Origin of the sequence: Fodinicurvata halophila (assembly GCF_042651425.1) — a bacterium.
Classification (GTDB): domain Bacteria; phylum Pseudomonadota; class Alphaproteobacteria; order Kiloniellales; family DSM-21159; genus Fodinicurvata; species Fodinicurvata halophila.
The window spans coordinates 1-114,825 of the sequence record NZ_JBHSCW010000006.1 but is presented as its reverse complement, the minus strand read 5'-3'; the positions used below and the strand labels follow the sequence as shown (position 1 = coordinate 114,825).

96 protein-coding genes, 1 tRNA gene and 5 pseudogenes (1 of these 102 only partly in view) are annotated in these 114,825 nt (G+C 61.8%); 51 read left to right on the top strand and 51 right to left on the bottom strand.

Annotated features, from left to right (window positions below):
- From ACFOW6_RS11575 to ACFOW6_RS11560, 4 genes are all read left to right on the top strand, one after another.
- A protein-coding gene (locus tag ACFOW6_RS11575) for an ABC transporter substrate-binding protein (RefSeq protein WP_382422525.1) crosses the window boundary here: on the top strand, positions 1–820 show its 3' portion. The gene continues 191 nt to the left of window position 1, outside the view; 820 of the gene's 1,011 nt are visible here — the last part of the coding sequence; its start codon lies off the left edge, out of view; its stop codon occupies positions 818–820.
- A gap of 66 nt (positions 821–886) precedes the next feature.
- Positions 887–1,891: an ABC transporter ATP-binding protein gene (locus ACFOW6_RS11570; protein ID WP_382422524.1), complete on the top strand. Its 1,005-nt coding sequence runs from the start codon at positions 887–889 to the stop codon at positions 1,889–1,891.
- 56 nt (positions 1,892–1,947) lie between these two features.
- Positions 1,948–3,615: an ABC transporter permease subunit gene (locus ACFOW6_RS11565; RefSeq protein WP_382422523.1), complete on the top strand. Its 1,668-nt coding sequence runs from the start codon at positions 1,948–1,950 to the stop codon at positions 3,613–3,615.
- 540 nt (positions 3,616–4,155) lie between these two features.
- On the top strand, positions 4,156–5,514 hold the full coding sequence (locus tag ACFOW6_RS11560; RefSeq protein ID WP_382422522.1) for a tyrosine-type recombinase/integrase: 1,359 nt from the start codon (positions 4,156–4,158) through the stop codon (positions 5,512–5,514).
- A 611-nt stretch (positions 5,515–6,125) separates the two neighbouring features.
- Here the strand turns inward: ACFOW6_RS11560 and ACFOW6_RS11555 are convergent.
- The 6 genes from ACFOW6_RS11555 to ACFOW6_RS11530 all read right to left on the bottom strand — a co-directional run bounded on the left by ACFOW6_RS11555 (position 6,126) and on the right by ACFOW6_RS11530 (position 10,722).
- The gene (locus ACFOW6_RS11555; RefSeq protein ID WP_382422521.1) at positions 6,126–6,680 is read right to left on the bottom strand and encodes an alpha/beta fold hydrolase; all 555 of its coding nucleotides are present in this window, start codon (positions 6,678–6,680) and stop codon (positions 6,126–6,128) included.
- A gap of 14 nt (positions 6,681–6,694) precedes the next feature.
- A complete protein-coding gene (locus tag ACFOW6_RS11550; RefSeq protein ID WP_382422520.1) occupies positions 6,695–7,654 on the bottom strand; it encodes a glutathione S-transferase family protein in 960 nt (319 codons plus the stop codon).
- Positions 7,655–7,670: 16 nt separating this feature from the next.
- Positions 7,671–8,534 (bottom strand): VOC family protein, encoded by an 864-nt coding sequence (locus ACFOW6_RS11545; RefSeq protein WP_382422519.1) that lies wholly within the window; start codon positions 8,532–8,534, stop codon positions 7,671–7,673.
- A gap of 58 nt (positions 8,535–8,592) precedes the next feature.
- Positions 8,593–9,036: a DoxX family protein gene (locus tag ACFOW6_RS11540; RefSeq protein WP_382422518.1), complete on the bottom strand. Its 444-nt coding sequence runs from the start codon at positions 9,034–9,036 to the stop codon at positions 8,593–8,595.
- Positions 9,037–9,061: 25 nt separating this feature from the next.
- On the bottom strand, positions 9,062–9,694 hold the full coding sequence (locus tag ACFOW6_RS11535) for an NADPH-dependent F420 reductase (protein ID WP_382422517.1): 633 nt from the start codon (positions 9,692–9,694) through the stop codon (positions 9,062–9,064).
- A 101-nt stretch (positions 9,695–9,795) separates the two neighbouring features.
- Positions 9,796–10,722: a LysR family transcriptional regulator gene (locus tag ACFOW6_RS11530; protein ID WP_382422516.1), complete on the bottom strand. Its 927-nt coding sequence runs from the start codon at positions 10,720–10,722 to the stop codon at positions 9,796–9,798.
- Positions 10,723–11,188: 466 nt separating this feature from the next.
- On the opposite strand from ACFOW6_RS11530, the gene ACFOW6_RS11525 reads away from it, so the two are divergent.
- The 15 genes from ACFOW6_RS11525 (at position 11,189) to ACFOW6_RS11455 (ending at position 25,085) form a co-directional block, all read left to right on the top strand.
- Positions 11,189–11,701, top strand: coding sequence for a hypothetical protein (locus ACFOW6_RS11525; RefSeq protein WP_382422515.1), 513 nt, complete (start codon positions 11,189–11,191; stop codon positions 11,699–11,701).
- Between the two features lie 90 nt (positions 11,702–11,791).
- Complete coding sequence (locus ACFOW6_RS11520; protein WP_382422514.1) at positions 11,792–12,343, top strand: cupredoxin domain-containing protein; 552 nt, start codon at positions 11,792–11,794, stop codon at positions 12,341–12,343.
- Positions 12,344–12,427: 84 nt separating this feature from the next.
- A complete protein-coding gene (locus ACFOW6_RS11515; protein ID WP_382422513.1) occupies positions 12,428–14,167 on the top strand; it encodes a copper resistance system multicopper oxidase in 1,740 nt (579 codons plus the stop codon).
- A 1-nt stretch (position 14,168) separates the two neighbouring features.
- Positions 14,169–14,876 (top strand): copper resistance protein B, encoded by a 708-nt coding sequence (locus ACFOW6_RS11510; RefSeq protein WP_382422512.1) that lies wholly within the window; start codon positions 14,169–14,171, stop codon positions 14,874–14,876.
- A 154-nt stretch (positions 14,877–15,030) separates the two neighbouring features.
- On the top strand, positions 15,031–15,972 hold the full coding sequence (locus ACFOW6_RS11505; protein ID WP_382422511.1) for a cation diffusion facilitator family transporter: 942 nt from the start codon (positions 15,031–15,033) through the stop codon (positions 15,970–15,972).
- Complete coding sequence (locus ACFOW6_RS11500) at positions 15,969–16,883, top strand: DMT family transporter (protein WP_382422510.1); 915 nt, start codon at positions 15,969–15,971, stop codon at positions 16,881–16,883. Before ACFOW6_RS11505 ends, ACFOW6_RS11500 begins: the two co-directional genes overlap by 4 nt.
- 184 nt (positions 16,884–17,067) lie before the next feature.
- Positions 17,068–17,394 carry an SHOCT domain-containing protein gene (locus ACFOW6_RS11495; protein ID WP_382422509.1) on the top strand — a complete coding sequence of 109 codons (327 nt, stop codon included), beginning with the start codon at positions 17,068–17,070 and terminating at the stop codon, positions 17,392–17,394.
- A complete protein-coding gene (locus ACFOW6_RS11490) occupies positions 17,387–17,737 on the top strand; it encodes a hypothetical protein (RefSeq protein ID WP_382422660.1) in 351 nt (116 codons plus the stop codon). Before ACFOW6_RS11495 ends, ACFOW6_RS11490 begins: the two co-directional genes overlap by 8 nt.
- On the top strand, positions 17,734–20,262 hold the full coding sequence (locus tag ACFOW6_RS11485) for a heavy metal translocating P-type ATPase (protein ID WP_382422658.1): 2,529 nt from the start codon (positions 17,734–17,736) through the stop codon (positions 20,260–20,262). Before ACFOW6_RS11490 ends, ACFOW6_RS11485 begins: the two co-directional genes overlap by 4 nt.
- Entirely contained in the window at positions 20,259–20,519 is a 261-nt protein-coding gene (locus ACFOW6_RS11480; RefSeq protein ID WP_382422508.1) for a DUF2933 domain-containing protein, read from the top strand. The genes ACFOW6_RS11485 and ACFOW6_RS11480 overlap by 4 nt, the downstream gene beginning before the upstream one ends.
- A 99-nt stretch (positions 20,520–20,618) precedes the next feature.
- Positions 20,619–21,293 (top strand): hypothetical protein, encoded by a 675-nt coding sequence (locus ACFOW6_RS11475; protein ID WP_382422507.1) that lies wholly within the window; start codon positions 20,619–20,621, stop codon positions 21,291–21,293.
- Positions 21,294–21,341: 48 nt separating this feature from the next.
- The gene (locus ACFOW6_RS11470) at positions 21,342–21,794 is read left to right on the top strand and encodes a hypothetical protein (protein ID WP_382422506.1); all 453 of its coding nucleotides are present in this window, start codon (positions 21,342–21,344) and stop codon (positions 21,792–21,794) included.
- Between the two features lie 222 nt (positions 21,795–22,016).
- Positions 22,017–22,907, top strand: coding sequence for a DMT family transporter (locus ACFOW6_RS11465; protein ID WP_382422505.1), 891 nt, complete (start codon positions 22,017–22,019; stop codon positions 22,905–22,907).
- Between the two features lie 472 nt (positions 22,908–23,379).
- The gene (lgt, locus tag ACFOW6_RS11460; protein WP_382422504.1) at positions 23,380–24,210 is read left to right on the top strand and encodes a prolipoprotein diacylglyceryl transferase; all 831 of its coding nucleotides are present in this window, start codon (positions 23,380–23,382) and stop codon (positions 24,208–24,210) included.
- Positions 24,211–24,809: 599 nt separating this feature from the next.
- Complete coding sequence (locus ACFOW6_RS11455; protein WP_382422657.1) at positions 24,810–25,085, top strand: VOC family protein; 276 nt, start codon at positions 24,810–24,812, stop codon at positions 25,083–25,085.
- A gap of 230 nt (positions 25,086–25,315) precedes the next feature.
- On the opposite strand, the gene ACFOW6_RS11450 is transcribed toward ACFOW6_RS11455, so the two are convergent.
- Complete coding sequence (locus ACFOW6_RS11450; RefSeq protein WP_382422503.1) at positions 25,316–26,056, bottom strand: SDR family oxidoreductase; 741 nt, start codon at positions 26,054–26,056, stop codon at positions 25,316–25,318.
- A 425-nt stretch (positions 26,057–26,481) separates the two neighbouring features.
- Here ACFOW6_RS11450 and ACFOW6_RS11445 point away from each other — a divergent pair, with 425 nt between their 5' ends.
- A complete protein-coding gene (locus ACFOW6_RS11445) occupies positions 26,482–27,375 on the top strand; it encodes a LysR family transcriptional regulator (protein WP_382422502.1) in 894 nt (297 codons plus the stop codon).
- Between the two features lie 86 nt (positions 27,376–27,461).
- On the opposite strand, the gene ACFOW6_RS11440 is transcribed toward ACFOW6_RS11445, so the two are convergent.
- The 7 genes from ACFOW6_RS11440 to ACFOW6_RS11410 all read right to left on the bottom strand — a co-directional run bounded on the left by ACFOW6_RS11440 (position 27,462) and on the right by ACFOW6_RS11410 (position 35,037).
- Complete coding sequence (locus ACFOW6_RS11440) at positions 27,462–28,058, bottom strand: flavodoxin (protein ID WP_382422501.1); 597 nt, start codon at positions 28,056–28,058, stop codon at positions 27,462–27,464.
- 156 nt (positions 28,059–28,214) lie between these two features.
- Positions 28,215–29,345 carry a hypothetical protein gene (locus ACFOW6_RS11435; RefSeq protein WP_382422500.1) on the bottom strand — a complete coding sequence of 377 codons (1,131 nt, stop codon included), beginning with the start codon at positions 29,343–29,345 and terminating at the stop codon, positions 28,215–28,217.
- Positions 29,346–29,369: 24 nt separating this feature from the next.
- Positions 29,370–30,587, bottom strand: coding sequence for a (R)-mandelonitrile lyase (locus ACFOW6_RS11430; protein WP_382422499.1), 1,218 nt, complete (start codon positions 30,585–30,587; stop codon positions 29,370–29,372).
- A 65-nt stretch (positions 30,588–30,652) separates the two neighbouring features.
- Positions 30,653–32,851 (bottom strand): aldehyde oxidoreductase molybdenum-binding subunit PaoC, encoded by a 2,199-nt coding sequence (gene paoC / locus ACFOW6_RS11425; protein WP_382422498.1) that lies wholly within the window; start codon positions 32,849–32,851, stop codon positions 30,653–30,655.
- A 4-nt stretch (positions 32,852–32,855) separates the two neighbouring features.
- Positions 32,856–33,806 (bottom strand): FAD binding domain-containing protein, encoded by a 951-nt coding sequence (locus ACFOW6_RS11420; RefSeq protein ID WP_382422497.1) that lies wholly within the window; start codon positions 33,804–33,806, stop codon positions 32,856–32,858.
- Complete coding sequence (gene paoA / locus ACFOW6_RS11415) at positions 33,803–34,453, bottom strand: aldehyde dehydrogenase iron-sulfur subunit PaoA (RefSeq protein WP_382422496.1); 651 nt, start codon at positions 34,451–34,453, stop codon at positions 33,803–33,805. The genes ACFOW6_RS11420 and paoA overlap by 4 nt, the downstream gene beginning before the upstream one ends.
- Before the next feature lie 392 nt (positions 34,454–34,845).
- Entirely contained in the window at positions 34,846–35,037 is a 192-nt protein-coding gene (locus ACFOW6_RS11410; RefSeq protein WP_382422495.1) for a hypothetical protein, read from the bottom strand.
- Between the two features lie 134 nt (positions 35,038–35,171).
- Between ACFOW6_RS11410 and ACFOW6_RS11405 the strand changes: the two are divergent.
- The 3 genes and pseudogenes from ACFOW6_RS11405 to ACFOW6_RS11395 all read left to right on the top strand — a co-directional run.
- Positions 35,172–36,122 (top strand): annotated as a pseudogene (locus ACFOW6_RS11405) (E2/UBC family protein); the annotation flags it as partial.
- Positions 36,123–36,151: 29 nt separating this feature from the next.
- Positions 36,152–36,850 carry a ThiF family adenylyltransferase gene (locus ACFOW6_RS11400; protein ID WP_382422494.1) on the top strand — a complete coding sequence of 233 codons (699 nt, stop codon included), beginning with the start codon at positions 36,152–36,154 and terminating at the stop codon, positions 36,848–36,850.
- Positions 36,742–37,317: a Mov34/MPN/PAD-1 family protein gene (locus ACFOW6_RS11395; protein ID WP_382422493.1), complete on the top strand. Its 576-nt coding sequence runs from the start codon at positions 36,742–36,744 to the stop codon at positions 37,315–37,317. Before ACFOW6_RS11400 ends, ACFOW6_RS11395 begins: the two co-directional genes overlap by 109 nt.
- Before the next feature lie 65 nt (positions 37,318–37,382).
- On the opposite strand, the pseudogene ACFOW6_RS11390 reads toward ACFOW6_RS11395, so the two are convergent.
- A pseudogene (locus ACFOW6_RS11390) lies at positions 37,383–37,742 on the bottom strand (integrase core domain-containing protein); the annotation flags it as partial.
- 12 nt (positions 37,743–37,754) lie between these two features.
- Positions 37,755–38,021 (bottom strand): annotated as a pseudogene (locus ACFOW6_RS11385) (SOS response-associated peptidase family protein); the annotation flags it as partial.
- Positions 38,022–38,180: 159 nt separating this feature from the next.
- Between ACFOW6_RS11385 and ACFOW6_RS11380 the strand changes: the two are divergent.
- The 4 genes and pseudogenes from ACFOW6_RS11380 (at position 38,181) to ACFOW6_RS18185 (ending at position 43,542) form a co-directional block, all read left to right on the top strand.
- The gene (locus ACFOW6_RS11380; RefSeq protein ID WP_382422492.1) at positions 38,181–38,906 is read left to right on the top strand and encodes an ImuA family protein; all 726 of its coding nucleotides are present in this window, start codon (positions 38,181–38,183) and stop codon (positions 38,904–38,906) included.
- Positions 38,827–40,338 (top strand): Y-family DNA polymerase, encoded by a 1,512-nt coding sequence (locus tag ACFOW6_RS11375; RefSeq protein ID WP_382422491.1) that lies wholly within the window; start codon positions 38,827–38,829, stop codon positions 40,336–40,338. The genes ACFOW6_RS11380 and ACFOW6_RS11375 overlap by 80 nt, the downstream gene beginning before the upstream one ends.
- Positions 40,335–42,974: pseudogene (locus ACFOW6_RS11370) on the top strand (PHP domain-containing protein). Before ACFOW6_RS11375 ends, ACFOW6_RS11370 begins: the two are co-directional and overlap by 4 nt.
- A 55-nt stretch (positions 42,975–43,029) precedes the next feature.
- A complete protein-coding gene (locus ACFOW6_RS18185) occupies positions 43,030–43,542 on the top strand; it encodes an OB-fold nucleic acid binding domain-containing protein (RefSeq protein WP_449267363.1) in 513 nt (170 codons plus the stop codon).
- Between the two features lie 665 nt (positions 43,543–44,207).
- Here ACFOW6_RS18185 and ACFOW6_RS11365 read toward each other — a convergent pair.
- The 4 genes from ACFOW6_RS11365 to ACFOW6_RS11350 all read right to left on the bottom strand — a co-directional run bounded on the left by ACFOW6_RS11365 (position 44,208) and on the right by ACFOW6_RS11350 (position 48,782).
- Entirely contained in the window at positions 44,208–45,299 is a 1,092-nt protein-coding gene (locus tag ACFOW6_RS11365; protein ID WP_382422490.1) for a site-specific integrase, read from the bottom strand.
- Positions 45,296–47,422, bottom strand: coding sequence for a hypothetical protein (locus ACFOW6_RS11360; protein WP_382422489.1), 2,127 nt, complete (start codon positions 47,420–47,422; stop codon positions 45,296–45,298). Before ACFOW6_RS11360 ends, ACFOW6_RS11365 begins: the two co-directional genes overlap by 4 nt.
- A 221-nt stretch (positions 47,423–47,643) precedes the next feature.
- Positions 47,644–47,883, bottom strand: a complete 240-nt coding sequence (locus ACFOW6_RS11355; RefSeq protein ID WP_382422488.1) for a helix-turn-helix domain-containing protein — start codon at positions 47,881–47,883, stop codon at positions 47,644–47,646.
- A 242-nt stretch (positions 47,884–48,125) separates the two neighbouring features.
- Positions 48,126–48,782, bottom strand: a complete 657-nt coding sequence (locus ACFOW6_RS11350) for a hypothetical protein (protein ID WP_382422487.1) — start codon at positions 48,780–48,782, stop codon at positions 48,126–48,128.
- 1,349 nt (positions 48,783–50,131) lie between these two features.
- Between ACFOW6_RS11350 and ACFOW6_RS11345 the strand changes: the two genes are divergently transcribed.
- Positions 50,132–51,823 carry a hypothetical protein gene (locus tag ACFOW6_RS11345; RefSeq protein WP_382422486.1) on the top strand — a complete coding sequence of 564 codons (1,692 nt, stop codon included), beginning with the start codon at positions 50,132–50,134 and terminating at the stop codon, positions 51,821–51,823.
- Positions 51,824–51,921: 98 nt separating this feature from the next.
- Here the strand turns inward: ACFOW6_RS11345 and ACFOW6_RS11340 are convergent.
- Positions 51,922–52,260: pseudogene (locus ACFOW6_RS11340) on the bottom strand (ISL3 family transposase); the annotation flags it as partial.
- A gap of 357 nt (positions 52,261–52,617) precedes the next feature.
- Between ACFOW6_RS11340 and ACFOW6_RS11335 the strand changes: the two are divergent.
- The 3 genes from ACFOW6_RS11335 (at position 52,618) to ACFOW6_RS11325 (ending at position 55,089) form a co-directional block, all read left to right on the top strand.
- The gene (locus ACFOW6_RS11335) at positions 52,618–53,022 is read left to right on the top strand and encodes a helix-turn-helix domain-containing protein (protein ID WP_382422485.1); all 405 of its coding nucleotides are present in this window, start codon (positions 52,618–52,620) and stop codon (positions 53,020–53,022) included.
- A 113-nt stretch (positions 53,023–53,135) separates the two neighbouring features.
- Entirely contained in the window at positions 53,136–54,536 is a 1,401-nt protein-coding gene (locus ACFOW6_RS11330; protein WP_382422484.1) for a hypothetical protein, read from the top strand.
- 328 nt (positions 54,537–54,864) lie between these two features.
- Positions 54,865–55,089, top strand: coding sequence for a hypothetical protein (locus tag ACFOW6_RS11325; RefSeq protein WP_382422483.1), 225 nt, complete (start codon positions 54,865–54,867; stop codon positions 55,087–55,089).
- Between the two features lie 71 nt (positions 55,090–55,160).
- Here ACFOW6_RS11325 and ACFOW6_RS11320 read toward each other — a convergent pair whose 3' ends face one another.
- The 5 genes from ACFOW6_RS11320 to ACFOW6_RS11300 form a co-directional block, all read right to left on the bottom strand.
- A complete protein-coding gene (locus ACFOW6_RS11320) occupies positions 55,161–56,021 on the bottom strand; it encodes an HNH endonuclease (RefSeq protein WP_382422482.1) in 861 nt (286 codons plus the stop codon).
- 4 nt (positions 56,022–56,025) lie between these two features.
- Complete coding sequence (locus ACFOW6_RS11315) at positions 56,026–57,639, bottom strand: AAA family ATPase (RefSeq protein ID WP_382422481.1); 1,614 nt, start codon at positions 57,637–57,639, stop codon at positions 56,026–56,028.
- Position 57,640: 1 nt separating this feature from the next.
- Positions 57,641–60,619, bottom strand: a complete 2,979-nt coding sequence (locus ACFOW6_RS11310; protein WP_382422480.1) for a TrlF family AAA-like ATPase — start codon at positions 60,617–60,619, stop codon at positions 57,641–57,643.
- Between the two features lie 18 nt (positions 60,620–60,637).
- Positions 60,638–61,894, bottom strand: a complete 1,257-nt coding sequence (locus tag ACFOW6_RS11305) for an ATP-binding protein (protein WP_382422479.1) — start codon at positions 61,892–61,894, stop codon at positions 60,638–60,640.
- Between the two features lie 364 nt (positions 61,895–62,258).
- Positions 62,259–62,333: transfer RNA gene (locus tag ACFOW6_RS11300), tRNA-Thr, on the bottom strand.
- Between the two features lie 192 nt (positions 62,334–62,525).
- Here ACFOW6_RS11300 and ACFOW6_RS11295 point away from each other — a divergent pair.
- A complete protein-coding gene (locus ACFOW6_RS11295; RefSeq protein ID WP_382422478.1) occupies positions 62,526–64,127 on the top strand; it encodes a PAS domain-containing sensor histidine kinase in 1,602 nt (533 codons plus the stop codon).
- Between the two features lie 12 nt (positions 64,128–64,139).
- On the opposite strand, the gene ACFOW6_RS11290 is transcribed toward ACFOW6_RS11295, so the two are convergent.
- From ACFOW6_RS11290 to tsaD, 5 genes are all read right to left on the bottom strand, one after another.
- Complete coding sequence (locus tag ACFOW6_RS11290; RefSeq protein WP_382422477.1) at positions 64,140–64,502, bottom strand: Rieske (2Fe-2S) protein; 363 nt, start codon at positions 64,500–64,502, stop codon at positions 64,140–64,142.
- Between the two features lie 12 nt (positions 64,503–64,514).
- Positions 64,515–64,928 (bottom strand): EVE domain-containing protein, encoded by a 414-nt coding sequence (locus ACFOW6_RS11285; RefSeq protein ID WP_382422476.1) that lies wholly within the window; start codon positions 64,926–64,928, stop codon positions 64,515–64,517.
- A gap of 128 nt (positions 64,929–65,056) precedes the next feature.
- Complete coding sequence (locus ACFOW6_RS11280) at positions 65,057–65,341, bottom strand: YciI family protein (protein WP_382422475.1); 285 nt, start codon at positions 65,339–65,341, stop codon at positions 65,057–65,059.
- 87 nt (positions 65,342–65,428) lie between these two features.
- The gene (locus tag ACFOW6_RS11275; RefSeq protein ID WP_382422474.1) at positions 65,429–66,427 is read right to left on the bottom strand and encodes an NAD(P)H-dependent glycerol-3-phosphate dehydrogenase; all 999 of its coding nucleotides are present in this window, start codon (positions 66,425–66,427) and stop codon (positions 65,429–65,431) included.
- A gap of 12 nt (positions 66,428–66,439) precedes the next feature.
- Complete coding sequence (tsaD, locus tag ACFOW6_RS11270) at positions 66,440–67,507, bottom strand: tRNA (adenosine(37)-N6)-threonylcarbamoyltransferase complex transferase subunit TsaD (protein ID WP_382422473.1); 1,068 nt, start codon at positions 67,505–67,507, stop codon at positions 66,440–66,442.
- Positions 67,508–67,723: 216 nt separating this feature from the next.
- On the opposite strand from tsaD, the gene hemC reads away from it, so the two are divergent.
- Genes hemC through ACFOW6_RS11250 form a run of 4 tightly spaced genes read left to right on the top strand, consistent with a single transcriptional unit; the run spans position 67,724 to position 72,296 of the window.
- Positions 67,724–68,665 carry a hydroxymethylbilane synthase gene (hemC, locus tag ACFOW6_RS11265; protein ID WP_382422472.1) on the top strand — a complete coding sequence of 314 codons (942 nt, stop codon included), beginning with the start codon at positions 67,724–67,726 and terminating at the stop codon, positions 68,663–68,665.
- Positions 68,666–69,412 carry a uroporphyrinogen-III synthase gene (locus ACFOW6_RS11260; RefSeq protein ID WP_382422471.1) on the top strand — a complete coding sequence of 249 codons (747 nt, stop codon included), beginning with the start codon at positions 68,666–68,668 and terminating at the stop codon, positions 69,410–69,412.
- The gene (locus ACFOW6_RS11255) at positions 69,409–70,863 is read left to right on the top strand and encodes a COG4223 family protein (protein ID WP_382422470.1); all 1,455 of its coding nucleotides are present in this window, start codon (positions 69,409–69,411) and stop codon (positions 70,861–70,863) included. The genes ACFOW6_RS11260 and ACFOW6_RS11255 overlap by 4 nt, the downstream gene beginning before the upstream one ends.
- Positions 70,863–72,296, top strand: coding sequence for a heme biosynthesis protein HemY (locus tag ACFOW6_RS11250; RefSeq protein WP_382422469.1), 1,434 nt, complete (start codon positions 70,863–70,865; stop codon positions 72,294–72,296). The genes ACFOW6_RS11255 and ACFOW6_RS11250 overlap by 1 nt, the downstream gene beginning before the upstream one ends.
- Here ACFOW6_RS11250 and ptsP read toward each other — a convergent pair.
- The 6 genes from ptsP to ACFOW6_RS11220 form a co-directional block, all read right to left on the bottom strand.
- On the bottom strand, positions 72,284–74,089 hold the full coding sequence (gene ptsP / locus ACFOW6_RS11245) for a phosphoenolpyruvate--protein phosphotransferase (RefSeq protein WP_382422468.1): 1,806 nt from the start codon (positions 74,087–74,089) through the stop codon (positions 72,284–72,286). The genes ACFOW6_RS11250 and ptsP overlap by 13 nt on opposite strands.
- Entirely contained in the window at positions 74,079–74,375 is a 297-nt protein-coding gene (locus ACFOW6_RS11240) for an HPr family phosphocarrier protein (protein ID WP_382422467.1), read from the bottom strand. The genes ptsP and ACFOW6_RS11240 overlap by 11 nt, the downstream gene beginning before the upstream one ends.
- Before the next feature lie 11 nt (positions 74,376–74,386).
- Positions 74,387–74,797 carry a PTS sugar transporter subunit IIA gene (locus tag ACFOW6_RS11235; RefSeq protein ID WP_382422466.1) on the bottom strand — a complete coding sequence of 137 codons (411 nt, stop codon included), beginning with the start codon at positions 74,795–74,797 and terminating at the stop codon, positions 74,387–74,389.
- A gap of 79 nt (positions 74,798–74,876) precedes the next feature.
- Positions 74,877–76,298 carry an RNase adapter RapZ gene (gene rapZ, locus ACFOW6_RS11230; RefSeq protein ID WP_382422465.1) on the bottom strand — a complete coding sequence of 474 codons (1,422 nt, stop codon included), beginning with the start codon at positions 76,296–76,298 and terminating at the stop codon, positions 74,877–74,879.
- Between the two features lie 10 nt (positions 76,299–76,308).
- Positions 76,309–78,135, bottom strand: coding sequence for a stimulus-sensing domain-containing protein (locus ACFOW6_RS11225; RefSeq protein WP_382422464.1), 1,827 nt, complete (start codon positions 78,133–78,135; stop codon positions 76,309–76,311).
- Between the two features lie 48 nt (positions 78,136–78,183).
- Positions 78,184–78,945: a response regulator transcription factor gene (locus ACFOW6_RS11220; RefSeq protein ID WP_382422463.1), complete on the bottom strand. Its 762-nt coding sequence runs from the start codon at positions 78,943–78,945 to the stop codon at positions 78,184–78,186.
- Between the two features lie 226 nt (positions 78,946–79,171).
- On the opposite strand from ACFOW6_RS11220, the gene ACFOW6_RS11215 reads away from it, so the two are divergent.
- The 3 genes from ACFOW6_RS11215 to ACFOW6_RS11205 all read left to right on the top strand — a co-directional run bounded on the left by ACFOW6_RS11215 (position 79,172) and on the right by ACFOW6_RS11205 (position 84,275).
- A complete protein-coding gene (locus ACFOW6_RS11215; RefSeq protein WP_382422462.1) occupies positions 79,172–81,040 on the top strand; it encodes a sensor histidine kinase in 1,869 nt (622 codons plus the stop codon).
- Positions 81,041–81,224: 184 nt separating this feature from the next.
- Positions 81,225–82,835, top strand: a complete 1,611-nt coding sequence (locus ACFOW6_RS11210) for a phosphoenolpyruvate carboxykinase (protein ID WP_382422461.1) — start codon at positions 81,225–81,227, stop codon at positions 82,833–82,835.
- A 174-nt stretch (positions 82,836–83,009) separates the two neighbouring features.
- The gene (locus ACFOW6_RS11205; protein ID WP_382422460.1) at positions 83,010–84,275 is read left to right on the top strand and encodes an alpha-hydroxy acid oxidase; all 1,266 of its coding nucleotides are present in this window, start codon (positions 83,010–83,012) and stop codon (positions 84,273–84,275) included.
- 30 nt (positions 84,276–84,305) lie between these two features.
- Here ACFOW6_RS11205 and ACFOW6_RS11200 read toward each other — a convergent pair whose 3' ends face one another.
- On the bottom strand, positions 84,306–85,163 hold the full coding sequence (locus ACFOW6_RS11200) for a prephenate dehydratase (RefSeq protein WP_382422459.1): 858 nt from the start codon (positions 85,161–85,163) through the stop codon (positions 84,306–84,308).
- Positions 85,160–85,951, bottom strand: a complete 792-nt coding sequence (locus ACFOW6_RS11195) for a 3-deoxy-manno-octulosonate cytidylyltransferase (protein WP_382422458.1) — start codon at positions 85,949–85,951, stop codon at positions 85,160–85,162. The genes ACFOW6_RS11200 and ACFOW6_RS11195 overlap by 4 nt, the downstream gene beginning before the upstream one ends.
- 208 nt (positions 85,952–86,159) lie before the next feature.
- Between ACFOW6_RS11195 and ACFOW6_RS11190 the strand changes: the two genes are divergently transcribed.
- From ACFOW6_RS11190 to ACFOW6_RS11160, 7 genes are all read left to right on the top strand, one after another.
- The gene (locus ACFOW6_RS11190; RefSeq protein ID WP_382422457.1) at positions 86,160–87,347 is read left to right on the top strand and encodes a c-type cytochrome; all 1,188 of its coding nucleotides are present in this window, start codon (positions 86,160–86,162) and stop codon (positions 87,345–87,347) included.
- Positions 87,348–87,352: 5 nt separating this feature from the next.
- On the top strand, positions 87,353–88,168 hold the full coding sequence (gene hisN / locus ACFOW6_RS11185; protein ID WP_382422456.1) for a histidinol-phosphatase: 816 nt from the start codon (positions 87,353–87,355) through the stop codon (positions 88,166–88,168).
- A 128-nt stretch (positions 88,169–88,296) separates the two neighbouring features.
- Entirely contained in the window at positions 88,297–90,189 is a 1,893-nt protein-coding gene (locus ACFOW6_RS11180; RefSeq protein WP_382422455.1) for an extracellular solute-binding protein, read from the top strand.
- 3 nt (positions 90,190–90,192) lie between these two features.
- Complete coding sequence (locus tag ACFOW6_RS11175) at positions 90,193–91,284, top strand: microcin C ABC transporter permease YejB (protein ID WP_382422454.1); 1,092 nt, start codon at positions 90,193–90,195, stop codon at positions 91,282–91,284.
- The gene (locus ACFOW6_RS11170; protein WP_382422453.1) at positions 91,281–92,411 is read left to right on the top strand and encodes an ABC transporter permease; all 1,131 of its coding nucleotides are present in this window, start codon (positions 91,281–91,283) and stop codon (positions 92,409–92,411) included. Before ACFOW6_RS11175 ends, ACFOW6_RS11170 begins: the two co-directional genes overlap by 4 nt.
- Positions 92,411–94,054: an ABC transporter ATP-binding protein gene (locus ACFOW6_RS11165; protein WP_382422452.1), complete on the top strand. Its 1,644-nt coding sequence runs from the start codon at positions 92,411–92,413 to the stop codon at positions 94,052–94,054. Before ACFOW6_RS11170 ends, ACFOW6_RS11165 begins: the two co-directional genes overlap by 1 nt.
- 43 nt (positions 94,055–94,097) lie before the next feature.
- Positions 94,098–95,027: a 2-hydroxyacid dehydrogenase gene (locus tag ACFOW6_RS11160; RefSeq protein ID WP_382422451.1), complete on the top strand. Its 930-nt coding sequence runs from the start codon at positions 94,098–94,100 to the stop codon at positions 95,025–95,027.
- 15 nt (positions 95,028–95,042) lie between these two features.
- Here ACFOW6_RS11160 and ACFOW6_RS11155 read toward each other — a convergent pair whose 3' ends face one another.
- From ACFOW6_RS11155 to ACFOW6_RS11145, 3 genes are all read right to left on the bottom strand, one after another.
- Complete coding sequence (locus ACFOW6_RS11155) at positions 95,043–96,194, bottom strand: pyridoxal phosphate-dependent aminotransferase (RefSeq protein ID WP_382422450.1); 1,152 nt, start codon at positions 96,192–96,194, stop codon at positions 95,043–95,045.
- Between the two features lie 80 nt (positions 96,195–96,274).
- A complete protein-coding gene (locus tag ACFOW6_RS11150) occupies positions 96,275–96,688 on the bottom strand; it encodes an RNA-binding S4 domain-containing protein (protein ID WP_382422449.1) in 414 nt (137 codons plus the stop codon).
- 3 nt (positions 96,689–96,691) lie between these two features.
- The gene (locus tag ACFOW6_RS11145; protein ID WP_382422448.1) at positions 96,692–99,214 is read right to left on the bottom strand and encodes a helicase-related protein; all 2,523 of its coding nucleotides are present in this window, start codon (positions 99,212–99,214) and stop codon (positions 96,692–96,694) included.
- Between the two features lie 281 nt (positions 99,215–99,495).
- Between ACFOW6_RS11145 and htpG the strand changes: the two genes are divergently transcribed.
- Positions 99,496–101,379, top strand: coding sequence for a molecular chaperone HtpG (gene htpG, locus ACFOW6_RS11140; protein WP_382422447.1), 1,884 nt, complete (start codon positions 99,496–99,498; stop codon positions 101,377–101,379).
- Between the two features lie 27 nt (positions 101,380–101,406).
- On the opposite strand, the gene ACFOW6_RS11135 is transcribed toward htpG, so the two are convergent.
- From ACFOW6_RS11135 to ykgO, 6 genes are all read right to left on the bottom strand, one after another.
- The gene (locus ACFOW6_RS11135) at positions 101,407–103,110 is read right to left on the bottom strand and encodes a sensor histidine kinase (RefSeq protein ID WP_382422446.1); all 1,704 of its coding nucleotides are present in this window, start codon (positions 103,108–103,110) and stop codon (positions 101,407–101,409) included.
- A gap of 234 nt (positions 103,111–103,344) precedes the next feature.
- Positions 103,345–105,006, bottom strand: coding sequence for a sensor histidine kinase (locus ACFOW6_RS11130; protein ID WP_382422445.1), 1,662 nt, complete (start codon positions 105,004–105,006; stop codon positions 103,345–103,347).
- Positions 105,007–105,250: 244 nt separating this feature from the next.
- Entirely contained in the window at positions 105,251–106,540 is a 1,290-nt protein-coding gene (gene glcF / locus ACFOW6_RS11125; RefSeq protein ID WP_382422444.1) for a glycolate oxidase subunit GlcF, read from the bottom strand.
- A 4-nt stretch (positions 106,541–106,544) separates the two neighbouring features.
- A complete protein-coding gene (glcE, locus tag ACFOW6_RS11120; protein ID WP_382422443.1) occupies positions 106,545–107,777 on the bottom strand; it encodes a glycolate oxidase subunit GlcE in 1,233 nt (410 codons plus the stop codon).
- Between the two features lie 10 nt (positions 107,778–107,787).
- The gene (locus ACFOW6_RS11115; protein WP_382422442.1) at positions 107,788–109,275 is read right to left on the bottom strand and encodes an FAD-linked oxidase C-terminal domain-containing protein; all 1,488 of its coding nucleotides are present in this window, start codon (positions 109,273–109,275) and stop codon (positions 107,788–107,790) included.
- Between the two features lie 213 nt (positions 109,276–109,488).
- Positions 109,489–109,614 (bottom strand): type B 50S ribosomal protein L36, encoded by a 126-nt coding sequence (gene ykgO / locus ACFOW6_RS11110; protein WP_026988018.1) that lies wholly within the window; start codon positions 109,612–109,614, stop codon positions 109,489–109,491.
- Between the two features lie 281 nt (positions 109,615–109,895).
- Here ykgO and ACFOW6_RS11105 point away from each other — a divergent pair, with 281 nt between their 5' ends.
- From ACFOW6_RS11105 to ychF, 4 genes are all read left to right on the top strand, one after another.
- Positions 109,896–110,837, top strand: coding sequence for a ribose-phosphate pyrophosphokinase (locus ACFOW6_RS11105; protein WP_382422441.1), 942 nt, complete (start codon positions 109,896–109,898; stop codon positions 110,835–110,837).
- A 105-nt stretch (positions 110,838–110,942) separates the two neighbouring features.
- Positions 110,943–111,629 (top strand): 50S ribosomal protein L25/general stress protein Ctc, encoded by a 687-nt coding sequence (locus tag ACFOW6_RS11100; protein WP_382422440.1) that lies wholly within the window; start codon positions 110,943–110,945, stop codon positions 111,627–111,629.
- Between the two features lie 87 nt (positions 111,630–111,716).
- The gene (gene pth / locus ACFOW6_RS11095; RefSeq protein WP_382422439.1) at positions 111,717–112,499 is read left to right on the top strand and encodes an aminoacyl-tRNA hydrolase; all 783 of its coding nucleotides are present in this window, start codon (positions 111,717–111,719) and stop codon (positions 112,497–112,499) included.
- A 3-nt stretch (positions 112,500–112,502) separates the two neighbouring features.
- Positions 112,503–113,600, top strand: a complete 1,098-nt coding sequence (gene ychF, locus ACFOW6_RS11090; RefSeq protein ID WP_382422438.1) for a redox-regulated ATPase YchF — start codon at positions 112,503–112,505, stop codon at positions 113,598–113,600.
- Positions 113,601–113,613: 13 nt separating this feature from the next.
- Here the strand turns inward: ychF and ACFOW6_RS11085 are convergent, their stop codons facing one another.
- From ACFOW6_RS11085 to ACFOW6_RS11075, 3 genes are all read right to left on the bottom strand, one after another.
- Positions 113,614–113,895, bottom strand: a complete 282-nt coding sequence (locus ACFOW6_RS11085) for a hypothetical protein (protein ID WP_382422437.1) — start codon at positions 113,893–113,895, stop codon at positions 113,614–113,616.
- 107 nt (positions 113,896–114,002) lie between these two features.
- Positions 114,003–114,383, bottom strand: a complete 381-nt coding sequence (locus ACFOW6_RS11080; protein WP_382422436.1) for a type II toxin-antitoxin system VapC family toxin — start codon at positions 114,381–114,383, stop codon at positions 114,003–114,005.
- On the bottom strand, positions 114,380–114,658 hold the full coding sequence (locus ACFOW6_RS11075) for a type II toxin-antitoxin system Phd/YefM family antitoxin (protein ID WP_382422435.1): 279 nt from the start codon (positions 114,656–114,658) through the stop codon (positions 114,380–114,382). The genes ACFOW6_RS11080 and ACFOW6_RS11075 overlap by 4 nt, the downstream gene beginning before the upstream one ends.
- Positions 114,659–114,825: the final 167 nt, after the last annotated feature.

The following is a 114,825-nucleotide window of genomic DNA, read 5'->3' as shown; positions in this document are numbered from 1 at the left end:
GGGGGCCCGGCTGATTGCCGAGGCTGACAATCCCCAGGCCGATGTGCTTTGGGGCTTCGCCGTGACGAATATTCTCGACCCACAAATCGGCGACCAGCTGGAACCCTACGAAGCGGCCGGTCTCGATCAACTGGCCGATCAGTACAAGGCCGATGACAATCGCTGGTTCGCGCCGGTCGGCTACATGGGGGCTTTCTGCGTGAACAAGCCCCGCCTCGAGGAAATCGGCGCCGAGATGCCCCGGACATGGACCGACCTGCTGGATCCGACCTTCGAGGGCGAAGTCGTTATGCCGGACCCAGGCTCGTCAGGTACGGGATACCTGATGGTGGCTGCGATCCTGCAGGGGCTAGGTGAAGAAGAGGGCTGGCAGCTGATCGAGGATCTCGATTCAAGCATGGCGCAGTACACGACATCCGGGTCGCGGCCCTGCCGCATGGCCCAGGTCGGAGAGTACACTGTGGGCGCATCCCTTTCCTTCGTGGCCATGCAGGGCATTTCCCAGGGGTATCCGCTGGAAATGGTCATTCCCGAGGATTACGCCGGCTATGAACTCGAGGCCAATGGCCTGATGGCCGGAACGGACAATGCCGAGGACGCCAAGCGCTTCCTGGACTGGACGCTTTCGGACAGTGCAACCTCGACCTATTCCGAGTACAAGGCCGTCGTGACGATTCCGGGGGTCGCTCGCTCGCCGCTGGCGGACGATGCCAACCTGCCCGAAAATCTCGACGACGTGCTGTTCCCGATGGATTTCGCGAAATCCGGCAAGGAGCGCGAGGCAATTATCAACCGGTGGCGTGAAACCGTCGGCAGATAATTCCTGCATGAGATGCCACCCTCCGCGGCCGGGCCGCGGAGGGCTTTCTTCAGGACCCTTTTTCCAATGCACCTTACCATTCAGGACGTCTCGAAATTCTTCGGTGAATTCCAGGCGCTGCACAACGTCAGCCTGGAGGTCGGCAGCAATGAATTCGTCTGTCTTCTGGGCCCCAGCGGCTGTGGCAAGACAACACTGCTGCGTATCATTGCCGGGCTCGAACCTTTCGATTCAGGAACCCTGAGAATGGGGGAGCGGGATTTGCGCGAGATCGACGCCCAGCACAGGGGCTTCGGCATCGTCTTCCAGTCCTATTCCCTTTTTCCGAACATGACCGTGGCCGAGAATATCGGCTATGGGCTGAAGATCCGCAAATGGCCCCGTGACGAGATCGATGCCCAGGTGCGCGAGCTGATGGAACTGGTGCGCTTTCCGGAACTGGCGGCACGCTATCCCCATGAACTGTCAGGCGGCCAGCAGCAACGCGTCGCCATTGCCCGGGCACTGGCCGTCGATCCCGCCCTTCTTTTGCTCGACGAACCGCTTTCCGCGCTTGATGCGCGCGTTCGCGCGGAAATGCGCACTGAAATCCGCGATGTGCAGCGACGGCTCGGCATTCCAACCATAATGGTCACCCATGATCAGGAAGAAGCCCTGACGATGGCAGACAAGATCGTCTGCATGAAGGATGGGCGGATCGAACAGGTGGGCACGCCCCAGGAGCTCTACAGCGCGCCGCAGACACGCTTCGTTGCCGATTTCGTCGGCATCAGCAACCTGTTGGACGAACAGACGGCAGCCCAGCTGTCCCCACACCTGCTGGCGCACAAGCCTGAAGATGCGGAGACGCAGCTCCTGGCCCTGCGCCCGGAACAGATTGGCCTGCGCCCGGAAGGCGATGGCGAGGCCACGGTCGCCCAGATCACCTTTCTGGGCAATATCAGTCGGATCACGGTGGAGTGGCGCGATCAGCACCTGGTTTCCGAGGTCCACTGCGATGGCCGGTTTCAGGCCGGTGATCGCGTGGCCTTCGAGATACAGCCGGATGCGGGAACATGGGTCCGCGCGTGAAATCGATGCAGCCGTCCCGTCAGCCGGCAACACATCGCGCAGGAGGTGCCTCCAACGTGCGCGGCAGCGTGTTTCAGGCTAAGCTGCTTCATGCGGTGTCCTTCATCGTTCCGATGCTGGGACTTGCACTTTTCTTTCTCTACCCGCTGGTCCTGGTGGTCCATCGCAGTTTTGAGCAGGGCGATGGATCGCTGGGGCTCGGTAACTACGCCAGCGTCATCGCCATGTCGCACATACCGGGCGTCGTTGCGAACAGCCTGGTGATGAGTTCGATCACCACCGCTGTCTGTATCCTGCTGGGGTTCGCGATTGCCTATATGCTCCAGCGCACAACGATCATAGGCCAGGCGATCATCACGCTCGCCCTGCTCCTGCCGCTCCTGGCTCCGTCGCTTGTGCAGGCATTGGGCCTGCTGTTCCTGTTCGGGCGCAATGGCCTGGTGAACCAGGCGACAGGCTGGGACATGCAGATATACGGTCTCTGGGGCCTCGTGATCGCGAACAGCATGTATGCCCTGCCCCAGGCCGTGATGATCATCCAGGCGTCACTCAGGCATTCCGATGTCCGCTATTACGATGCCGCCATGGTGATGGGGGCGTCCAATTGGCGCCGGTTTGTCGACATCACGCTGCCGAATGCCAAGTTCGGCCTGCTGAGCGCGGCTTTCGTTGTCTTCACCGTGACGATCACCGACTTCGGCAACGCGGCCGTCATTGGCGGGGATTACCGCGTGCTGGCGACCGAGATCTATTCCCAGGTCGTGGGACAGATGAACTTCAACATGGGTGCGGTGATCGGAATCTTCCTGCTGATCCCGACGGGGGTCGCCTTCTATATCGAGAAGGTGGCCTCGCAGCGCCAATTCGGCGGTGGCTCGGAGAGCGCCATTCCCGTGCGCCGGAACTTCCTGGCAACCCGCGATATCCCGCTGGGATTCGTCAGCCATTTTACCGGCTTCTTCCTGATCGCGGTCGTCGCAACGGTCGTCTATGCCAGCTTCGTCCAACTCTGGCCCTATCGCATGAGTTTCACCCTGGACAATTACAACATCACCACCCAAGGGGGCTACACGCCGCTTTGGACCTCCCTTCTGGTGTCCACGCAAGCGGCCGTGATCGGCGTGGTGCTCCTGTTCGCCCTGGTCCTGGCACAACGCGGCCTGCCGCGCGCGGCGGCCAAGGCTGTCTATCTGCTGGCGATCGTGCCTGTGGGGGTGCCGGGCCTGGTGCTCGGTCTGTCCTATGTACTGTCGTTCAATGTCGGCGGGACGGTCATGGGGGCACTCTATGGCTCGGCACTGCTGATCGCCTTCTGCAATTTCTATCACTACCATTCGCAGGGATTCCTGACGATGGTGGCCGGCATCAGGACCGTGCCCAAATCGCTGGAAGAATCCGTCACCTGCCTGGGCGGCAGTCCCTTTCAGGGATTGCGCGACGCGATCCTGCCGATCATGTTGCCGACACTTGTGGCCGTGTTCTTCTTCCTGTTCATGCGCTCGATGGTAACGCTGTCGGCCGTGATCTTCCTGATCACGCCGTCGCTCAGCGTGGGCGCCGTATCGGTGTTGCGGCTTGACCAGGCGGGCTTCACGACTCAGGCCGCCGCCTTCTCGGTCTGCATCATGCTGTTGGTGCTGTTCGCCATGGCCGCAATGAAACTCACCCTGATCTGGCTTGAAAGCCGCGGGCGCAACACAGTCGCGCGCGCCGATGCGACGTAAGGATGCCATTGCACGGGCAGCTCTTTCCCGGGCAATAAGCTGAACAGTGTCGAGGTGACGCTTGTGAGAGCCCTGCTTTCAGGGGAATGCCGGAACCAGGCAAGTCGCCTTGAACTCCGGTTCAGCAAGCAACAGACCGCAGAGGACTCGGCTGCAATTTCTCCGGCAGCGGGTATGTGGTATCCACGTCCAGCGCCACGAGGCGACTGCGTTTAACTTATTGAAATAAGAAGAGAATGGTGCCGACGGAGTGATTCGAACACTCGACCTACTGATTACGAATCAGTGTACCGCTTATTGCTGTGAGCTACATCTTTAGTGATATTGGTTTATATCAGCGCATATCACATTATAAAAACAAAATAATAACAGTATGTTAGAAGATACTCATGTCAACGCAATACTCTTATTTGTTAATCCCACTTGCTATCAGTTTATATATGAAATGCTTCCAATTTGCTTCCAAACTTTATAATCTGTGGTCTGGACACATTGACGGAGAGCTTAGCGCTTTCCAGTAACTGCAGAAGGCAAGCATATATGGCGAAGCTCACAAAGCGGCTGATTGAGGCCACGTCCCTTGGTGACAAGGACCAGTTCCTCTGGGATGACAACTTACATGGATTTGGTTTGCGGATCGCTCCAAGTGGCCGGCGCTCTTACCTTGTTCAGTACCGTACGCCTGGAGGACGTCAAAGACGGCGTAGCTTTGGGACCTATCCACTTATGACGGTCGAACAGGCTCGAAAGAAAGCCTCTGCGTGGTTAGTTGCAGTTCAAGAAGGTGAAGATCCAGCAGAGAAAAGGGATCAGGAGAGACAGGCGGAAACAGTTTCGGAACTGGCTGCCCGTTACCTTAAGGAACATGCGGCCCTTCATAAGAAACAGCGGAGTGTTGAGGAAGATCGCGCTCTTATCGACAAAAAGATCAAGCCCAAACTAGGTGCGTTGAAAGCCGCGACCGTATCCAGGCAGGATATAAACCGCATCCATCAGTCCATGCATTCGACTCCCTACTACGCCAATCGAACCCTGGCCTGTCTTTCCAAGATGTTCAGCTTCGCTGAGGATGATCTTCGCTCAGTCAAGTCCGACTGGGTTAACCCTTGCAAGGGTATACGGCGTTACTCTGAGGAGCAGAGGGAACGTTACCTTTCTACGCTTGAGCAGGCTGCCTTGGGAGATGCATTGGCCTATGCGGAGATTGAAAGGAAATGCTCCTCCGTGGCAATTGCTGCGGTTCGGCTCTTGGTCTTCACCGGCTGCCGGGCTTCTGAGGTTTTCAGTCTGCAGTGGGAGAACGTGGACTTTGAGCGCCAGGTTCTTCGGTTAAGCGACAGCAAAACCGGAGCGAGGGAGGTCTTTCTTCCTGCACCTGCCCTTGCACTCTTGCGTGACATGCGAGACACAGCAAACGAGACGTATGTCTTGCCATCGCCCAGTGTGCCCGATGCTCCCGTTCAGACGATCAAGAAAAGTTGGCACCATCTGCGAGAAATGGCCACTGTCTGCCTGTGGGCTCAATGTGAGGATCCCAAGGTGTCACGTGTTGTAGCCCGACAATGGGAAGAGCTTGGGTGTTTGCCTTCCTTGGAAGAATGTCGCACTACCCTCGAAAACCAATTGGGCAAGAAGTATCCCTTTCCTCCAGAGATGACAGACGTACGCTTGCATGATTTGCGGCACAGCTTTGCCAGCGTAGCAGCTGGAGCCGGACTCAGTTTGCCAATAATCGGGAAGCTTCTCGGGCATCAGCAAGCCGCGACAACAGCGCGATATGCTCATCTTGCGGCAGATCCAGTTCAGCAGGCAGCGAACCTTATCGGCAACCGGCTGGCCGATGCTATGAGCGCTAATAGCTACGGCACAGAACAAGGAAAGAGTGCGAAGGCCAAATAACTCCATTCATAGGTTTGGAGACATTGCTTTTTCTACATTTAGTAAACGATTGCATCGAATGGTAGGCTAGCGGTCAGCAAGTCGACGGAGGCGGACAGCAATGACAGTGCTATAATATACTGACCTTGCGGTATAATTTTCGGGCGGACGGGGCGGACGGCATATTATTATAGACTCTAGAGAAGAATATTGTGTATGTATATCAATTAGTTGGCGCAAGTAAGGGAGCTTAAGGGCTGACTATTGGTACCGGGGGGTAATTAAATACTAATAGAAACTTCCGTCCGTCCCGTCCGCTTGTAACATTTCGCATTAGGTCAATGGCTTAAGGGAAATCCTTTGCCGTTTGCGGCTGTCCGCCTCATGACCTTTGGTATAATAGTGGGCGCGGTTGAGATTGAACCAGCGACCCCTACGATGTCAACTAGAAGCAGAAAGCCGATTCCTCAGGAGAAACTGAAGCTTAAGCTGCCGCGGGCTTATTACATGGCGGAATCTCACCGCAGAATTCTTACCGCAAACAAAAAGCGCTCAGAATGAGCAAATTCCTGCCTGTTGGTTTGTCTGGTGCCCGTCCCCTATCTCAACGGTTTGGCTGCAAACCTGATTGTTCAGGCGGCTTGAATGGTCAAGCGGATTGCAGCGAGAACTCGGTCATCAATCGCATGGGCCAGCCCGTCGAATAACTGAAACTGGGGGTCTACTCCTGCCGCTCGAAGCCACCCATCGGACGCACGCGCGATCTCTGGTGGCATCACAGGATCGGCCGTGCCGTGCATCAAAGTGATGGGCGGCCATACTGCGCGCGTGGCAACGGGCCCGGCCAGTCGTCCGGATAGGGCGAGGACACCCGCGGCCGGCAGCCCCGCTGCAACCGCATGCAATGCCATTATCGCGCCTTGCGAAAACCCGATCAGCAGGGTCTCACGCGTATCACCGAACCGTTCGATGATCGCGGTGAAGGCTGGCAAGGCCTCCGTGATGCGGGCGGGACGGTTTGCTTCCGTCACACCCTTGACCGAGAACCATTGTCGTCCCGGGCCCATGTCGAAGGCCTCTGGACCGTCCGGAGCATGCATGTCAACTGGGAGGCCTAGTTGGTCGCCCAACGGGCGCATGGAAGCGCCGCTGCCCCCGACGCCATGCAGGAAGATGATGCGCTTCATGCGGCTGCCTGGGGTCATTTCGAGGCTTCCAGAAGGGCTGTCACGTGATCCGGCACGGCAGGCACGATTCCGCTCGGGTTCAGTGCCTTGATTGAATAGTATCCAGCCTTTATGTGGTCGACATCGACGGTCTCCCGGACGCCTGGAAGGCGCAGCACGCGCCCCATGTAGGAGGAGAGACGCGGATAGTCGGCTATGCGCTTGCGACTGGTCTTGAAGAGGCCGTGATAAGCGGTGTCGAAGCGGATGAGGGTCACGAAGAGGCGGATGTCGGATTCGGTGAAACGGTCACCGAACAGAAACTCGCCGGTCAGCCGGTCTTCCAACTGATCGAGCATCGAAAAGACCTCTGCCACCGCTTCGTCATGGGCAGCTTGGGTTGAAGCGAAACCGGCCTTGTAGACGCCGTTGTTCAGCCGCTCATAAACCTCGGAATTAAGCGCGTCGATGTCAGCGCGCAGGTCGGCGGGATAAAGGTCAGGTCGACCCGGCACAAGATCGGCGAAAGCAGTGTTGAACATCCGCACGATGTCGGCGCTTTCGTTGCTGACCATCGTATCGGTCTTCTCGTCCCAGAGCACTGGCACAGTGGCGCGCCCGGTATAATCATCGTCGGCATGGGTGTAGAGCTCGTGCAGATGCTGCGAGCCGTGCAGCGGGTCGTCTTCTGCTCGAGGATAGCCACCGAAGGCCCAACCCTGCTCGTTCAGCACGGGATTGACCACGGTTACGGCGATCAGCTCCTCCAGCCCCTTCAGCTTGCGTGCAATGAGCGTACGCGAGGCCCAGGGGCAGATCAGCGCCACGTAGAGCCGGTAGCGACCTGTTTCGGCCTTGAACCCACCGGTCCCCGTCGGCCCGAGCGACCCGTCCTTCGTGATCCAGTTGCGGAACGAGGAGACCTGCCGCACGAAGCGACCCTGATCGTCCTTGGCTTGCACCGGGTGCCAGTTGGCCACCCATTTTCCGTTCATGAGCATCGTCGTAACCTCAATTCCTAAGCGTGATGGCAGTGCCCCAGGGGTCGTGGAGGGTTGTGGTGCCACTGTCTTTGCTGATTTCGATGCCGGCGCTTTCGGCGCGCGCGGCGATTGTTGCGAGGTCCTCGGCGTCACGGACAATGATCTCGACGGCGTCGAGGCCGCCCATGCCCTTCGGGCGCTTCCCGGCGCGGCGACTGTTCCAGACGTTGCCGGCAAGCTGATGGTGATAGCCGCCGCTGCCGTAGAAGCTGGCCCCCGGGTAGCGCGTGGTAATGTCGAGGCCGAGAACGTCCCGGTAGAAACTGTCGGCTTCAGCCGTGTCGCCAACCTGAAGGTGAACGTGGCCGATCACGCCAGCTTGCGGGAAGCCTGACCATTTCGTCCCATCGGCAGCCCTGAGCAGGGCCTGCGTGTCGAGCGGATCGGTGGGCATCCGGATTTCGCCGGCTGGACCATGCCATTGGGAGACAGGACGATCGACGTAAACCTCGATGCCATTCCCTTCGGGGTCCGCAAGGTAGATCGCCTCGCTCACGATGTGGTCCGACGCCCCTTGGAGCGGCACGCTCGCCGCCACCGCATGCGCCAGCCAGCGGGCCAAGTCGGCGCGCGTCGGCATCAGGAAGGCGGTATGGAAGAGACCCGCCTGCCGTCGGTCGTTCGGAGCCAGTTCCGGGTCCCCGACGAGTTCCAGAAGCGGCGATGTATCGTGGCCGAGCGTGATGCGTCCCGTCGTGGTTTCAAGCTGAGTGAGGCCGAGGACAGACTTGTAGAAAGATGCCACCACATCGAGATCGCGCACCTTGAGCCGAACGGAGCCAATCCGCATCGGCGCGGCACGCATGTCGAAGAATTCGGTCAAGGTCGTCATTGCGGCATTCCTTTGAAGGTTGCGGCCGCGGGACGTTGCCCGCGGCCAGCAGCAGAGGTCAGGCGCGTGCACGCTTCAGGGCGTAGGCGCCATCGCCGAGCAGGGACTGAACAACGAGAGTGATTGCCCAGAAGGCGGGGAATTCCCAGCCGCCGCCTTCGTTCGAGAAGAAGAAGCCGGCTGCGCCGTGCGGAACGTAGATCGATCCAAGCAGGATGGGCACGAGCGCCAGTGACACCCAGCGGCTGTAGACACCGAGGATCAGGGTGATACCACCGAAGAGCTCGGCCGCGATGACAAGATAGGCGAGCGGGCCGGGAAGCCCGAGGCTGGCGAAGTAGCCCGCGGTGCCGGCCGGCGTGAAGACAAAGAGCTTGAGGCCGGCATGTGCGAGGAACAGGATGCCAATCGAGATGCGCAGGATCGTGGCTGCGAGATCGGCGTTGGCCACGCCGGGAAGGAACGACGGGCGGGACGTTTTCTGAGAAGATGAGTAGGTCATTGCGTTGGTCCTTCGATCGGTGGGATCAGGCAGCGCGCTGCCATGTGGGAGCGATGTCGGTGCCGTGGCCGAGGCCGTAGCCGAGCGCGATGTTGAGGCCGCCAACCGGCTCGAGATAGCGAGCGGATGCGAGAGCTCCGGTTTCCAGGGTTTGGAGGCCGGCGCTTTCGGCGAGGGCGACAACCTGGCTGCGAGCCTCGGCATCATCACTCGCCACAAAGACAGTCGCTGGCTGTCCGGCGACCTTGCTGCCGTTCTTCAAGACCGACGCGAAGACGGTGTTGAAAGCCTTGACCACCTTGGCTGCTGGCGCGAGCTTCTGGATTTCCTCGGCAGCGCTGGTCGTGTGGCCGAGGGTCAGGGCCGAAAAATCAGCCGTCATCGGATTGGTGATATCGATAACAACCTTGCCGGCGAGACCGCCTGCGGCCTTGATGACTTCCGCAGCCGCGTCGAAGGGCACCGCCAGTACGACGAACTCGGCAGAGTTCGTAGCGCTGTCGAGGGGGCCACCCTGGATGTTATTGCCCAGTTCGGTCGCGACGGAGCGTGCCTGGGACGGGTCGCGCGAGGCGAGCGTAACGTGATGACCGCCTTTCGCGAAAAGAACGGCAAGGCCACTGGCCATGTTGCCTGTTCCGAGAATGGAAATGTTCATGTTGGTTCTCCTGGTTGTGACGCATTCGCGTCGTCTGCTGGAGAACATGATCTCATTCGCTTCAGATGATAAGCTGGGCGGATGGAAGATGATTGCATCCGTTATGGAAGAAAAGGCTCCCAGTCCTCTTCCCAATGCGGGGTGCCGCGGTAGCGCTCGGCGAGGAAGTCGATGAGCACTCGGACCTTTGCCGCAAGATGCCGGCTGTGGGGATAGAGAGCGTGAACGACGTACGGAGTGGTCTCGAAGCTCTTCAGAATGCGACGGACACGGCCTTCTCGAATTGACGCCCCTGCCACGAAGCTTGGAACGCAGGCGAGGCCCAACCCGGCCTCTGCGGCTCGCAGGCAGGCCTCGGCGTTGGAGTAGCGGATACGGCCGCTTGCTGGCGCCGTCAGCTTGCTTCCAGTGGGAGGACGGAGCGGCCAGCGGCCTGGCTCGCGAAAGTTCGTGTCGATGATGCAGTCGTGCTTTACGAGTTCGTCTGGCGTGCTCGGTTCGCCCATCCGATCGATGTAGGCGCAGGCACCAACCATGACGATTCTCACATCACAAAGCTTCCGCACCACGAGGTTTGAATCTGTGGGCCGCCCAATGCGCACCGCCATGTCGAACCCTTCGTCCACGACGTTTGTGACCCGGTCGGAGAAACTCACATCGAGCTCGATTTCGGGATAGCGGAGCGCGAAATCGTTGAGTGCTGGGGCAAGCTCGAGCACTCCGAAGGAGAGTGGGGCCGTCAGACGAAGCCTGCCTCGCGGCGACTGCGAGGCGTTGCGGACCGACACATCAAGGTGGTCATATTCGTCAAGCAGCGGGCGCAGTCGCTCGAAATAAGCCTTTCCGGCTTCGGTCGGCGATATCGAACGGGTTGTACGATTCAGCAGTCGCACGCCCAGCTCCGATTCGAGTCGCGAAACGAGCTTGGATGCCTGACCTGAACTTGACCCAAGTCGCTCGGCAGCGCCGGTGAAGCTCCCTGCCTCCATCACGGCGACAAACATCCGGTCGCAATCGAGCCGATCCAATTGCATCCCTTTCGGAAGAAATTAGCGTCACGCTGACGCTTTTAACATCTATTCAGGAATAATACATCAAGTGGAACGCTTTGGCTGCTCGTATGATACAGCCTGCAGTAGCCCAAGCGAATCGGGTCCTCGCGACGATCGCACCGTTTCCTGGCAATAGAGCGCCGCGATGTTTACGCTGAACACTTTGGACGTTATGGGATCAGGAGGACACGTCCGTTCACGCCATGGCTCTCCAGCATGGCATGCGCCCGGGCCGCTTCGGCCAGTGGGACTGTCACAAACCGAGGTGTGGTAAGGCTTCCTTCCTGTACCCATTCAGTGAGCGCCACCACGGCGCGTCGAAGGACCGGATCATCGAGATTTTCGGACGAGTATCCCATCAAAATCACAGGCTGGATCAGCTCCCAAAGATCAAGGTGTACGTTGCTTCCGCGTGATACAACACGGCTATCCAAGTTAACCGATGGTCTATTTTGAACCAAATCTACAGGATAATCATCGAAACCTTGTTGGTCGCAACTCAGCTTCTATCACCTATGCGGAATGCATTTCAGCGCTCGACTCAAGCTTGATATTGGTTCTGAAGGATGGTCTAGTGCATCAAATGCTTACGCTGCTATTCCGCTATATATTTATTTTCCTTCTGGTGCTTTCCTTTGGGCTGACAGGCGCTTTTGCGAATGCATTCCCTGAGGCGGATATTGATGTCGTGGCAGGCACGCACGATCATACAGGCACGCATGGTCACGCGAAGACCAGCGAAGTTCCCTCGCATGACCAAGAGGGGCAGAATTTGCATGACGAGGGATATGAAAGTTGCATGACCTTGATCGGGCACTGCATCAGCTTTCAGTTCAATCCTAACAGTGAAGCCTCCCCTCCGGACGCTTATACGACCCTCACCCATAACCCCGGCGATGAAGCTCTTTGGGCCAGTCGGGCGTTGGAGGTGGCTACCCCCCCACCTCGTTCCTGAAACCAGTCATCACGCATACAACTAACCCGGGATGAATATTTTTCTTCAGCCCGAGGTTTTCATGACCTGCTTTCAAGAACGAGGTTGATAATGTTCAAGACAGTCCGCTCCCGGCCTTTCGCCGCTCTATTGCTGTCCGTGACCCTGCTGTCCGGCAATGCCCTGGCTGCTGGTTCTCACAGCGGTGGGCATGACGGCCCGCATGGCAAGCAAGGCGAGGCTTCCGCAGTATCCCGTACGATAGAGGTCGTCATGGGCGACAACTACTTCGAGCCCGAGAGCTTCAGCGTGGAGGCCGGGGAAACGGTTCGCTTCAATGTCCGCAACGAGGGCGAACTCGTCCATGAGTTCAATATCGGAACACCGGACATGCATGCAGACCATCAGGAAGAAATGATGATGATGACGGAACATGGTGTTCTGAAGGTGGACCGACTCGACATGGAAGCCGCCCGGGAAATGCAGGACAGCATGGGGCACGGCATGCACGACGATCCCAATAGTGTTCTGCTTGAGCCGGGAGAGAACGGAGAAGTCGTTTGGACCTTCCCCGAGGATAGAGAAGTCACCCTTGAGTTCGGTTGCAATGTGCCGGGGCACTATGCCTCGGGCATGGTCGGTGAATTTGAACTGACCAACTGAACTGTCCTGAAAGCAGGCTGGGGTGGTCCGTCGAGAGCGCACCCAGCCTGCCTGACTTGTCTATTCGCAAGGGAAAACCTGACGATGGAACGATTCTCCATGCTCCGAGCGAGTCTGCTTGGAAGCGGCCTGGCCATGTTGCTCGCGGGCGGCGCTCTGGCCGAAACATACGACCTGACGGTCGATCCGGTCGATATCGACACCGGTGATTTCACACGCAGCGGTATTGGTTACAACGGGAAGAGCCCGGGACCGATTCTTCGGTTCAAGGAAGGAGAGGAGGTTACGATCAACGTGACGAACAACCTCTCCGAAGAGACTTCAATCCACTGGCATGGTCTGATCCTGCCATCCGATCAGGATGGCGTACCCGGTATCAGCTATGACGGCATCGCTCCCGGAGAAACCTTCACCTATAATTTCCCGATCGTGCAAAGCGGCACCTACTGGTTTCATAGCCACAGCGATTTCCAGGAACCGGATGGAGCCTATGGTGCCATAATCATTGAGCCTGAGAAGCGGGAACCCTTCCGTTATGACAGGGAGTATGTGGTGCAGTTGACGGATACGCATCCGCACCAGGGTTCTCGCATCATGCGCAACCTCAAGATGTCGTCGGACTACTACAACCGGCAACAGCGCACCCTGATGGATTTCCTCTCCGACGCCGGTCAGAAGGGCTTGGGCGAAACCCTTGCCGACCGGCAGGCATGGGGCGACATGCGGATGATGCCCACGGACATCGAGGATGTTCAGGGTTATACACCGCTGATCAATGGCAAGGGACCGGAACAGAACTGGACAGGGCTGTTTGAGCCGGGCGAACGCGTCCGCCTGCGGTTCATAAACTCCTCGGCCATGAGCTATTTTGATGTGCGCATTCCGGGTCTGGAAATGACGGTTGTCCAGGCTGACGGAAACAATGTGCAGCCTGTGACTGTCGACGAGTTTCGTCTGTCAGTCGCTGAGACCTACGATGTGATTGTACAACCCAAGGAGGACGATCCCTATTCGATTCTGGCTGAATCAGTCGGACGTACGGCGATGGCCCGTGGCACCCTGGCACCGCGTGAAGGGATGAAGAACCCTCTTCCGGACCTGCGGGACCCGCCTCTCTTGACCATGGCCGACATGATGATGGATCACGGTGGTCATGTTGACATGATGGAAGGAGAAGGCGAGAGCGATAGTCACGTCATGCCTGATGGCACGGAGATGAAGGGCGATTCCCATGGAGACATGGAGCATGGTTCAGGCGAAGAGACTGAAATGGACCATTCCGCGCATGGAGACAGGCAGGCCGAACAGGAAGATCCCTTCTATGCACCCGGCAGCGGGTTGCTGCCAAGTGCGTACAACGATGGCAAGTTCCTGTCCTACAGTGACCTGAAAGCACAAAAACCGCTCTATGAGAATCGGGAGCCGACGCGGGAGATCGAAATCCGTCTGACAGGCAACATGGAGCGCTATGTCTGGTCGATTGACGGGGTCAAGTACGAAGACGCGGATCCTATACGGCTGCAGTACGGAGAGCGGGTCCGTTTCAAGTTCGTGAATGAAACGATGATGGCCCATCCCATGCACCTGCACGGCATGTGGTCCATTCTGGATACGGACAGCGGCAAATGGGATCCCATCAAGCATGTCGTGAATGTCAATCCAGCGACCACTGTCTACATGGAAACCGAGGTCGATGCGCCGGGTGAATGGGCTTTCCACTGTCACCTGTCTTATCACGCCGAAGCCGGGATGTTCCGCAAGGTCGTGGTAGAAGGCGGCCCGGAAAATCAGATAGGCCGGCTCTCAAGTCAGAGGGGTGGCTGACATGGCGAGACTCAAGCAATTCTTTGGAGCCGTTCTCCTGGCAACCACAATGGGCAGTGTCCCGGCCATGGCCGAGCCCCTGCAATGGGGATTTCAGGGTGAGCAGTTCGAATATCGTTTCGGCAAGAACGAGGATGTCTTCGCTTGGGACTTCGATGCTTTCGCTGGTTCCGACGAGCGCAAGTTCGTCTGGCGCAGCGAAGGCGAGTACGGGCTTGATGAGAAAGCTTTTGAAACCCTGGAAAATCAAGCTCGTTTGCAGGTCCCCATTTCTCCCTTCTTCGATGCTGCTGGTGGTGTTCGGCTGAGCACACCCGAAGGCGGGCCCAATCGGGTCCATGGTGTTCTGGGCGTCAAGGGTTTGACGCGTCAGTGGTTTGAAGTGGATGCCGACCTTTTTCTCTCCGACAAACCTTTTGCACGTTTCGAGGCAGAATATGAGGCATTGATCACGAATCGGATCACCCTGACTCCCAGTATCGAAGTCGATCTGCCCTTTGTGGATGATCGCAGGGCCGGTTTCGGAGCCTGGGGACCGAAAGTCGAAGCGGGGGCCCGCCTGAGCTACGATCTCGTGGACAGAATGGTCTCGCCCTACATCGGGATGCACTACGAGCGGAAATTCGGGGAAACCGGAGACCTTGCCCGAAAGGAAGGTGAAGGACGCGATGCGCTATACTTCGTGGTCGGAACGAAGTTCGTTTTCTGACTGAAGCCGAAAAGCGTTCTTCACCACTTATCCCCCACAGGCCCGGAGAATCCGGGCTTGGGGTATCTGAAGGCAGGTTGGGCGCCCTTGTCGAGCCCCAGATCAAGGGCGCCTGCTTCTCCCAAGGCCTGGAATGCAGCAAAGGAGCTTTGCGATGGCTCAACATCAAGGACACAGCGGGCATGCCGGTCACATGCCCTCGAGCGGGCGCGGAATGGCGATCTCCGCTTGGCTGACGGGTATCTATTTCTTCATCGAGATGGGCATCGGACTCTGGACCGGCTCGATCGCCGTGATCTCCGATGCCTTCCACACCTTCTCGGCGGTGGGCGGCGTGCTGGTGGCGATCCTGGCGGCGCGGCTGGCGCGGCGGCCGGCGGACGAGGACCGCAGTTTCGGCTGGTACCGGGCCGAGATCCTGGGGGCACTGGTCAATGGCGGGTTCCTGCTGGCAATGGCGCTGGTGGTCATCGTCATGGGGGCCATGCGGCTGTCCCAGCCGATCGAGCTGCCGCCCACGCCGATGCTGCTGGCGGCGGCCGGCGGCATCCTGACCGAGGTGATCTCGCTGGCGCTGATCTGGAAGCAGAGTCAGAGCGACCTGAACGTGAAGGGCGCGCTCTGGCACATCATCCAGACCTTCATCGGCAGCCTGCTGATCATCGTGACGGCGCTGGTGATCCACTTCACCGGTTTCCTGCTGATCGACCCGATCCTGGGCATGGCCTTCGGCTTCGTGCTGCTCTGGGCGAGCTGGGGCATTCTGCGGGATTCCGCGCATCTGCTGATGGAGGGCACGCCGGCGGACATAAGCCTGTCGGAGGTCTCGGATGCGCTCGATGCGCTGGACGGGGTGAAGGACGTGCATCACGTGCATGCCTGGGCCCTAACCAGTGGCCGCTATGTCTTCTCCGGCCATTTGCGGGTGGCGGATGGTGTGGACAGCCAGGCAATCCTGAAAGAGGCGCATGGGATGGTGAAGAAACGCTTCGGATTCTTCTTCGTTACCCTGCAGGTGGAAAGCACCTGCCTGGATGAATCGGGCGCCGAGGCAATTGATGTGACGCGGCCCGCACCGCAGGGAAGCCAGGAATGAAGACTCTTCTCCTACTTTTGCTCATCACGCTGTCGGAGGCCACGATTGGTGTCTTCGTGAAGCTTACGGACGGGCTGATCCCGATCCAGACGCTCAATTTCTATGCCCTTGCCTTTGCAGCGGTCTTTCTGATGGCCGTCATGCCCGTGGCGACCGGGCAGGCGCTGCGTTTCCCCTGGGGCAATCTGAAGGACACGATCATTATTGGCATACTGATCGCTGCGCAGATCAGCGTTTTCAACTACGCCATGACGCTGGTTCCCATTGCCAACGCCGTGATCTTCTGGAGCATCGCACCCTTCTTCGTCTTCATCTTTTCCGCACTTTTTCTCGGCGAGAAGGCGCGGAAAAGCTATATCGTGATCTTCGCCATCGCCATGATCGGCATTGTGCTCGCCAAGCCACTGGAAGGTGGTCACATGCTCGGCAATCTCGTGGCGCTTGGAGACGGCGCAATCTACGCCGCAATGGTCACTTACATGCGGTATGAGGGGAAGAGCGAGGCCGGTAACGACATCGCCTGGTCGATGCTGGTTGCGTCCCTGATTCTCATGCCGGCGCTCGTTCTTGTGGGCCCTGGCGCGCTCACGGCGACGATCGCCTATGATGCCTTGGGGATGGAACTGCCGGTGATGCTCTGGGCGGCGGCACTCGGCCTTGTTTCGACCGGTTTCGCCTATTTCGGCATATCCATCGTTCTGAAAACGCTCGATGCCAATGTCTATGCGCTGGTCGACATCATCGTCTCGCCGGTTGTCGCGACGACACTCGGTTTCCTGATCTTCGCCGAGGTGCCGGCGCAGGGGATGATCTATGGCGGCGCGCTCTTGCTCGGGGCCGGCTTCTGGCTCACGCGCGAAATGTCGCGGGGTGTGGAAAAGCGCGCTGTTCATCCGTGCCAGTGTGCCTAGTGGGGATGTGTAAAATGATTACATATCAATGCTCTATGTGGGTCTGCGTTCTGTCTGGCCTGAGGAAGGCCGTGCCGCCGAACGACGCCATGAATCGCTTGACCTTCCAGTCGCTGGAATCCCTACCTTCATCATGTAACGCTGCTCGAACGCCGGGCAGCTTCGCAAAGAAGGACTCAAGACTATGCGCGTGGGCCTCGTGACCTCACTTACTGCTTTTACTTCCACGATCTCCTCTTTCGCGCTGGCTGATACTGGTAGCGGCTATGGCGGTCACATGATGAATGGTGCCTGGCACATGGGCCCAATCATGATGGTTCTTATCCTCGGATTGCTCGTGCTGGCGGTTGTCATGCTCTGGCGGACTTTCGGCATTGGTTCCGGCTCGAGCAAGTCAGGCTCATCTTCCGCGGTGCAGGAAAGACCGGAGGCCATTCTTCGTGAGCGTTTCGCACGTGGTGAAATCGAGGGGGACGAGTTCGAGAGGCGCAAGAGGAACCTGAATGGCTGAGGCACTGGGCGTTCGACAGGAAGGCCTGGCTCTCGGTTCTTTGTATGGAAAAAAGGGCCACTCGAGAAAGAAGCTGAAAGGACCGGAGAGGATGGAGTCCAATAACCCGTTTCGAGGGGAGGAGTTGCAAGGCAAGAATTCCCCGCTGTTTTTGAAACGCCACCAGGTTTCGATATGCCTGTCCGCTGGGCTGGTTGCCACCATAGCTATCTTGTGGCTCATCGGAATTCATCTTTGGACGGTCGTGGCTATCGCCTTGTTCATTGCCTGTCCCCTGGTCGTTGCGTCGGTTCTCTGGATCGAACGGAATCAGAACCAGTCTCAGAAGTCAGGAAGGAAATGATGACTCAGCAACGACCCTCGCAGTCCGTAAACGCGCCGGACATTCGCTCTGCGCGCCTACTCGTCCCCGGCATGGGCAGCGATCACTGCGCGGGACTCGTTTCCAGCTCCCTGAAGCGGCTTCAAGGAGTCACGGATGTGCACACGAACATTGCAAACCATCGTGTCGTTGTCCGCTTCGAGTCTGCTGTACTTGGACCGGAGGACCTGAAGGCAGCGGTGGAGCGAGCCGGCTATGACGTTGACCACGCCGAAACAATGGGGAGTGCGCGTCAAGCCGAGGTCCGCCTGACGGTTCCCGGCATGGGAAGCGACCATTGTGCCGGGCTCATCTCTGATTCAATCCGCAGACTGCCGGGCATTTCCGAGGTAAGCACGAACATTGCTACTCATCGCGTGAGCATTCATTTCGACAGTGAAGCTACGGATGCCGCAGCCATCCAGACTGCTGTCGAGCGTGCCGGGTACGACGTGGCATCAGTAGAAAAGCCGGAGAGCCCTTCCCAAACGTCCGAGCAGGATCTCGAAACACGCTATCTGGCGCAGGCGTGGAAGCGGCTTTGGATCGCCGCTATACCGACAACGCTCATCATGCTGCTGATGATCCCGGAAATGTTCTGGCGTCCTATTCCGGGTTACCTTGCAATCGTTGCGGGTCTCGCCTTCCCAGTGGTCTTTCTCTATGGCGGGTTTGCGACGCACCGCTCGGCCTGGCGTTCGCTTACGAACCGGACAGCCAACATGGACGTGCTGATCTCAATGGGCAGTCTGCCGCCCTACCTGATCGGTCTCGTCGGTTTCGTTTATCCGATGACCTCGTTCATCGAGATGGCCGCGACCATAATGACCTTCCACATGCTGGGCCGTTACCTGGAGACCCGTGCCAAGGGGCGGGCAAGCCAGGCAATCAAGCGGCTCATCACAATGGGTGCGAAAACCGCCTCCGTGCTGCGGGACGGCCAAGAGGTGGAGGTGCCCGTATCGGAACTCCAATTGGGGGATCTGATGGTGGTGCGGCCAGGCGCCAAGATTCCGACGGATGGTGAGATCATTGAAGGAACCAGCCATCTCGACGAGTCCATAGCGACCGGCGAGTCCGTACCGGTCGAGAAGGGACCTGGTGCCACGGTCATCGGGGCGACGATCAACAAGGAAGGTATGTTGAAGGTCCGTGCCACAAAGGTCGGAGCGGATACCTTCCTGTCGCAGGTGATCCGCCTGGTGGAAGAGGCGCAAGGCTCGAAGGTTCCGATCCAGGAGTTTGCGGATCGCCTGACGAATTACTTCGTTCCTGCAGTGATTCTGATCAGCCTGGTCAGTTTCCTGGCATGGCTTCTCATGGGTGAAAGTCTACGTCCAATTCTTACTTGGGGCTCCAGTTTCCTGCCTTGGGTTGACCCAAGCATGACCCCGCTCATTGCGGCCATTCTGGCGGCGGTCGCAGTTCTGGTCATTGCCTGTCCCTGCGCGCTCGGCCTTGCGACCCCAACGGCCATCATGGTGGGCAGTGGCCTGGGGGCGGAACGGGGCGTATTGATCCGCTCCGGTGAAGCGATCCAGACTTTGAAGGATATCAAGGTCATCGTATTGGACAAGACAGGCACGATCACCAGGGGCAAGCCTTCCTTGACCGATGTTGTGACAGGTTCCGGCTTCGATGAGGCAAGAGTTCTTGCAGCCGCGGCAGCCGTGGAAGCCGGCAGTGAGCATCCACTCGGACAGGCGATCGTTACGGGTGCGCGCGAGCGCGGCCTGGATCTGCCTGAGGTTATGAACTTCAAGTCCGTCACGGCGCGGGGTGTCGAGGGCGAGGTTGACGGTGAAATCGTGCGTGTGGGGAGTTGGCGCCTGCTCGAAGAGGCAGGGATTACAATCGACGAGCTTGCCGCGCAGTTGGAGGACCTCGAGACCACAGGTAAAACAGCGATGCTCGTCGCAATTGGAAACAATGCAGCCGGGATTGTCGCTGTTGCCGACACCATCAAGGAAGATTCGAAGGCCGCCATCGCAGCATTGCACGACCTCGGCATACGGGTTGCGATGGTGACCGGCGACAATGAACGCACCGCAAGGCATGTCGCCGACCAGGTCGGAATCGACGAAGTGCAGGCGGGTGTTCTTCCGGAAGGCAAGGTGGCCGCCATTCGCGATCTCCAGTCACGCTACGGAAACTCTGTTGCCATGGTTGGGGATGGCATCAATGACGCACCGGCCCTGAAGCAAGCCAATGTCGGTATTGCCATCGGAGCAGGAGCGGACGTCGCCATCGAAGCGGCAGATGTCACTCTGGTGAAAGGGGAACTCACCAAAGCCGTCGAGGCGATCGCCCTGTCCAAGGCGACATTCCGAAAGATCGTCCAGAATCTGTTCTGGGCATGGTTCTACAATCTTGCGGCCATTCCTATAGCAGCGCTTGGCTTGCTCCATCCGATGATTGGCGTGATTGCGATGACAGTAAGTTCGCTGTCGGTGATAGGAAACTCGCTTCTGCTGAAAGGCGCCCGACTGGAGGTTTCCAAGTCATGAAGCATAACCAGCAGCCGAATGAAGATGAATCGAACGGTGGCACGTCGAGTAAGCGCAGTTTCCTGAATACCCCTGCAGGCTTTGCACTCTGCGTGCTGTTGGCCATTGGCGCAGTGTGGCTCTGGATTGACCATCGTGTGCACATTCTTGCCGCCCTGCCGCTCCTGCTGCCCCTGCTGCTCTGTGTCGGCATGCATTTCTTCATGCATCGCGGACATGGTGGAGACGGGCATGGCGGGGGTGGCCATGACCGATAAGTCCAATCCTGCCTTCAATCTCGAAGCAGGATCCCGCTCTGCAGATCTGCGTAGAAGTGTCACCCCATATCATTCCCTTACAGGCAAAGGAGAGACGCCATGCGTGGGAACAGACTGAATTCATTTATTTTTGCCGGCATTATTCTGGTCGCAAGCTCGACTTTGGCGCTTGCCCAGAGTGAGAACGATGACCAAGAGACACATCATCCCGAGCAAAGCCAGGGGGCCGATCAGCCGCAAGCCGGAGCAGCTGATGACGCACCGTCAACTGAAAGGCCGGGTGGTATGTCCGGCATGATGAACATGATGCCGAACTCGAGGCAGATGCAGCCGCATCAGGACGGCATGGGTCAGATGGGGTCCGGCATGATGGGCCAGATGATGGGGCCCGGTATGATGAATCATGGCATGATGGGTCATATGGGACATGGTGCAATGAGTCAGACACAAATGCCCATGGCTGGAATGATGTGCCCCATGATGAAATCGATGATGGGAGCTGGCGGTCATGGAAAAGGGCACCACAGGATGGGTGGCCCCGACATCCTCTATGGGATTCCGGAGAATGCGCAGAACGAGATGACACCGGACCAGGTGCGTGGGTTCCTTGAGAAACGACTGGCGCATCACGGCAATCCCCGCCTGGAGGTTGGAGACATCGTTGCGGAGGGCGACGCCACGATTACGGCGGAGATCGTCACAGTCGACGGGTCCCTGGTGCAGAAGCTGGCGTTCAATCGCTTTCCGGGCCTGGTTCGACAGATTACCGAATAAGACGGACCTTCCAACCAAAGTGTAGGGTTTGCCGCAGCAGTGGTAACAATGGCCTCGAACCAGATTACTTGGCTCAATGTTTTGCGGCGCTATCTTGTCTTCATGGCGGTGGGCAATCTCATCTGGGAGTTTGCCCACATGCCGTTATACACTCTTTGGATGACAGGTACGCCCCGCGAGATTGTTTTTGCGGCGTTGCATTGCACGGCAGGCGACATCCTGATTGCACTATCGGCGCTGACCGCCTCCCTTCTCCTCTTCGGAACGGAGCAATGGCCCGGACAGGGCTATTGGCGGGTGGCCTTGCCAGCCATAGGGATCGGCCTTGGCTATACTCTCTTCAGTGAGTGGTTGAACATAGAAGTACGGGAAGCCTGGGCATACCGTGAATTGATGCCGGTGGTGCCTGGCCTTGATGCGGGCATAACCCCTATTGCCCAATGGTTGATTCTTCCAAGTTTTGCGTTCTGGGGCGCTATGAAAAAGGGAGAAGCGTCATAGATACTTTGCTTCCAGAGATTTTATCTTTCCTCGATATTTAACACTCTCTTCTGGACATTGAGATTTTTACTATCCAACCACTTAGTTACTGGAATTTCCAGGAATAGAAACTGGCGTCCCACGGAATGATGGTAATTCTACATTTTATGAGCTCAATCCTTTAATTGTGACTGTCCTGAGGCTGAGCATCATGAGGATGAAAGAGATCAAAAAGGCAGTAACATGACTGTTGGTGTAATCTTCCGTCTACTGGCGGTCATGCTGCTTTGGGCTTCCTGTTTCCCTCTTATCACCTTAGGTCTCGATCTAGCGCCTCATCTAGCCTTTGCGGCGATGCGGGCTAGTCTTGCCGGTTTCTGCCTGATTCTTATAGGCCTGCTTTTCCGCCGGCCAATTCCCCGGAGTGGCCGATCCTGGGCGCTGATCACGCTTGTAGGCTTTGGGGCGACAAGTCTGGGCTTCCTTGGCATGTTCCACGCTGCCGAATTCGTTTCACCTGGGCTTGCAACCGTCATTGCCAATGCACAGCCACTTCTTGCCGCGCTTCTCGCGCATGCCGTCTTAAAGGAAAAGCTGACGGCGTTCGGAAAGCTAGGCCTGATAACTGGCTTCGCGGGTATCAGCGCAATAGCGTGGCCGGGTCTCGCCGCCGGCACCGAACCAGACTATGCGCTGGGCATCACTTACATTGTCCTTGCAGCGACCGGCGTTTCGATTGGAAATATCGCCATCAAGCGCCTGACCGGAGAAGCTGACGTCGTGATGGCGATGGGATTCCAGTTACTCATCGGTGCCGTACCTTTGATGTTCCTGTCGATATTCACGGAGGATATTTCCGCTCTGACCTGGTCGGTTGACTTCGTACTCATTCTAGGCGTGCTCGCGGTCTTCGGTTCATCCCTTGCATTCTGGCTATGGTTTACCGCTCTCGAAAATGTTGAGCTCAATCGGGCCAATGCTTTCACATTCCTTGTACCGATTTTTGGATTGGTGATCGGATCGACCCTGTTCGATGAGCAGCTCGTGTGGCCGCAAGCTGTCGGTATTGTATTGGTGCTGGCCGGGATATTTTTTGTACAGCATGGAGTCCGCGGAAAGGTTTCTATCCAATGATAATGGCCTGCGCGATCTTTTATGGCCGCAAGCAGTGCTCTCAACCGGGCATGTTCGTAAGCTGTCGGGCCGCCGCGTGACGCCGCAGTCACGCCCATCGCCCTGCTTGTAACTTGTCCCTCGCTTCGCTCTCGTTCTTGCTCCATTGGCCCCTTATCCCAAGTCCAAGGGCTGGGGTTTCCGACAGCACTGGATCCAGACCTTTGCGTTGGGCTAATGATTCCAATCGCAGGAAGGTCAAGAATGACTTTTAGGCGGGCTCTGCGTTGACGCGTGGCGAATCTTTCATTTGACCTTCCAGTAGCTGGAATCTGTATGATTTCTTATTGGCTTTGCTGTCGGCGTGGTCAAGCAAAACGGTTGGCGCATTCTTTCAACTGATGCTCTGGGATCCCGACAGGTCGAGCGCGCAACGAAGGTTGCCGAGGGGCCGGCGCGGAGCCGTGGAATCGAAGCAGATAGGATCCAGTGAATGCTAGAAGTCTCGTTTCCCAATATCGACCCGATCGCCTTCGAAATCGGACCTTTGGTGATACGCTGGTACGCCTTGGCGTATATTGCCGGGATCCTGCTCGGCTGGCGCTACTGTCTCCATCTCGCCAGACGTGACACCGTCCGTCCAAATGCCCCGGATATCGACGACTTTATGGTTTGGGCGATATTCGGGATTATTCTGGGTGGGCGCGTCGGCTATGTGGTCTTCTACAATGCCGCCTACTATCTGGAGCATCCGCTGGAAGCCATAATGGTTTGGCATGGCGGTATGTCCTTTCACGGCGGTCTTGTCGGCGTGCTCCTTGCTATCGCAGTCTTCTCCTGGCGACGCGGCTTCTCCCCGTTGGCAATGGGCGATCTCGTTGCAGTGGCGGCGCCGATCGGACTCTTCTTCGGACGCCTGGCAAACTTCGTGAACGGTGAGCTTTTCGGCCGTGTGAGCGACGTATCCTGGGCCGTGGTCTTTCCGTATGGTGGCGACCTGCCGAGGCACCCAAGCCAGCTCTACGAGGCCGTCCTGGAAGGCTTGGTGTTGTTCGCCGTGTTGGCGGTTCTGGCCCATCGCCCCAGAATAAGACGCCGAGCCGGGTTCCTCACCGGCTTTTTCCTGGTCGGCTACGGCCTCGCCCGAACGTTCGTCGAGTTCTTCCGTGAACCTGACGTCCAGTTGGGGTTCATCCTCGGCCCGATCACAATGGGCCAGATTCTTTCCGTTCCTATGGTTCTACTAGGACTTTACCTGATGGTACGAACGCGACACTCGGCAAACAAACCGACAATGCAAGCCCATTCGGCTGGCAGAAATTGAATGGAGGGTGGTGAAACGAAGGTATGCTCCGTAGGGAGGCCGTTCGCTGGCTTGGGTTCAATACAACCAGTGCCCAGCGCCTGTAAATAACTTCGCCCCCTAATATTATATGAACGCAGACCGGGTGGAAGGCGAAGCCTTTGCACGACGCGGGCTCTTGTTGGGAATTGGCTGGTGGGATGTACCAGCTGCAGGTGCTCGAAGCTGATCGCTGCACGCTGCTGCCCGAACGGAACCATGTCAAGTAAAGGTGCAAGAAAGGATAAGTGTCAGGAAATAAAATTGAAAATTCCCTTATGCTATCGTATGGTGGAATCTCACTGCAGGAATCTCACCGCAGGTAAGAAGCGTTCGGAATGAGTGAACCCTTACCTTGGGCGTTGGCTTTAACCGATCAGGATTCCGGGCAAGACTTCAACGCGTTAAGAGAGAACTCCAATTACTGGAAAGCAGTGTATGGGAGTAGACCGCCATCGAGGGAGGTTTACATACCCGACTTTGGAGGTTTATCAGCACGAGATGCTGGAGGAAGTTCACCAATCTCAAGGTTCAAGTGTTCTTGATGGTGCGGAGAAATTCTGGTTCGAGGCGGTTGATGCCTGCAGCGAGATAAACCAGTTGTTCGGCAGCATCGTGAAGGTGACGGCCAGTCCGCTGGCCTTGCCAACGGCAGCCATGTCGCCTTTCTCGCCGACACCCGAGAGCAGGTCGACGCCTTCTGGCAAACGGCACTGAAGAACGGGGCCAGCGGCGACGGCGAACCCGGCCCGCGCCCGATCTACGGAGAGCCCTACTACGGCTGCTTCCTGCGCGACCCCAACGGTCACAAGGTCGAGGTCATGGTGTGGGAGGAAGATCCGCAAGACGCAGGCTAGCTGGACAGTCCGAATAGAAAACGTGGTAGGCAACTTTCAGGCCTAGGTCTGAAACTGTTTGGCAGAAACAACTTCCTGCTATGCGGTGATAGCTGGAAGCATCCATGCATGCGAGATTCGCAAGAACTCGAAGGCGGGGTGCCATCGCCGGTGCACCAACCGCCCTCGAGCAGAGTAGAAAGCGGCCCTATCCGAAGCGATTGGTACAAGTCACGATACTCAGAGAACGCTCAAAGCTCCTGACTGGTCGGCCGATAGAGGATCTCGTTAATGTCGACCTCCTCCGGCTGCTGAATCGCGAAAAGGACGCAGCGGGCGAAGCTGTCAGCCGGGATCGCGTGCTCCTTATAGAAGCCATGGATTGCCTCGGAGACCTCCTCGGCCCCAATGGAGCCCGGCAGTTCGGTGTTCACCGCACCGGGCGAGAGGATGGTCGAACGGATGTTGTAGGGCTTCACCTCCTTGCGTAGCCCTTCCGAAATGGCGCGAACCGCATGCTTGGTCGCGCAGTAGACTACGCCGCCGGGATTGACGACGTGTCCGGCAACCGAAGAGACGTTAATGACGTGCCCACTCTTCTGCTCCTTCATATACGGCAGGGCAGCAGCGATGCCATAAAGGACACCCTTGATGTTAACGTCGACCATCTGATTCCACTCGTCGACACGGAGCATTTCAAGCGGTGACAGCGGCATTAGGCCGGCGTTGTTCAGGATCACGTCGATCCGGCCGTGAATGTTCACCGCGTGATCGACCAATGCCTGTACCTGTGCACGATCGGTCACGTCTGTCTTGACCACCGCTTCCTTGTCGAGCCCGATTTCGTCGGCCAGTGCCTGCATACGGTCGAGGCGCCGCGCGCCAAGCACCAGCTTGGCACCCTCCCTGGCAAGATGGCGGGCGGTCTCGGCACCGAATCCGCTACTGGCACCGGTGATCACAACAACCTTGTTCTGAATACCTTCGGTCATGATTTTCCTCTCAATATAGGGGGTTGTCGGTTTGGCAGTCGACTACTGCTGCAGGTGTGCCGGATTGCGCTCGCCCTGTATGTCGATTCGGCAGACGGCCGAGTCGATGTCGGCGAGGTTGTCGGGACTCATGACAGACAGCTTCGATCCGTTGCGTTGCAAGTCCAATTGGTTGCCTCTGTAGTGATGCGGTTGACCCTGTCGCCCCTGCCTAAAGCGAGTGAACTCAACACCATCCTACGCAAGGCGGGGGCAGCTTCTCGACTGGTGTTTCTACACCTCGGGCGCATCGAAGTACGCAAAGTCTATGATGAAACGTTGGTGGTCGTCCGCGTTTTCCATCCGTTGGAGTGTCTCATTTATGAGCAATGGCGTTATCGGATAAGGCCCTATAAACTGCACACGCTTATATTGGAGATTCATGAATGAGGCGGGAAGAATACGGTGATCTGGTGGCCTTTCTAAGTGTGGCGGAGGAACGCAGTTTCACGCGTGCAGCGGTGCGCCTGGGCACGTCTCAGTCCTCGCTCAGCCACACGGTCCGACGTCTCGAAGAGCGGCTGGGTGTACGGCTTCTCACGCGCACCACGCGCAACGTCTCGCCGACCGAAGCCGGCGGACAGCTTGCGGCAACACTTCGCCCCGCCTTTGACGATATCGACACGCGGCTTGACGGTCTGAGAAATCTGCGCGGGACGCCCTCGGGTACGATCCGCCTGACGTCCGGCAAGTATGCTGCCCAGATGATCCTCCTGCCCGTGGTCGAGCGGCTGCTCGGCGAGTATCCGGACCTCAGTATCGAGATCTCGGTCGACCAGCGGCTCGTGGACATTGTCGAGGAACGCTTCGATGCCGGCGTGCGGCTGGGCGAGCAGGTCGAGAAGGACATGATCGCCGTTCGGATCGGCCCCGACATGAGCATGGCCGTCGTCGGGTCACCTGCTTATTTCGATCGTCATCCCGTTCCACAGACTCCATATAACCTGACCGAGCACAACTGCATCAATCTGCGCCTCCCGACCCGTGGAGAGTTCTACCCCTGGGAATTCGAGAGAGACGGCCATCCCCTCAATGTCAGGGTCAACGGCCAGTTCGCCTGCAACGACGTGGACACCCTGGTCGAGGCGGCGCTCGCTGGCGTGGGACTTCTCTGCCTTCCGGATTACCTGCTGACCCAGCTGACCGCCGAGGGGCGGCTCATCCGTGTCCTCGAAGACTGGTGTCCTCCCCTCCCGGGCTTCCATCTCTACTATCCAAGCCGCCGTCAGGCGCCACCCGGCTTCCAGCTTCTGGTCGAAGCGTTGCGCTATCGTGGATAGAAGCCGTCAGACCGCAACTGCGGCGGCTCCGAACTGTGATTGATCTGGCTGGGCAGAAGCCCCCTCGAAAATGGATCAAGCGCCGTTCATAGTTCCGGCTCCACAGCCTGGAGCCAGGCAGTGACGCGATTCAGGGTCTCGCGTTCCTGGTCGGCTTGCAAAACGAAGGGCTCCAAAATCCGGGCACCGGAAGCAAGATCGGCAACTGACCGTGGGGCACTGCCCGTGCCGTAGCCGCCATGGGTGATGAAGGGAACGAGCGTCTTGTCCGACAGATCATGCGTTGTCAGGAACGTTCGAACCGGTGCGGGAAGCGCCATTCCCCAGATCGGAAAGCCGAGGAACACTGTTTGATATCCGGCCACGTCCCCCACACTCTCCGCCAGTGGCGGAGTGGCGGCGGAATCGCGATGCTGTCGCGCACGTTCGACGGTCTCCTCGTAGTCCTCCGGATAGGGTTCGGCGGTGCGGATCTCGAACAGGTCGGCCCGAAACCTCCGCTGGAGCTGGCCCGCGATAACCCGTGTATTACCGCTGCGCGATAGGTAGGCGACCAGCGTGCGACTGTTCCCGCTGGCCTGGGCAAAGACGTTCGAAGGGGCCGAGGCCAGCCCCAGACCGAGCGCCGGCAACAGCAGGGAGTTCAGGATATCCCGTCGGCTCAACCCGGGGGCCTTAGACATTGTATCCTCCAGGCGCGGACACGCAGCTTGTTCCAGCGCCGCGCTTTCGTCCGCCATGCTTTCTGATTTTCAGAGGACTCGCTTGCCGATGCGGGCGGATCTCGGCCCTCGCGCAATTCCCATTAACGGCCATTTGGCCGTTCTGTTCTCTCTCCCTCACTGGCCACGTTCGTCCCCTACCGTCTCGTCGATCCAGTCCATAACCAGATCGGCGATCTGCAGATTGTTCTTGTCCTGCATGATCATGTGCGAGTTGCCGTCGATGCCCTCCTCCGGGGGATACAGCATTTCAGCATTTCCGTTCGCGGCATTGAGGCGCGAGATAAAGCTCTGGCAATTGTCGAAACGCTCTTGCCAGGTGGGCCCGGGAACACCGGTTGGATTGTCGAGGTAATCGCCGAAGACGACGAGCACAGGCACTTCGGCAAGCGCCTCGATCTGAGTGTCCGAATAGCTATCCGACTTGCAGGTCCCCGGTTCGAGCAGAACCGCACCGCGAATTCCCTGGGGATCGGCAAGTGCTGCGTCGAGGGGGAAAGGTCCCGATTGCGAGTGGCTTACAAGGACCGCACCCTCCAGCTGACCAGCGAGGCTGGCCAGGGCGTCCGAAGTCGGATTCGGAGTAGGCGACCATACGTTCAGATCGGGTATACTCTGTCGCGAAAGCTCGTCGACGGCGTCGACGGGAAACTGCGTGTCCGGGTGCGCCTCGCCGGGTTCCGGACCGAAACGGAAATTCGTCCAGGCCCCGAACTGGTCTCCGAGCCGGAAAATCCTGCGCTGTTCGTCCGCTGGCGTGAGGCCCTCATGGACATTGTTGAAGACCGCCTGATTGAAGCCTGAACGCGCGCGTCCCACCTGATCGACGACGTAGACGGGATAGGACTGGCGCACGAAGTATTCGAACCACCCCATCCGGCCATCAGGTGTGGTGTCATAGCTCTTCCCACTCAATGTCGCGCCGTGAACCATCACGACCGGCAGGTTCGCGGCCTTGTCGGGGATCATGTACTCAACATACATCTGGCCGACCGTTATTCTGTCATCGGGCCCGAACGAACCAAGCTCGACGGAGGTCTGATCGACGGTTTTGCCGCCGACAAAGAAACTCCCTCGATCCTTGAGCACCAGCGGTTCTTCAGGTGTTTGCAGGTCATCGAGTCCCTGAGCAGCCACGCGGCTCTCGAACCCGATTGCAGCGGCAAGCATCCCGGCGACGAACAGGGTTGCCCGGCATGTGGGTGAGTTTGATCGAGTATTGATAAACGGCATCATGATGCATCCCATAAAACGTGCTGCAGGAACATTTCTTCAGTCGGAGCACACACGCTCGGTTTCGCTGCTCCGGGCGTAGTCTTCCTCGGAGAGGCGTTCCATCCAGGTGACCGAGGTCCCGTCCAATGCTTCCGAAAGTGCAAGGTGCGACATCGCCTGGGAGGCGGAGGCCCCGTGCCAGTGGCGCGTCTCGGAGGGAATGACCACGATGTCGCCCGGAGCGACTTCTCGCACAGGCTGGTCTTCGACCTGCACCCATCCGCAGCCTTCGGTGATATAGAGCGTCTGGCCAAGCGGGTGCGTGTGCCAAGCAGTGTGAGCGCCAGCCTCGAAGCGTACGACTCCGCCGCCAAGCCGTGCGGGCTCGGGCGTCGAGAAGAGCGGTCCGATCTCGGCTGTTCCGGTGAACTTGTCCGCATCGCCGGTAGAGATCTCGGCCTCATCTCCGCGCACGACGGTCAGGTCGGCAGGGGCATCAGCCGCCTCGCCGTTCTCCGCATGCGCCGCGAAGACGTCCTCGACCACCGAGACCGTCGATACCGCGTTCGGCCAGCCGGCGTAATAGGCGAGATGGTGGATCGCTTCTTCTGCCTCGGCACGCGTAAGACCGTTGTCCATTGCCCGGTCGAGATGGAAGGAGAGCTGCTCCGCCTTTCCGGTCGCCGCGAGCGCGGCAACAGTGACAAGGCTGCGATCGCGCGGACTGAGGGTCGGTCGACGCCAGAGGTCGGCGAACAGAACTTCATCGGTCGCCTCGCCGAGCTGCGGAATCACTGGAGTGATGCTCTCGGCAACGGCACGCTTGCGCGCCTCCTCGGCTTCCGGGTCCAGTTCGAGCGGCGTTCCACCTGCCTCCACCGGCATTTCCACGCCTTGTTCCTCGAAGGTCTCGTGCATTTCATAGACCGCCGAGATCGCATAGGGCCAACCGGCGTAAAACGCAAGATGGGTGGCAATCTCGCCGATCTCGGCAGGGGTCAAGCCGTTCTCGAGCCCAATGCGCGTGTGGCTGTCGACCGGCCCCGTCTGCCCCATGGCAATGAGAGCGGAAAGAACCACGAGGCTGCGGTCGCGGGGCGCGAGCGCCTCACCTGGCCAGACGCGTCCGAAGAGGACCTCGTCGGTGTAGCTGCCCAGGCCCGGGGCCACCTCGTAGACCTCTTCCGGGGCGATACGACCCGAATCGGACTCCTGTGCCTGGACCGGGGCCACGGCCGTACAGGAGACAAGAAGGGAAAGTGCTAGCTTTTTCATGTCGATGACTCCTTCAGTCGTTGTTCTGACCCACGCGTCGCCTCAATCCTGCAGAAGAGCACTGCTCAAACCGCAGGCAGGTCCCGGAGAAGCTTGTCGAGCGTGATCGGATAGTCGCGCACGCGAACGCCAGTCGCGTTGTAGATCGCGTTGGCCACCGCTGCGCTGACTCCACAGATGCCGAGTTCCCCGACACCCTTTGCCTTCAGCGGCGTGGAGTATGGGTCGCCCCCCTCTAGGAAGATGACTTCCTGTTCGGGGATGTCGGCGTGGATCGGCACCTCGTAGCTCGCCAGGTCGTGGTTGACGAAGAATCCGCGGCGCTGGTCGACCTCCATACCTTCCATCAGCGCACCGCCGACACCCATCGTCATCGCTCCGATGACCTGGCTGCGTGCTGTCAGCGGATTGAGAATCCGTCCGGCATCGCACACCGCCAACATCCGGCGCACGCGTATCTCGGCGGTCGCCCGGTGGACGGCAACCTCGGTGAAATGCGCCCCGAAGGTCGAAAGCAGGTACTCCTGGGTCCGGAAGTCGCCGAACTCGATCGAGTCCTCGGCGACAATCTCTTGCCCGTCGGTGAGCCCGGTCAGCGGCGTTTGAGTGCCTCCATGCCGAACCGACCCGTCTGCGAACTCCAGTTCATCGGCGTCCACATCCATTCGCTCGGCAATCTTCTTGCGCAGGGCGACGCACGCGGCATAGACGCCGGCAGTGGAGCTTGCCGCCCCCCACTGGCCACCGGACCCGGAAGAGACGGGCGCACGTGAATCGCCGAGATCTACGTCCACCTGCTCGATCGGCAGGCCCAGCATCTCCGCCGCTGTCTGCGCGATGATGGTGTACGAGCCGGTGCCGATATCGGTCATGTCCGTTTCGACAAGCGCGGATCCATTGGGCCGCAGGCGGACGCGAGCCCCGGAGGCCGCCGCGGGTGCGCCGCGATAAGCCCCGGCAACACCATGACCGATCAGCCATTCGCCGTCCCGCAGGCGACCGGGCTCAGTATTTCGCGAAGACCAATCGAATGCCTCCGCACCCCTGCGCAGGCACTCGACAAAACGACGCTGGGAGAACGGCCGGTCCGGGTTCTCGGGATCGACCTGGGTGTCGTTCACCACTCTGAACTCGACCGGATCCATGTCGAGCTTCTCGGCCATCTCGTCCATGGCGATCTCGAGCGCCATCAGCCCGGCTGTGTCACCCGGCGCGCGCATGGCGTTGCTCTCGGGCAGGTGCATGACCGCTGGCCGGTGGATCATCAGACGGTTCTCTCCGGCGTAGAAATGGCGCGTCGGCCGCGCGCCCTCCTCGCCTTCACCGCCTGGCAGGGTATTGGACGAATTGTCGTGCGAGATCGCGGTGATGCGACCATCCTCGTCCGCGCCAATGCGAATCCGCTGGATCGTCATGCCGCGATGGGTCGTGTTGTTGGCGATCATCGGCCGCGGCAGCGCGACCTTGACCGACCGGCCCGTTCGGCGCGCACCGAGCGCAGCGAGTATCGCATCGGCGCGCAGGAACAGCTTCACCCCGAAGCCACCGCCGATATAGGGCGAATCGAGGCGGAAATTGTCCGGCGGCAAGTCGAAGGTCGTCGACAGTGCCTGCCGGCTCCACTCGATCATCTGGTTCGATGTCCAGAGCGTCAGATTGTCGCCGTTCCACTGCGCAATCGTGGCGTGTGGCTCCATCTGGGCATGGCACTGGGCGGGCGTGGTGTAGGTCTCGTCGAGCTTCACCGGCGCCACGGCGAAGGCGCCCTCGAAGTCGCCCACGCTGGATATGGGCTCGACTGTCTCCTGCACCTGTCGCTCCCGTGCGGCCGCAAGATCGTAAGTGCTGTCGCTGTCCTCCTCGTATTCCACGCGGATAAGGCCAGCGGCTGCGCGGGCCTCCTCGAAACTCTTCGCAACGACCACGGCGATGGCCTGATGGTAGTGCTGGATCTCGCGCCCACCGAACAGGTAGGCGATATTCCACTGGACCTTTGGCAGGCGGTCCATATCGAGTGTCGTCACCACCGCGACGACTCCCGGCGCCGCCTCGGCCTCCTGGGTATCCATCGAGACGACCCGGCCCTTGGCAATAGCCGAGCCCAGCGGATAGCCGATGAGTTGCTTCTCAGCCACCTCGTAGCGTTCGTAGGCATAGGCTGCGGTGCCCGTGGTCTTGAGCGGACCCTCGATACGGGGTGTCGAACGACCGAGCACCGTCATGCGGTCGGCGGGGTTCTTTCCTGCGGGACTGTCGAAGCGCATGGTCTCACTCCTTCGCTTCGGCGAGCATGCCGGCGAGCGTGCGCTCGGCCAGTGTCACCTTGAATGCGTTGTCCTCGGTGGGCGAGGCGCCCTCCAGGAGGCGCGCCATCACCGCGCTGGCGCCGCGGGGGAGCTCGGCATCCGCCGCTTCCCTGCGCCAGGGCTTGTGCGCGACCCCGCCGAGCGCGACGCGCCCGCTGCCGTCGGACTGCAGTACGAGTCCCACGGACACGAGGGCAAAGGCGTAGGAGGCGCGGTCACGAACCTTGTGGTACATCTGCTGGCCACCCACCGATGCCGGAAGCACCACCGATGTGATGAACTCACGGGGTGCAAGCACGGTTTCCACATCCGGCGTGTCACCCGGCGCGGCATAGAAATCCTCGATCGGGATCGAGCGCGTTTCGCCGTCCGGGTCCACCGTCTCAACGACCGCATCGAGCGCCCGCATGGCGACCGCCATGTCACTTGGATGTGTGGCGATGCAGGACTCGCTGCTCCCGATGACCGCAAGTTGCCGGCTGTAGCCCTCGAGCGCTGCACAGCCAGATCCTGGGCTGCGCTTATTGCACGGCATGTTGGTGTCGTAGAAATAGGGACAGCGCGTACGCTGCAGCAGGTTGCCCCCTGTCGTCGCCTTGTTGCGAAGCTGGCCCGAGGCACCGGCGACCAGCGCCCGGCTCAGGAGGCCGTAACCCCTTCGCACGCGCGGATCGGCGGCAAGATCGGTGTTGCGGACCAGCGCACCGATACGAAGCCCGCCCTCCTCGGTTTCCTCGATGCTGTCCAGGCCAAGGCCGTTCACATCGATCAGATGGCTGGGCGTCTCTATCTCGAGCTTCATCAGGTCCAGGAGATTCGTCCCGCCGGCGATGAACTTGGCACCCTCGGCCGAGGCGACGGCCGCGGCTGCCTCCTGCGACGAGCGGACCCGTTCGTAACTAAAGGCTCTCATGCTTGCGTCTCCGCAACGTCCTGGATGGCGGTGAGTATGTTCGCGTAGGCGCCGCAGCGGCAGATATTCCCACTCATGCGCTCACGAATCTCGGCGGACGTGACCTGCATCTCTGCCGTAATGTCCTCGGTCACATGGCTTGGAATGCCGGCACGGATCTCCTCGAGCGTGGCCTTGGCCGAACAAATCTGGCCGGGCGTGCAGTAGCCACATTGGTAGCCGTCATGCTCGATGAAGGCCTCCTGCATCGGATCAAGATCCTCCGGCGTCCCGAGGCCTTCGATCGTGGTGATCTCGTCACCCTCGTGCATGACCGCGAGGGTCAGGCATGAATTGATCCGTCGGCCGTTCACGAGGACAGTGCAGGCGCCGCACTGGCCGTGATCGCAGCCTTTCTTCGTTCCGCCCAGTTCCAGGCTCTCGCGGAGTGCGTCGAGCAGTGTAAGGCGGTTGTCGGCCGTCAGCTCCAGCACCGCACCGTTCACGGTGAATCCAACATGGGTTGCAGAAGATCCTGCGCTGAGGGCCTGGGCAGACGTTTCGGCTTGCGCGAAGGCAAGCTTGGGCACACCGAGCGAGGCTGCCGAGGCTGCCCCAACGATCATCAGGTCGCGTCTGCTAATCTCCCAGTTGCTTGGCTTTGACATTGGCAATCGATCCCTCTCTCCTTGGCGAGTCGGTTATGAATACCGACTTCTGTGATCGCCCGCCCTCGTATGACGGGCGACAGGACATCGCCTTGGCAATGAGGGACTCAGGGTATCGGCGCTGACTTGGCCAGACTAGATCAAGAATCCCGAATGCGCCTATACTCCAGATTCATAAATCAGACCCTCATCGACGGGACCAGATGGCAGTCCGCACCCATCTAAGGATAGACTGAGTCCGGCTGTTGCTTGCGCGATCCCGACAGTCACGAGATCGAGGCCTTGATGCGGGGGAGGCCAGCGAAACGACGCTCTGAACGACCGCAAGGCTCTTCAGGCGCCTTCGCCACGCGGCAGCCCAACTCCGGCCTTTCTCGCGTCACGCGGATCGGCTAGACACTTTCCCTTATGGCACTCCTGCGTTCCTTCGCAGCCAACGAGGCAGCAATGATAGAACCGATACCGAAGAAAGTGCCATGGTTGAAAGCCATCAGGATGCGGTCCGCCAACGCGATCGTAAGCGTCGGCGCAAGGGCGGTGATCACGTTGCCCAGGGTGAAGATGAGGGCGAGGCCGATCAGCATCGTAAGGTTTCGCACCTCAAAACCCCGCTATCCTGCAAATTCGAATACTTGGAGAAGCCCTCAAACCCGAAGATCCCATGGCCGGGGCGCGTTGTTCACGGGGAACGAAGTCTGCCTAAAATAGGAACATCTATTTGATAGGAACTGACAAAAGGTTTCTAAGAAATTACCTGCCAATACGGTGTTTTTGCGCAAAACCTCCTTTGGAGAGGGTAGACGCATCTCTTGTCTGGCCTCATCTTGAGTTGGATGGGAGACTCTGCATCCTGCCAACCGACGCTGCTGTGTCGGTGGACAATCCAACAAGCGTTGTCGAGCTCGTGCTGGGCGAAGCATGCAGGCTTATCGAGGACAGTTTAGCAGGTGCCAACGTTGAGGAATTTCGAGAGGAGTTCCTCAGCTATTGGCTATTAGCGGCAAACCAAGATGTCCCGCGCATTATCAGCTTGGTGGAGCCATCCGGACCCAGCCGCCAGGTGTTTGTTTGGCGCGGAAAGTATGCACGGGTGATCGCAGACGACCGGCAGACCTTGGATAGATGGCTGCCACGATGGGGTGCAAAAGCGGGAAAAAGTAAAGATTACACGTATCATGACGGCGCCCTAATCTGGTTGCCTGAACCCCTTCTGCCATTCGAGTATCCAGAGACAGCAGCAGATATCCGAGTGTTGGCAAAGGAACGCGCGTCGGATTCCGTGACGGTTCTGGAAGACTTGGCTGTTTCAGGCATGGACAAAATAGATCTCCTGATAGGTGCGCCTTCGAAGAATGGTGCCTGTTTCGGTGCTCTAACGGTTCGGTCACCTGCAGCGGCTGGTAGACCCGACAGGAAGGGAAATCCACTGGTGCCGGGATTTCGTCCAGGCTATGTGCCAAAAAGTTTGTTGGTCAGTCGGTATTTCTCGGGATCAGCGAGAGCTACAAAGGCTGCTGTCGAACGCGCAGATTATCTATGGATACATGGGCGAGATCATGATTCTCGACAGGAGAGACTGCGGCACGTTCGAGTCGCTGTTCTCGGTTGTGGCTCGTTGGGAGCGCCATTGGTGCATCTTGTCGCTCAGGCCGGTGTCGGTAGCTTGCTATTGGTTGACTATTGGTTGATTGTAGCCGTATGGATTGGCCCAACGTTGGCCGACACGAACTCGGAGCGACCTCTGTACTTCGCCCCAAGGCTTTGGAGTTTGCCCGAGAAATTGAACAAAAGTATCCGCATTTGGGCGAAATCTCCGCACGACATAGTCGCGTCGAGCCTGATGCAACAGATCTTGTCGAGGACATGGCTACATGCGATCTGATCGTCAGTACGATGGGCAATTGGGCGGCCGAGAGCTATCTGAATGATCTTCAACAAGATCACACAGATTTTCCACCGATCATCTACGGCTGGGTGGAGCCGAACGCTGCTGCTGCCCATGCGGTGTTGATACCTCGAAATGGTGCCTGCTTTCGGTGCGGTGTCGATGACAAGGGGCGTCCTGATCTAGTAGTGACTTCTTGGAACGAAGGTACAGACGTCTTACAGGAGCCTGCGTGTGGAGCATTGTTTACGCCTTATGGACCAGCGGAGCTATGCTGGGCGCACGCTCTGCTGGCAGAGAGCGTAGTTGACGCGCTAATGGCCAATATCCATTCCGCAAAACACCGCGCTTGGATAGGACGTCGAACGCTCATCGAAACGGCTGGCGGCAGCTGGTCTGAGGAATGGAGTGCCGCTGTCGGCAATCCAGGAGACGGAGGTATGACGGTCGAGCGAACCTGGGCAGCTTCGGCACAATGCCCCGCATGTGCTCGGCAGGTATATGCGGTGTGATCTCGTATCGGATTGGTGATACTGGCCGGGAACTTGTGATAACCGAAGCTGTGCTGGATCATGTCGGAAGGCATCGACAATACAAACCCAGCCCTAGCGAAGCAGGTGGTCAGCTTTTTGCCCGCTTCGAAGGTCTCAAGATCTCCGTAGAGCGGGCGACCGGTCCACGACCCTCGGACCGGCGTAGCCTATTCGTCTTTTCGCCTAACCGGTTGGCGGAGCGAAGTGAGATAGTTCATCTGTTCAAGGTAGGCCTGCACTATGTAGGAGACTGGCATACTCATCCGGAACCACATCCCCAACCATCTGCAACCGATATCAGTAGTTTTCAGGATATGTTTCAGCAGTCTCGTCATAGACTGGCCAGCTTTGTGATGATTATCGTGGGCAAGTCAGAACCTCCGGATGGCCTGTTTGTTGCTCTTTGCAACAATGAAGGTGTCAAGCGCCTTCGCACTTGGACGTAGGTCGTATCCTGAAGCAAAACGGATGTTCCAACCAATTGTGGCTCAGCATTATGCGATCGGGGTTCCTAGGTGTTCAGTCCCGGCATGTGGTGGATGGGGTTGAGTTTGAATCGTTGAGGCTGTGACGTCCAGGCTTTGCAGATGAACTCATAGGGCGTGAGTCCGCCCAGCGTCTTCAGTCTTCGTGCGAAGTTGTAGGCTTTGACGAAGTCATTGAGATGACCACGCAGCTGGCTGTGACTGTCATAGTGGAAGCGCTTGACGGTGGCGTCCTTGATGGTGCGGTTCATGCGCTCAACCTGCCCATTCGTCCAGGGATGCCCGATCCGAGTCAGGCGGTGTTCGATACCGTTCTCCGCACAGACCCGCCCAAAGATATGACCACTGTCATAGATATCCTCGGCACGCAGAGTGAATTGGACCCCATAGCACCTACGGAAGGATGATTTAGCAGTCGCCGAGACAGCGGTGCGCGCATTGAACATGGCATACTTCTGGGACAGCTCCTTCGCCCAGGGCGGCACTAGCCACCAGCGCACCGTTGCGGCCTCGCGCTGGCCGTCCTTCTCGCGGACGATCACGATGTCGGTTGTCGGCCGGATATCCGATCGCGGCTGCAGGTTGGGGGCGTTGTCGAGACGCGTCAGGTTGTAGAGCTCGACAAGCTCCTTCCATGTGAAATGCTGTGTAAAGCGGCCGCACATGGTGGCGTTTTCCTCGCGACGATGGACCCAATTGCGTCCAGTCTAGCCCCATCTCAGTTGCCGGATCGAGTGTCCTTCGACTCCCGTCTTGACTCTTCCCAGGCAAATGAGAACAAATAGAGAACATAATCATTCGATCATGGGAGCGAGCGAAGGGCCGTGTCCGGGACATCGACCATAGCCCGACTACGCGCGGAGATCCGGCACCTAGAGCAGGGACAGTGCCACAGCGGCGAAGTCCTGCCCTTCGAGGTGCCGGCGCTGGACGCGCAGTTGCCCGGGAGCGGGCTGGTGCTGGGCGGCGCAAGGGGCCCGACCGATGAGGCGGCAGCCACGCTCTTCACCGCCGGCATTGCCGCGCGCACCCGGGGACCGGTGCTCTGGTGCCTGCGTGAGCGCGACCTCTTCGCGCCCGCCCTGGCCCAGGCCGGCCTGGCGCCGGAGCGCGTCATCCACGTCGAGGCACCTGACGAGGCCGCCCTGCTGAACTGCCTGGAGGAGGGCCTGCGGCATGGGGGCCTGGGCGCCGTGGTGAGCGAGGTGCCGAAGCTCTCCCTGAAGGCCTCGCGCCGGCTGCAGCTGGCCGCCGAAGGCCAGGACACCCTGGCATTGGCCTTGCACCGCACCCCGCGGCCGTCGGGCGTGACAGGGCAGGGGGCACCGTCGGCGGCGCTCACCCGCTGGCGTATCGCCACCTGTCCCTCGGCACCCCTGCCGGTGCCCGGCGTGGGGCGGGCGCACTGGCGGGTCGAGCTGCTGCGGGTGCGCGGCGGCACGGGCACTGAGTTTACTGTGGAGGCTTGTGATGCGACGGGTCGTCTCGATCTACCTGCCGACCTGGCCAACGGATCGGGCGTGGAAGGCCGACAGGAGCTTGCCTCCTGACCGGCCGCTGGCGCTGCTGGATACGACGGGCCGGGTGCTGCTGGCTGTGGACACACCCGCCCGGCACCGCGGCCTGCGGGCCGGCCAGGCGCTCAGTCTGGCGCGCAGCCTGGTGCCCGAGCTGGAGACCCGGCCCGGAACTCCGGAGGAAGATGCCCGCGGACTGTTGCGCCTGGCCGAGTGGGTCTATCGCCATTACGCACCGCTCGTCGCGCCGGACCCGCCGGACGGCCTGCTGGTCGACACCACGGGTGCGGACCATCTCCACGGCGGCGAGGTCGCCATGCTGCAGGCCCTGCGCGATCGCCTGGCAGGGGCCGGCTTCGCCGCCCGCCTGGCGCTGGCCGACACGCCCGGGGCCGCCCATGCATTGGCGCGGTATGACGGCGAGCCCTGCGTTCGGGTGGCGCCCGGCGAGCACCGCGCGGCCCTCGCGCCCTTGCCCCTGGCGGCTTTGCGTCTGGACCCGGACCAGGTCGACCGGCTGGAGACGCTGGGCTTCGCGCGGATCGGCGACCTGATGGGCCAGCCGCGCGCGCCGCTGACCCGGCGGTTCGGCCCGCAGCTGCTGCAGCGCCTGGATGAGGCCCTGGGAGATCGCTACGAGCCCCTGACACCCCTGCGCCCGGCCGGGGTCCTTGAGGTCGAGCAGGTCTTCGGCGAGCCCATCGCCGCTGCCGAGACCATCGCGCGTTACCTGGATGACTTGGCACGGGAGCTCTGCCGCAAGCTGGAAACGCAAGGGCAGGGGGTGCGACGGCTGGACCTGATCTGCCGGCGTGTCGACCGCCAGGGTCAGGCCGTCATGGTGCGCCTCGCCCGGCCGTCCCGTGCCCCCGATCGCCTGGCGGAGCTGCTGTGTGATCGCATAGAGACGATCGACCCGGGCTTCGGAATCGAAACGCTGGTCCTGCGGGCCGCCCGGGCGGAGACATTGCAACCGGCCCAGAGGCTGAACGAGCTGGGCGCGGCGCAGGCGGCCGATCCCGTTGATCTGGTCGACCGCCTGGCCAACCGCCTCGGCGCAGGCCGGCTCTATCGCCAGGCGCCGGTGGAAAGCGACGTGCCGGAGCGTTCGGTCCGCCGCGTGGATCCCCTGGCCGCGGCCAGGGGACCAAGCTGGCCGGCCCGCTGGCCGCGCCCTGTGCGGCTGCTCCGGCGCCCCGAGCCCATCGAGGCGTTGGCCCTGCTGCCCGACTATCCGCCGGCGGCCTTTGTCTGGCAGGGAAGCCGGTACCGTGTGGTGGCCGCCGACGGGCCGGAGCGCATCCACGGCGAATGGTGGAAGCGCGATGCGGAGACCTGGGCCGTGCGCGACTACTTCCGGGTCGAGGATGACTCGGGTGGCCGGTACTGGATCTTCCGCTCGGGCGACGGTGTCGACGGGGCGAGCGGTACGCATCGCTGGTTCCTGCAGGGGTTCTTCGGATGACCGACACCGCGCGGTACGCCGAGCTGCAGGTGGCCAGCCATTTCAGCTTCCTGCGCGGGGCTTCGTCTTGCGAAGAACTCTTCAGCCGTGCCGCGGAACTTGGCATCGCGGCCCTGGGCCTGGTCGATTGTAACAGCCTGGCCGGTCTCGTGCGGGCCCATGTGGCGGCAAAGGAAAGCGGCGTGCGGCTGGTGGTTGGCTGCCGCCTCAACCTGACCGACGGGTCCTCACTCCTGGTCTACCCCGTGGACCGTGTGGGCTATGGACGGCTTTGTCGTTTGCTGACTCTGGGCAAGCAGCGCGCCGGCAAGGGGGAGTGCCATCTGGTGTGGGAAGACATGGCAGCCGACTGCGACGGCCTCATCGGCATCCTCCTGCCCGAGGAGCCCGACGCGGACTGCGCCGCGCGGCTGGTCCGGATGCGGGCGGCCTTTGGCGACCGGGCCTACCTGGCGCTCACCCTGCGCCGGCGCCCCGATGACCAGCTGCGCCTGCACGAGCTCTCCAACCTGGCGGCACAGGTGGGCGTGGCCACGGTGGTGACCGGGGACGTGCTCTACCACACCCCCGACCGGCGGCCGCTGCAGGACGTGATGACCTGTGTGCGTCACGGCTGCACCATCGATGATCTGGGGTATCGCCGCGAGCGCTGCGCCGACCGTCACCTGAAGGCCCCGGCCGAGATGCACCGGCTCTACGCCCGCTATCCGGAGGCGCTGGCACGCGGCCTGGAGATCGTTGACCGCTGTCGCTTCAGCCTGGACGAGTTGGCCTATCAGTATCCCGACGAGCGCGAATACAGGGACGAGACCCCGCAGCAGGCCCTCGAGCGCCTGAGCCGGGAGGCCGCAGGCAAGCGCTATCCCTGTGGCGTGCCGGACAAGGTTCAGGCGAGCCTGGAGCACGAGCTGGCCCTGATCGGCAGGCTCGACTACGCACCCTATTTCCTGACTGTGAACAGTATCGTGCGCTTTGCCCGCTCCCGGGGCATCCTCTGCCAGGGGCGGGGCTCGGCGGCCAACTCCGTTGTCTGCTACCTGCTCGGCATCACGGCGATCGACCCGGAGAAGCACGACCTGCTGTTCGAGCGCTTCGTCTCCGAGGCTCGCCGCGAGCCGCCGGACATCGACGTGGATTTCGAGCACCAGCGCCGCGAGGAGGTGATCCAGTGGGTCTACGAGACCTATGGGCGCGCGCGCCGCGCTCTGTGCCACGGTCATCCGTTACCGGGCCAAGGGCGCACTCCGGGACGTGGGTAAGGCGCTCGGCCTGCCGATTGACCTCATCGAGAGACTGGCCGGGCAGATCCAGGATGACGGCAGCCTTGCCGAGCCGACGGCCCCGGAGGGCACCGGCGGTATGGATCGTCGGGTGCGCCTGACCCTCGAGCTGGCCGGCCAATTGATGGGAACCCCGCGGCACCTGAGCCAGCATCCCGGGGGCTTCGTGCTGACCCGGGAGCGCCTGGACGAGCTGGTGCCCGTCGAGCCGGCGGCCATGGAGCTGCGCCAGGTGATCGAGTGGGACAAGGAGGATATCGCCGTACTGGGCTTCATGAAGGTCGACTGCCTGGCGCTGGGCATGCTCTCCTGCATGAAGCGTGCTTTCGACCTGCTGGCCGATCACAAGGGGGCCGATCTGGATCTGGCGAACATTCCGCAGGAGGATCCAGCCACTTACGCCATGATCCGCCGGGCCGACACCGTCGGGGTCTTCCAGATCGAAAGCCGCGCGCAGATGAACATGCTGCCGCGACTGAAGCCGCGCACCTTCTATGACCTGGTCATCGAGGTCGCCATCGTGCGCCCGGGGCCGATCCAGGGCGACATGGTGCACCCTTATCTGCAGCGGCGTGAGGGGCTGGCGCCCGTCAGCTATCCGACACCGGCCCTGAAACGCGTGCTGGGCAAGACCCTGGGCGTGCCCCTGTTCCAGGAACAGGCCATGCGGGTGGCCATCGAATGCGCCGGTTTCACGCCGGCCGAGGCTGACCAGCTGCGCAAGGGCATGGCCACCTTCAAGCACACCGGCGGGGTGGTCCACCTGGAGGAGAAACTGATCGAGGGCATGGTCGCCAACGGCTACAGCCGGGACTATGCGGAGCGGACCTTCAAGCAATTGGAGGGCTTCGGCAGCTACGGTTTCCCGGAGAGCCATGCGGCCAGCTTCGCGCTCATTGCCTACGCCAGTTCCTGGCTCAAGTGTCATCACCCGGACGTCTTCTGTGTGGCACTGCTCAATGCCCAGCCCATGGGGTTCTACGCCCCGGCGCAGATCGTGCGCGATGCCTGCGAACACGGCGTCGAGGTGCGTCCGGTCTGTATCAACGTCTCGCGCTGGGACTGCTCCCTGGAGCCGGTACCGGGACAAAGTCGGTTCGCCGTGCGGTTGGGCTTCAGGCTGGTAAAGGGTCTTGGCAATGCTGAAGCTGCGGAGCTGGTGGCGGCGCGTGGCGGCCGGCCCTTTTCCGGTGTCGAGGACCTGCGCCGGCGCACGCGCCTGGCGATGGCGAGCCTGGAGACGCTGGCCCGGGCCGATGCCTTCTTGCCCGCATTCGGGCTGGAGCGCCGCGATGCGCTTTGGGCCATCAGGGCCCTGGGCGATACGCCCCTGCCGCTCTTTGCCGCGGCGGATGAACGCGAGGAATCACGATCTGTGGAAGTGGAAGAGCCGGCCGTCGCCCTCAGGCCCATGACGGCCGGGGCTGCGGTGGTCCAGGATTACCGCCAGCTGGGGCTCAGTCTCCGGGCGCATCCGCTGGCCTTCCTGCGTGGTGCATTGCAGGAACTGAGGGTCGACTGCTGTTCGGATGTGCGCGCTCTGCGCGACGGTGCCCGGGCCGAGACGGCCGGCTTGGTCCTTGTGCGCCAGCGCCCGGGCTCGGCCAAGGGGGTGGTTTTCGTGACGCTGGAGGATGAGACGGGCACGGTGAACTGTGTCGTCTGGCCCGACCTGCTGAAGCGCGAACGGACCTGCATCCTCTCGGCGAGCCTGTTGTGCGTGCGCGGGACGGTCCAGAAGGAAGGTGAGGTGGTCCACCTGATTGTGCGGGAAGTGGAGGACTTCTCTGGCTTGCTGGATCGGGTGCCCCATTGCGAAAGCGAGCAGACAAGCGACACTGGATCTGCGGATGCATCACGCGAAGGGCAGGATCCCGGGAAGGGGCGAGACCGTCTCAGGATTCGGTCCCGGGATTTTCATTGAGCTGAACAGGCCAAACAAAAAAGGGCGCCTGACCAGGGCGCCCGACTTTATGGTCTTGTCCGCCTTCGCGGCGGTAAACATAGATGCGACATTTCTTCGCCGCATGCGCATTCTTGGCCGCCTTCGCGGCGGCACACTGTTTTATTGGCCCGAACCAGAGTGTTTGTGTTCGGGCTGAACTGCCTGCACGATGGCAAACATAGATGCGACATTTCTTCGCCGCGTACGCTTTCTTGGCCACCTTCGCGGCGGCACACTGTTTTATCGGCCCTGACCCGAGTGTCGTTCAGGGCCGATCCGCCTGCGCGGCGGAAATCTTGGCATTTAACGAAAGCTCCTAGCATTGAATATCGCATCAGAGAACTTTTCGTCATCGCCTCGCCAAAAGAAAATAGTACCGTAGGATTTGGTGGCAAGCCTTGAGCGGAAGTTTTTTAGAATTTTTTTTAAACACAAATATATCAGTCAGTTAATCGGGAGAATTTTCTCCCTTGTCGTGCCATAGTGGGGATGCGCTCGTGATTCTGAGAAAGAAAACTGTGTCGGGGCAACCAAGGCCATTCGTTTGATGACCTTGATCCTGTTGTAGATGCTCGGACGACTTTAGTGTTGAGCTGCGTCGCGCCGAGGACAATGCCCCCAATTAAAAACTTTCAGGATATGCACTATAATCTCGCATGCCCGAGATTTGCCGTTCGCGACTTGGTGTTCTGCCTGATTTCCCTCTCAGCGGCTTGCACAGCTGTATTGAAACACTCCTGCGCAAAGCGTCCGGCTCTGATCGAGTCTGCTTTCTGGGTATAGGCATCCCGGGTCTTGGGACTGCGGTGCCCGAGCAAGAGACTCACGATTGCGGGTCGCTCCGGTGCTGCGGAGAGCATGGACGTGGCCACGGTGTGCCGAATTAGGTGTGGGGTGGCAGGCCGGCCAAGTTTGTCCTTGGTAATCTTGGCCATCGCGCGGGAAAGCCCACCATCGTCTATGCCTCGCCCATGTTTGCCGATGAATACCTGAGCCTCTTCAGGATATGCCCTTTGCGGACGCCACACTTCGAGCCACTCCTCGAGATGGACAAGGATTTCCTTGGGCAGAACCCAGTCGCGGTCGCTCTTCATCTTGATCTGAGCCGGGTCGAACCGGATTGTTCCCTCCTCGAGGTCAAGCTGCTCCAGACGCAGGCTGGTCAGGGCACGCAACCGTTCGGGGGCGGCGAGCCCGAGCAGCATGAACAGGCCAGTACGATACCGCAGAAACCCTTCGAAGGGTGTCAGGTTCGGGGCCTCGAGCAATGCCGTCTCTGCCACATAGACGAGATCCTCCATTGCAACGAGCTTGTTGTAACGCTGTCTCGGGGCTTTCTCCGAGAGACGGCGCAGTCGTGCCTCTGCTTCCTGCAACCACCGTAGGTCTCCCGCAGCCATCCGCTCCGGGTAGAGGATGCCGGCGGCCATATTGAGACTGTGGACATTCGTGAAGAGGGTCCGTATCGAGGCCGTTTTCTCGGCCTCGATCAGGAACTTCTTTAGTTGGTGACGCTGTAACAGGCAGTCTCGTCCGGCTTTCTCTTCCGGAGTGAGTATCGCGAGGTAGCGCGTGACCATGCGTGCGCAGGTGTACCTGGTTTGCTGCACCCACTGGCAGTCTCCGGTGATCGGATCATGCGCCTCGATCCATGTGGTTCGGAGCGGCTCGGGCCAGGTGCGGGTTTCGCGCTCCAGGATCTCCCGGGTGACGGGAGAGGTTTTCATGTTTGTCATTTGGTCTTCCTTTTGATCATCAGCGTTGCCTGGTTCATGGCAAGAGTCAGAATGCGTTGCCACTCACGCTGAGCGATGATGGCGTTCACCTCGGCGTAGTAGGCTTCCGTGGTCGATAATTTCCTGTGGCCCAGGAGATGCTGTACCAAGCTCATCTTGCTGGGATCGATGTCCAGGATCAGCTTTGCTGTGAGGTGGCGACACAGGTGGATGTTGAGCACGAAGTCTGCTTCCGACCGGTTCGTTTTGGTGAAAAGACAGCTGAGGTGCGTGCTGGTACGATGGGCCATGCCGCCGGCGGGAAACAGGTGCGGGTTCTCGGGGTGAGCCCCGACACGTTTCATCAGGCCGGGCCTGAGCTCCTCCAACCACCAACGCAGAAGCGCCATGGTCGGTTCGTCCAGTTCGACGGTATGGTCCCGGTCGTTCTTGACCTGCCAGGCTTCCAAATTGAGGTAACCTTTGCCCCGTGTAAAACGGGGGAACGTGATCTGTGGGTTCGGGCCGGCGACCGTCAAAGCCGCCACATTCGCGGCCCGTATCGGAGCACAGCGCAGGATCCGGTGTACAAGCGCGATCAGAGCCAGGTTTATGGCATGGGGATCGTTTGCTGTTCGATGCAAACGCTTGCGTGATTTGGCGACCAGCTCGTCAGGCAGACGATACCAGTTCACCAGGTGCACTGGATTGTTGAACTGGCGCAGGCGTTCCCTATGACGACGGCCCATTTCCTTATGCGCATATTTCCGAACCGTCTTCCCGTTGCTCTTGCGCTCGAACCCTTTAAAAGATGGGTCCACGCGATCACGCATCTTCTCGAGGTACTGGATGTGCGAGCGTTCACGTCCGTCATATTGGGCCCAGTCTATCGCATCCTGGAGCGCATTCTTGCGGGTAATGGATTTCTGGTGCAGGGCCGGATCTCCGGATGCATTCTGGACCTCGATGTTGCGGACCACCTCACTCAATACCGCGCGTTCGGTTACGTCACTCAGACGATCCGGATCGGATCCATGGAGCTCCTGGTAGGCTGCGACGCAACGGACCCAGGCGCTGCGCTGCCGCCGAAGGGTCGTACTGGCATAGCGAAGCGGATCGACCTCACACTCAGGAGACCCGTCCTCGAGGTCCGCAAATGGGTCGTCCTCCAGCGTGTCGGGCACGCAGTCGGAGGCGCGCACCGGCGCGAGTTCCCTGGAAAGCGCGTTCACGTAGGCTTCCCAGATGTCACGGAGCGCCTCCGGGAGGTCCTTGTAGAAAAGCCCGCGGCGCTCCTCAGGGCTTCGATACAGCCGGGACAGAGTCTGGCTCGGCCAGCCGGCGACTTCGCGCTGCATGCGTTCCCAGCTGTAGATGGCCGCACGTGCTGTCTCGAATGCCGTGTCGGTGAGCTGGGTTTCAAGATGAGCCCGCCAGTCGGACACCACTTCGTCGTCCACGGCGTCAGGGGCGATGTCGTGCTGCCAGCAGTAGGTGATGAGGGCCCAGAGCTTGGCGAAGTCCCCACGCAGATATTCCTGTGCACGAGCCTTGTCCGTGAGCTGCCGCCAGGGACCTTGAAGGCTGCGGAAAGAAAAGCGGCTTCGATGCGAGGGATCCACGAGTCGAACGCCGCGCAGAATGCGTGATCGCAGGTTCCGGTAGGATGCGATCGAAATGCCGAAGTCGGCACCACTGTGAGCTGTGAGAGTATTCTGGATCGTCGTTTCCACAGCGGGGATATGCTCCGGCGCCTTGTCCTGGAGCCGGGCGAGGCGCTTGATTGCGCCGACCACTTTCTGGACCTCGCTGCCCCAGGGCTGCAGCTCGCTTGCGGCTATCGCATCGCCCAGATGGGCTGTGCCGAGCCAGACGCGCTCGGCCATGTCGGACGGAGGAACAGGTGTTGCCTCGAGGTGGCGCAGGACTATGAGATCATCACGCCATTTGGCCGGTCGCTTCTCTATTGGAACGGCCTCTTCGTAGAGAGCTACGATGTCCTCCGTTGCGATTGTTTCCGGCGATTGCTCCAGGGTTTCGTAGATGCGCCTGAGCGCACAGCGAGCGCGCCGTGCGGAATCGGCAGAAGGAAAGGCTGAAGGGAAAATCAGGCTGCGCGCGTGGTAGTGGGACAGTTGTGTCATGGTCTTGTCTCCGTGGTTCGGACTGTCGGTCTGCAACGAAGATGAGACCGACAGTCCGGCCTCGGAGTTGCTCGGGGTGATAGGGTGGGGTCCCTGTTTGGTGTTCAGTGTTGTGCAGGAGTGAGCACACGTCGTCTGGGGTGAAAACGGGCTCAAGGAATTCCGATCGAATGATTCGTGCCCGTTTTCACCCAAGGCCTTTATCCTGTTGTCATTGTTGGTCATTGGTGATCATGCGCGTCAGGGGTGTCGTTTGCCCTGAGCAACGCTCCCTCGGAGACTTCCGGCCAGTGCTCGGCGAGGTAGAGGCGCCAGTCGCGAACGGAAATCCGAACAAGCTTTTGCCCCTTGTGGGCGCCCAGTTCACCGCGCCGGATGGCGCGCCGGATCGTTGTGGAGGAGACGCCAAGGTTGGTGGCGCATTCGGACACCGTGAACCAGGTCTTGGTTGGTGCAAGCATGTGTTGAATCCTCTATTCTTGGGAAAGAGTCCCAAGAATAGAACAAAAAACGAACGTCCAATAGGTGGGCGCGGATTTTCCGCAAGAAAAATTTACAAGAATGCAGAAGGTGTCGGACCATGGGCGAGGACTGGGTCGAGTGACCGAGCGGAGGCCTGATCATCGCGATAGGGTCACCTCCAAATGCCGGAGTCTCCCGGCCGCACCCGCATAGTGATCGGGTGCGGCCGGGAGGCGAAGGCTCAGTGCAGGGTTTGCCCCTTGGCCTGCTGCTGCCCCAGCCTCTGGGCACGGTGGGCCTCCCGTCCCCACGAGATCAGGCCGCGCTCGACGTGGGGATAGCGCTCACGGGCGTTGCCCAGGTTATAGATGAGCGAGAGCCTTTTTACACCGCTTTCCAGCAGCCATGCGTGCTGGCCGACCCAGTACTCCTGAAAGAGCCCGTTTATGATTCCCACTCTTTCCTGGGCGTGCTGCTTCTTCCAGCGACGGTCCAGGCCGCACAGCCTGGTCTCCACAAGGCAAACCGGGTCAGCCTTTTCCCTGTCGGAAACACTGAGCTCGACCTCCATGGTTGCGCTGCGCACCCACTCCTGGGGCACGTTTATGAGACAAACCTCGAGTGCTTTTTCGAGCGTTTCGTCGAAGCTAGTGGGCTCAAGGGTAGCATTGGATGACCCACCTGCCGGCGGTGACGCCGTCAACTCGAATTGTGTGGTCGCGACATGCCAGGCGATCTGGTCGAGCATGTCATCGAGCCGGGATGCAAGGTGCTGGATATCGTCCTGGCTTGCCTCTTCAGGGACCTTGAATAGGACTCCTGTGCGCGGCGTGAGGTTGGTCGTGTACGAGAAAGGCACAATGCTATTGAGGGCGGGGATGAAGTCGGGATCAATCATCGTCAGAATTCCTTTGGGAAGTTGAGCAGACCCGGTCGCGTGTCGAATCACCGGTTCGCCGCCGGGTCGTTCCTAAGATTTCGGGGTAAGCGGCGTGGAGAGTTCAGTGCCAGAGCAAGTGGTTCAGGTTGCTGCGTATCTCGAGCACCTGGATGCCGCTTTTCCGGAGCCAGGGAAGCTCATGGCTCCAGAAATCGTGGAGCAGGCCGCTGGCCCTGTGCTGATCTTGTGTGACATCAAGGCGTTTAAGGAGGCGAACACCAGGACCGGTTAGAACTCGAGGCACGATACGGGTTTGGCATTCAATGGAATTGCCTTCCCGGTGCAATCGGGCGATCGTGTCGTAGAAGCCCCGTTTGCGTTCAGGGATCTGGGTTCCGAGTATTTCGGCGACCTGCCTTAGGCAGCAGATCAGCTTGCGACGATCCAGATGGATCCCATTGCTGGGAGAATCCGGATCCCCAGGATACACGCTCACCTGGACCCGGATGCGACGATCAGGGAAATAATTCTCGAGGGCCTGTAGCCAGGCTTCCAGGTTCTTTGGGGGTTCGAAAAGCGGTCGGTCCTCTTCGTGGTTTCGGAGCCAATCGGGTGTCGCATATGCCAACTGGAGCGGAACGCTGGTACAAGAATTTAGGGGACATAGACTTTGCATATCGGGATACTCCTGGGTGAGTGGAATGTTTCACACCGCAACCCTTGGAGATCCTTACTGTCCGTCGGGCCGCGCATGCATCGCCAGATGCGCGGGCCGACGGACGTGGTTCCTCCTGTAGAATGAGACTTCAGTTCTTGTGAGGTTTTTTTCCTATGGGTGCATAGGTTGCCGCGGGTGATCGCTCGAACTGGACCCGTATACCCGCGGCTGGTGTCCACCAGCTTTCTGGATCTGCAAGCGGCCACTCAAGCACCGCGTTTGAATGGTGGGCGAGCTGATCCTCAGGTGGCTCGAAGCGAATCCATGGCAGGTACGAATTGCGAGGTCGATCCTGAAAGGGGGCATATGACGCGGTAAACCCTTATGGGAACGGCGGGCTGAGGACCTTCAGTCGAAGATATTCGCTTTCATCGTGGGAATCGCCTCTTCATCTTAATATGATTATCTTCGCAAGCGTCAAACTTGGTGCGGCTTTCGGCGCAGGCTAGGAAGATCGTTACCATAGTTCCTGTGGTGATGATTGGGTAGATCTTCTAATTATTCTAGGGATTGGTTAGCCTGCGTGTGCTCGCTACTGCTATCCATAAGGCCTGCCCAACCAGCAGCACGGCAAGCGACACAATATAAGCGGCACTTCCTTGTCTCGCTGAAGCGAGACCTATTGTCGACACTCGTGGATCGTGAAGACGTGAAGGTACTTATGACATTGATGCATTCTGATATTGAGCTTGCAGCCTACCAAGGTGTGTCTTGGGCAGATGCACCTTTCTTCTATGCGTCTCGGAAACGCCTGGGAGAATTGCAACAGGCAAGCACGGAAGAAGCGCGAGTTCAGGTCAAGCAGGCTATCTATGAGGATTTCCTTCAGAATCTGGACGTGCAATCAGGTACTGGTGACAGCTCGAGACTTACCGTGTTTGGGCGCTTTCATTCCAGTGCCGACTCCATGACGCAGATTCGACCAGATTTTCTCTGGGACAGAGATTACGAGCTGTTGGTTGATGAAAATAATGCAACCTTGTTGATGCCATCTGGTCGTATTTGTGCTGAGGACCTGCGGGTTTGCCCTGGAGCGGAATGGGGATTTCTAGATGCGGATGTGCATCCTACTAAGCGCCACACTTTCGCGGATCTTTTGCGGCTTTGGTTCGACAGTGAGATATGGTGGCAAACCGAATGGCAACGTTCAACAAGCCAAGATGAAATTCGCTGGCACATCATGGAGTATTTTCGGTATCTGCTAGACGAGCAAAATTTGCTTAAACTTCAAGGTAGTATTCAGTTTCCGGGAGATGGCATACCCGAAAGGTCGGTTAGCACATTACCGAATGAACTCCTGCTTGCGGCACTGGAAGATTGGGCAATGAATAGTGACAGCCCAGACCTTTCTTACTCCCTTGAACGATACATGGAAAAATCCTGGAGAAGCCTGCGCCTTTTACCGGTATACCTTGCCAATCCGGAGGATACGGAACGAGTAGGAGTTTTCTCCATACGATTCAACAATGTCGGGGTATTGTCGGGTCTAAATTGGTGGAGCGTCTGCCGGGATTATTCCTCGTCGGAAGCGCAGGAAAAGCTCGATAATATCGATGATGAGTTTCTCAAGTTGAGCACTGAGTACAAGAACGCTCGACCTCTATGGGATGACACCATTGATCCTATATATCCTTCGTGGGCGCAGCCGAATTTTAATAGTACCTTGCGGCCCGAGCCTGAAGACATGACCGCACTCGCCTTCAGTTCTGTAATTAGTGGCGGCGGCGCATGGATCGAAAAAACCTGGGCTAAAGATTTCAGTCACAGATGGATGGTACTTGAAGACGAGAGGGATAATATCTGGCTTCAGATGGAGCAAGACCTTCTTTCTCTATTGGAGAGTGGTCATCTCAGAGCATGGGGGTATGACGGAAGATCAGATGAGCCTCGTCCCTTTCTTGCTGAGTCGCTCAAGGCGGCATGCCCATCAAGCCATGAGCCAAGTTCATTTAATGCGGATTATTGGCTCCTGAATGATGGGGTCAGGGCCAAGCTTCTCCGGTTCTTTTCGACTGATACGAAAGAGCACAGGTCGGTTCAAACTCGCCGTAAGCGCGCCACCAAGCATGAAGTTAAAGAACGGCGTCTTGCCGAAGCAAAGATTCTTAGTGCGTTGTTTGAAAGCGACAGTACTTTTAGGGAAGCATCCGCTGAAGCTCTAGCTGGTCATTTGCTCCAAGAGCTTCCCTCAAGAACCTACACAATAGGTATCGATCAAGTAAAGGCCGATATATACACAATATCAGAAAAGAAGGGAGGGGTCTGGTGCATCGATTCCAGGTACTATTCGAGAAACTCGAGTTCTGCTTCGGGGCGGCCAGGAAGGAATGAGTCGGTATAAAATTTAGGTTTATCGCGTATTAGCAGGGAAGCGGCCTTGATCTTGAAGAAGAAGTAATCTGTGTCGCGGTATCCATAGGCCATGCGTTTGATGACCTAACGCGCGGGTTTGTCGTGGCGCAGCTGGTTGGCTTTGTCGACACGAACATGGTCGATGACCTCACGTCCGAACTTGGCGACGACATGAAAGAGATTGTAGACAATGCGCGCCTTGGGGCAGTGCGTCCGGGTTTCCTTGTCCAGGGCCGTCTTCATGTCGATCGCCACGGCCTCAATGCTGGCGCAGGCTTCAGGCCCCAGCCAGTCGAAGAAGGGGCGCACTGCTTCCCGGCTGCGGCCCTCGCCCACGCAGAGCACCTGCTGGCTGTCGGCATCGATGACCACTGTTGCATAGCGGTGCCCCTTGAACAGAGCGCTCTCGTCCATGATCAGGCGCCGCAGGCAGCTGTGCTCCGGGGCGCAGACCTCGTGCTGCAAGCGCCTGTGATCGATGGTCTTGATGGTATGCCAATGCAGCGCAAGCAACTGGGCCACATGCTGAACCGGCAGCAGGCACACCAAGCTCTCCACGTAGCTCCTGTCTGGTGATGGGGGCGACACCCGCCATCATCTCAGCCAGGAAACTCTCCGGCGTATGACATCTAAACTCCCACGATAGCGGGTTCGTTCAATCCCCGGAGAGTCAGGGATAAGAACCTTTAGGATAACAGCTCTACCTTAAGTGAATATAATATCCAGATATTATCTCTGGCCTTTGAAAAAATCAGTACAACGCAATCTTGATCTCCAGACAACATGGAGATCAGTGCGATGCCAATTAGCGAAACCCCTGCAACGTGCAGGAACACAACAAAATTAGCCGAAGACTTTCTCAATGCCTTAACGAGCCGGGACGCAAAAGGTGTTGCCTGGCTCACTCCGGAGATTGCAGCCAGCCTATCAGCGCTGAATATAGAGCCGCACCATCTAGCGGCCTTGGCAGTTGATCCGGCTTACTTGGATAGTGCAATTACAGAGCAGGGTGCTGCCGCCCTCCTAGGGGCAGAGGTACCAACCCTTCGCCGTTGGCGCCAGGTTGGTGATGGTCCTCCCTTCCTACGTATAGGACGTTTGGTTCGCTATCGTCGTGCGGACTTAGTTTCCTGGATGCGCAGCTGTCGCATGCGGCATGGAAATGTCCCTCTAGATGGAGGTGAGTGAACATGCATTCAGTTGAATCAAGCCCCGGATCTTTATCTAACAAACCCATAAATAAGATTGGTAAGGGGAAGTCTGGCCGGAAGCGTTTACAGGGCTCCGAGCTTGTAGACGTAGTGACCGCAGAGATTGAACTATGGCGAACGCCGGATAGCCAAGCCTATGCCACGATTCCCGTTGATGATCACCTAGAAAACTGGCCAGTCCAGCAGTTGCGTTACTGGCTAATGAACCGGGTGATTCAAAAAGGGGCAAAAGCACCAGGAACCCAATCCGTTCGCGATGCGCTCGAGGTCCTCGAAGCGAAGGCACTCTATCAGTCGCCAGTTCATAAACTTCATGTGCGGACGGCGGAAGGAGAGAACGGCACCTGCTATATAGATCTCTGCAACAAGAGTTGGCAGGTGGTCGAGATTTCTTCTCTAGGTTGGCGCGTTGTATCCAATCCGCGGGTCAAGTTTCGCCGCTCCCCCCAAATGCAACCACTACCTGTACCAGTATCCGGAGGGACGTTGGCCAACTTGGAAAGCTTTCTGAACCTGCCGGATGAAGCGAGCTGGAAGCTCACAGTAGCCTGGCTCTTGGCATCCCTGCGCCCAAAGGGTGGCTTTCCCATCCTGCTGGTCAATGGTGAGCAGGGTTCCTCGAAAACGACTTTTTCCCGTGTACTCAGAGATCTGGTTGACCCAAACCTTGCTCCGGTTCGCTCGGTCCCCCGTGATGAAAGGGACCTTTTCATTTCCGCCTTGAATGCCTGGGCTCTGACCTACGATAACCTGTCCGGTGTGCCGAATTGGCTCTCGGATGCATTCTGCCGTCTAGCTACTGGTGGTGGATTCAGCACCCGTCGCCTACATACCGACAATCAGGAAATGGTTTTCAGTGGCCAAAGGCCGCTTATCCTGAACGGCATTCCGGATCTATCTTCTAGGGCGGACTTGGTCGATCGAGGTGTTCATTTGGTCCTTCCGCGCATAGATCCTGAGAAGCGCCTGAGTGAATGGGTCTTCTGGGAGCAATTCAATAAAGCGCGACCCTATATACTTGGTGCGCTGCTGGATACCCTCAGTGAAGCAATGGGCGTGCTGCCAGAAATGGAGCTAAAGAGCGCTCCACGTATGCGTGATTTTGCTGAGCTGGGGGTTGCTGCGGAGCAAGTTTTGGATTGGCCTGAGGGTTCCTTCCTTTCGGCCTATATCAGCAACAGAGAAGATGCCGTTCACAGTACCGTGGAAGCTGACCCCCTTGCAGTTGCTCTGATGGATCTTTCGAGAAAAGGCGATGGTGCGCTAGAGTTCACGCCGACCGGCCTCCTGAAAGCACTGAACGAGAATGTCGACGAAACGATCCGAAAAAGCGACGTCTGGCCAAAAACACCCTCTGCCCTTGGTAGCAGAGTTCGGCGCGTGGCCCCTGGATTGAGTGCTCTGGGTGTGAAAATCGATACCCGGCGATTTGGCAAGAGGCGTGAACGTGCCGTCTTGATTCAGGGCAAGCCAACCAAATCATTTCACTGAGGGAGTATTGTTTCACTTCTTGAAACTTTCTCGACCACGGTCGACAGCCGCGATCAGCCTGTGAGCACCGCTCGGTACGGATTGCCCTTTCTACCGACCACTTGGGGACAGAAAGAAGTCCATATTCTAGACCACTTTGTTGCCCTCATGGGGCCGCCATTTTGGATCTGGATATGTGCACACCGCGATCTGAGACCTCTATCTGATGGCGGACGATGCAACAGGGGATCAGGAGGGTCGTGAAGAGGAGATCGCTGCTTGGATAGTCGGATGAGACTGCTGCTTGGGTTATAGACTTGGGGGATCGATAAAATCCTGGATGCAGGACATGGCGCGCGCGGACCTGGACAGCATTCTCGAGGAAGCCGACTTGTCTAGGGTGGAAGGGTCCGTCACCAGCCGCTATGTGCACCACCTCGACGAGGTTCTAGTTGCTGCCGCAAATCGTGTCGCCGAAGTGATCTTCTCAATGATGACGTCCCCGCAGCCGGAAACATTAGCGCGCAAGCGTAGCTCCAGCATGCTGGAGAGCGCGGAACAGGTTTCGGCCTGATCATTAGGGTGTGGCTGGTTCTGCCACCGTTGCTGACCTGGCGCCGGGAGATTCTAACGCCAGATCGACAATCATTCATGTACCGGATGAGCATGAACCCGAACTGTCTCGAACCCACCGTCGCAGAAATCTTCGTTGTCGGCCAACGCTCGATAGAGCTTCGCTAACCAGTAGTTAGGGCCAAACACTTCCTCAAAATCCTCTGCGCCCTCTCTGAGTTTTTCCGCAACCCGTTCGGCGTCTTCACCCAAACCATAAGCTCGGCGAAGCGCGGGATACTGCCCTCCCAAATGCTCCAGCCCCATCAGTCTGTATCGATCCGCGAGGTTCAACTCGTTGAAGTGCGACCGCAAATGCTGGAATACTTGAAGCGCCATACCGGCCGGTCGGACGAGGCGGTACGAAAGTACCAGTGCGTCTGCCTCCATCCTCACTCGCACCACCAAGAAACCCGTGTCAGGGATCTGGTCATAGCAAGGATGCAGGAACATGCGCACGTTCGTTCCCTCGTCCAGAATTCGGTCTCGCTTGCGCGTGTTGCAGACCGCACAACTAGGACAGAGATTGTTTGGGAAGGCTGAGAACTCCGGAAATTGCTCCTTGGGCAAATAGTGATCCAGCGTCGACGACTCGCTGATCCCGCAGAATGGGCAACGCGCAACGTTGACCCTCTTCAGGAGATCGCCGCGGAGCTGCGTCATCGGCTGGGTCTCCACCTTATATGCGTGACGCATCGCATCTTTCTGCAAATTGGTCATCTGGACCTCTGCCAAGCCGCCGACTTCCGGGACAGCGTCGTCATAGTCCTGGTAGGCGGAGAGCACCCTTGCGCGCACTGCCAACATACGTCGCCGTCGCGGCTGATGCTTGGCGGCGGAGATATCATCGAACACGTCCGTCGCGTTGACGGCCAGCACCGGAATCGAACGCATCCCGCTACTCCTCCATCTCATCGCGAATGCTCAAAACGTAGGAGCGCGCTGCGAAACCAAGCTTGCGGCCGAAGGCTTCCTCAATCTCCTCGAGAGTGTTCCGGCGCGCCAATGCCTTCAGCGTCTCGTGCCAATCGGTCGAGTCATCACCGAGATTGAATACCTCCTGCGTTATGACGCCAATGTTCTCGGCAAACGTCTCCACACTCGGAGACACAACGCGGTTCTGGTCGGCTAACCGGCGAAGCACATGGACATACTTCGCCGGCGTTTCCTGCAAAACCACAGGTGAGTGAGTGGCAATGATTGCATAACCGTCGAAGGCTTCGAGGCAGTCCCGCACGCTCTTGAGGAACGCGGCGAGCAGTGGCGGATGAAGGTGGGATTCTGGCTCGTCGATCAGAACCAGGGTTGGTTCCGACCCTGAGATACGCGCCGTGAGTTCGGTGACGATCTTGAGCACGACCTTATGCCCACTGCTCAATCCGCGGAAGAGCTCCGCCAAGTCCTCATCATCCCGATTGGCATAGAGCTGAGTCAAACCAATGCGTTGAAACGATGGGTCACGAAGAAGCGGTTTCAACACCTCCAACAGGTTCTCCAACCGGTCGGCCTCGCGAACCCGCTTGAGCGCAGCTAAGAACTCCGCCTCGATTTCCGATGGAGTGCGCAACCGATAAGCCTGCTCGTCATCGGGTGCATCATCGTCCGATCGCTCGCGAAGGCCGCAGTAGACGTAACCGAATATCTCTCCGCTGTCCTGGAGCCTCTCCTTCTCCTCCTCGGTGCCTCCTGGAATGACAAAGGTGTCGAACGCGCTGTAGGACACCACAACCACCGTCTTGAATGGTGGCGCATTACCGACGAACCGGCCCGCTGCATCTTCAAGGATATCTTTTTTGCTGCCATAACCAAAGCCACTCGCGACGATAGCGAGGTTGGATAGTAGCCGGGTTTTACCTGTACCATTGTATCCAATCAGCGCATTGATCCGATTGGGCAACCGGCCCCTGCGCTGAAAATCGAATTCAATCGTGAACGCGTTCGAATTGCGTGCCACTCGCGTTTTGAATTTGACCTTGAACCCTGCGCTTCGCCGGCGTGCGGGTGACGCGTCTGCGCGCAGCAATCGTGAAGCGTCGGCGATCGTACGCTTCGCCCCGCTAAAGCGTAGCAGCGAAACTTGATATGCTTCGGTATCCTCGACGCCGGCCTTGATCTCGTCATCGATCGCGACGTCTCGAAGACCTTTCAAGTAAGGCTCAAAGACATCTCGTCCGAGCTTATAGATCGTTTCATAGTAGTCGAGGTCTGCGCCCAGTGACGCGTGGCTCGCGGGCAGCTCACGAAAGGCGCGTTTGGGCATTTCGGTATAGCCACTGGAACGCCCCGTCTGAATAATTTTGATATTTCCAAGTTCGTAGCTTTCATCTGCTGACAAGTGCAACGTGACTTGGAAAGTTGTTTTGTACCCGTAGTCGTCCCAGTTGTCCTGGACGAGCACAGCATGCGGATACCGATTGATCGTCGGCGATTTGCCCGACCTGAATTTGACGACAAATCTCATTTGGATGGCCCCGTCCCGGCCGATGTATTCTTCGGTGTTTTTATCGGGCAATTCATCGTTCCAACCTCACTCGCAGGCGCCGTGCCCTTTCGCGGAAAGCGGCCTCCCCCCCTTCCAAGATGTCACACACCGACTTGCGGATTTCCGCGCTCTCCAGCCCCCCCGACAAATAAGTTATCGGCGGAAGACCGCTCGAAGGATGCGGACCGGCAGACGCTACAACGATCTGGTCCGCATCGGTGTTGATGACGAGGTTGGCATTGTGGGTGACCATAATCACCTGGCGCTTTGCCTTAGCTGCAATGAATAGCGCCACCAACTCATCGAAAACAGATTTGGGATCTAGATTTTCCTCAGGCTGGTCGATGATCAGCGGACGATCGTCTGAATCGTCGAGAGTGAGATAGAGCAGCAGCAGCACGATACCGCGCGTGCCGGGCGACAGCTTGCGAATGTCGACACCGTCATAGGCAATCTCGTAGCGAACCGAGATGTGATCGGTGCCGAAAAGCCAGTGCGCAAGTTGCTTCGACCAGGCTCGATACTCGGCTTGCTGCGTTGGCGCATATGGCGCGTGCGATAGCAAGTCCTTCAAGTACCTTGTCATAAATGCTGTCATAGCTGCCTGCACTTCGGCCGCCGAACCACTTTCCCAAGCCGGCTTTAGTGCTTCAGTGGCAGCCGCGATCAGCGAACCTCGACCGTAGAACGGCCCGGCCTTTCGGCGGTCGAGAAGCTCTTCCTCCGCGATTGTGCCCCACGCTTGAACGTCGGCAATCCTGCGAACCGAGAAGCTGAGCTTCCTCAGTGTGCCCGATGCTTCCGCCAGCCGCGCCATCAGAGGTGCGTAGAGCCCTGCAAGGGCGTTCTGTTCGTTGATGATCGCCTCGAACACCCGACCGTAGGTGTCATCGCGTTCGGTCTGGAGATCCTTGCGGCGGGCCGCCGCACCTTGCGCATCGGTGAGTCTGGTCTCAAGCGTCTGAAGCGCAGAGTTCTCCTGCGCGATGCGGCCGGTCAGTGCGGTGTATTGTTCGCGGACCAGCTTATCGGCGCTGAACAGCGCTTCGAGGCGAGTCATTTCAGCGACGATCGGAGCGAGCGGCAACGTCGAGAGATCGGCGGTGTCGGGAATTAGCGGCGTATTCGGATCGCCAGGTGCCGGCGGAACGCCATTGAGCTTGCGGACCTTGCCATCGGCCCACGCAATATACGCCGCGAGGCTCTTGTCGACGTCACCTTTGTAGATCAACAGGAACTCGTCCCACTGCTTGGCATCGAGGCCGCTGTTGCCGTGGCGCCCTTGTGCCTGGCGGAGCATTTCAGGAGCGCCAGTGGCGCGCATACTGCGAACTTCGTCCTGCAGGGCAATGAAGGTACGGCGCCGATTGCCGTGCGCCTGGATCTTATTCCTAAGCTTCTGTGCCGCCTCACTGAGTTGTGTGTGCCTCGCAACCTGCGCTTCAGTGCCTTTAACCACAAGCTTGGCACGGTCGGCCATATAGTCGGCGATCAGCTTCTTCTTCTGACCAACCTGCGTGGTAAGAGTGGCGACGAGGCTCTCCTTTTCGAACTCAGAGGCGATGCGATCAGAAATGTCTGCGATCGCTTCCGCCTCGCGTGCGCGCGCTTGCTGGAAGCGAGAGGTCTGCTGGTCGCGCAGCTCGGCGAAGTCGAGCGCCCATTCGCGATCGTCCTGCGAGTGGGATTCGAAAATCACACGCTCGATCTCGTCCACGAGGCCGTCGGACACGCCCTTGGACGAGCACAGCTCTTCTACGAATTGCTGGGAGAGGTACCGAGCACGAGGGAATGATACATGGCCGTTTGCGTCGCTTCCATTGAGGGCCCGGGTGACCGCTGCGCCGCCGCCCCAAGTCAAAGTCGTGGTCGCGTTACCGATAAGTTTGCGCGCTCGTGCCAGAAAGGAGGGGCTTATGTTTTCATCGGCATCCCAGCCCGCAGGCGTGATCGCGTCGCATCCAGCAGCGATCACGTCGGCCAGCGCCGTCTTGCCCGATCCCCGCGCCCCGATGATCGCCACAAGTCCGGGGTTGAGGGGAACGTCTGGAGTGATTGCCCAATCCGTATCGTCAATCCGAACGTGCGAGATGACCTGCGACGGCATCGCAGACCGCGGCGGCTGTTCACCGACGTAGGCGCGCCCGCCGGGATCGATGCACGCTTGGCGGAGGGCATCAAATTCGAGTCCACCCTTGATCCATGAGAACCGATCGCCGAATGGCGATGCCACATCCTCCAGTTTGTGCGCATCGCTGCCATGCAGGCAAGGTTTGAGGCCGCCGTACTGGGTACGGATTTCATCGGGACCAAGGCCCTTCTGCCCCAGCCAGAATTCACGTTGGGCAGGACTGCCGGCAAAAATCACATGAGCAAAGCTCTCGATCTCGCGCCGGATCGTTTGATCTGCAGCCTCGCGCACACCCGAGGTGCCATCCGTTGCGCCGCCCGCGACAGCAATCAGGATGTTCTTCTTGGCCCATGCGCTTTCGGAGAACACCTCGCGAAGTTTCTGGAAATTGACCTTGAACTGGTTGACGCCATAGGCCAGCGCCGCCCGATCATCAGTGATGCTGGAATCAGCATTCTTGCCGAGCCGGATGAGATCGGCCCGCGTACAATCGAAACGGTCCTGCATGACGTTGAACTGCAAGCGCGACAGCAGACGCCGCAAGTCGTCGAGATGTTGAGGGTCTTCCGGGCTGACGAACAGGTGGAGATTGACGAAGCCCCCTTTCGCCGTGGCGACGTCAAGCCGGAGTTCGACGTTCGGAAAGACCAGCTTGGCGTTAGGAAGGCGCCCCGCAGCTTTGTGCCGTAACACCTCTTCGTACGTATCGGTCACATAATAGTCTGTGACCGCAATTGCCTCGATGACTGGCGTAGCTTGCTCGAGCGCGGTCAGATAGTCGTTCCACGCGCTTTGGCCGCTGAATTGATTGTTCATGACCGTACCTGGCGCGTGAATATGCGGTTCCCATCTCCGCCATTCTGACCCTCTGTTGAGCATTGTTTCCCCTTCCGTCGACTACCTCGACGCTCCTGTCTTATTCGTCAGCGACTCCACATTCCAAAGACTCGATAACGGCGCGGCCGCCAGCTTGTCGCCAAACGGCACGACATCCGCGTTGTCGTAGAGCACGGTGCCGAACGCGAAACGGTCTCCGCAGGCTTCGGCCAACGCTCGCAAGCCAGCGAAATCGCCGGATTTGACCGTGGCGCTCGCCTTGACCTCGATACCGACGATCATCCCGTCATCGCGCTCCAGTACGATGTCGACCTCCCGCATGTCCCGATCCCGGAAATGATGCGGCGTCAGCCGCAAGTCAGAAGCCGTCATCAGTTTGAGCACCTCCGAGAACACGAAGCTTTCCAAAAGCGCGCCGAATGTCCCGCGATCCGCCTTCACTCTGTCGACAGTCAGTCCGCGCGCGCTCGCCAGCAGGCCGGAATCGAGGAAATGCAGCTTCGGTGTCTTGACGATGCGCTTCAGTGCATTGGTGAACCAGGGCTGCAGTGTCGCGATCAGGAAGACCTGTTCGAGCAGACCGACATAGCGCTGCCCCGTCTTGTGACTGACATTGATGCTGGCCCCGAACTGCGAATAGTTGACCAGCTGGCCGGAATGCTCGGCCAGCAGCCGCACGAATTTCGGAAGCTCGGTCAGCTTCTCGACATCCGCGATGTCCCTGAGGTCGCGTGTGAGGATCGACGTGAGGTAGGACCGTGCCCAGTCCTGCCTGCGCCGCTCGCTTTCGCGGGCGAGCGCTTCGGGAAAGCCGCCAAGCAGGACGGCGTTGACGAGATCGTCGCCAACGATCGCTTTGCGCTGACTTTGCGGCTTCCCCTCGAACAGGCGCTCCAGGAAGGTCGGTGTCCGGCCCTCGATCTCGGCCCTCGCCAGTGGCAGCATCTGGAGCGTTTCCATGCGGCCGGCGAGGCTGTCGGCGATACGCGGCAGCGTCAGGACATTGGCTGAGCCCGTGAGAAGAAAGCGGCCGGGGCGGTAATCCTCGTCGACGGTCTTCTTGATGGCGAGCAACAGGTCCGGGGCGCGCTGAATCTCGTCGATGATGGCAAGGTCCAGTCCGCGGATAAATCCGGCCGGATCGGCCTGGGCGGCTTCCAGAACGGTTTGGTCATCCAGCGTGACGTAGGTGCGGCCAGATACCCCCATCTTCTTGACGAGCGTCGTCTTGCCTGCCCGACGTGGCCCCACGATGAGAACCACGGGCGTATCCAGAAGGGCTTCCTCTGCCCGACGCTCTACAAACCGCTTGAACATCCAATCTCCGAGTCTCCGGCAATTGGAACTATCCATATCAGCTGATTGGAAGTCAACGGCTCGCTAATTGGAACTCATCACTCCGCCCGTTGGGAGGGCATGAGAGAAGAGACCGGTGCATCGAGCCTGCAAGGCAACCCGGCGCTGGATGTCGCCGGTGCCGGTCCTGCCACAGAGAACGCTTGCCGGCCCCTTCCCACATATCGACATGCACCTGACAGCGCCTTGATTAATAGCCTGTCGTAATTGCTCAAATTGGCTGGCGCGGTACACTTTCTCCAAGCTTCCGATATGCTTCCAACGAAGAAGCAGGAATCTCCTTAAGAAATAGCGCCCTTATAAGAAGTTGTTTTATAAAGGAAAATGGTGCCGACGGAGTGATTCGAACACTCGACCTACTGATTACGAATCAGTTGCTCTACCCCTGAGCTACGTCGGCTTTGGCCGGGAAGGCGGCTATACCTAGAGCAGATGGGGCCTGTTCGTCAATGTCCGAGGGACGGCTTTGCGCTCGCTGGTGGCCGTTCGCTGCGTCCAGTTGATGCGTGCGGAGCAAAGGACAGTCGCCCGATGGCGGGACTGCGTGTATCATCGATGGCGGCCATGCAGGCGGCACGAGGTACATTGGATCATGAAGAAGACCGGTGAGAGGCACATGCCGGGTGGAAGAAGCAACGAGGACCCTTCGAGGGCGGGAACGGCGCAGGCGGCCCGGCCGATGGAGGAGGAAAGCTATCGCGCGATCTTCGAGACCGCGCACATCGGTCTCTACAGAAGTTCGCGCGACGGCCGTTTCCTGATGGTCAATCAGGCACTGGCGGATATCCTGGGATATGAAGGTCCGGAACAACTGCGCCAGGAATGTACCTCCGTCGCCATGGATATCTACGTGGATCCCGAGTGGCGGAGTCTGCTGGTGGAGACCCTGGAAAAGGAAGGCCGCCTGGAGCCGACGGTCTGCCAGGTGCGTCGGCGAGACGGGCGGATCATATGGGTTCGCGAAACCGCACGCATGGTTGAGGGGGACGAGCCGCAGGACGGTTATTTCGTCGGCACCATCGAGGACGTCACGCAACAGGTGGAGGCCATGCAGCGCCTGCGCGTGGCCGAAGCCAGCTATCGCAGCCTGTTCGAGCATGCGCGCGAGGGCATCTATCGCTCCACAATCGACGGCCGGCAGCTGCGTGCCAATCCGGCGCTCGTGAAACTGAACGGCTATGACAGCGAAGAGGAGTTGCTGACCGCTGTCGGCGACATTGCCGAGGAATGGTACGTGGAACCCGGACGGCGCGAGGAGTTCAAGCGCCTGATGGAGGAACATGGGGAAGTCGAGAACTTCGTCTCGGAAATCTATCGGCACAGGACCCGCGAGCGCATCTGGGTAACCGAGAATGCCCATCTGGTGCGTGGCGCCGACGGCAACCCGCTCTACTACGAGGGGACGGTGCGCGAGATCACCGACGAGCGCGCCGCCGAGGAGGCACTACTGGCCGCGCGGCGTAGCGCCGAGGAGGCCAATCGGGCGAAAAGCCGCTTCCTGGCCGGCATGAGCCATGAGCTGCGCACCCCGCTGAACGCGATCATCGGCTTTGCCGAACTGATCCTCAGCGAGATCTACGGTCCGCTGGGCAATGCCCGCTATCGCGATTACCTGGAAGACATTCGCAGCAGTGGACGGCTTCTGCTGAACCTGCTGAACGATATCCTGGATCTATCCAAGGTCGAGGCCGGCATGATGGAGCTGGTCGAACGGGACATGAACCCGCGCGGCCTGCTCCAGGACTGTCTGCGCATGCTGGAAGGCCGTGCCCGCACGGCGCAGGTCGAGCTGCGTCTGGACGTTGGTACGGACCTGCCGCTGCTGCGCTGTGACGAGCGGCGAGTCCGCCAGATCGTCATCAACCTGCTGGCCAATGCCGTGAAGTACAACCGTCCCGGCGGTGAGGTTTTGCTGGAGGCGCGACGGCGAGACGACGGGGGCCTGGACCTGATCGTGTCCGACAACGGGATCGGGTTGTCGAACGAGGACGTGGCCCGTGTTTTCCAGCCCTTCGTGCAGATCGGATCCGAGGAGAGCGACGGTCCCAGCGAGGGGGTGGGGCTGGGCCTGCCGTTGTGTCGGGAACTGATCGAGATGCACGGGGGCACGATCGCGCTGACCAGCACGCTCGGGGCAGGTACACGGGTCACGGTCAGCTTCCCGGCGGAACGCAGCATTCCCGAAGAGGCGTAGGAATAGCGCCGGTCAGCTGTCGCTCGGTGGCCAGGCGAGAACCTGGCCGTCGTCACGCAGCTCCAGCGGCACCGGCGGCAGCCGGTCACCCTTGCAGGGACCTGCAATGCAGTCTCCCGCATCCAGGGTGAAAAGCGCACCGTGTGTGTGGCAGAGCAGATGGCGGCCGTCGCGCGTCAGGAACCGGTCGGGAAAGATCTCCAGCGGTGTGCCCAGATGCGGGCAGGAATTGATGTAGCCGGCAAGCGTTCTGCCCTGGCGGACCACGATGATGTCCAGGGATCTTTCCGACTGTGACAGTGCGAACCCCCGCGCACCGCCATCGGGTATGTCGTCGAGCTGGCAAAGGAATTGTGGAGCAGGAGAGGTGGACATTGAAAGAGGGGCTCAGGCCTCGGTTCCGGCGAGGCCGCAGATGATCTGCCAGTGATCCTCGGAAACCGGCACGACGGACAGCCGTGACTGCCGCAGCAGGGCCAGGCCCTCCAGGCGCGGATCTTCCTTCATCTGGGCCAGGGTGACCGGCTTTTGCACCGGTTTGACGGCTTCCACGTCGACCATGCCGAAGCGTCCGCTTTCATCGGTATGGTCGGGATAGTACTCCTTCACCACCCGCACGATGCCGACGATGCGTTTCTCGTTGACCGAGTGATAGAAGAAGGCCAGATCGCCGGCCTGCATGGCTTTCATGTTGTTGGAGGCCTGGTAGTTGCGTACCCCGTCCCAATGGGTGCGCGTCTCGCGGACCTGATCGTCCCACGACCAGGTGTTGGGTTCGCTTTTCAGCAGCCAGTAAGCCATGAGCCATGCCTCTTGTATTCTCTGTTGGCGATCTCGCACGTCCTTTTGCCGTGCCGGCAGGCCTCCTGTAAAGGCGCAGGCGCTCTCCGGCACAGTGCTGGGGGTGGAATAAAGACGCCGGCAGCGCGTCAGTATCCTGGGAAGACCTGTTTCGTGGCACGGATATCGACGGTCTCGAACAGGCCGGCGCGGGCGTAGGGATCGCCGGCGGCAAAGGCCTCGGCCGCCGTCCTGTCCGGCACATCCAGCACGATCAGGCTGCCCACGGGAGTCTGTCCGTCTTCACCCATCAGGGGACCGGCATAGACAAGCTGGTCCCGGTGTCCTTCCAGGTAGGAGAGGTGGGCGGGGCGTTTTTCCTTGCGCAGGGCGAGGCTGTTCGGTTTGTCGTGACAGATCAGGGCAAAAAGCATGCGCTGGCTCCGCTTATGGCTTTTGTCGGCAAGCGTACAGCAGCTCTCCGGCAGGGGGAAGTGTTGAGGTGGATTCTCGCTGTTCTATCAGGCAGTTTCCTGTTTCAACGGGCGGCTGAGCATGGCGGAAATGGTCTGTTCGAGGTCGGCGCCCCGGTTGAGAACCGAATCGACCGCAGCGGCGATCGGCAGATCGACGCCCAGGCGGCGCGCCAGCAGCACCGCCGCTTCCGCGGTATAGACTCCTTCCGTTACGCCGCGGCTGGCGGCCAGGGCGTCCGACAGGCTGCGGCCCTGGCCCAGGGCCTGCCCCAGGCTGTAGTTGCGCGAGGCACTGCTGGTGCAGGACAGCGTCAGGTCGCCCAGGCCCGAGAGGCCCATGAAGGTCTCGCGGCGGGCATCAAGGTGGGCGCCCAGCCGGGCCATCTCGGCCACTCCCCGGGTAATCAGGCCGGCACGCGCATTCTGGCCAAGCCCGCGTCCCTCGACGATTCCGCAGGATATGGCGACGATGTTCTTGAGAGCCCCGCCGATTTCGGCGCCGTGAGGATCGTCGGAGAGATAGGGGCGGAAGGAGATGCTGGCCAACGTTCCCGCCAGACGGCTGGCCGTAAGCTTGTCGCGGCAGGCCAGGGTCACAGCGGTGGGCAGGCCGCGTGCCGCCTCGGCAGCGAAGGTCGGTCCGGAGAGTACGGCCAGCGGGTGTCCTGGCAGGGTTTCCCCCAGAACCTGGCTGGGCAGCTTGCCGCTGCCGCGCTCGATGCCCTTGGCGCAGATTACCATCGGACAGCCTTGCGGCAGAAGCGCGCGCAGGCGTTCCGCGACCTCGCGCAGGCTTTGTGCCGGGGTTGCCAGCAGGACGGCATCGACGGACTCGAGGGCTTCCTCGAGATGGCTGCTGGCGCGGATGCTCGGATCAAGATCCAGGCCGGGCAGGTAGCGGTCGTTGCTATGCCGGCTGTTGAGGCTGTCGACGAGAGCGGGATCGCGCGCCCACAGGCTGGCCCGACCGCCGGCCAGCGTCACGATCTGGGCCAGTGCTGTGCCCCAGGCTCCGGCTCCCAGAACGGCGATCCGCTTCAGCATGACCCTTGTCCTTCAGGCAGTCTTCAATGACGTGGCGGCGTCGTCCGGATCGCCGGGAGGGCGCAGCTCCGTCAGCGGCCAGCGTGGGCGAGCGGGGAAATCCAGTGGCGCCCGATCTCCCAATCGCAGGCGTTCCAGGCCGGCCCAGGCGATCATGGCGGCATTGTCGGTACACAGGCGCAGCGGCGGCGCGACAAGTCCCGTGCCCTCCGCGTTCGCCAACTGACCCAGACGCTGGCGCAGGACCTCGTTGGCGGCAACGCCGCCGGCCACCACCAGTGGCGCCGGCTGGCCGCGTTCTTCGCGAAAGCGCTGCAGGGCGTTGCGGCTGCGGTCTTCCAGGATATCCGCCACAGCCGCCTGGAACGAGGCCGCGAGGTCCCGGCGATCTTGCTCACTCGGCGCTTCGAGGCCAGCCAGAGCCTGGCGTACGGCGGTCTTCAGGCCGGAAAAGGAGAAGTCGCAGCCGGGTCGCCCCATCATGGGGCGGGGCAGGGTGAAGCGCGTTGCATCGCCTTGACGCGCAGCCGCCTCCAGCGCCGGGCCGCCCGGATAACCGAGATCGAGCAGCTTGGCCGTCTTGTCGAAGGCCTCGCCGGCAGCATCGTCCACAGTACCGCCATAACGCTGATAGCGCCCCACGCCGTCGACGGCCAGAAGTTGGCAGTGCCCGCCCGAGACGAGCAGGAGCAGGTAGGGAAACTCGACGCCGTCGCTGAGCCGCACGGTCAGGGCATGGCCTTCCAGATGGTTGATGGCGAGGAACGGCAGGTCGTGTACGGCCGCGAGCGCCTTGGCCGTCATCACGCCGACCAGCACGCCGCCGATCAGGCCAGGTCCCGAGGTGGCGGCAACGCCGGACAGCGCGCGAAAGGACAGGCCCGCCTCGTCCATGGTGGCGGCAATCAGGCGGTCGAGATGCTCCAGGTGGCTGCGCGCCGCGATTTCCGGGACGACGCCCCCGTACTCGCGGTGCTCCGTGATCTGCGAGAGGACCTTGTGAGCCCGGATCGTACGATCCGAGGAGACCACCGCAGCCGCGGTTTCGTCACAGGAGGTTTCGATGCCCAGTACGATCATTGGCCAGCACAATCATTGATCCGCTACAGTCATTTCAATGCCGCGGTTTCACACAGCCGGACCCTTTATGTCCCGGGGACCCTTTATGTCCCGGCGCAGCTATGCCTATAACTGGCATCTGCCGGGGGCAAGCAAAAGAAGGCAGCGGGAAATTTTTCCGTCTCCTCCTGGATGCCCGGCAGGGGCAGAGGACGGAACAAGGAAAGACAGGATTTCATGCCTCTTCTGAAGCTCGGAACACGCGGCAGTCCTCTTGCGATGGCGCAGGCAGAGGAGGCCAGGCGCCTGCTGTCGGAAGCCCATCCCGAGTTGCAGGCGGAGGATGCGGTGGAGCTTGTCGTCATCAAGACGACCGGGGACCGGGTCCTGGACCGCCCACTCTCCGAGATCGGCGGCAAGGGGCTGTTCGTCAAGGAGATCGAGGAAGCCCTGGGGGATGGGCGCATCGACGCGGCCGTGCATTCCATGAAGGACGTACCGACCTGGTTGCCCGAGGCCTATGCCATCGAGGCCGTGCTGCCGCGCGAGGATCCGCGCGATGCCTTCTTCTCGCCGCATGGCTCTTCGCTTGCCGATCTGCCGCGGGGCGCCCGCGTGGGCTCCGCGTCGCTGCGCCGCCAGTCGCAGATCCGGCATGCCCGTCCGGACCTGGAGGTGGTCAACTTCCGGGGCAACGTCCAGTCGCGCCTGCGCAAGCTGGCCGAGGGCGAGGTGGACGCAACCCTGCTGGCACTGGCGGGCCTGAAGCGCCTGGGACGGGAGGACCTGCTCCAGGCCGTGCTGCCGGTGGAAGAAATGCTGCCGGCCGCCGGACAGGGCGCGATCGGCCTGGAATGCCGAAGCGATGACTTGCGTACGATCGAGTACGTACGAGCAATCGACGATCCGCGGACGTCGGTGCGCGTGACCGCGGAGCGTGCCTGCCTGGATGTGCTCGAAGGCTCCTGCCGTACGCCGATTGCCGCACTGGCGGATTACACGGTCGAGGGAAATCTCAATTTGCGGGCGCTCGTCGCCGAGCCTGATGGCAGCCGCATGCATCGCTCCGAACACCAGGGCGCGGCCGCGGATGCCCTGAACATCGGCCGTGCCGTGGGCGGTGAGCTGCGCGCTGCAGCCGGTGAGGCTTTCTTCGAGGCGCTGAGGGACCTTTTCTGAATGCGCCTGCTGTTGACCCGGCCGCAGGAGGACGCGCAGGAAACCCTGCGTGCCCTGGAAAGCCAGGGGCACGAAGTTTGGCTCGAGCCGCTCCTGGAGATCCGAGACCGCAACGAGGCGGTCGTCGACCTGCAGGGCGTCCAGGCCCTGATGGTGACCAGCCGCAACGGTTTGCGTGCCTACATGCGCCTTTGCGGCCAGCGGGACCTGCCAGTCTATGCCGTGGGGCCAGCCAGCGCCGCGACAGCGCGGGACGCCGGTTTCACCGAGGTGCATTCGGCCGATGGCGATGCCGTGAAGCTGGCCGAGCTGGTCCGGCGCGAACTCGATCCGGCGGCGGGCGCCCTGCTGCACCCGGCCGGGCGCGATGTTGCCGGGGGCCTGAGTAAACGACTGGAAAGTGCCGGTTACGAGCTGCGCCGCGTCGTCCTGTACGATGCGCTGCCGGCGCGTGCGTTTTCCGCTGCGACAAACGCTCTCTTGCGTGCCGATACCCTGGATGCTGTACTTCTTTTCTCGCCCCGTACGGCAGAGACCTTTGCTAGACTGGTCCTGCAGGCGGGGCTGGCGTCAGCCTGCGAATCGCTGGCGGCCTTCTGTCTCAGTCCGGCTGTCGCCTCGGCTGCCTGCCTGCCCTGGCGGTCCGTGCACACGGCCGAGGCGCCCAACCAGGAGGCCATGCTGGAGATGATCGGGCAGGCGGAGAAACAGATGAATGAACAGAGAAGCGGGAAAGCGGAGACATGACGGACGAGCGCGATGCAGGCGAAACCTCCGAGAAACCCGGAGGCGGCGGAAATCCGGCGGAACAGGTCATCGCGCGCTTCGGCGGCCTGCGACCGATGGCGTCCAAGATGGGATTGGCGGTATCCACCGTTCAGGGCTGGAAGAACCGCGGCCATATCCCACTGTCCCGGCATGAGGAAATCCGCGCTGCCGCGCGGAAACACGAGATCGAGCTGGATGAGACGGAATTAACCCGCGCCGGTGGAGAGGCCCGGGACCCAGCCGAGAGCACCACATCCCTTCCGGAAGAGGAACCCGCGACAACCGCGACAGAGACCTCGCGCACCACCGAGGATGTCTGGCGCAACCGTGATCCCGCATCTACCGAGAGCGCCGGCACCACCACTGAGGGAGCAAAAAGCGAGCCCAGGACAGAGACATCCGCTCAGCGCAGTGGGAGCTTCGTTCCTGCCATGCTCATTGGCGCCCTGTTGCTGATCTTCGGGGCCGGTGCGGCCGTGCTGGGCCGGGAGGCCTGGCTGCCGCTGGTGGACCCTGAGGCTGCGGGAACAGCCCAGCAGACCGCGGAGCGCCTGACGGCCATAGACGACCGGCTGGAGCGGATGGAAGCCAATGCCAGCGGTTTGACTCCGGACGACCTGAAGCCACTGCAGACCCAGCTGGAGGGCCTGGACGAGCGCCTGGCGGAACTGGCGAACCAGGTCGAGCAGGTCAGCCGCAGTGCGAGCCAGGAACAGGACAGCCTGGACAGCCTGGGCGAAGACATCAGTCAGCTCTCGGCACGCCTCGACGATATTTCCGGAAATCTTCCCGGCGGCGAGGTCTGGCAGAGCCAGATGGCGGAACTCGAGGGGCAGCTGAGCCAGCTCTCCGAGGCCGCGACGCAGATTCGCACCCGGGCGGAGTCCCAGACCGCGGCGGCATTTGCCATGGGACAGCTGCGCACGGCTGTGCTGCAGGCGCGCCCCTACGGCGAGGAACTGGCGGCGGTCCGGCGCCTGCAGGGCGATGACGCCGCCATAGGGGACCAGTTGCAGCAGTTGGAGGAAAGCGCCAGTGACGGGGTGCCGGCCCTGGCCGCCCTCAAGCGGAGTTTCCCGGCGACAGCACGGGAGATCGTCCAGCGCGACCGGGAAAGCCGCGCCGAGGGCTGGGCGGAACAGATCTGGAACCGGGCGTCGGCGCTCGTGACCGTGCGTCCGGTGGGCGAGCGCAGCGGCGAGGACACGGAGGCCATCGTTGCCCGCGCCGAGCGACGGCTGGAGGAAGACAGGCTGGCGGCCGCCGTGCAGGAACTCGAGACGCTGCAGGGAGCGGCTGCCGAAGCCGCATCGGATTGGCTTGCCCGCGCGAAGAAGCGGCTCCAGGCCGAGCGGGCCCTGAGGGACCTGGGGCAGAATGTCTATGACGCCTCCGGCGAGACGCAGTCCCCCGAAGAGGATGACAGCTGATGTGGCGCGGCATTCTCTTCTTCGTCAAGCTCGCGATCCTGGTCGCCATTGCCGTCTGGCTGGCGGAACAGCCGGGGAATGTCTCCATCGAGTGGCTGGGCTATCGCGTGGATACCTCGGTGGGCCTGCTGCTCGCCGCCGTCTTCGTCCTGCTGGTGGTCGCAGCGCTCGGCTATCGCTTTTGGCGGGCCCTGCGTGGCACTCCGCGTTCACTGGTACGAGCCCGGCAACGCAGTCGCCGCCGCAAGGGGTACGAGGCGCTCACCAATGGCCTGGTTGCCGTGGCGGCCGGGGATGCCCCGGAGGCCGACAAGTGGGCGCGGCGTGCCAGTCACCTGCTGGACGAGCCGCCGCTGGTCCGCCTGCTGGAGGCCCAGGCCGCCCAGCTGGACAATGACGAGCCGACGGCACGGGCGCGCTTCACCGAGATGCTGGAGTACAGGGAGACACGATTCCTGGGACTGCGCGGTCTTTTCCTGCAGGCCATGCGCGACGGTGACGAGGAAGCCGCCCGCCGCTATCTTGAACGGGCCCGCAACCTGCGTCCGGAAACCCCCTGGGTGCTGAACGGGCTGTTCGAGCTCAGCGAACGCAGCGGAGACCTGGGCAAGGCCGAAGAAGCCCTGCGGGAAAGCCAGAAACAGCGGTTTCTGCCAAGACCCGAGGCCAGCCGCAAGCGAGCCGTTGTCCTGATGGAAGCGGCCGAGGCGGCCGAGGCCGCGGGCGACACTGCGACGGCTCGCCGGCATCTGGCACGCGCACTGAAACTGGAGCCGGGCTTCATCCCTGCGGTCCTGCTGGCCGCCCGGCTGGATTTCCGCAAGGGACGAAAGCGCCGGGCACGCAAGCTGCTGGAGCAGGGCTGGCAGGAGCAACCGCATCCCGGCATCGTTGAGGTTTGCCTGGAGGAACCGGGCCTATCGGACAAGCCCTACGAACGGATCAAGCGCATCGAGCGCCTGACGCAAGCCAACCCGACCCATCCGGAAAGCCGCCTGGCGCTGGCCCAGGTCAACCTGGATGCGGAACTTTGGGGTGAAGCCCGCAAGCATCTGCGCTCACTGATGGAAAGCACGCCGGAACACAGGGTTTTCCGCATGATGGCTGAACTGGAGGCGCGCGAGAAAGGCGATTCCGAGAAGGCGGCGGATTGGCTGCGGCAGGCGGAAACGGCCAACCCTGACCCCGCCTGGGTCTGCGGCAGTTGCGGTGCGCTGTCCGGCAAATGGAGCGCGCGCTGCGGTGTCTGCGATACCTTCGATACCCTGCTCTGGCGCACCCCACGCCACAGCTCCATGAACCTGGTCGGCATCCCCCCCATCGAGGCCGAGCAGGTCCAGGAAGGGGAATTCAGCGAACCCGACGCCCCCTCGGAAGACGAGGGCACAATCTCGCGGGACTCGGCCGACGAGCGGCAGACTCACTCCGTCTGAAGGTCGGCCAGGAAGCGGTCCAGTTTCTCGGATATCTTCTCGCGCTGTTTCTCGCCGAGCAGATCGTCGGCCAGCAGCTGCGAACGGGAGTGGTGGAGCATGCGCGTGCGTGCCTTTATGCGCGGCAGGGCCTTGGGACCCATGGAAAGTTCGCGTACGCCAAGCCCGAGGAAAAGTGCCGTGTAACGCGGATCGCTTGCCATTTCCCCGCAGACCGAAACCGGTTTGCCCGCGTGCCGTGCCGCGTCCACCGCGACCCGGATCAGCTTGAGAACGCCGGGGTGCAGCGGGTCGTAGAGGTTGGCGACACGCTCCTCGCCACGATCGATCGCGAGTGTATAGGAAATCAGGTCGTTGGTGCCGATGGCGAAGAAGTCCGAGACCTCGGCGAGGGAATCGGCCGCTAGGGCGGCGCCCGGCACCTCGATCATGACCCCCAGCGGCGGCAGGGGGTCGGGAATGTCGACTCCGCTTGCGCGCAGGTCGCGGGCAACCTGCTCCAGAATGGCGCGTGCCTGCGTGACCTGGTCGGGCGATGAGATCATCGGCAGCAGGATGCGCACTGGGCCCTTTCTTGCGGCTCGAAGTATGGCGGCCAGTTGCGTGCGAAGCAGGTCAGGCATCTTGAGCGACAGGCGGATGGCCCGCAGGCCCATGGCGGGATTGGGCGAGGTCCCGATATGCTGGCCCAGCGAGGGGGCAAGCTTTTCGCCGCCCACGTCGAGCGTGCGAATGGTCACGGGAAGCGGTGCCATCTGCGAGACGATCTGTTCCAGGAGCCGGCTCTGCTCTTCCTCGTCGGGCAGGTCCTCGCGGTTCATGAAGAGAAACTCCGTGCGCAGCAGGCCGATGCCCTCCGCGCCCACATCGCGCGCCTCAGGAATCTCCGAAGGCAGCTCCAGGTTCGCCTGCAGGGTCAGTCGCGTGCCATCCAGGGTCTCGGCGGGCAGGTTGCGAATGCCGGAGAGAGCCCGTACGGCCGCCGCCTGTTCCTTGCGCCGCTCCTCGTAGTAGGCCAGGCGCTCGGGGCCTGGGTTCAGGTAGATCAGGCCTTCCCCGCCGTCGAGGATGGTGGGCGTGCCCGGCGCGATTCCGGTCATGAGTCCCGAAACACCCAGCACGGCCGGCAGGCCGAGTGCACGTGCCATGATCGCGGTATGTCCCTCTGCACCGCCCAGCACGGCGGCGAAGCCGCCGATGCGGGCGGGATCCATCAGGGCGGTGTCGGCGGGCGTGATCTCCTCGGCCACGATGATGGAGTTGCGCGGCAGGCTCTCGAAGCTCTGGAAGTAGCGATCGGTCAGGTTGCGCAGGATCCTCTGGCCCACATGGTGGACCTCGCTGCCCCGGCTGCGCAGGTAGGGGTCTTCCATGGCATTGAAGGTTTCGGCGATGGCGTCGATCTCGGACGCGACGGCTGCCTCTGCGTTGATCTGCTCCTGTTCGATGCGCTGAGCGACCCCGCTGTGCAGATGGCCGGACTGCAGCATCTGGTCGTGCGCTTCCAGCAGGTAACCCAGTTCCTCGGCCGACGATCCGTGGAAGCTGGTGGCGCGCTGGCGGAGCTTGCGCAACTGACGGCGCGCCTTTTCGACGGACGTTTCGAAACGGGCCAGTTCGTCGGCGACTTCTTCGGGAGCAAGCTTTCTCTCGGAGACCGGCACGTCGCTGGGCTCGCGGAAGAAGATGCGCCCGATGGCCACGCCGCCTGCGACCCCGAGTCCGCGCAGGACACGCTCTTCGCCCGTGGCTTCGGTTCGGTTATCCGTATCGCTGTCGCGGTCAGTCTTCATCGAATTTGCGCTCGATCAACTCTTCCAGTGCGTCCACGGCCTCCGCGGCATCGGGGCCCTGGGCGCGAATCTCCAGTTCACAGCCTGGCCCGGCGGCCAGCATCATCAGTCCCATGATCGAGGAGCCGGTGACCTGCTGGTCCCGGCGAACGACCAGGACCTCGGAAGAGAAGGTGGCCACGAGCTTGACGAACTTGGCAGCGGCACGGGCATGCAGTCCCTTGCGGTTGCAGATCGTTACCTGTCGCACCGCGGTATCAGCCGAGGGCGTGTCGCTGGTGTCCAAGGGCTCCTCTCCTAGCAGGACGTCTCGTCTTTCAGAAGCTGCGAGGCGATATGGATGTACTTGCGCCCGGCTTCCTGGGCGTGGCGGACTGCGCCGGCCAGTTTCTCCCTGTCGCGAACACTGGCCAGCTTGATCAGCATCGGCAGGTTGATTCCGGCAATGACCTCGACATTCTTCTGATCGAGGACGGAAATGGCCAGGTTCGAGGGCGTGCCGCCGAACATGTCCGTCAGGATCACCACGCCATCGCCTTCATCCACCTCGGCAACGGAATCGATGATCTGCTGGCGGCGCTGTTCCATATCGTCATCGGGACCGATACAGATTGCCAGGGTGTTGCGCTGCGCGCCCACGACGTGCTCCATGGCCGAGACGAACTCGCGCGCCAGGTTGCCGTGCGTCACCAGAACGAGACCGATCATTGTACCTCCTTGCCGGCACCGGTCGGCTTTTCTAGCGCAAAACAGGGCGCGGTGCAGCCTCCAATTGCCATCTGCGTACTTATGACCTCGTCCGGCCCTGCACAGGCTGGCGGCTACGTTCCAGTTCCCTGTGGGACAGATGGACCGGTCGCGGGCCCTGCTCGAGCCAGCGTGCCACCCTTTCGGCCACGGCCACGGAGCGGTGACGGCCGCCGGTACATCCCACGGCGATGGTCAGGTAGCTCTTGCCGTTCGCCTCGTAGCCCTCGAGCAGCGTGGTCAGCATCTCTGTGAGGTGCTCGAAGAAGGGGGCGAAGGCCTTGTCGCCTTCGATATAGGAGAGAACGGCCGAATCGCGTCCGGTCAGTGGGCGCAGTTCCTCCTGGTAATGCGGATTGTCGAGGAAGCGCACGTCGAACACCAAGTCGGCCTCGCGCGGCAGGCCGAAGCGGTAGGAGAAGGAGGTGACGAAGACCTGCATCCGCGAGTCGGTGCGCGAGGCGAAGCGGGCGGACAGCAGGCGGTGGAGCTCCGGCGGCGCCAGGTCGGTGGTGTCGATGATCTGGTCGGCCCGGGCGCGCAGCGGCATCAGCAGGCTGCGTTCGGCGACAATGCCCTCGGAAAGCGGACGGTTGAGAGCGAGGGGGTGCCGGCGGCGGGTTTCGGTGAAGCGTTGCTGCAGGACGTCGTCGTCGCATTCGAAGAACAGGAGAGAGAAGCTGAAGTCCCGATTGCGCCCCAGGCGATCGATCTGTTCCAGGAAGAGCTCGACGGAAAAGTCCAGGGTGCGGCTGTCGATTCCCACCGCCAGGGGCTGGCGTTGTGCGTTCGTGCCGACAATGCCGTCGATCAGTCCCAGCGGCAGATTGTCCACGGCTTCATAGCCGATATCCTCCAGCACTTTCAGCCCCAGGGTGCGACCCGCCCCGGACAGGCCGGTAATGAGGATCAGCGAGGGAGGCGCCTCACCTTCCCGGGAGTTCGCTCCCCCGGTCCTGTCGTCCGGTCCTGTCGACCTGTCCTGTAGCGCGTTCGACAGGCTCTGGGATCGGCTGCGCAGGGCCATGCGGATGATCGCGCCTGCGGAGGGAGAGGCCGGCTCGAGGCTCAGAAGCGGCAGCGACACCTGCTGAACGGTCTCGCTGCGTTCCTCGGGCAGGCGTTCGCTTGCTGCAGACTCGACAAGGTCCACGATCAGGCCAACGGGTGCCTCCTCAAGGCAGGGAACCTCGACGATGCCGAAGCCGCGCACCTCCAGCAGGCCGGACAGGCTCTGGGGCGCGCGCGCATGCAGGAGGGAGCCGCGACGATGAAGTTCGACCTGATCATCCGCCACAAGGCGAGCGCCTTCGTCGATCAGGCGCAGGGCCAGTGCCGACTTGCCGGAGCCCGTGGCCCCGCGAAGCAGGACCGCCAGCGGACCCAGCGGAGTGTCCACGGCCACAGCGGTGGCGTGCAGGCAGGGGGCAGGTCTCTGTGTGGTGTCGGAGAGGTCTGTCATCGCGGATGTGTCACTCCTCTGCCGGCAGGCGCACAATGAAGCAGGCTCCGCCTTCCGGACGGTTCTCGGCGATGAGCGTGCCCTTGTGGGCCTCGATGATCTGCAGGGAAATGCTCAGGCCGAGCCCGGAGTGTGTGCCGAACTTTTCGGCCTGCGGACGTTCGCTGTAGAAGCGGTCGAAGATGGCCTGCAGCTTGCCGTCGGGAATACCGGGACCCTGGTCGCTGATGGTCGCCACAACCACCGGCCCCAGGATGGGGTCCGTCTCGCGCCAGGCCCTGAGCTCGATGACGCCGCCGTCCGGCGAGAAGGAGATGGCGTTGGAGATGAGGTTGCGGAACACCTGTCCGAGGCGGCCTTCCAGGCCGAGGACGGTCAGAGGATCCTGCTGCGGCACCTTGATCTGGAAGGTCAGGCCCTTGTCCTCGCAAAGCGGCTTGTGGATCTCGCCCAGGGCATCCAGCAGCCGGGCCATTTCGATCCGCTCGCTTTCCGCGCGCGCCAGCTCCGCATCCAGGCGCGAGGCATCGGAAATGTCGCTGATCAGCCGGTCGAGCCGCTGCACGTCATCCAGGATGATGCCCATAAGGCGCTTGCGCTGTTCCTCGTCCTCGACCCGATTGGCGGTTTCCACGGCGCTGCGCAACGAGGTCAGGGGGTTCTTGATCTCATGGGCCACGTCGGCGGCAAAGGTCTCGATCGCCTCGAGACGCGCATGCAACGCTTCCGTCATGTCGATCAGGGCCTCGGAAAGGTCGCCGATCTCGTCGTTGCGGTTGCGCAGATCGGGGATCACGTTCGCTTTCGTGCTGCTGCCGCGGATCCGCTCGGCACCCCGCGCCAGGCGTCGAATCGGGGCGGCGATGGTGTGGGAGAGATAGAAGGACAGCAGCACGGTCACGCCCAGGGCGACGGCGAAGACAAGCAGGATGTCGCTGCGCCGATCGCGGACAGCGCGCTCCACGCTGTCACCGCCCTTGGTCATCATCAGGCCGCCGACCACCTGGCGATAACGCTGGACCGGAACGCTCACGGACAACACCAGACGGTTGCCCGAGTCCCGACGGATCATAGTGGCCTCTTCGCCTTGCAGGGCCTGCAGGACCTCTTCGTAGTCCTTGGCCTGTTGTTGTGGACTCTCCTGGTAGAGCGGCAGGTTCTGGCTGCCGGTCAGGAGCCGCATGATATGATCGTACAGCGTTCCGATGCTGCGAACGGCCGAGGCCCCGGGGTCGTCAGGTGGCGGAAGCTCCTCCACCTGAACCTGGCTGTCGGAGCCTCCGAGCAGGTTGGAATCGGCGATCAGGTCCCCATCCTGGCTGAAGAGGCGCGCGCGCATCTGGGAATTGCCCAGCAGGACGCGGATGAGCTGGCGGGCCGATTCGTGCATCAGTTCCTGCTCACCGTTGTTCCCGTCGCGCACCGCTGCCGAGCCCAGCGCCAGGGCCACCGTCGTGGCCTGGGTGCGCATGGCCTCCTGTTCGGAATCGATCAGGCTCTGCCGGTACTGATCGAGATGCAGGAGCCCGAGCACGGGGATCAGCAGAACGAGGACATTCAGCAGCAGGATGCGACGGGTGAGGGGCGAGCGCCAGGCCGGTCGGCGCCAGGTGTTGCGTTCGCCCTCGCTGTCATCGCTGCGGCTGGCGCCATGGGCTGCCTGGCCCTTGCCGGGGCGACGCCGTGCCTTCTTGCTGGAGTTGCCCTTGACGTTCGCCTCGTCGGAGAGGGCGTCGACGGCCTCTTCCTCCGGCTCCGTGTCCTGCTGACGGGCCGTGTTCGGGCTGCTGCGGCTGGTGCCGCCGGTCTGCTCGGTCAGCAGGCTTGAACCGGCCATGCGTAAGCTTTGCCTCTCTCCGCTCCATGCCGGCAAGGAGCCGGCTCGTCAGGCATCCCGATAGCGGTAGCCTACCCCGTAGAGCGTTTCAATCTGCGCGAAGTCGTCGTCGACCTGCTTGAACTTCTTGCGCAGGCGTTTGATGTGGCTGTCGATGGTCCTGTCATCCACGTAGATATGCTCGCCATAGGCCGCATCCATCAACTGGTCCCGGTTCTTCACATGACCGGGCCGTTGCGCAAGGGCCTTCAGGATGAGGAATTCCGTCACCGTCAGGTTGACCGGCTCGTTCTTCCAGTGACAGAGATGGCGGGCTGGGTCCAGCAGCAGGTCACCGCGCCGGATCGGCGCCTCGCCGCCGGGAGCAACTTCGTCCTTGCTGACCTTTTCGCGGCGCAGCAGGGCCCGAATGCGCTCGATGAGCAGACGCTGGGAGAAGGGCTTGGTGATATAGTCGTCCGCGCCCATGCGCAGACCGATGACCTCGTCCACTTCCTCGTCCTTCGAGGTCAGGAAAATGACAGGAACGTTGGAGGTCTCGCGCAGACGACCCAGCAACTCCATGCCGTCCATGCGCGGCATCTTGATGTCGAGCACCAGCAGATCGGCGGGTGTGACCGAGAGACCGCGCAGGGCCTCGGAGCCATCACCGTACGTGCGCACGCGAAACCCTTCGGCCTCCAGAGCCATGGATACCGAGGTCAGGATATTCCGGTCATCGTCCACCAGCGCGATGCTGTAGCGATCGGGCTGGAGGCCATCCCCCCCGTGATGAGCGTCGGGGCGTTGTTCGGCTGCAGTGGTCATCATGCTTAGCGCCTTATCGCGGGTGTATGGCGAATTTACGGCAAACTTTGCTCGCTGTCGCGTCTGCAGCGAACACAGAACCGGCTACTAAATATAGTTTCCGCTCTTTCAGATTTTAATTCCATATCAACGCTAATTTAATCCTTTCCGCCCCTAAGATCGTAGGAGGATGGAAGAAAAAACTCCCGGACCGGGTTCCGGGCTCTGAACGAAGGAACCAAGGCTCCGGATGTCTGATGCGCTTCTCCAAGGCGAATACAGCCTGCTGCTTGTCGCCCTCTCTCTCATTGTGGCCAGCCTTGCCTCCTATGTGGCCATGGATACCGCCCAGCGTATCTGGGAGAGCAGCGGTTTGCGTCGCGGTGTCTGGCTGTTGCTTGCCGCGGTGGCCATGGGCGGCGGCATCTGGTCCATGCATTTCATCGGCATGCTGGCCTTCATGCTGCCAGTGGATGTCACCTACGATCTCTTCCTGACCTTTGCCTCGGTGGTTTTGGCGATGCTCGCCGCCCTGGTCGGGTTTGCGATCGTGGCGCGTCGCAGATCGGCTTCTGCCATTTTCATGGGGGGCATCTCGCTTGGCCTGGGTGTCGTGGCGATGCACTACACCGGCATGGAAGCCATGAACATGCAGGCCCACCTGACCTATGACCCGGTGCTGGTGGGACTGTCCGTGCTGGTCGCCATCACTGCGGCCACCGTGGCGCTCTGGATCACGACCTGCGTGTCCGGATGGGGCTGGCGTATCGCCTCGGCCCTGATCATGGGACTGGCGATCTACGGCATGCATTACATCGGCATGGAAGCTGCGTATTTCCAGGCCATATGTACCGGCGCTGCGCAGGGCGGCGGATACGAGATCGATCCCTACATCCTGGCGTTCGTCATCGCGTTTGGCACCATCACGATCCTGATGCTGCAGATGGTGACCACGGCGGTGGACCGGCGCTTTTCCGCCTATCGCGAACGCGAGGCGGACATCCTGCGGCAAAGCGAGGCGCGCTTCCGGCGCCTGGTGGAGAATGCCAGCGATTTCATCCTGGTCGTCGATGCCGAAGGCAGCATCCGCTTCGCCTCCTGTCCCAACAGCGGCCTGGGTGACAACCTGGAGGACTCCCGCCTCGAGGACCTGCTGCAGGGACCGGCGGTGACAGACCTGCTGGCGCGCCTGCAGCAGTCCACATCCGGCGACACCTGGAGCCATGCCGAGGGCGTCTATCTGACCCTGCCGGGACGCGGACGCCGGGAGTTCGAGGCAACGGCCTGCAACCTTGGCGATGACACGGCCGTCAACGGCATCGTGTTGACGCTGCACGACATCACCCAGCGCCAGCAGGCGGCCGCCAAGCTGCAGTACGCCAAGAACCTCTCGGACGAGGCGAACCGGGTGAAGTCGGAGTTCATCGCCAACATGAGTCACGAACTGCGCACGCCCCTGACCGCCATCCTCGGCTTCTCGGACATCATCCGCAATCAGGCGTTCGGTGCCCTGCCCAACGAGCGCTATCTGGAGTATGCCGAGGACATCCACAACAGCGGCAGCCAGCTGCTGTCGATCATCAATGATATCCTCGATATCTCGCGCATCGAGGCTGGTCAGCTGGATCTTCAGCAGGATATGCTGGACGCTCGTGAGCTGGTGCAGGACAGCATGCGGATCCTGGCCCAGAAGGCCCAGCACAAGGGTGTGGAACTGAGCGAGGCGTATGGAGAGACCTTGCCGGCGTTCCAGGGTGATGGGCGCCGCCTGCGCCAGGTCCTGATCAACCTGCTGGGTAACGCCGTGAAGTTCACGCCTGCAGGCGGGCGCATCGAGATCTCGGTCACTCGTCTCGGTGGCGGCGACATGGTCTTCGCGGTCAGCGATACCGGGATCGGCATTCCCGAGGACAAGATCGGCGAGATCACGAAGCCGTTCTTCCAGGTGGATGGAACGCTGGCCAGACAGCACGAGGGCGTGGGCCTCGGCCTGGCCATCTCGCGCTCGCTGGTCGAGATGCATGGTGGAACCCTGAGTGCCGAGAGCACGTCCGGCCAGGGCACCACCTTTCGGGTCACCATTCCCGCCACGGGAAGCCAGACCTGCCAGGTGGCCTGATCATTGCCACAGGTGGTGAGCCTCGCCTGAGCCAGTTTTCCTCTCTCACGATTCTTGTTGGAAAATCAAAAAACTACAGGTGAATTGCGGCAAATTGACGCCGTGTGAATGCTGGTGCCCTCCTTGAAACCGATGCGCCCTTGGCTTAATGAACAAGACAGCCAAAGTTCTGGGAGGAACTACCGTGGAAGACACAGGACCCGTTATAAGCAACCATGGGCTGCAGGATCTTGGCCTGCGAAACTATGCCCGTGCCAACTGGAATCTTTCTGTACCGGCGCTCTATGAAGCCGCCATTCGGCGCCAGGAGGCGCGTCTCGCACAGGGTGGTCCGATCGTTGCTCGGACTGGTCAGCACACCGGCCGCTCCCCGAAGGACAAGTTCATTGTCCGCGAGCCCGGCAGCGAGAACGACATCTGGTGGGGTGACGTGAATGTCGCCATGGAGCCGGAGCAATTCGACCGGATCCTCAGCAAGGTGCGCGCCTATCTTCAGGGCCGCGAAATCTTCGTGCAGGACCTGCATGCCGGCGCCGATCCGCAATACCGGCTGCCGGTGCGTATCATCACGGAGAATGCCTGGCACAATCTCTTCGCGCAGAACATGTTCATTCGCCCCTCCGCCCAGCAGAGGGCCTCGTTCAAGCCGGACTTCACCGTGATTCAGGTGCCCGGCCTGCAGGCGGATCCGGACACCGACGGCACCAACAGCGAATGTTTCGTGCTGGTCAACTTTGCGCGCCGCCTGGTCCTGATCGGCGGCACCTCCTATGCCGGCGAGATCAAGAAGTCGGTCTTCTCGATCCTGAACTTCCTGTTGCCGGCAGAAGGCGTCCTGCCCATGCATTGCTCGGCCAATATCGGGCCGGCCGGCGACACATCGATCTTCTTCGGGCTGTCGGGAACCGGCAAGACCACCCTGTCGGCCGATGGCAGCCGCACCCTGATCGGCGACGACGAGCATGGCTGGTCGGATCGCGGCGTCTTCAACTTCGAGGGCGGCTGCTACGCCAAGGTGATCCGCCTGTCGGAGGAGGCCGAGCCGGAGATCCATGCGACGACGCGGCGTTTCGGCACGGTCCTGGAAAACGTGGTGATGGATCCCGATACCGGTGTCCTGGACCTGGACTCAGCCGAGCTGACGGAAAATACCCGCGCCTCCTACCCCTTGGAGTTCATCCCCAATATCGCGGACAGCGGCATGGGGGACCAGCCGCAGAACATCATCATGCTGACGGCCGACGCCTTCGGCGTGCTGCCGCCCATCAGCCAGCTGACGCCCGAACAGGCCATGTACCACTTCCTGTCGGGCTACACTGCGCGCGTGGCCGGCACCGAGAAGGGCATGGGCAGTGAGCCGACGGCGACCTTCTCGACCTGCTTCGGAGCACCTTTCATGCCCCGCCATCCCAGTGTCTACGCCAAGATGCTGGGCGAGAAGATGGCGCGCACCGGCGCGCGCTGCTGGCTGGTGAACACCGGCTGGACCGGCGGGCAGTACGGTGTCGGCGAACGCATGTCCATCCGCCACACCCGGGCCATGATCCGTGCCGCCCTGGACGGGCGCCTGGCCGAGGTGGACGGCTTCATCCACCCGGATTTCGGTCTGCTGGTGCCCAAGCGCTGCCCCGATGTACCCGAGGAGGTGCTGGATCCCAGGAACACCTGGACGGACAAGGCGGCCTATGACCGTGTGGCGCGTGACCTGACCCAGCGCTTCGAGAAGAACTTCAAGCAGTTCGAGGGCTATGTGGATGACAACGTCAAGGCGGCCGGAATCTATCAGGCTGCCTGATCTTTACCGAGGCGACGAACAGCTATGACATTGCCGGCCGTGAGCGATAACCGCTTGCGGCCGGTTTTGCATTCATTCTGCGTTTTCCCGTGACAGCGGGCGCTGCCGTCTTGCGCCGTCGCGCGTGCCCGATATCTTTGCCGGCCTGGAAGACGAGGAAGGAAGGCAAGTGCCGTGTCGAATGCCAGCAGCGAGATCACGCCCGACGGGTCGGAAACAGGGAACAAGGAAGACCCGCAGCAGACAGAACCTGCCGCGACGAGTCTCGGAAGACCGTCGCGCAGGCTACGCCGCATCCTGTCGCTGGATGACCTGGAGGCAGCGGCGCGGCGCCATCTGCCCCGTCCCCTGTTCGGCTATGTCGTGGGGGGCACCGAGGACAACACGGGACGGGAGGACAACCGAGCCGTCTTCAAGGAGTACGGCTTCGTCCCGCGCATCCTGACCGACGTCTCCAAACGCTCCCAGGCCACCACGCTGTTCGGCCAGACCTACGCCTCGCCCTTCGGCGTCGCACCCATGGGAATCAGCGCACTGATGGCCTATCGTGGCGACCTGGTGATGGCCCGGGCCGCAGCCGAGGCCAACATCCCGATGATCATGAGCGGCTCGTCCCTGACCCGATTGGAGGAGGTGGCGGAGGCCGCGCCGGAGTCCTGGTTCCAAGCCTACCTGCCCGGTGAGCCGCCGCGCATCCGGGCGCTGGTGGACCGGGTTGCGCGCGCCGGTTACGGAACCCTGCTGCTGACCGTCGACACGGCCGTGCTGGCGAGCCGCGAGAACAACGTGCGCGCCGGTTTCTCCACGCCGCTCAGGCCCAGCCTGCGGCTGGCCTATGACGGCCTCGTCCGGCCCAACTGGCTGCTCACCACCTTCGCCCGCACCTTGCTGCGCCACGGCATGCCGCACTTCGAGAATTCCTATGCCGAGCGCGGCGCCCCGATCGTCTCGCAGAACATTACCCGTGATCTGGGCTTGCGCGATCACCTGAACTGGGAGCATCTGAAGCAGATCCGCGAGCAGTGGACGGGCAACCTGATCATCAAGGGCATCCTGGCGCCGGAGGATGCGCGCATTGCAAGGGAGACCGGGGTCGACGGCATCATCGTCTCCAACCACGGCGGCCGCCAGCTGGACGGGGCCGTCTCGGGCCTGAGAACCCTGCCCGACATCGTCGCCGAATCAGGGACTCTTCCCGTGATGTTCGACGGCGGCATCCGGCGCGGCACGGACGTGCTGAAGGCCCTCGCGCTGGGGGCGGATTTCGTGTTCGTCGGGCGGCCCTTCCTCTACGCCGCGGCGATCGCGGGTCAGGCAGGGGTGCGCCACGCCATCGATATCCTGGCCGCGGAAATCGACCGGGACATGGGGCTGATGGGGATCAATGCGCTGAGCGAGATGGGACCGGACAAGCTCTACCGTAGGGCGCACGCGGTGTGAATTGCCTGCGGAGCCGTGGACCACGGCAAGCTAGAGCGGTGCGCCGCCGGCGCGGAACTCCGAGGCCGGGTAGACTCCCAGGATGCGAACCTCGCGGCTGAAGAAGCTGAGCTCCTCCAGGGCCAGACGCACCGGCTTGTCCTGGGGGTGCCCCTCGATGTCGGCGTAGAACTGGGCGACGGTGAAGCTGCCGTCCAGGATGTAGCTTTCCAGCTTCGTCAGGTTGACGCCGTTGGTGGCAAAACCGCCCAGTGCCTTGTAGAGCGCAGCCGGTACCGAGCGCACCCGGAAGACCAGCGAGGTGACGATGGAACCGCTGTCGGGCTCGACATCCGAGGGATCGCGGGCCAGCACGATGAAGCGCGTGGTGTTGTGGCTGGCGTCGTGGATGTCGCGGGCCAGGGTGTCGAGGCCGTAGATCTCGGCGGCGAGCGAGGAGGAGATGGCGGCCTGGCTGGGGTCGTTGCGCTCGGCCACCTCGGCGGCGGCGCCGGCGGTGTCGGCGTGAACGACCGGTTTCAGGTTGTTCTCGCGCAGGAAGTTGCGGCATTGGGAGAGAGCGTGCACGTGACTGTGCACGGCCTGCAGGCTTTCCAGCGTAGCGCCTTTCGGGGCGACCAGCTGGTGTTCCACCTTCTGGAAATGCTCGGCGATGATGTGCAGACCGGAGTGCGGCAGCAGGTGGTGAATGTCGGCCACACGCCCGGCGCTGGAATTGTCGATGGGAATCATTGCCAGTTCCGCCTGGCCATCGCGCACTGCGATGAAGGTGTCCTCGAAGGTTTCGCAGGGCAGGGTCGCGCGTTCAGGATAGACGCTGCGGCTGGCCATTTCCGAGAAGGCGCCGTGGGCACCCTGGAATGCGATTGCGTTGCTGCTCTCTCTCATGCTCCGGACCCGCCTTGTAACCTTGCCTGGTTCTCCGGGGAAAGCAGGCGGCGTGCCCGCTCCAAGTCGTCGGGAGTATCGACACCCAGTGGAAGCGTGTCAACGCGGGCCACATCGATGCGCATGCCGTGCTCCAGGGCGCGCAGCTGCTCAAGCTTTTCGCGCTGTTCCAGCAGGCCGGGCGGCAGGGTGACGAAGCGGTCCAGGGCGGCGCGGCGATAGGCGTAGAGCCCGATGTGATGATAGAGCGGCAGGCTCGGGTCGTTCTGGTCCCAGGGAACGGGACAGCGGCTGAAGTAGAGGGCGCGCGCCTGCCGGCTGCCCTCGGGAAACAGGCAGGCGGCCTTCACCACGTTGGAATTGCTGCGCTCGGCCGGATCGCTGATCTCGGCCGCCAGGGTGGCGATATCCACCTCCGGAACCGACAGGGGGGCGAAGACGGCACGGATGGCCTCCGGCGCCAGGGTGGGCAGGTCGCCCTGGACATTCACCACGGCATCGTACTGGTGCTCCGGATCGATATGGCCGAGAGCCTCATGGATGCGATCCGAGCCCGAAGGATGGTCGGGCCGTGTCTGGACCGCCTGGCCGCCGGCGGCCACCACCGCCTCGACGATCTCGCGCTCGGCGGCGGCCACCACCACCGGACCGATGCCGGCTTCGCAGGCGCGCCGCCAGACATGCACGATCATGGGCTCGCCGTGCAGGTCGGCCAGGGGCTTTCCGGGCAGGCGGGTGGAGGCCATGCGGGCCGGGACAAGAACGACGGGATTGCGGGGTGATGACATGCTGCTCGACTTCTTGCTTGTGAGAGGTTAACAGAAGAAACCACGGGGTTGAGGGGAATAAAAACCGGCGCTTCTCGTGCGACAAGCGCTTTTTGTCGCAGCACACGGCCGAGATTTCCGCGCTTCTGGATATTGAACCGTCCGCTCGAGGTCGCTATTGTCCGGCCTCACCTTCCGCAGCCGATAGTCAACAGGGTAGCGATACGCAATGTCACTGGAATTCAACAAGGTAGCGGCGGCTGTACTGACGGCCGGCATCGTGGCCATGTCGGCCGGGTTTGTGTCCCAGCTTCTTGTGTCGCCTGAGGATATTTATGAGGACGCCTATCCTGTTGAGGTGACGGATGGTGAGCCGTCCGAGGCGCCCGAGGCCGAGGAGGAGACCCTGGAGTCGGTGATTGCCCTGCTGGGGGATGCGGATCCGGAAAACGGCGAATCGCTGACGCGCGCCTGTCAGGCCTGTCATACCTTCGAGGAGGGGGGAGCCCAACGGGTCGGCCCCAATCTCTGGAATATCGTCGGGGCGAGCCATGCCCATGCGGAGGGCTTCAACTACTCCGATGCGCTGGCCGGCATGTCCGACCAGCCCTGGAACTATGAAGAGCTGAATGCCTTCCTGGCGGATCCGAATGAATACGCGCCCGGCACGCGCATGACCTACAACGGCATGAGTGACGTCGAGGATCGTGCCGACCTGATCGCCTACCTGCGGACCCTGAGTGACGACCCCGAGCCGCTGCCGAGCGAGGAAGAGATCGCCGCCGCCCAGGAGGAAGCCGAGGGCGGCGACGGCGAAGGTGAAGGCACCGAGGAAGGTGAGGAGGCTCAAGAGGGCGAAACTGCTGAAGGTGAAGAGGGCGGCGAAGACGGTGAAGCTGCAGAAGGCGAAGGAGGTGCTGAAGACGGCACTGTCGAGGAAAGCCAGGGCGAGGAGACTGGCGAAGCGTCGGGCGAAGACGGAGATGGTGCCGAGGGCGAAGACGCCGAGGACGCAAGTGGCGAGGACGAGCAAGCCGACGCCGCGGAGGGCGACAGTGAACTGCGCGAGATGATTGCCGCGGCCGACCCCTCCGAGGGCGAGGGCAAGATTCGCCAGTGCGCGGCTTGCCATACCTTCGAGGAAGGCGGGGCGAACCGTGTCGGCCCCAATCTCTGGAATGTGGTCGGGCAGCCCGTGGCGCATCGCGATGACTACAACTATTCCTCTGCGGCCACCGACGCCCGCGAGGCGGGCAAGGAATGGACTTACGAGAATCTGGCCGCCTATCTTCAGGACCCGCGCGGATGGATGCCCGGCACCAAGATGACCTTCGCCGGCGTTCGCAGCCAGGAGGATCTCGCTGCGATGATCGCCTACCTGCGCGAACAGGCTGAAAACCCGCCGCCGCTCAACTGAGCCTGATGGAGGCGGTGTCCGATTCGCAGTCGACCTGTCCGCCGAGGCTGGTGGATTTCGCGGAGGAGCTGGCCGGAATGGCCGCGGCGGTTGCCAGGAGCTATTTCCGTACCTCGGTTTCCATTGACACCAAGGGGGATGAATCCCCGGTTACCATCGCCGACCGCACCGCCGAGCAGCGTATGCGCGAGGCGATCTCGCAGCGCTTTCCCGATCACGGCGTGTTCGGCGAGGAATTTGGCGTCGACAACCCGGACGCCGACTACATCTGGGTCCTGGATCCCATCGATGGCACGAAGGCCTTCATTACCGGCAATCCCCTGTTCGGGACGCTGGTGGCTCTGCTGCACAAGGGACGTCCGCTTCTCGGCGTGATCGAGATGCCGGCCTTGGGCGAACGCTGGATCGGTGCCGCGGGGCACCCGAGCCGACGTCGTGACGCCAACGGACTACAGGACGTTCGCGTCCGGCCCTGTCCCGATCTGGGGAAGGCCATTATGCGCACCACATCGCCCGACATGTTCCAGGGACCACAGGCCGGGGCCTATACCTCCCTGGAGCAGGCCTGCAGCCTGACACTCTATGGCGGAGATTGCTTCTGCTATGGCCAGCTGGCCAGCGGGTTCGTCGACCTGGTCGTGGAGTCCTCCCTGAAACCCTATGACTTCATGGCCGCACTGCCCGTGGTGACGGGCGCGGGCGCGATGGCGACGGACTGGCAGGGACGCCCCCTGACGCTGGACTCGGCGGGCGACGTGCTGGTGGCCGGAGACCCGGCTGTCCATGCCCGGGCCCTGGCGCTTCTCTCCGGAAAAACCTGAACAATTTGTAATCCCCCCGGTTCAGGATCACAGTTGCGCAGCGTCAATCATCCGCTACCCTAGGGCCTGAAGACAAGACGGTGCGATAAACGAACGCGCCGATAATGGCGGGAGGCAGTACAAGGGACATGGCCGGAGGCATGAATGCAATCCTGAAGGCAGCGGGCCTCTGCGTCCTGCTCTCGGCCTTCCCGGTTTCGGCTCAGGAGGAGCGCCTTGGGGGTGGGGATGACGCGCCAGAACCGGCGCACGGCATCGCCATGCACGGTGAGCCGAAGTATCCGGCGGATTTCGAGCATTTCGACTATGTCAATCCCGACGCGCCGAAGGGCGGCCAGGTGCACCTGGCCGCCCTTGGCAACTATGACAGCTTCAATCCCTATATCGTTCGCGGCGTGGCGGCCAACGGTGCCGACTATCTGAATGACACCCTGATGGTCTCCAGTGCCGACGAGCCCTTCACCATGTACGGCCTGATTGCCGAGAGCATCCGCGTGCCGGACGACCGCTCCTGGGCGGAATTCACGCTGCGCGAAGACGCGCGTTGGCATGACGGCGAGCCGATCACCGTGGAGGATGTCATCTTCTCGCTGAACATCTTGCGCGAGGAAGGCCATCCCATGTACCGCCAGTACTATGCCAATGTCGATTCGGCGGAGAAAACGGGGCGGCGGAAGGTCCGGTTCAACTTCTCGGGCGGCGAGAACCTGGAGTTGCCCCTTATCATCGGGCAGCTGCCCATCCTGCCGAAACACTACTGGGAGGAGCGCGACTTTACCCGCGCAGTCCGGGAACCGCCTGTGGGCAGTGGCCCCTATCGTGTGGCCGACTACGAACTCGGTCGTCACGTGACCTATGAGCGCGTCGAGGATTACTGGGGCAAGGATCTCGCGGTCAATCAGGGGCGCTACAACTTCGACAGCATCCGCTACGACTACTATCGCGACGAGACCGTGATCCGCCAGGCCGTGAAGGCGGGCGAGGTGGACTTCCGGCAGGAGAACCAGGCCAAGGCCTGGGCCCTGGATTACGAGACACCGGCCGCCGAGAGCGGACGCCTGATCCTGGAGGAGATTCCTCACGAACGCCCCACCGGCATGCAGGGCTTCGCCATGAACACGCGGCGGCCCGTCTTCTCGGACCCCCGTGTACGGCGCGCCATGGCTTACGCCTTCGATTTCGAATGGTCGAATCGCAACCTCTTCTTCGGGCTCTACGACCGGACTGAAAGCTATTTCTCGAATTCCGAGCTGGCTTCGAGGGGACTGCCCGAGGGGCGCGAGCTGGAGCTGCTGGAGCCCCATCGGGACAAGTTGCCGGAGGAGGTCTTCGAAGAGGAGTACTTCGCCCCCTCCACCGACGGCAGCGGCTGGCCGCGCGAGAACCTGAAGACAGCCTTCGAGCTGCTGGAGGAGGCCGGCTGGGTGGTGCGCGACATGGAACTGGTGCATGAAGACACCGGCGAGCAGATGCGCTTCGAAATACTGATCTACAGCACCGCCTTCGAGCGGGTCGTCCTGCCCTATGTCCACAACCTGCGGCGCCTGGGCATCGACCCCACCGTGCGCCTGGTGGATACTTCGCAGTACATCAACCGCCTGCGCGAGTTCGACTTCGACATGACGGTCGCCTCCTGGGGGCAGTCGGATTCCCCCGGCAATGAGCAACGCAACTACTGGAGTTCGGCAGCAGCCGAAATGCCGGGCAGTCGCAACCTGCCAGGTATCCAGGACCCCGTGGTCGATGCCCTGATCGAGGACGTGATCCAGGCCGGCAGCCGCGAGGAGCTGATCGCCGCCACGCGAGCCATGGACCGCGTTCTGCTGTGGGGGCATTACGTGGTGCCGCACTGGCATTCCCGCGTGGACCGCCTGGTGTACTGGAACAAGTTCGATCATCCCGAGACTATCCCGGAGCAGGGCTTTTCCTTCGACAACTGGTGGATCGACGAAGAGAGGGCACGCCGTCTGCGCGAGGGCGAGGAGCTGGTCGAGACGCCGGCGGAAGAGCAGGGGGGCTGACGCATGACCGCCTACATCATCCGCCGCATCTTCCTGATCGTGCCGACCCTGCTCGGCATCATGCTGATCAACTTCATCGTCCTGCAATTCGTGCCCGGCGGGCCGATCGAGCAGGTGATCTCGCAGGTAACGGGCACCGGGGGCGGCAGCACCGCCGCCATCGAGCGCGCCTCGGGCGGCAGCGGCGAGGACGTGATCTCTTCGGCGCGCAGCGAACGTTACGGCGCGCCGGGGCTGGATCCCGAATACATCAAGGAACTGGAGCGCCAGTTCGGCTTCGACAAGCCGGCGCACGAGCGCTTCATCATGATGATCGGCAACTACCTGGTCTTCGATTTCGGAGAGAGCTTCTTCCGCAATGCGGATGTTGTCGACCTGGTGATCGACAAGATGCCGGTCTCGATCTCGCTGGGCGTCTGGACCATGCTGCTCACCTACCTGACCTCGATCCCCCTGGGCATCGCCAAGGCCGTGCGCGACGGCGAGGCCTTCGACGTCTGGACCAGTGGCATCGTCATCGTCGGCTATGCCATTCCGAACTTCCTGTTCGCCATCCTGTTGCTCGTCCTCTTCGCCGGTGGCAGTTACCTGGACTGGTTCCCCTTGCGCGGCCTGGTCTCAGATAACTGGGAGGAGCTGTCCTGGCCGATGAAGATCGTCGACTACTTCTGGCATCTGGTCCTGCCGGTCCTGGCCATGGCGATCAGCGGTTTCGCCAGCCTGACCATGCTGACCAAGAACTCCTTCCTGGAGAACATCCATCAGCAGTACGTGCTGACGGCGCGCTCCAAGGGCCTGACTGAGCGGCGCGTGCTCTACGGTCATGTCTTCCGCAACGCCATGCTGATCGTCATTGCCGGTTTCCCGGCGGCCTTCATCTCCGTCTTCTTCACCGGGGTACTGCTGATCGAGGTGATCTTCTCGCTGGACGGGCTGGGCCTGCTGGGCTTCGAGGCCGTGGTCAACCGCGACTATCCCATCGTCCTCGGCACGCTGTACTTCTTCACCCTGGTCGGGCTGATCCTCAATCTCGTCGGGGACGTCATGTACACCGTGATCGACCCGCGCATCGACTTCGAGAGCCGCGAGACATGACGCAGCCGGACGTGACCAAAAGCAAGCAGGGGGGCGGTCTGTTCAGTCATCCCATCACCCGTCGGCGCCTGCAGAATTTCCGCAAGAATCGGCGCGGCTACTGGTCGCTGTGGATCTTCCTGGTGCTCTTCGGCATCAGCCTGTTCGCCGAATTCATCGCCAACGACCGGCCGATCCTGGTATTCCATGACGGCAGCTTCTACATGCCGATCTTCCAGGCCTATCCCGAGACCACGTTCGGCGGCGATTTCGAGACCGAGGCCAATTACCGCGATCCCTACCTGCAGCAGGTGATCAACGAGGACGGCTGGATGATCTGGCCCCTGATCCCTTACAACCATCGGACCGTGGCCTGGGACCTGGGCGTGCCGGCGCCCGCGCCGCCCGATTCGGAACACTGGCTGGGCACCGACGACCAGGCGCGCGACGTGCTGGCGCGACTGATCTATGGCTTCCGCATCTCGGTTCTCTTTGGGCTCACCCTGACCTTCTTCAGTTCCCTGATCGGCATCGCCGTGGGAGCGGTCCAGGGCTACTTCGGCGGCCTGACCGACCTGCTGGGCCAGCGTGTGATCGAGATATGGTCGGGCCTGCCGGTCCTCTATATCCTGATCATCCTGTCCAGTATCGTGCAGCCGAATTTCTGGTGGCTGTTGCTGATCATGCTGCTGTTCAGCTGGATGTCCCTGGTGGGGCTGGTGCGTGCCGAGTTCCTGAAGGTGCGCAACTACGACTACGTGCGTGCCGCCCGGGCCCTGGGTGTCTCCAATGGTGTGATCATGTACCGCCATGTCCTGCCCAACGCCATGGTGGCCACGCTGACCTTCCTGCCGTTCATCCTGACCGGTGCGATCACCATGCTGACGGCGCTGGACTTCCTGGGCTTCGGGTTGCCGCCCGGTTCTGCCTCGCTGGGGGACCTGGTGGCCCAGGGCAAGGCGAATCTGCAGGCGCCCTGGCTGGGGCTGACCGCCTTCTTCGTGCTGGCGGTGATGCTCAGTCTGCTGGTCTTCATCGGCGAGGCCGTGCGCGACGCCTTCGACCCGCGCAAGCTCTTCGCCTCGTCGGCGCCGCCACCCGAAACAGCCGCAAGTACGCAGCCTGCCATGGCCACGGGGAGAGCCTGATGACGCAGTCAACGCACGCCGACAGCCTTCTCTCGCTGCGCAATCTCGGTGTGACCTTCCGCAGCCCAGCCGGTCCGGTCGAGGCCCTGCGCGGCATCGACTTCGACCTGAGGAAGGGTGAGACCCTCGCCTTGGTTGGGGAGAGCGGCTCGGGCAAGTCGGTTTGCGCACTGTCGATTCTGCAGCTGCTGCCTTATCCGCTGGCGGCCCACCCGGCCGGAAGTTCGGTCATGTTCAAGGGCGAGGAGCTGCTCGGCGCGTCGCAACGGCGTTTGCGCCAACTGCGCGGCAACGAGATCTCCATGATCTTCCAGGAGCCGATGACCTCGCTCAACCCCCTGCACACCGTGGAGAAGCAGGTGCGCGAGGTGCTGTTCCTGCACAAGGGCTATACCAAGCAGGCCGCGCGCCAGCGCACCCTGGAACTGCTGGAGATGGTGGGTCTGCAGAATCCGGCGCGCCGGCTCAATGCCTATCCGCACGAGCTCTCGGGCGGACAACGCCAGCGCGTGATGATCGCCATGGCACTGGCCAACGAGCCGGACCTGCTGATTGCCGACGAGCCGACGACCGCGCTGGACGTGACCATCCAGGCGCAGATCCTGAAGCTGCTGCGCGACCTGCAGAGCGAGATGCACATGTCGTTGCTGCTGATCACCCACGACCTGAACGTCGTGCGCAAGAACGCGCAGAACGTCTGCATCATGACCGAGGGTCAGATCGTGGAGCGCGGCACCGTCAGCGAGGTCTTCGACAATCCGCAGCACAGCTATACCCAGCGCCTGCTGGCCGCCGAACCCAAGGGGCAGCCCCTGCAGGTGCGCCCCGATGCGCCTCTGGTCATGCAGGGCGACGACATCAAGGTTCACTTCCCCATCCGCAAGGGTCTGCTCAAGCGCACGGTCGACCATGTGAAGGCCGTGGACGGCATCGACATCACGGTGCGCGAAGGCCATACCGTCGGCGTGGTGGGAGAATCCGGCTCGGGCAAGACCACGCTTGGCCTGGCCCTGCTGCGCCTCGTTTCCAGCCAGGGCGAGATCCTGTTCGAGGAGCGCAACATCCAGGGCTGGAAGAGCAAGCGCCTGCGCCCGCTGCGCCGCCAGATGCAGGTGGTCTTCCAGGATCCCTATGGCTCGCTCAGCCCGCGCATGTCCATCGCCGAGATCGTCGGCGAAGGGCTCAAGGTGCATGAGCTGGAGGGCGAGGAGGATGCCGAGACGCGGATCATCCGGGCCCTCCAGGAAGTCGGTCTGGACCCGGACAGCCGTCATCGCTATCCGCACGAATTCTCGGGTGGTCAACGACAGCGCATCGCCATTGCGCGCGCCATCGTGCTGCAGCCGCGCTTCATCGTGCTGGACGAGCCGACCTCGGCCCTGGACATGTCGGTTCAGGCCCAGATCGTCGATCTGCTGCGTGACCTGCAGGCGCGGCACAAGCTGGCCTATCTCTTCATCAGCCACGACTTGAAGGTGGTGCGTGCGCTGGCCGACGAGGTCATCGTCATGAAGGACGGCGTGGTGGTGGAACAGGGGCCCTCGGAGGATATTTTCGACTCGCCCCGGGAGCCCTATACTCAGGCTCTGCTCAAGGCTGCCTTCGACATGGAGGCGGTGGAGAGCGGCGTCGTCAATCTGTGATCCTTCCTCGTCTACAATCCCTCCAAATCAGTCGAGTTTGCCCATGGCTCTGCTCTTCTATTCCACCGCCGACAGCGCGAAAGTCTGGATTCCCGAACTCAAGCGGCAGCTGTCGCACCACGATATCCGGCAGTGGCCGGACATCGGCGATGCGTCCGAGATCGACTATGCCCTGATGTGGAAGCCGGAGCCCGGGGTCATGGCGTCCCTGCCGAACCTGAAGGTCATCTTCTCCATCGGCGCCGGCATCGACCACCTGGTGAAGGATCCGGACATGCCGCGGCATCTGCCGCTGGTGCGCATGGTGGAGGAGGGCCTGACGGCCGGCATGACCGAATACGTGGTCATGCAGACGCTCTATCATCATCGCCGCATGCTGGACTATCGCGAACAGCAGGCCGAGCAGCGCTGGGAGCCGCTGCCGCTCACCCCCTGCTGGGACCGCAAGGTCGGCATCCTGGGCCTGGGCGTGCTGGGGCGCGATGCCGCCGAGAAGCTGGCCATGCTGGGCCTGGACGTGGCCGGCTGGAGCCGTTCGGAAAAGCGGATCGATGGGGTGACCTGCTATCACGGGGACGCGGGCCTGGACGAGATCCTGCGGCGCAGCGAGATCCTGGTCTGCCTGCTGCCCCTGACCGAGCAGACACGCGGCATCCTGAACGCCGATCTCTTCAATCGCCTGCCCAAGGGCGCCATGATCATCAACGCCGCACGCGGCGAGCACCTGGTGGACCAGGACCTGCTGGATGCCTTGGCCAGCGGGCAGATCGATTCCGCAACCCTGGATGTCTTCCACGAGGAGCCGCTGCCCGGGAACCATCCCTTCTGGAGCCACCCGCGCATCATCCTGACCCCGCACATGGCCAGCATCACCGTGCCGCGCACGGCGGTGGCCTCGCTGGTGGACAACGTGCAGCGCTTCGAGGCCGGCCAGCCCATGAAGAACGTGGTCGACCTGGACCGGGGGTATTGAAGCCGACCCGAGCCCTTAAGACGTCGCCGTCCAGCCCTTGAGCCGTTCGCAGGCTTCGACGATTTCCTCGGTCGCGCCGGCGAAGGAGAAGCGGATGTAGTGGTGCCCGCGCTCCGGGTCGAAGTCGGTGCCCGGCGTGGCGGCGACGTTGATCTCGTCCAGCATGCGTTTGCAGAGCGCCTGGCTGTCGTCGCCCAGGTGACCGCTGTAGGCGTAGATGTAGAAGGCGCCGTCGGCGGGCGCCAGGTCCGGGAAGCCGGCGGCCGGCAGGTGCTCCAGCAGGTGGGCGCGGTTCTGGGCGTAGACCTGAACGATCCCGTCCAGTTCCTTGCCGGCGTCGAAGGCGGCGACGCCGGCCTCCTGCGACAGGGCCATGGGCGAGATGAAGAGATTCTGGGCCAGGCACTCGATGGGCCGCACCAGCTCGGGCGGCAGGACCAGCCAGCCCAGGCGCCAGCCGGTCATGGAATAGTACTTGGAGAAGCTGTTGACGATGATGGCCTCGGCGTCCAGCTCGCTGGCGCTGACGGCGCGGCGCGTGAACTCGATGCCGTGGTAGATCTCGTCAGAGACCAGGCGGATGCCGCGCTCGCGGCAGCAGTCGACGATGCGCCCCAGCGTGTCCTTGTCCACCATGGTGCCGGTGGGATTGGAGGGGCTGGCCAGGATCAGGCCGTCCAGCTTGCCGGCCTGCTCGATGAGCTCCGGTGTCGGCTGGAAACGCTCCTCGGGACCGGCGGGCAGCAGCACGGCCTCCAGCCCCAAAGCCTTCAGGATGTTGCGATAGGCCGGGTAGCCGGGGGCGGCCAGGGCCACGCGGTCGCCTGGCTCGAAGGCGGCCAGGAAAGACAGCAGGAAACCGGCCGAAGAACCGGCGGTGACCGCAATGCGGTCAGGATCGACCTCGGTTCCGTAGGTCTCCATGTAGTGCCGCGCGATGCGCTTGCGCAGGCGCGGGATGCCCAGCGAATCAGTGTAGCCCAGGCGCAGGGAGTCGAGCGCGGTGTGCGCTGCCTTGCGCACCGCCTCCGGTGCCGGCGTGCCGGGCTGGCCGACCTCCAGGTGCAGGACATGCTCGCCGGCCGCCATCTTCTCGTTGGCCGCCCGCAGCACGTCCATGACGATGAAGGACGGAATGCGCCCGCGCTCCGCGACTTTCAGTGCCATGAAGGTCTCCCTGCCTGCTGTTTCCTGTACCGGGCGCCAGCCTTAACCCGCTGTGGAATAAAGGACAAGGAAGACGAGACTCACCCGTCTCCGCGGAAGCGATCCAGTTGTCGGCGCTCGCGCTTGGTGGGGCGGCCGGCGCCGGGTTCGCGTTTCGGGCCTTCGCCCCGTGTGTTGCGGGGCAGGGGCTTCTGGTCGCTGACGGGGTTCAGGTCCTCGTAGCTTTCCTGGGCTTCGCTGGCAGGCCCGCGCCGGCCGGGCAGCTGCGTGACACGGATTACCCGCACGTAAGGCCCCTTGGAGAAGGTCAGCACGTCGCCGATGCGCAGCCTGTGATTGGCCTTGCGCACCACACTGCCGCCGATGCGGATTTCGCCGGCTTCGCAGGCGCGGGTGGCCAGCGAGCGGCTCTTGTAGAAGCGCGCGAAGAAGAGCCACTTGTCGAGGCGCAGGAAGCCCTCGTCTGCCCCTTGCGCGTTCCTCTCCTCGCTCATGGGCTAGCCTCGCTTCATGCCTTTCAGCACGGCAAAGGGGGAATGCGGTTCGGGGTCTGCCCGGGGTTTGCGGCTGGCCTTCTTCCTGCCGGGTGCGCGTGTCTCGGAGGGATTCTTGCGTTTCCGGCCACGCTGCTTGCGGAAGAGCGTCTCGCCCTCGGCCTGGTGCGGCTGATAGCCGTGGCTGGCGAGCACGAGGCGCAGGGTTTCCGGATCGCCGTCCAGCAGGTCGCGCAGCTTCTGGTCGGGACTCAGCACCCCTTCCTTCGTCTTCTGACGTGCCCGGGCCATGACCTGTTCCAGGCTATCAACGCGCACGGCCAGCTTGCGCTTGCCGCGGCCCATGCTGCGATATCCGATGGCCTGGCAAAAGGCCGGATCCCCGGCACGCTCATCGAGCAGCAGCCTGTCGCCGCTCTCGGGCGCGGGGGTGATGGCACGCTCGTGAAAGACGCACCAGAGCAAGGCCCGCAGGCGTTGGCTGCGCGGTTTCAGCAGGGCGGGCAGGAACAGGGACTGGACGCCGATGCGCAGGTTGAGGGCGGCCAGGGCCTTGCGGTCCTGCTTGTCGAGCTGCTGGACCTGCTCGGCGGCCGCGCTGCGCGGCAGACTGCCCAGGGCTTCGGCCACCTGGAAGGCCACGCCGCGGGCGGCACCCTTCAGGGGCGCTTCCTCGAGCTGATAGAGGGCGGCCAGGCCGTTGCGCAGATGGCGGTTCAGCCAATCGGCCAGGCGGCGGCGGATGCGCTCGCGCGAGGGGCCGTCCAGGAACTCGCTGTCGAAGGTCTGGATGCGCGGGCTGAGCGGACTGTCGCCCGGCGCCAGCCGGGCGATTGCGGTGCCGCGCCAGAGCAGTTGCCCCTGCTCGTCCAGCTGGAAGGCGCCATCGTTGTCCTCTTCGAGCTTTGCCAGGCGCTGGGGCATGACCCGCTGCAGGGCCTTGCGGGTGGCCGTCAGGATGGCCTGGCTGTCGTCGCGGTCCACCGAGGCGTCCAGGCGGAAGCGGAAGCCCTCCAGGTGGCCGACCTCCTCACCTTCCACCAGGACTTCGCCGTTGTTGCGCACCGAGGCCAGAAGGTCCTCGCCGCTCCTCAGGCGGCGCAGCAGGGTGGCCGTGCGCTTGTCGACGAAGCGGTTGGTCAGCCGTGCGTGCAGGGCGTCCGAGAGCTGGTCCTCGATGGCGCGGGTGCGTTCCTGCCAGCCCTTGGCGTCGGCCAGCCAGTCGCCGCGGTGGGTGATGAAGGTCCAGGTGCGGACATGGGCGATGCGGGCGATCAGGGCATCGATGTCGCCGTCGGTCCGCGCGATGCGGTTGATCTGCCCGGCGACCCAGTCTTCGGGCAGCTGACGGTCGTTGTGGCGCAGGTGGCGGAAGATCTGAGCCAGCAGGCGGACGTGATGGTCGCTGAAGGTCTTGCGGAAGTCCGGAATCTGGCAGACCTCCCACAGCAGTTCGACGCTCTGGCGATCCTGCGCCAGATCCATCAGCGACTCGTCGCGCATCAGGGTCGCCAGGGCCGCCTGGTCGTCGGGCGGGCGCACCCGCATCAGCTCCCTGCGTTCCGGGCGGCGTTCCAGGCTGCTCAGCAGGGCCTTGGGATGGGCGAAGTCCAGCTCGCGATTGCGCCAGTAGATGGCGTTGAGCGCCGGGAACTGGTGTTCCTCCACGGCCTCGATCAACTCTTCCTCCATGGGCGGCTGGTCGGCCGTGGTGCCGAAGGTGCCGTCGTTCATGTGCCGGCCGGCACGTCCGGCGATCTGGCCCACCTCGGGCGCGCTGAGCCGGCGCGGGCGATGGCCGTCGAACTTGGACAGCCGCGCGAAGGCCACATGGTCGAGACCCAGGTTCAGGCCCATGCCGATGGCGTCGGTGGCGACCAGGTAATCCACCTCGCCGGATTCGAACATTTCCACCTGGGCGTTGCGGGTGCGCGGCGAGAGGGCGCCCAGGACGATGGCCGTGCCGCCGCGCTGGCGGCGCAGCATCTCGGCCAGGGCATAGACCTCGGAGACCGAAAAGGTGACGACCGCCGATCGGGGCGGCAGGCGGGACAGCTTCTTCTGGCCGGCATAGGTCAGCTTCGAGAAGCGGGGGCGCGAGACGATCTCCAGGTTGCGGATCAGGCCGTGCAGCAGCGGCCGGATGGTCTCGCTGCCCAGCAACAGGGTTTCCTGGGTGCCGCGGGCGTGCAGCAGGCGGTCGGTGAAGATGTGCCCACGCTCGGGATCGGCGGCCAGCTGGATCTCGTCCACGGCCAGGAAGTCCACCGGTTTGGTCACCGGCATGGATTCCACCGTGCAGATGAAATAGCGGGCGGTCTCGGGGATGATCTTCTCTTCGCCGGTGATCAGTGCCACCTGGCGCTCGCCGCGGGCGCGGACCACGCGGTCGTAGTTTTCGCGTGCCAGGAGCCGCAGGGGGAAGCCGATCATGCCGCTGGAATGACCCAGCATACGTTCGATGGCAAAGAAGGTCTTGCCCGTATTGGTCGGCCCCAGGACCGCAACGACCCGATCTGAACTCATGGATGCCATTCTACAGACGTCGGGTGCTCGGGGCCAAGGTGCAATACGCGGACGCGCTCAGATCGTTCCGACCATGAGGACCTTCCTGAGAGTCGCTGAGGCCACAGGCTCAAAGGCTCGCTTCTCGCTGGAACAGCAATCGGAAAGCCGTCGGCTTTACCGGCGCTCTTGCAGTCTGCCGGCAGGACACTCATATCATGGCGCAGGTCAAAGCCGCCGGGTCCGCTTTCTTCGGGCATCCGGCATCAACCCAGGATAAAAGTGAAGACGTCAGCAGAGCCATGAGTGAAACCAGCCAGGAAACACTATCCTTTCAGGCGGAGGTCAGCCGCCTGCTCGACATCGTCGCCAACGCGCTGTACTCCAACCGCGAGATCTTCCTGCGGGAGCTTGTCTCCAACGCCTCGGACGCCTGCGACAAGCTGCGCTATGCCGCGCTGACCGAGCCGCAGCTGTTGGAAAACGATCCCGAACTGCGCATCGAGCTGTCGGTGGACAAGGACAAGGGGCAGCTGATCATCAGCGACAACGGTATCGGCATGAACCGGGAAGACCTGGTGGAGAGCCTGGGGACCATCGCCAAGTCCGGCACCTCGGCTTTCCTGGACAAGCTGGGTGACAAGCGCGGCGAGGTGGACCTGATCGGCCAGTTCGGCGTCGGCTTCTATTCCGCCTTCATGGTGGCCCAGCATGTCTCGCTGGAAACCCGCAGGGCCGGCGAGGAGACAGGCTGGTACTGGGAGTCCACCGGACACGGTAGCTTCACCATCGCCGAGAGCGACTCCGCGCCGGCCCGGGGCACGCGCATCACCCTGACGATGAAGGAGGATGCGCAGGAGTTCCTCGAAGCCGCCAACATTCGCCGCATCGTCAAGACCTATTCCGATCACATCGCCTTCCCCGTGGAACTCAAGGGCGAAGGGGACGAGGAGAACGAACGGCTGAACAGCGCCGGTGCGCTCTGGATGCGGCCCAAGAGCGAGATCTCGGACGAGCAGTACAAGGAGTTCTACAAGCACGTCGCCCATGCCCTGGACGATCCCTGGACCTGGCTGCACTTCCGCGTCGAGGGCAAGCTGGAGTACACGGGCCTGCTGTTCATTCCCAGCCAGCGGCCCTACGACCTCTTCGATCCGCAGCGCAAGAACTCTGTCCGCCTCTACGTGAAGCGCGTGTTCATCACCGACGACTGCGAGACCCTGCTGCCGTCCTACCTGCGCTTCCTGCGTGGCATCATCGATTCCGAGGACCTGCCGCTCAACATCAGCCGCGAGCTGCTGCAGCACAATCCGATGATTGCGCACCTCAAGTCGGCCATCGTGAAGCGCGTACTGGGCGAACTTGAGCGCAAGGCAGAGAAGGAACCGGAAGACTACGTAACCTTCTGGGAGAGCTTCGGGCCCGTGCTCAAGGAAGGTCTCTACGAGGATCGCGACCAGAGCGAGCAGCTGCTCAAGCTGGCGCGCTTCCGCTCCACCCGCCGCGAGGGCTGGGTTTCCCTGGACGAGTACATCGCCGGCATGAAACCGGGCCAGAATGAGATCTATTTCATGACCGGCGAGGATCCCGAGGTCCTGCGCAAGAGCCCGCAGCTCGAGGGCTTCTATGACAAGGATGTCGAGGTCCTGCTGATGTGTGACCCGATCGACGAATTCTGGGTGCCGGCTGTCGGCAGCTATCAGGAGAAGGAATTCAAGTCGGTCACGCGGGCCGGAGCCGACCTCGACAACATCGAAAGCGAGTCCAAGGATGAGTCACAGGACACGGAAGCGGAGAGCGAGGACAGCGACGTCGAGGCACTGGTCACCTTCCTGAAGGAGAACCTGTCCGACAAGGTCAAGGACGTGCGCGCCTCCAAGCGCCTGACCAGCAGTCCGGTCTGCCTGTCGGCCGACAGCGGGGACCTGGACCTGCATCTGGCCCGCATGCTGAAGCAGCACGGCCAGTTGAACCAGGAGATGTCGCGCATCCTGGAGGTCAATCCCCGGCATCCGTTGGTGCGCAGGCTGTCCGAGAAGCTGAACAACGGCGCCGACAGGAGCGGCCTGGAGGACATGGGTGAACTGCTGCTCGACCAGGCGCGTATCCTGGACGGCGATCTGCCGCTCGACCCGGCCAGCTTCTCGCAACGCCTCTCGCAGTTGGTTCAGCGCAGCCTGGAGTGATCGCGGCAGGGCAAGAGCCGACGCCCTCTACTGGTTGGAGGCCAGTTGGTGTTGTGGTTGCGGGGCTTCATCGGCCCCGCAGACAACCCGGTCGGGCGGAAGGAGCAGGGTGACCTTGGTTCCCTGCTGGGGAATCGAGTCTATGTCCAGCCTGCCGCCATGCAGTTCGATGAGCGCCTGGCAGATATTGAGGCCGAGGCCGGTGCCTTGCGCATCGCGCACGTAGCTGTTCCTGGCCTGGCCGAATGGCTCGAGTGCCGCGGCGATGCCTTCCTGCGTCATTCCGACTCCCTCGTCGCGGACGCTCACGGACAGGGTTCCATCCTCGTTCTGGCGGGCGTCGATCCAGATGTTTTTTCCGGGTTCGGAGTACTTGATCGCGTTGGACAGGAGGTTCAGCAGGATCTGCTTGAAGGCCAGCGGGTCCAAGTAGAGCTGGACCTCCAATTTACTGGCATGCAAGGAGATCGTCTTGCTGTCCGCCAGGTTCTTCACGAGTGTCATGCTCTGCTCCAGCAGGTCCGCCAGCTTGACCTGGGCCTCGTGGAGCTCGTAGCGCTGTGCCTCGATCTTCGACATGTTGAGGATGTCGTTGATGAGGTCCAGGAGATAGTTGCCACTCGCGTGGATGTCGTTGGCGTACTCCTGCAGGCGCTCGGTCGGCAGGGGCCTGATGCGGTCCTGGCGCATGAAATCGGAAAACCCGATGATGGCGTTCAGCGGGGTGCGCAGCTCATGGCTCATCATGGCCAGGAAGTGGGACTTGCTCTGGCTGAGGGCCGCCGCGGCGTCATAGGCCTGCCGCAGTTCCTCGGTCTGTTTCTCCAGCCCGTCGTGGTAATCACGAAAGAGCCGGGCGCGCTTGTAGGCACGCTGGACGATGAGGCCGATGATCAGCAGCGTGCCACCCGCCATCAGGGCCAGCGGCAAGACCAGGTTCTTCAGCATGGCCGTACCGGGCTGTTCGCTCGTCCAGCGGAGGTTCCCAAGTGCCTTCCCACCGATTGACGCAAGCGCCAGGTGCGGTACGCCATCGCCTGGAGTCCCGGAGGAAAGCCGGAGGTCCTTCAGCAGGAACTGCTCTCCCGATTCGGCAAGAAGGGCGGGGTCGAGCGTGCGATAGAAGAAGAGAACACCGTGAACATCACTGTCCAGCGGCGGTGGGCCTTCGTCCTCCCAGACGATCGCGGCGGCCGCAGCCAGGTGCAGGCCGAATTCGTCGCGGAAGAATCCAGTCGCCGCCTCGGATCCCTCTCCACCAGAGCCTGCCTGAGTCCGGGCTTTCGAGAGGATGGCCGTGACCTCTTCCGGATAGCGGGCGGGGTCGGCAAGATGCTCGGGACTGTGGTCATCCGCGTGGTGGATCAGTCGGTTGTCCGATCCGGCCACCAGGGCGCCATCCATTCCGAGACCCTCGACGACCCATTGCCCTACATTGTCGTCGGCCCACTGTTCGTCGTAGTCGATGATCACATGCTGCGCAGTGTCGTCCCAATAGGCGTAGTCGACGACGAAGTCGGCAATGCCATTGCGCAGCACGGAAATGGAGGAGGCGGCAAGATGACGCTCTGCGCCTTCTGCCACCTCGTTCTGCTCTTGCGCCGTGTGGCAGAGCAGGGCTCCGGCAACGATCAGGAAGATGACGACCAGGGCGATGACGGGCAGCAGCTGGCGATGCACGGACATCAGGCCGATGTCCTGGCTTTTGCTGTGCTCGTCTAAAATCCTCATGCTTGTATGAACGCTCTTCCAGGAAGGGAAAGGAGACCGAGATGCGGGGGGAGCACGGCAAAGCGGTGCCAGGACGACCCCTGGCGTTTCTGCTCAATCTAGAGGCTAGATGTTGAGGAAGGGTAAACAGGCATGGAGTGTATTCGTTTTTCTTCAGGCGCAGCAGGGTATTTCGCTACCACTGGCATGCCAGCGTGTACCGGCGTCGAACCCAAGACATTGTTCAACTCGCCGTCAGGCAGGCGTAATTTTTTCGCTATCTGGAGGTGTTTCGGCGTTGCACAGGGCCGAAAGCACGCGTTCCGCCGGAACATGCAGGGCAACCGTCGTTCCCTGACCGGGCACGGAGCGAATGTCCAGCGTGCCGCCGTGCATCTGCACAAGGGACTGGCAGATGGTGAGGCCGAGGCCGGTTCCCTGCACACCCTTCTTGTGGGCGTCGTCACTTCGCCCAAAGGCTTCCAGCGCCTTTGCGATATCCTCGTCGCTCATGCCGCTGCCTTCGTCGCGGACCCGGATCTCCAGGCCGCCTCCGGCCTGCTGGCTGCTCTCGAGCCAGACATTGGTCCCGGATTCCGAGTACTTCAGGGCGTTGGACACCAGGTTGGCGAGGATCTGCTTGAAGGCCCGGGGGTCGACATTGAGTTCAGCATCCTCGATCTGCTCGTGAAGGGCGATCTGCTTGCCGTCCGCCATGTTTCGGACCAGCGCCATACTCTCGTCGGTCAGGGAGGAGAGCCGGACCCTGCGTTCGTCCAGATCATAGCGCCCGGCCTCGATCTTGGAGAGGTCCAGGATGTCGTTGATGAGCGAGAGGAGGTAGCTGCCGCTGGAGTGGATGTCCCGAGCGTATTCCTGGATCCGCTGTATGGGCAGGGACTTCACGTAGTCCTTCTGCAACAGTTCCGAAAAGCCCAGGATGGCGTTCAGCGGCGTGCGCAGCTCGTGACTCATGGTGGCGAGGAAGCGCGACTTGCTCCGGCTCAGGGCCTCGGCTTCCTCCTTGGAGGCCTGCAGTTCCTGCGTCCGCTGCTCCAGCAGGCTGTGATAATGCTGGAAGAGGCGGGCCCGCTTGTAGGCGTGGCGCACGAAGAAAATCGACAGCACGAGCTTGATCAGGACGGCAACGGCGAGAGGCAGGGCCATCTCGCGCAGCATACCCAGGCCTGGACCCGTGCTGGGCCAGCTGAGAAGCGCCACCGGTTCCCCGGCATGCGAATTGAGCGGCAGATGTGCGGCACTGCCTGATGGTTGTTCCGTGGCTATTTGCAGGGCCTCGAATCCGAGCCCGGAGGCCAATTCCTCGAGGAAGCTCTCGTCGAAGGTCAGGAAGACGACCAGCACGGCATGGGAGCCCTCTTCCACGACATGGTCCCTGGTGTCCTCCCAGACGAGCGGGGCGGCGGCTGCCATGTGCAATCCCTTGTCGTCCCGGAAGAAACCCGTGGCGGCTTGAGGGCGCTCGCCGGGAGCGCCCGTGTTCTGCCGCGCCGCTTCGATCACGCCAGTCACCTCGTCCGGAAAGGCAGAGGGATCGTCCAGATGACCGGAGCCATGCCGATTGGCATGATGGACAAGGCGGTTCTCGCTCCAGACAACGAGTGCCCCGTCAAGTTGCAGCCCTTCGATGGCCCAGCTCCCGATGTTCTCCTCGGCCCACTGGGGATCGTGATCGACCAGGAGGTTTTCTATGCTGTCATTGTCGTGGGCAGTGGCCAGCGTGTGATTGGCCATGCTTTCCTGACGCAGCGAGATGCCCTTCTCGGCAATCCTGCGCTCGGACTCCAGCGCCAACTCATATTGCTTTTGCGCCGTATCGTATATGAGGGCTGCGGCCAGGATGAGAAATCCCAGGGCCAGCATGAAGACGGGCAGCAGCTGACGCGGCCAGGACATCAACCTGTCCTCTTTGTCCGGGCCGGCTTTCACGAGGTCCCGTCTCCGGAAGCGATGTGGGAGCGGGAATCCTTGAGCACTGCTGACCTCCTGCCATGTGAGTCGTCGCTGACGGGCTGCAGCTTGCAGGACTGCCCCGCTTCATCTCCGTGACAGGCGGAGGTATAAGCGCATTATGTGAAAAAGATCAATACAATACGGGAATAACGTCCGGTATGGAGCGGATCCGCTGTCTGCTCCCTGTTCAAGCCAGGCCCGGCGGGCGCGGCCCGCCGGTGGCCCAGTCGAGCAGTTCCACGGTATGAACCACCGGCATGTCGGCGCCGCCGGCGATCTGGGTGATGCAGCCGATGTTGCCGCTGGCGACGATCTCGGCGTGCGTCTGTTTCAGATGCCCGATCTTGCGCTCCTTCAGGCGGTTGGCAAGGGTCGGCTGGGTCAGGTTGTAGGTGCCGGCCGAGCCGCAGCAGATGTGGCTCTCGGCCGGTTCCACCACCTCGAAGCCGGCCGCCTGCAACAGGGTCTTGGGCGGTTGGCGAACCTGCTGGCCGTGCTGCAGCGAGCAGGCCGAGTGATAGGCAACACGCTGGCCGGTGGGACGCACGGGCTCGGGCAGTTCGAATTCGGCCAGCAGTTCCGAGACGTCCCTGGTCATGGCGGAGATTTCGGCGGCCTTATCGGCATAGTCGGGATCCTCGCGCAGCATGAAGCCGTAGTCCTTGACCGTGGTGCCGCAACCCGAGGCATTGATGACGACGCCGTCCAGCCCGCCTTCGCTGTCCTTCAGCCTGGACCAGGCGTCGATGTTGGCTTTCGCCGAGGCGAGCGCCGGCTCCTCCTGGCCCATGTGATGCACCAGGGCTCCGCAGCAGCCGGCGCCTTCGGCCACGACAACCTCGACCCCCATGCGGGTCAGCAGGCGCACCGTGGCCTCGTTGATGGCCGGGGACAGCACCTGTTGGGCGCAGCCGTTCAGCAGGGCGACGCGGGCACGCCGTTCCCCTTCGGCCGGGAAGACCTGGGGGCGGTCCACCGGCGAGGGCGAGGGCAGCTTGCGCGGCGCCATGTCGAGCATGGTCTTCAGACGGCCCGGCAGGAAGCGCGCCAGCGGGCGGGCGAGCTGGGCGCCGATCAGCGCCAGGCGGAAGCGGCCCGGATGGGGCAGGACAGCCGCCAGCAGGGTGCGCAGGCTGCGGTCGGGCAGGGGACGCGTGTAGGTCTCGGCGATATGCTTGCGGGCGTGATCGACCAGATGCATGTAGTTCACGCCGGAGGGACAGGTGGTCATGCAGGACAGGCAGGACAGGCAGCGGTCGATGTGGGTCACCACCTTCTCGCTGGCCGGCTTGTCGTTCTCCAGCATGTCCTTGATCAGGTAGATGCGCCCGCGCGGGCTGTCCAGCTCGTCGCCCAGCAGGACATAGGTCGGGCAGGTGGCGGTGCAGAAGCCGCAATGCACGCAGTTGCGCAGGATCTGTTCGGATTCCCGGGTATCCGGATCGGCGAGCTGGGCGAGGGTGAAGTTCGTCTGCATGGGCTTAACTGTCCGCGTACATGCGCCCGGGGTTGAGGACGCCGCTGGGGTCGAAGGCGGTCTTTATGCGCGCGGAAAGTGCGGCCTTGCCAGGCTCCTGGGGCTGGAAGACCGCCACCGAGGCGCGCAGGGGATCGGGGGCACGCATCAGGGTGGCGTGACCGCCCGCCTCGGCAATGGCCGAACGCACGATGGCCTCGCCGCCGTCGTCATCGCCGCCGGCGGAGTCGAAGCCGATCCACAGCAGCCCGCCGCCCCAGTCGTAATAGTGCTGCCCGTCGCGCTGCTCGAGGATACGCGCTGCCGTCCCGGCGGCCGCGCTCGGCGCCGTGGACAGGCGCCAGACAATCTGCTGTGGGGCCTGTACGAAGGGCTCCAGGGCGCCGACCTTGGTCCAGAAGTCGCGCGAGTTTTGGCCATGCAGTTCCTCGGTCTCACCATAGGCGGAGAGTTCACTGCGCAGCGCATCGCAGCGAAAGAGAGCCGAGGGCTCGGGGCCCTCGACCCGCACAGCGGTGACCGCACGGCCCGCGTCCGATACCCGGGACAGCTCCATGCGAGCCGCCGTCGCGGCCGGCAGGTGGGCGGCGGCCGAGACTTCGTGCGGTGTCCCCAGGGCCTGGGACAATGCAGAGACTGCCTGGCGATCGTCGAGCCCGTAGACCAGGACCGTGCGCAGTTTCTCGGAAACCGGCAGGACCTTGAGTGTGACCTCGGTCATCATGCCCAGCGTGCCGTGGGAGCCGGCCAGCAGCTTGCTGAGGTCGTAGCCGGTCACGTTCTTGACCACGCGTCCGCCCGACTTGACGGCCTCGCCGCGGCCGGTCACGGCCGTGAAGCCCAGGAAGTGGTCGCGCGCCGCCCCGCTCTTGATACGCCGCGGTCCGGAGAGGTTGCAGGCCAGCAGGCCGCCCAGCGTGCCTTCGCCGTCGCCATGGCCGTAGAAGGCCGAGAGATCCGGTGGCTCGAAGGCCATGTCCTGTCCCTTGGCCAGAAGCGCCGCGCGGATCTCGGAGACAGGCGTTCCAGCGCCGGCCGAGAGCACCAGCTCCTCGGGTTCGTAGAGGCGGATGCCGCTGAAGGCCGAGAGCGAAACCGTTTGCCGGGCCTGCACGGGGCGACCCAAGCCGTCCTTGCTGTTGCTGCCGGTGATCTTGAGGGGCTGCTTTTCGGCCACGGCCCAGTTCACGAGTTCGAACAACTGGTCCGGACTGTCCGGGCGCAGGATTTCCGTCATGGGAGGGCCCTCAGAACCGGGGGATGTCGGGGAAGGGCAGCTGGCCCCGGTGGATGTGCATGCGTCCCAGCTCGGCACAGCGGTGCAGCTGCGGGAAGACCTTGCCGGGATTGAGCAGGCTGTCGGGATCGAAGGCGCACTTCACGCGTTGCTGCTGGTTCAGGTCGATCTCGGAGAACATGGAGCCCATGAGGTCGCGCTTCTCGACCCCGACTCCGTGTTCGCCGGTCAGCACGCCGCCCACCTCGACGCAGAGGGTCAGGATGTCGCCGCCGAACTCCTCGGCCTTTTCCAGGTCGCCGGGCTTGTTGGCGTCGTACATGATCAGCGGATGCAGGTTGCCGTCGCCGGCATGGAAGACGTTCACCACGCCCAGGCCGTAGTGTTCGCTCATCTCGCGCATGCGGGTCAGCACATGAGGCAGCTTGTTGCGCGGGATGGTGCCGTCCATGCAGTAGTAGTCGGGCGACAGGCGGCCGACGGCCGGGAAGGCCGCCTTGCGTCCGGCCCAGAAGCGTGCGCGTTCCTCGTCGCTTTCCGAGATGCGGTTGTAGACGGCGCCGTGTGTCTTGGCGATCTCGCTGACCCGTTCGAGCAGGTGGTCGACCTCCACGGGCGGGCCATCCAGCTCGACGATCAGCAGGGCGTCCACATCCAGCGGATAGCCGGCTTTCACGAAGTCTTCGGCGGCGTGGATGGCCGGCCGGTCCATCATCTCCATGCCGCCGGGAATGATGCCCTCGGCGATCACCGAGGCGACGCAGTCGCCGGCGGCCTCGCTGGTCTCGAAGCCCAGCAGCACGGCGCGTGCCGAGGCCGGCTTCTGCAGGATGCGCACGGTGACCTCCGTGACCACGCCCAGCAGGCCTTCGGAGCCGGTCATCAGGCCCAGCAGGTCATAACCTTCGCTGTCCAGGTGCTTGCCGCCGATCTCGAGGATACTGCCGTCGATCAGCACCACCTTGAGGCCCAGCAGGTTGTTGGTGGTCAGGCCGTACTTCAGGCAGTGTACACCGCCGGAGTTCTCCGCCACGTTGCCGCCGATGGAGCAGGCGATCTGGCTGGAGGGGTCCGGGGCATAGTAGAAGCCGGCATGTTCCACGGCGTTGGTAATGCCCAGGTTGGTGACCCCGGGCTGGGCGACCACGCAGCGGTTCTCGAAATCGGTCTCCAGGATCTGGTTGAACTTGCCCAGGCCCAGGACGATCCCGTCCTCCAGCGGCAGGGCGCCGCCGGACAGCGAGGTGCCGGCCCCGCGCGGGACCACCTTGATGCTGTTCTCGTGGCAGTACTGCAGGACCTGCGAGACCTGATCCGTGGTCTCCGGCAACACGACGATCAGCGGAATCTGCCGATAGGCAGTCAGGCCATCGTTCTCGTAGGCGCGTAGCTCGTCCTCGTCATAGATCACGCTTTCCTGCGGCAGGATCTCCTGCAGGTCGGCGATGATCTCGCGCTTGCGCCCGATGACGCCACGATCCGGCTCCGGCATCTGCATGCCTGCATCTCTCCCTTCGACTCCCGCCTGTGGGGCGGAAAGTGGTATTACCAATTTTGAGAGAGTATGAGAATGCCGAGCCCTCTGGTCAATGGGCAGGCGATGGTCCGAACCTCATGCGGGCAACACGAAAAGGCCGCATCGAGAACGATGCGGCCTTCCGCGTCGACTTCAGGCAGCCTCTGCTCCGCTGTGGGCGGAGCCGGCGCCGGTTCAGCCCTGGCGGGCCTTGAAGCGGGGATTCTTCTTGTTGATGACGTAGACACGTCCGCGACGACGCACGACGCGGCAGCCTTTCTCGCGCAGCTTCGCCGTCTTCAGGGAGTTGATGACCTTCATCTTTCTTTCCTCACGACTGTCGCATCCGGCCAGCCTGCACCGACCGGACACCTACCGAATTCGAGGCGCGGAACATACGCGGCGCCTGCCCCGGTGTCAACGCCGTCCCGGCGGGAAACTGCGGCATGATCGGGATTATGCACAGGCATCCGGCTTGGCCGTTTACAGTTATGTGTCCGCTTGATATTTTCCGCGCGCGCTCGGGGGCTGTAGGCGCTTCCGGAAAACCGTTTTTGTCGCTGTACAGGCCTGTACAGCTTGCCAAGGCTGGACCCAAGTTCATGAAAATTCTCACCGGAAACTCGAACCGGTCGTTGTCGGAGGCGATTTCCGCCTACCTGAACCTGCCGCTCACCAAGGTCTCCATGCGCCGTTTTTCCGATATGGAGGTCTTCGTCGAGATCCACGAGAACGTGCGCGGCGAGGACGTCTTCCTGGTACAGTCCACGTCCTATCCCGCCAACGACAACCTGATGGAACTGCTGGTGGCGATCGACGCGCTGAAGCGCGGATCGGCCCGGCGTATCACGGCCGTGCTGCCCTATTACGGCTATGCCCGCCAGGACCGCAAGTCGGGGCCGCGCACGCCGATCTCGGCCAAGCTGGTGGCCAACCTGATCACCGGGGCGGGGGCCGACCGCGTATTGACCATGGATCTGCATGCCGGCCAGATCCAGGGTTTCTTCGATATCCCGACGGACAACCTCTTCGCGGCCCCGGTCTTCATCAAGGACATCATCGACCGCTTCGACGGCGAGCAGCTGACCATCGTCTCCCCCGACGTGGGCGGCGTCGTGCGCGCGCGCGCCATTGCCAAGCGTCTTGACGCCGATCTCGCGATCATCGACAAACGGCGCGAGCGTGCCGGTGTGTCGGAGGTCATGCATATCATCGGCGATGTGCGCGGCCGCCGCTGCATCCTGGTGGACGACATCGTGGATTCCGCGGGCACCCTGTGCAATGCGGCCGGTGCGCTGAAGGATGCCGGGGCCACGGCCGTCTCCGCCTATGTCACCCACGGGGTGCTGTCCGGCGGGGCCGTGGCGCGTGTCTCCTCCTCGCCCATCGAGGAACTGGTGACGACCGACAGCATTCTGGCCACCGAGGCCGTGCGCGTGGCGCACAACATTCGGCAGATCTCGATCGCGCCCCTGCTGGGCGAGGCGATCCGCCGGATCAGCGAGGAGCACTCGGTCTCGAGCCTTTTCGACATGCCGGCCTGAAGGCACGGCAGAACAAACACGGCCGCGACACCCCTGGAGGTCGCGGCGTGTCGCAGCGGCGGGCGCGTTGTCCGCCGCAAATCGCTTGGTCAAGGAGTATGAAACATGAGCGAAACGCGTACGCTGAAGGCGGAAAAGCGTGAACGGGCTGGCAAGGGGGGAGCCCGTGCCGTCCGCCGGGCCGGCATGGTGCCGGCCGTCATCTATGGCGCCAAGAAAGACCCCGTCCTGATCACGCTCGAAGAGCGCGACATGGTCCGCGAAATCTATACGCCGGGCTTCTTCACCCACCTCTTCAACATTGAGGTCGGCGGCAAGAAGGAACAGGTCCTGGCCCGCGACGTGCAACTGCACCCGGTCAAGGAGCTGCCGATGCACGTGGATTTCCTGCGCGTCTCGGCCAAGAGCCGCGTGAGCGTCGAGGTGCCGGTTCACTTCATCAATGACGAGGAATGCAAGGGCATCAAGGTCGGGGGCGTGCTCAACGTTGTGCGCCACACGGTCGAGCTGGATTGCAGTGCCGCCAACATTCCGGAGTACATCGAGATCGACCTGACCGGTTACGATGTGGGCGATTCCATCCACATCAGCGAGGTCTCGCTGCCCAATGACGTGGCCCCGACCATCACCGACCGCGACTTCACCATCGCCACCATCGCCGCGCCGAGCGCCCTGAAGGGCGAAGACGAGGAGGAAGAAGGCGAAGAGGAAGAATCCGAGGAAGGCGAAGCCGACGAGGAAACCTCCGCGGAGGAGGGATCCGAGGAGGCCGAGGAATCTTCCAAGGAGTAAGCTTGTTGCCCGGCCTGTCGGGATCGTGCGGCCCTGCCGTCGTCCCGGCGGGCCGGCCGGTTCCCTGACCCGGAAGGAGAGAGTGCCATGCGGCTTTTCGTGGGACTGGGAAACCCGGGCCCGAACTATGCGCGCAACCGGCACAACATCGGCTTCATGGCGCTGGACGCCCTGGCGGAACAGCAGGGCTTCTCTCCCTGGCGCCAGCGTTTTCAGGGTGTTTGTGCGGAAGGCACCCTGGACGGCGAGAAGGTGCTGGCGCTCAAGCCCATGACCTACATGAACAAGTCCGGCCAATCAGTGGGCGAGGCCGCGCGCTTCTACAAGCTGTCGCCCGACGAGGTGGTGGTCTTCCACGACGAGCTGGATCTCGCCTGCGGTAAGGTGAAGATGAAAACCGGCGGTGGGCATGCAGGACACAACGGCCTGCGCTCGATCATCGCGCACCTGGGCGCCGATTTCCGCCGCGTCCGCCTGGGGATCGGGCATCCGGGCGACAAGGCGAAGGTCCATGGCCATGTGCTGAGCGATTTCTCCAAGGGCGAACAGCAGACAGTGGAGCGCCTGCTGGCGGCTGTGGGCCGGGAGGCATCGTTGCTGGTACCCGGAGACGGGAAATCGGACGGGACCTTCATGTCCAAGGTCAGCCAAGCCATGCAGCCACCCAAGGACACTGCAGCGAAGAGTGCTGCGGCAAAGTCGAGCGGCAACGGGGAGACGGCAGAGCGGCAGCCAGCCGCGTCCGAGGCGACTGAGGATTCCGGGCCGCAGCCGGCCGGGACGGCCGGCAAGCACGAAAACGCTACGACATTGGGCCAGGCCCTGAAGAACGCCATGAAGCGCCTGGGCGGAAACAATACGGAAAGCTGAGACATGGGATTCAAATGCGGGATCGTCGGGCTGCCCAACGTGGGCAAGTCCACCCTGTTCAATGCGCTGACGGAAACCGCCGCGGCCGAGGCGGCAAACTATCCCTTCTGCACCATCGAGCCCAACGTGGGCCGCGTGGCGGTGCCCGACCCGCGCCTGGAGCACCTGGCCGGGATCGCCAAGTCGGCCAAGGTGATTCCCACGCAGCTCGAGTTCGTGGACATTGCCGGGCTGGTGCGTGGGGCTTCAAAGGGCGAGGGGTTGGGCAACCAGTTCCTGGCCAATATCCGCGAGGTCGACGCCATCGCCCACGTCCTGCGCTGCTTCGAGGGCGAGATCACGCATGTGGATGAAACCGTCGATCCCATCCGCGATGCCGAGACGGTGGAGACGGAGCTGCTGCTGGCCGACCTGGAAAGCGTCGAACGGCAGCTGGAGTCCAGCGCCAAGCGTGCCAAGGGCGGCGACAAGGAGGCGAAGCAGCGCGTGGCGGTGCTGGAGCCGGTGGCGGCTGCCCTGCGCGAGGGCCAGCCGGCTCGCACCGTCGAGGTCTCGGCCGAATTGCTGCCCACCTTCCGCAGTCTGAACCTGCTGACCGCCAAGCCAGTGCTCTATGTGGCCAATGTGGAGGAAGCCGCGGCGAAGGACGGCAACACGCTTTCCGAGAAAGTGCGCGCCCGCGCCGAGGAAACCGGTGCCGGCTTCGTGGTCATCTCGGCCGCCATCGAGGCCGAAGTCGCCTCGCTGGGCGACGACGAAGAAAAGGCCGCCTTCCTGGAGGAGCTGGGACTGGAAGAATCGGGGCTCGCGCGTCTGATCCGGGCCGGCTACAGCCTGCTGAACCTGATCACCTTCTTCACCGTGGGGCCCAAGGAGGCCCGCGCCTGGACGGTGGCGGTCGGCGCCACGGCCCCGCAGGCTGCGGGCGTGATCCACAGCGATTTCGAACGCGGCTTCATCCGCGCCGAGACCATCACCTACGATGACTACGTCGCCCTCGGTGGAGAGCAGCCCTGCAAGGATGCCGGCAAGATGCGCGCGGAGGGCAAGGAGTATGTCGCCCGCGACGGCGACGTCTTCCACTTCCGCTTCAACGTGTAAGGCGCGCGAACCGTCAGCTCACCACATAGGTCATCAGCGCACAGCCGATCAGGAACTTGATCAGGCCGCCCAGGATGATGCGTCGGAAGAGGTCGCGCAGACCGCTGTAGATGAGGTAGAGACCGAAGGCCAGCAGCAGCCAGGCCAGCCAGTCCGCATTCTGCAGCCCGACGCCGCGCGCCAGCCCGTCGAAGAAGCCGTCCAGGGCCCCGGAGACGCCATCCCAGATCGCCGCCGCCAGCCGCCCGATCGCGGCAATGATGCTGCCCAGCGCCTCGCCCAGCCATTCGAACATCAGTGGATATCCCCCCGAGTACGTCCTAGTTGCGGTTTAGCGGTCCCGAAGGGGACAAGGCAAGGACGTTGTATGAGTCTGTTACGTCCGTGAGGACTGGATAGCTTTCAGACTTGCAGGATTTCGATGTCATAGCGTGCCATGATGCTGTCTGCAGAGATCAGGATCAGTTCCTCCATCAAGGCCTGAGCAATCAACATCCGATCAAAGGGGTCCTGGTGCAGCAGGGGGAGCCTCTGAATCGCCAGGGCATGTGAAGACGTGATGGCAAGTTCTTCCATGCCTTGCTGCTTCATGTCGTCGGGCAGGGTCGCCGGAAGGTCCAATCGGCCGAGTGTCGCCTTGATGGACGCCTCCCAGATGGAGGCTGCACTCACATGGAGCGCGTTCTCCGGATCCGCTATTACCTCATATGCATTCGGGGAAATGCGCTCAGGCTCTGCAAGCCACCACAGGAGCACATGCGTATCGAGAAGGAACCCCTTCACGTTTTACGGCCTGTCGCGCCGTCGTCCTCGGACCCGGAGGTTTCACAGCCGAAGGCCGCAGCGATGTCGCTTGGCAATGGATCATCGAAGTCGGGCCCAATGCGCAGCTTTCCCCGTAATACGCCAGCTTCGCGCTTGATCTTCGGAGTCTCATAGCGAAGCAGGCGCGCAACAGGTTTGCCGGCGCGGCTGATGATGATCTCTTCTCCCTCTGCAGCCTGATTGATCAGTCGGGAGAAGTGGGTCTTGGCCTCATGGATGTTCACGGTCTTCATGGAGCGTCCACACTCTGCAGCCAATCCGTATATGGACTAACTTAGGCTGCATACTCATAAACGGGATTCCCAAATTGGGTGATTTATGATTCCCCTTTGTCCTCTGTAGAGCAAGCTACGGAGGACAGATGAGCCGGCGGCGTTACGAACTGACGGATTACGAATGG

Bases quoted from the DNA above. Each gene is read 5' to 3' on its own strand.
- hisN (WP_382422456.1), top strand. From the start codon at position 87,353: ATGGAGGCGGTGTCCGATTCGCAGTCGACCTGTCCGCCGAGGCTGGTG.
- ACFOW6_RS11400 (WP_382422494.1), top strand. From the start codon at position 36,152: ATGGATTGGCCCAACGTTGGCCGACACGAACTCGGAGCGACCTCTGTA.
- ACFOW6_RS11490 (WP_382422660.1), top strand. From the start codon at position 17,387: ATGGCTGAGGCACTGGGCGTTCGACAGGAAGGCCTGGCTCTCGGTTCT.
- ACFOW6_RS11560 (WP_382422522.1), top strand. From the start codon at position 4,156: ATGGCGAAGCTCACAAAGCGGCTGATTGAGGCCACGTCCCTTGGTGAC.
- ACFOW6_RS11115 (WP_382422442.1), bottom strand. From the start codon at position 109,275: ATGCAGATGCCGGAGCCGGATCGTGGCGTCATCGGGCGCAAGCGCGAG.
- ACFOW6_RS11420 (WP_382422497.1), bottom strand. From the start codon at position 33,806: ATGAGAGCCTTTAGTTACGAACGGGTCCGCTCGTCGCAGGAGGCAGCC.
- ACFOW6_RS11290 (WP_382422477.1), bottom strand. From the start codon at position 64,502: ATGTCCACCTCTCCTGCTCCACAATTCCTTTGCCAGCTCGACGACATA.
- ACFOW6_RS11570 (WP_382422524.1), top strand. From the start codon at position 887: ATGCACCTTACCATTCAGGACGTCTCGAAATTCTTCGGTGAATTCCAG.
- ACFOW6_RS11325 (WP_382422483.1), top strand. From the start codon at position 54,865: ATGGCGCGCGCGGACCTGGACAGCATTCTCGAGGAAGCCGACTTGTCT.
- ACFOW6_RS11475 (WP_382422507.1), top strand. From the start codon at position 20,619: ATGCGTGGGAACAGACTGAATTCATTTATTTTTGCCGGCATTATTCTG.
- pth (WP_382422439.1), top strand. From the start codon at position 111,717: ATGCGGCTTTTCGTGGGACTGGGAAACCCGGGCCCGAACTATGCGCGC.
- ACFOW6_RS11275 (WP_382422474.1), bottom strand. From the start codon at position 66,427: ATGCTGAAGCGGATCGCCGTTCTGGGAGCCGGAGCCTGGGGCACAGCA.
- ACFOW6_RS11175 (WP_382422454.1), top strand. From the start codon at position 90,193: ATGACCGCCTACATCATCCGCCGCATCTTCCTGATCGTGCCGACCCTG.
- ACFOW6_RS11135 (WP_382422446.1), bottom strand. From the start codon at position 103,110: ATGAGGATTTTAGACGAGCACAGCAAAAGCCAGGACATCGGCCTGATG.
- ACFOW6_RS11105 (WP_382422441.1), top strand. From the start codon at position 109,896: ATGAAAATTCTCACCGGAAACTCGAACCGGTCGTTGTCGGAGGCGATT.
- ACFOW6_RS11450 (WP_382422503.1), bottom strand. From the start codon at position 26,056: ATGACCGAAGGTATTCAGAACAAGGTTGTTGTGATCACCGGTGCCAGT.
- glcE (WP_382422443.1), bottom strand. From the start codon at position 107,777: ATGACGGAAATCCTGCGCCCGGACAGTCCGGACCAGTTGTTCGAACTC.
- ACFOW6_RS11515 (WP_382422513.1), top strand. From the start codon at position 12,428: ATGGAACGATTCTCCATGCTCCGAGCGAGTCTGCTTGGAAGCGGCCTG.
- ACFOW6_RS11150 (WP_382422449.1), bottom strand. From the start codon at position 96,688: ATGAGCGAGGAGAGGAACGCGCAAGGGGCAGACGAGGGCTTCCTGCGC.
- hemC (WP_382422472.1), top strand. From the start codon at position 67,724: ATGCCTCTTCTGAAGCTCGGAACACGCGGCAGTCCTCTTGCGATGGCG.
- ACFOW6_RS11130 (WP_382422445.1), bottom strand. From the start codon at position 105,006: ATGTCCTGGCCGCGTCAGCTGCTGCCCGTCTTCATGCTGGCCCTGGGA.
- glcF (WP_382422444.1), bottom strand. From the start codon at position 106,540: ATGCAGACGAACTTCACCCTCGCCCAGCTCGCCGATCCGGATACCCGG.
- ykgO (WP_026988018.1), bottom strand. From the start codon at position 109,614: ATGAAGGTCATCAACTCCCTGAAGACGGCGAAGCTGCGCGAGAAAGGC.
- rapZ (WP_382422465.1), bottom strand. From the start codon at position 76,298: ATGACAGACCTCTCCGACACCACACAGAGACCTGCCCCCTGCCTGCAC.
- ACFOW6_RS11540 (WP_382422518.1), bottom strand. From the start codon at position 9,036: ATGACCTACTCATCTTCTCAGAAAACGTCCCGCCCGTCGTTCCTTCCC.
- ACFOW6_RS11470 (WP_382422506.1), top strand. From the start codon at position 21,342: ATGGCCTCGAACCAGATTACTTGGCTCAATGTTTTGCGGCGCTATCTT.
- ACFOW6_RS11180 (WP_382422455.1), top strand. From the start codon at position 88,297: ATGGCCGGAGGCATGAATGCAATCCTGAAGGCAGCGGGCCTCTGCGTC.
- ACFOW6_RS11310 (WP_382422480.1), bottom strand. From the start codon at position 60,619: ATGCTCAACAGAGGGTCAGAATGGCGGAGATGGGAACCGCATATTCAC.
- ACFOW6_RS11430 (WP_382422499.1), bottom strand. From the start codon at position 30,587: ATGAAAAAGCTAGCACTTTCCCTTCTTGTCTCCTGTACGGCCGTGGCC.
- ACFOW6_RS11215 (WP_382422462.1), top strand. From the start codon at position 79,172: ATGTCTGATGCGCTTCTCCAAGGCGAATACAGCCTGCTGCTTGTCGCC.
- ACFOW6_RS11305 (WP_382422479.1), bottom strand. From the start codon at position 61,894: ATGTTCAAGCGGTTTGTAGAGCGTCGGGCAGAGGAAGCCCTTCTGGAT.
- ACFOW6_RS11155 (WP_382422450.1), bottom strand. From the start codon at position 96,194: ATGGCACTGAAAGTCGCGGAGCGCGGGCGCATTCCGTCCTTCATCGTC.
- ACFOW6_RS11435 (WP_382422500.1), bottom strand. From the start codon at position 29,345: ATGGGATGCATCATGATGCCGTTTATCAATACTCGATCAAACTCACCC.
- ACFOW6_RS11320 (WP_382422482.1), bottom strand. From the start codon at position 56,021: ATGCGTTCGATTCCGGTGCTGGCCGTCAACGCGACGGACGTGTTCGAT.
- ACFOW6_RS11085 (WP_382422437.1), bottom strand. From the start codon at position 113,895: ATGTTCGAATGGCTGGGCGAGGCGCTGGGCAGCATCATTGCCGCGATC.
- ACFOW6_RS11165 (WP_382422452.1), top strand. From the start codon at position 92,411: ATGACGCAGTCAACGCACGCCGACAGCCTTCTCTCGCTGCGCAATCTC.
- ACFOW6_RS11225 (WP_382422464.1), bottom strand. From the start codon at position 78,135: ATGGCCGGTTCAAGCCTGCTGACCGAGCAGACCGGCGGCACCAGCCGC.
- ACFOW6_RS11500 (WP_382422510.1), top strand. From the start codon at position 15,969: ATGAAGACTCTTCTCCTACTTTTGCTCATCACGCTGTCGGAGGCCACG.
- ACFOW6_RS11335 (WP_382422485.1), top strand. From the start codon at position 52,618: ATGGAGATCAGTGCGATGCCAATTAGCGAAACCCCTGCAACGTGCAGG.
- ACFOW6_RS11365 (WP_382422490.1), bottom strand. From the start codon at position 45,299: ATGACAAACATGAAAACCTCTCCCGTCACCCGGGAGATCCTGGAGCGC.
- ACFOW6_RS11235 (WP_382422466.1), bottom strand. From the start codon at position 74,797: ATGATCGGTCTCGTTCTGGTGACGCACGGCAACCTGGCGCGCGAGTTC.
- ACFOW6_RS11355 (WP_382422488.1), bottom strand. From the start codon at position 47,883: ATGCTTGCACCAACCAAGACCTGGTTCACGGTGTCCGAATGCGCCACC.
- ACFOW6_RS11480 (WP_382422508.1), top strand. From the start codon at position 20,259: ATGAAGCATAACCAGCAGCCGAATGAAGATGAATCGAACGGTGGCACG.
- ACFOW6_RS11495 (WP_382422509.1), top strand. From the start codon at position 17,068: ATGCGCGTGGGCCTCGTGACCTCACTTACTGCTTTTACTTCCACGATC.
- tsaD (WP_382422473.1), bottom strand. From the start codon at position 67,507: ATGATCGTACTGGGCATCGAAACCTCCTGTGACGAAACCGCGGCTGCG.
- ACFOW6_RS11395 (WP_382422493.1), top strand. From the start codon at position 36,742: ATGGAGTGCCGCTGTCGGCAATCCAGGAGACGGAGGTATGACGGTCGA.
- ACFOW6_RS11260 (WP_382422471.1), top strand. From the start codon at position 68,666: ATGCGCCTGCTGTTGACCCGGCCGCAGGAGGACGCGCAGGAAACCCTG.
- ACFOW6_RS11445 (WP_382422502.1), top strand. From the start codon at position 26,482: ATGAGGCGGGAAGAATACGGTGATCTGGTGGCCTTTCTAAGTGTGGCG.
- ACFOW6_RS11075 (WP_382422435.1), bottom strand. From the start codon at position 114,658: ATGAAGACCGTGAACATCCATGAGGCCAAGACCCACTTCTCCCGACTG.
- ACFOW6_RS11545 (WP_382422519.1), bottom strand. From the start codon at position 8,534: ATGACGACCTTGACCGAATTCTTCGACATGCGTGCCGCGCCGATGCGG.
- ACFOW6_RS11190 (WP_382422457.1), top strand. From the start codon at position 86,160: ATGTCACTGGAATTCAACAAGGTAGCGGCGGCTGTACTGACGGCCGGC.
- ACFOW6_RS11255 (WP_382422470.1), top strand. From the start codon at position 69,409: ATGACGGACGAGCGCGATGCAGGCGAAACCTCCGAGAAACCCGGAGGC.
- ACFOW6_RS11350 (WP_382422487.1), bottom strand. From the start codon at position 48,782: ATGATTGATCCCGACTTCATCCCCGCCCTCAATAGCATTGTGCCTTTC.
- ACFOW6_RS11505 (WP_382422511.1), top strand. From the start codon at position 15,031: ATGGCTCAACATCAAGGACACAGCGGGCATGCCGGTCACATGCCCTCG.
- ACFOW6_RS11440 (WP_382422501.1), bottom strand. From the start codon at position 28,058: ATGTCTAAGGCCCCCGGGTTGAGCCGACGGGATATCCTGAACTCCCTG.
- ACFOW6_RS11220 (WP_382422463.1), bottom strand. From the start codon at position 78,945: ATGATGACCACTGCAGCCGAACAACGCCCCGACGCTCATCACGGGGGG.
- ychF (WP_382422438.1), top strand. From the start codon at position 112,503: ATGGGATTCAAATGCGGGATCGTCGGGCTGCCCAACGTGGGCAAGTCC.
- ACFOW6_RS11160 (WP_382422451.1), top strand. From the start codon at position 94,098: ATGGCTCTGCTCTTCTATTCCACCGCCGACAGCGCGAAAGTCTGGATT.
- ACFOW6_RS11200 (WP_382422459.1), bottom strand. From the start codon at position 85,163: ATGAGAGAGAGCAGCAACGCAATCGCATTCCAGGGTGCCCACGGCGCC.
- ACFOW6_RS11250 (WP_382422469.1), top strand. From the start codon at position 70,863: ATGTGGCGCGGCATTCTCTTCTTCGTCAAGCTCGCGATCCTGGTCGCC.
- ACFOW6_RS11295 (WP_382422478.1), top strand. From the start codon at position 62,526: ATGAAGAAGACCGGTGAGAGGCACATGCCGGGTGGAAGAAGCAACGAG.
- ACFOW6_RS11510 (WP_382422512.1), top strand. From the start codon at position 14,169: ATGGCGAGACTCAAGCAATTCTTTGGAGCCGTTCTCCTGGCAACCACA.
- ACFOW6_RS11360 (WP_382422489.1), bottom strand. From the start codon at position 47,422: ATGACACAACTGTCCCACTACCACGCGCGCAGCCTGATTTTCCCTTCA.
- htpG (WP_382422447.1), top strand. From the start codon at position 99,496: ATGAGTGAAACCAGCCAGGAAACACTATCCTTTCAGGCGGAGGTCAGC.
- ACFOW6_RS11100 (WP_382422440.1), top strand. From the start codon at position 110,943: ATGAGCGAAACGCGTACGCTGAAGGCGGAAAAGCGTGAACGGGCTGGC.
- ACFOW6_RS11285 (WP_382422476.1), bottom strand. From the start codon at position 64,928: ATGGCTTACTGGCTGCTGAAAAGCGAACCCAACACCTGGTCGTGGGAC.
- paoC (WP_382422498.1), bottom strand. From the start codon at position 32,851: ATGCGCTTCGACAGTCCCGCAGGAAAGAACCCCGCCGACCGCATGACG.
- ACFOW6_RS11410 (WP_382422495.1), bottom strand. From the start codon at position 35,037: ATGCTGATCGGCCTCGCCCTCATCTTCACCCTGGGCAACGTGATCACC.
- ptsP (WP_382422468.1), bottom strand. From the start codon at position 74,089: ATGAAGACTGACCGCGACAGCGATACGGATAACCGAACCGAAGCCACG.
- ACFOW6_RS11555 (WP_382422521.1), bottom strand. From the start codon at position 6,680: ATGAAGCGCATCATCTTCCTGCATGGCGTCGGGGGCAGCGGCGCTTCC.
- ACFOW6_RS11485 (WP_382422658.1), top strand. From the start codon at position 17,734: ATGATGACTCAGCAACGACCCTCGCAGTCCGTAAACGCGCCGGACATT.
- ACFOW6_RS11520 (WP_382422514.1), top strand. From the start codon at position 11,792: ATGTTCAAGACAGTCCGCTCCCGGCCTTTCGCCGCTCTATTGCTGTCC.
- ACFOW6_RS11535 (WP_382422517.1), bottom strand. From the start codon at position 9,694: ATGAACATTTCCATTCTCGGAACAGGCAACATGGCCAGTGGCCTTGCC.
- ACFOW6_RS11280 (WP_382422475.1), bottom strand. From the start codon at position 65,341: ATGCTTTTTGCCCTGATCTGTCACGACAAACCGAACAGCCTCGCCCTG.
- ACFOW6_RS11465 (WP_382422505.1), top strand. From the start codon at position 22,017: ATGACTGTTGGTGTAATCTTCCGTCTACTGGCGGTCATGCTGCTTTGG.
- ACFOW6_RS11375 (WP_382422491.1), top strand. From the start codon at position 38,827: ATGCGACGGGTCGTCTCGATCTACCTGCCGACCTGGCCAACGGATCGG.
- ACFOW6_RS11170 (WP_382422453.1), top strand. From the start codon at position 91,281: ATGACGCAGCCGGACGTGACCAAAAGCAAGCAGGGGGGCGGTCTGTTC.
- ACFOW6_RS11550 (WP_382422520.1), bottom strand. From the start codon at position 7,654: ATGAACGGAAAATGGGTGGCCAACTGGCACCCGGTGCAAGCCAAGGAC.
- ACFOW6_RS11145 (WP_382422448.1), bottom strand. From the start codon at position 99,214: ATGAGTTCAGATCGGGTCGTTGCGGTCCTGGGGCCGACCAATACGGGC.
- ACFOW6_RS11195 (WP_382422458.1), bottom strand. From the start codon at position 85,951: ATGTCATCACCCCGCAATCCCGTCGTTCTTGTCCCGGCCCGCATGGCC.
- ACFOW6_RS11525 (WP_382422515.1), top strand. From the start codon at position 11,189: ATGGTCTATTTTGAACCAAATCTACAGGATAATCATCGAAACCTTGTT.
- ACFOW6_RS18185 (WP_449267363.1), top strand. From the start codon at position 43,030: ATGACGGCCGGGGCTGCGGTGGTCCAGGATTACCGCCAGCTGGGGCTC.
- paoA (WP_382422496.1), bottom strand. From the start codon at position 34,453: ATGTCAAAGCCAAGCAACTGGGAGATTAGCAGACGCGACCTGATGATC.
- lgt (WP_382422504.1), top strand. From the start codon at position 23,380: ATGCTAGAAGTCTCGTTTCCCAATATCGACCCGATCGCCTTCGAAATC.